102 protein-coding genes, 1 tRNA gene and 1 other RNA gene (1 of these 104 only partly in view) are annotated in these 113,682 nt (G+C 66.6%); 46 read left to right on the top strand and 58 right to left on the bottom strand.

What is annotated here, in order from left to right; all coding sequences use genetic code 11:
• Positions 1-93: RNase P RNA component class A (rnpB, locus tag A9J21_RS23060), an RNA gene on the top strand; it begins 252 nt to the left of the window's first position.
• A gap of 95 nt (positions 94-188) precedes the next feature.
• Here the strand turns inward: rnpB and A9J21_RS23055 are convergent.
• Entirely contained in the window at positions 189-611 is a 423-nt protein-coding gene (locus tag A9J21_RS23055) for an OsmC family protein (RefSeq protein ID WP_066739493.1), read from the bottom strand.
• Between the two features lie 798 nt (positions 612-1,409).
• Here A9J21_RS23055 and rplM point away from each other — a divergent pair.
• The 5 genes from rplM to erpA all read left to right on the top strand — a co-directional run bounded on the left by rplM (position 1,410) and on the right by erpA (position 4,222).
• A complete protein-coding gene (rplM, locus tag A9J21_RS23050) occupies positions 1,410-1,838 on the top strand; it encodes a 50S ribosomal protein L13 (RefSeq protein ID WP_019447062.1) in 429 nt (142 codons plus the stop codon).
• Positions 1,839-1,852: 14 nt separating this feature from the next.
• Positions 1,853-2,245 carry a 30S ribosomal protein S9 gene (gene rpsI, locus A9J21_RS23045; RefSeq protein ID WP_066739492.1) on the top strand — a complete coding sequence of 131 codons (393 nt, stop codon included), beginning with the start codon at positions 1,853-1,855 and terminating at the stop codon, positions 2,243-2,245.
• Positions 2,246-2,473: 228 nt separating this feature from the next.
• Positions 2,474-3,241, top strand: a complete 768-nt coding sequence (locus A9J21_RS23040) for a DUF6776 family protein (protein ID WP_231907013.1) — start codon at positions 2,474-2,476, stop codon at positions 3,239-3,241.
• Positions 3,242-3,265: 24 nt separating this feature from the next.
• Positions 3,266-3,754 (top strand): polymer-forming cytoskeletal protein, encoded by a 489-nt coding sequence (locus A9J21_RS23035; protein ID WP_066739490.1) that lies wholly within the window; start codon positions 3,266-3,268, stop codon positions 3,752-3,754.
• 99 nt (positions 3,755-3,853) lie between these two features.
• Positions 3,854-4,222 carry an iron-sulfur cluster insertion protein ErpA gene (erpA, locus tag A9J21_RS23030; protein ID WP_066739489.1) on the top strand — a complete coding sequence of 123 codons (369 nt, stop codon included), beginning with the start codon at positions 3,854-3,856 and terminating at the stop codon, positions 4,220-4,222.
• Between the two features lie 73 nt (positions 4,223-4,295).
• Here erpA and A9J21_RS23025 read toward each other — a convergent pair whose 3' ends face one another.
• Both A9J21_RS23025 and A9J21_RS23020 read right to left on the bottom strand, forming a co-directional pair.
• Positions 4,296-5,435 (bottom strand): anhydro-N-acetylmuramic acid kinase, encoded by a 1,140-nt coding sequence (locus A9J21_RS23025; RefSeq protein WP_066739488.1) that lies wholly within the window; start codon positions 5,433-5,435, stop codon positions 4,296-4,298.
• Positions 5,436-5,438: 3 nt separating this feature from the next.
• Positions 5,439-6,833, bottom strand: a complete 1,395-nt coding sequence (locus A9J21_RS23020) for a M23 family metallopeptidase (RefSeq protein ID WP_066739487.1) — start codon at positions 6,831-6,833, stop codon at positions 5,439-5,441.
• Between the two features lie 216 nt (positions 6,834-7,049).
• Here A9J21_RS23020 and tyrS point away from each other — a divergent pair, with 216 nt between their 5' ends.
• Genes tyrS through A9J21_RS23000 form a run of 4 tightly spaced genes read left to right on the top strand, consistent with a single transcriptional unit; the run spans position 7,050 to position 10,166 of the window.
• Positions 7,050-8,291 (top strand): tyrosine--tRNA ligase, encoded by a 1,242-nt coding sequence (tyrS, locus tag A9J21_RS23015; RefSeq protein ID WP_066739486.1) that lies wholly within the window; start codon positions 7,050-7,052, stop codon positions 8,289-8,291.
• 7 nt (positions 8,292-8,298) lie between these two features.
• The gene (gene dtd, locus A9J21_RS23010) at positions 8,299-8,769 is read left to right on the top strand and encodes a D-aminoacyl-tRNA deacylase (RefSeq protein ID WP_066739485.1); all 471 of its coding nucleotides are present in this window, start codon (positions 8,299-8,301) and stop codon (positions 8,767-8,769) included.
• Between the two features lie 19 nt (positions 8,770-8,788).
• Positions 8,789-9,436, top strand: coding sequence for a YbhB/YbcL family Raf kinase inhibitor-like protein (locus A9J21_RS23005; protein ID WP_066739484.1), 648 nt, complete (start codon positions 8,789-8,791; stop codon positions 9,434-9,436).
• A gap of 55 nt (positions 9,437-9,491) precedes the next feature.
• Entirely contained in the window at positions 9,492-10,166 is a 675-nt protein-coding gene (locus tag A9J21_RS23000) for a histidine phosphatase family protein (protein WP_066739483.1), read from the top strand.
• Positions 10,167-10,190: 24 nt separating this feature from the next.
• On the opposite strand, the gene A9J21_RS22995 is transcribed toward A9J21_RS23000, so the two are convergent.
• From A9J21_RS22995 to A9J21_RS22915, 17 genes are all read right to left on the bottom strand, one after another.
• Positions 10,191-10,925: a queuosine precursor transporter gene (locus A9J21_RS22995; protein WP_066739482.1), complete on the bottom strand. Its 735-nt coding sequence runs from the start codon at positions 10,923-10,925 to the stop codon at positions 10,191-10,193.
• Positions 10,926-11,083: 158 nt separating this feature from the next.
• The gene (locus A9J21_RS22990; protein WP_066739481.1) at positions 11,084-11,671 is read right to left on the bottom strand and encodes a YSC84-related protein; all 588 of its coding nucleotides are present in this window, start codon (positions 11,669-11,671) and stop codon (positions 11,084-11,086) included.
• A 65-nt stretch (positions 11,672-11,736) separates the two neighbouring features.
• Positions 11,737-12,327 (bottom strand): hypothetical protein, encoded by a 591-nt coding sequence (locus A9J21_RS22985; protein ID WP_066739480.1) that lies wholly within the window; start codon positions 12,325-12,327, stop codon positions 11,737-11,739.
• Positions 12,328-12,553: 226 nt separating this feature from the next.
• Positions 12,554-13,621, bottom strand: a complete 1,068-nt coding sequence (gene ruvB / locus A9J21_RS22980; protein WP_066739479.1) for a Holliday junction branch migration DNA helicase RuvB — start codon at positions 13,619-13,621, stop codon at positions 12,554-12,556.
• Between the two features lie 94 nt (positions 13,622-13,715).
• The gene (gene ruvA / locus A9J21_RS22975) at positions 13,716-14,297 is read right to left on the bottom strand and encodes a Holliday junction branch migration protein RuvA (protein ID WP_066739478.1); all 582 of its coding nucleotides are present in this window, start codon (positions 14,295-14,297) and stop codon (positions 13,716-13,718) included.
• Positions 14,298-14,346: 49 nt separating this feature from the next.
• On the bottom strand, positions 14,347-15,522 hold the full coding sequence (locus A9J21_RS22970) for a glycerophosphodiester phosphodiesterase (RefSeq protein WP_066739477.1): 1,176 nt from the start codon (positions 15,520-15,522) through the stop codon (positions 14,347-14,349).
• A 76-nt stretch (positions 15,523-15,598) separates the two neighbouring features.
• On the bottom strand, positions 15,599-16,144 hold the full coding sequence (gene ruvC / locus A9J21_RS22965; protein WP_066739476.1) for a crossover junction endodeoxyribonuclease RuvC: 546 nt from the start codon (positions 16,142-16,144) through the stop codon (positions 15,599-15,601).
• A 303-nt stretch (positions 16,145-16,447) separates the two neighbouring features.
• Positions 16,448-18,022 carry a bifunctional phosphoribosylaminoimidazolecarboxamide formyltransferase/IMP cyclohydrolase gene (gene purH / locus A9J21_RS22960; protein WP_066739475.1) on the bottom strand — a complete coding sequence of 525 codons (1,575 nt, stop codon included), beginning with the start codon at positions 18,020-18,022 and terminating at the stop codon, positions 16,448-16,450.
• A gap of 16 nt (positions 18,023-18,038) precedes the next feature.
• On the bottom strand, positions 18,039-18,272 hold the full coding sequence (locus A9J21_RS22955) for a Fis family transcriptional regulator (protein WP_066739474.1): 234 nt from the start codon (positions 18,270-18,272) through the stop codon (positions 18,039-18,041).
• Positions 18,269-19,339: a tRNA dihydrouridine synthase DusB gene (dusB, locus tag A9J21_RS22950; protein ID WP_066739473.1), complete on the bottom strand. Its 1,071-nt coding sequence runs from the start codon at positions 19,337-19,339 to the stop codon at positions 18,269-18,271. Before dusB ends, A9J21_RS22955 begins: the two co-directional genes overlap by 4 nt.
• Before the next feature lie 228 nt (positions 19,340-19,567).
• Positions 19,568-20,842 carry a UbiH/UbiF/VisC/COQ6 family ubiquinone biosynthesis hydroxylase gene (locus tag A9J21_RS22945; RefSeq protein WP_066739472.1) on the bottom strand — a complete coding sequence of 425 codons (1,275 nt, stop codon included), beginning with the start codon at positions 20,840-20,842 and terminating at the stop codon, positions 19,568-19,570.
• On the bottom strand, positions 20,820-21,284 hold the full coding sequence (locus tag A9J21_RS22940; protein ID WP_066739471.1) for a hypothetical protein: 465 nt from the start codon (positions 21,282-21,284) through the stop codon (positions 20,820-20,822). Before A9J21_RS22940 ends, A9J21_RS22945 begins: the two co-directional genes overlap by 23 nt.
• Complete coding sequence (locus A9J21_RS22935) at positions 21,281-22,675, bottom strand: aminopeptidase P N-terminal domain-containing protein (protein ID WP_066739470.1); 1,395 nt, start codon at positions 22,673-22,675, stop codon at positions 21,281-21,283. The genes A9J21_RS22940 and A9J21_RS22935 overlap by 4 nt, the downstream gene beginning before the upstream one ends.
• A 126-nt stretch (positions 22,676-22,801) precedes the next feature.
• On the bottom strand, positions 22,802-23,512 hold the full coding sequence (gene murU, locus A9J21_RS22930) for an N-acetylmuramate alpha-1-phosphate uridylyltransferase MurU (protein ID WP_066739469.1): 711 nt from the start codon (positions 23,510-23,512) through the stop codon (positions 22,802-22,804).
• The gene (locus tag A9J21_RS22925) at positions 23,509-23,832 is read right to left on the bottom strand and encodes an AzlD domain-containing protein (protein ID WP_066739468.1); all 324 of its coding nucleotides are present in this window, start codon (positions 23,830-23,832) and stop codon (positions 23,509-23,511) included. Before A9J21_RS22925 ends, murU begins: the two co-directional genes overlap by 4 nt.
• Positions 23,829-24,518, bottom strand: coding sequence for an AzlC family ABC transporter permease (locus tag A9J21_RS22920; RefSeq protein ID WP_082926571.1), 690 nt, complete (start codon positions 24,516-24,518; stop codon positions 23,829-23,831). Before A9J21_RS22920 ends, A9J21_RS22925 begins: the two co-directional genes overlap by 4 nt.
• Before the next feature lie 86 nt (positions 24,519-24,604).
• Positions 24,605-25,663 (bottom strand): aminoglycoside phosphotransferase family protein, encoded by a 1,059-nt coding sequence (locus A9J21_RS22915; protein WP_066739467.1) that lies wholly within the window; start codon positions 25,661-25,663, stop codon positions 24,605-24,607.
• Between the two features lie 180 nt (positions 25,664-25,843).
• Here A9J21_RS22915 and A9J21_RS22910 point away from each other — a divergent pair, with 180 nt between their 5' ends.
• The 5 genes from A9J21_RS22910 to trpS all read left to right on the top strand — a co-directional run bounded on the left by A9J21_RS22910 (position 25,844) and on the right by trpS (position 32,835).
• Entirely contained in the window at positions 25,844-28,318 is a 2,475-nt protein-coding gene (locus A9J21_RS22910) for an LPS-assembly protein LptD (RefSeq protein ID WP_066739466.1), read from the top strand.
• A gap of 9 nt (positions 28,319-28,327) precedes the next feature.
• Positions 28,328-29,800, top strand: coding sequence for a peptidylprolyl isomerase (locus tag A9J21_RS22905; protein ID WP_066739465.1), 1,473 nt, complete (start codon positions 28,328-28,330; stop codon positions 29,798-29,800).
• A gap of 17 nt (positions 29,801-29,817) precedes the next feature.
• Positions 29,818-30,876, top strand: coding sequence for a 4-hydroxythreonine-4-phosphate dehydrogenase PdxA (gene pdxA / locus A9J21_RS22900; protein ID WP_066739464.1), 1,059 nt, complete (start codon positions 29,818-29,820; stop codon positions 30,874-30,876).
• A 3-nt stretch (positions 30,877-30,879) separates the two neighbouring features.
• Entirely contained in the window at positions 30,880-31,722 is an 843-nt protein-coding gene (gene rsmA, locus A9J21_RS22895; protein WP_066739463.1) for a 16S rRNA (adenine(1518)-N(6)/adenine(1519)-N(6))-dimethyltransferase RsmA, read from the top strand.
• Between the two features lie 84 nt (positions 31,723-31,806).
• Positions 31,807-32,835, top strand: a complete 1,029-nt coding sequence (gene trpS / locus A9J21_RS22890) for a tryptophan--tRNA ligase (RefSeq protein WP_066739462.1) — start codon at positions 31,807-31,809, stop codon at positions 32,833-32,835.
• Positions 32,836-32,900: 65 nt separating this feature from the next.
• Here trpS and A9J21_RS22885 read toward each other — a convergent pair whose 3' ends face one another.
• Together A9J21_RS22885 and gloA are read right to left on the bottom strand one after the other, a co-directional pair.
• The gene (locus tag A9J21_RS22885; RefSeq protein WP_066739461.1) at positions 32,901-33,806 is read right to left on the bottom strand and encodes a DMT family transporter; all 906 of its coding nucleotides are present in this window, start codon (positions 33,804-33,806) and stop codon (positions 32,901-32,903) included.
• An 11-nt stretch (positions 33,807-33,817) separates the two neighbouring features.
• On the bottom strand, positions 33,818-34,225 hold the full coding sequence (gloA, locus tag A9J21_RS22880; protein ID WP_066739460.1) for a lactoylglutathione lyase: 408 nt from the start codon (positions 34,223-34,225) through the stop codon (positions 33,818-33,820).
• Between the two features lie 260 nt (positions 34,226-34,485).
• Between gloA and A9J21_RS22875 the strand changes: the two genes are divergently transcribed.
• Positions 34,486-37,239: an autotransporter outer membrane beta-barrel domain-containing protein gene (locus tag A9J21_RS22875; RefSeq protein WP_156546100.1), complete on the top strand. Its 2,754-nt coding sequence runs from the start codon at positions 34,486-34,488 to the stop codon at positions 37,237-37,239.
• A 28-nt stretch (positions 37,240-37,267) separates the two neighbouring features.
• Here A9J21_RS22875 and A9J21_RS22870 read toward each other — a convergent pair whose 3' ends face one another.
• The 13 genes from A9J21_RS22870 to A9J21_RS22810 all read right to left on the bottom strand — a co-directional run bounded on the left by A9J21_RS22870 (position 37,268) and on the right by A9J21_RS22810 (position 51,868).
• Complete coding sequence (locus tag A9J21_RS22870) at positions 37,268-38,164, bottom strand: M48 family metallopeptidase (protein ID WP_066739458.1); 897 nt, start codon at positions 38,162-38,164, stop codon at positions 37,268-37,270.
• A complete protein-coding gene (locus A9J21_RS22865; RefSeq protein WP_066739457.1) occupies positions 38,161-38,922 on the bottom strand; it encodes a 1-acyl-sn-glycerol-3-phosphate acyltransferase in 762 nt (253 codons plus the stop codon). The genes A9J21_RS22870 and A9J21_RS22865 overlap by 4 nt, the downstream gene beginning before the upstream one ends.
• A gap of 34 nt (positions 38,923-38,956) precedes the next feature.
• Positions 38,957-39,559, bottom strand: a complete 603-nt coding sequence (gene gmhB / locus A9J21_RS22860; protein ID WP_066739456.1) for a D-glycero-beta-D-manno-heptose 1,7-bisphosphate 7-phosphatase — start codon at positions 39,557-39,559, stop codon at positions 38,957-38,959.
• A gap of 28 nt (positions 39,560-39,587) precedes the next feature.
• The gene (gene glyS / locus A9J21_RS22855; protein WP_066739455.1) at positions 39,588-41,711 is read right to left on the bottom strand and encodes a glycine--tRNA ligase subunit beta; all 2,124 of its coding nucleotides are present in this window, start codon (positions 41,709-41,711) and stop codon (positions 39,588-39,590) included.
• 30 nt (positions 41,712-41,741) lie between these two features.
• Entirely contained in the window at positions 41,742-42,362 is a 621-nt protein-coding gene (locus A9J21_RS22850; protein ID WP_066739454.1) for a hypothetical protein, read from the bottom strand.
• A complete protein-coding gene (gene glyQ / locus A9J21_RS22845) occupies positions 42,359-43,312 on the bottom strand; it encodes a glycine--tRNA ligase subunit alpha (RefSeq protein ID WP_066739453.1) in 954 nt (317 codons plus the stop codon). Before glyQ ends, A9J21_RS22850 begins: the two co-directional genes overlap by 4 nt.
• Positions 43,313-43,780: 468 nt before the next feature.
• Positions 43,781-45,424 carry an apolipoprotein N-acyltransferase gene (gene lnt, locus A9J21_RS22840; protein ID WP_066739452.1) on the bottom strand — a complete coding sequence of 548 codons (1,644 nt, stop codon included), beginning with the start codon at positions 45,422-45,424 and terminating at the stop codon, positions 43,781-43,783.
• Positions 45,421-46,308, bottom strand: coding sequence for an HlyC/CorC family transporter (locus A9J21_RS22835; protein ID WP_066739451.1), 888 nt, complete (start codon positions 46,306-46,308; stop codon positions 45,421-45,423). The genes lnt and A9J21_RS22835 overlap by 4 nt, the downstream gene beginning before the upstream one ends.
• Before the next feature lie 111 nt (positions 46,309-46,419).
• Positions 46,420-47,175 (bottom strand): rRNA maturation RNase YbeY, encoded by a 756-nt coding sequence (gene ybeY, locus A9J21_RS22830; RefSeq protein WP_404851411.1) that lies wholly within the window; start codon positions 47,173-47,175, stop codon positions 46,420-46,422.
• The gene (locus tag A9J21_RS22825; protein ID WP_066739449.1) at positions 47,175-48,173 is read right to left on the bottom strand and encodes a PhoH family protein; all 999 of its coding nucleotides are present in this window, start codon (positions 48,171-48,173) and stop codon (positions 47,175-47,177) included. The genes ybeY and A9J21_RS22825 overlap by 1 nt, the downstream gene beginning before the upstream one ends.
• 6 nt (positions 48,174-48,179) lie before the next feature.
• The gene (gene miaB / locus A9J21_RS22820) at positions 48,180-49,532 is read right to left on the bottom strand and encodes a tRNA (N6-isopentenyl adenosine(37)-C2)-methylthiotransferase MiaB (RefSeq protein WP_066739448.1); all 1,353 of its coding nucleotides are present in this window, start codon (positions 49,530-49,532) and stop codon (positions 48,180-48,182) included.
• 61 nt (positions 49,533-49,593) lie between these two features.
• The gene (locus A9J21_RS22815) at positions 49,594-50,019 is read right to left on the bottom strand and encodes a hypothetical protein (protein WP_066739447.1); all 426 of its coding nucleotides are present in this window, start codon (positions 50,017-50,019) and stop codon (positions 49,594-49,596) included.
• Between the two features lie 160 nt (positions 50,020-50,179).
• A complete protein-coding gene (locus tag A9J21_RS22810; RefSeq protein WP_066739446.1) occupies positions 50,180-51,868 on the bottom strand; it encodes a ClcB-like voltage-gated chloride channel protein in 1,689 nt (562 codons plus the stop codon).
• Between the two features lie 257 nt (positions 51,869-52,125).
• On the opposite strand from A9J21_RS22810, the gene A9J21_RS22805 reads away from it, so the two are divergent.
• Positions 52,126-53,733, top strand: coding sequence for a DEAD/DEAH box helicase (locus A9J21_RS22805; RefSeq protein WP_066739445.1), 1,608 nt, complete (start codon positions 52,126-52,128; stop codon positions 53,731-53,733).
• Positions 53,734-53,745: 12 nt separating this feature from the next.
• The gene (locus A9J21_RS22800; protein ID WP_066739444.1) at positions 53,746-54,795 is read left to right on the top strand and encodes a serine/threonine protein kinase; all 1,050 of its coding nucleotides are present in this window, start codon (positions 53,746-53,748) and stop codon (positions 54,793-54,795) included.
• Positions 54,796-54,831: 36 nt separating this feature from the next.
• Here A9J21_RS22800 and A9J21_RS22795 read toward each other — a convergent pair whose 3' ends face one another.
• The gene (locus tag A9J21_RS22795; protein WP_066739443.1) at positions 54,832-55,281 is read right to left on the bottom strand and encodes a universal stress protein; all 450 of its coding nucleotides are present in this window, start codon (positions 55,279-55,281) and stop codon (positions 54,832-54,834) included.
• Between the two features lie 331 nt (positions 55,282-55,612).
• Between A9J21_RS22795 and A9J21_RS22790 the strand changes: the two genes are divergently transcribed.
• Together A9J21_RS22790 and panP are read left to right on the top strand one after the other, a co-directional pair.
• The gene (locus A9J21_RS22790) at positions 55,613-56,299 is read left to right on the top strand and encodes a response regulator transcription factor (protein WP_066739442.1); all 687 of its coding nucleotides are present in this window, start codon (positions 55,613-55,615) and stop codon (positions 56,297-56,299) included.
• Positions 56,300-56,509: 210 nt separating this feature from the next.
• Entirely contained in the window at positions 56,510-58,153 is a 1,644-nt protein-coding gene (gene panP / locus A9J21_RS22785) for a pyridoxal-dependent aspartate 1-decarboxylase PanP (protein WP_066739441.1), read from the top strand.
• Between the two features lie 130 nt (positions 58,154-58,283).
• On the opposite strand, the gene A9J21_RS22780 is transcribed toward panP, so the two are convergent.
• The 5 genes from A9J21_RS22780 to A9J21_RS22760 form a co-directional block, all read right to left on the bottom strand.
• Positions 58,284-58,360, bottom strand: a tRNA-Met gene (locus A9J21_RS22780).
• A 211-nt stretch (positions 58,361-58,571) separates the two neighbouring features.
• On the bottom strand, positions 58,572-60,263 hold the full coding sequence (locus A9J21_RS22775) for an MFS transporter (RefSeq protein WP_066739440.1): 1,692 nt from the start codon (positions 60,261-60,263) through the stop codon (positions 58,572-58,574).
• 310 nt (positions 60,264-60,573) lie between these two features.
• Positions 60,574-60,936, bottom strand: a complete 363-nt coding sequence (locus tag A9J21_RS22770) for a DUF4212 domain-containing protein (protein WP_066739439.1) — start codon at positions 60,934-60,936, stop codon at positions 60,574-60,576.
• On the bottom strand, positions 60,933-62,507 hold the full coding sequence (locus A9J21_RS22765; protein WP_066739438.1) for a sensor histidine kinase: 1,575 nt from the start codon (positions 62,505-62,507) through the stop codon (positions 60,933-60,935). The genes A9J21_RS22770 and A9J21_RS22765 overlap by 4 nt, the downstream gene beginning before the upstream one ends.
• A gap of 12 nt (positions 62,508-62,519) precedes the next feature.
• A complete protein-coding gene (locus tag A9J21_RS22760; protein ID WP_066739437.1) occupies positions 62,520-63,209 on the bottom strand; it encodes a response regulator transcription factor in 690 nt (229 codons plus the stop codon).
• 282 nt (positions 63,210-63,491) lie between these two features.
• Here A9J21_RS22760 and recA point away from each other — a divergent pair, with 282 nt between their 5' ends.
• The 10 genes from recA to A9J21_RS22715 all read left to right on the top strand — a co-directional run bounded on the left by recA (position 63,492) and on the right by A9J21_RS22715 (position 72,894).
• Positions 63,492-64,553 carry a recombinase RecA gene (gene recA, locus A9J21_RS22755; RefSeq protein WP_066739436.1) on the top strand — a complete coding sequence of 354 codons (1,062 nt, stop codon included), beginning with the start codon at positions 63,492-63,494 and terminating at the stop codon, positions 64,551-64,553.
• A 102-nt stretch (positions 64,554-64,655) separates the two neighbouring features.
• Positions 64,656-65,123 (top strand): recombination regulator RecX, encoded by a 468-nt coding sequence (gene recX / locus A9J21_RS22750; protein ID WP_066739435.1) that lies wholly within the window; start codon positions 64,656-64,658, stop codon positions 65,121-65,123.
• A gap of 80 nt (positions 65,124-65,203) precedes the next feature.
• On the top strand, positions 65,204-65,341 hold the full coding sequence (locus tag A9J21_RS31710) for a hypothetical protein (protein WP_156546098.1): 138 nt from the start codon (positions 65,204-65,206) through the stop codon (positions 65,339-65,341).
• Between the two features lie 149 nt (positions 65,342-65,490).
• A complete protein-coding gene (locus A9J21_RS22745; protein WP_066739434.1) occupies positions 65,491-66,162 on the top strand; it encodes a DUF2889 domain-containing protein in 672 nt (223 codons plus the stop codon).
• Positions 66,163-66,252: 90 nt separating this feature from the next.
• On the top strand, positions 66,253-67,419 hold the full coding sequence (gene sucC / locus A9J21_RS22740; protein ID WP_066739433.1) for an ADP-forming succinate--CoA ligase subunit beta: 1,167 nt from the start codon (positions 66,253-66,255) through the stop codon (positions 67,417-67,419).
• A gap of 58 nt (positions 67,420-67,477) precedes the next feature.
• On the top strand, positions 67,478-68,359 hold the full coding sequence (gene sucD / locus A9J21_RS22735; protein ID WP_061954871.1) for a succinate--CoA ligase subunit alpha: 882 nt from the start codon (positions 67,478-67,480) through the stop codon (positions 68,357-68,359).
• 323 nt (positions 68,360-68,682) lie between these two features.
• Positions 68,683-69,378: a TerC family protein gene (locus tag A9J21_RS22730; RefSeq protein WP_066739432.1), complete on the top strand. Its 696-nt coding sequence runs from the start codon at positions 68,683-68,685 to the stop codon at positions 69,376-69,378.
• Positions 69,379-69,643: 265 nt separating this feature from the next.
• The gene (locus A9J21_RS22725) at positions 69,644-70,168 is read left to right on the top strand and encodes a pilin (protein WP_066739431.1); all 525 of its coding nucleotides are present in this window, start codon (positions 69,644-69,646) and stop codon (positions 70,166-70,168) included.
• Between the two features lie 269 nt (positions 70,169-70,437).
• Complete coding sequence (locus A9J21_RS22720) at positions 70,438-70,923, top strand: pilin (RefSeq protein WP_066739430.1); 486 nt, start codon at positions 70,438-70,440, stop codon at positions 70,921-70,923.
• A 156-nt stretch (positions 70,924-71,079) separates the two neighbouring features.
• Positions 71,080-72,894 (top strand): PglL family O-oligosaccharyltransferase, encoded by a 1,815-nt coding sequence (locus A9J21_RS22715; protein WP_066739429.1) that lies wholly within the window; start codon positions 71,080-71,082, stop codon positions 72,892-72,894.
• Between the two features lie 7 nt (positions 72,895-72,901).
• On the opposite strand, the gene A9J21_RS22710 is transcribed toward A9J21_RS22715, so the two are convergent.
• From A9J21_RS22710 to moaC, 3 genes are all read right to left on the bottom strand, one after another.
• On the bottom strand, positions 72,902-73,426 hold the full coding sequence (locus A9J21_RS22710; protein WP_066739428.1) for a glycine zipper family protein: 525 nt from the start codon (positions 73,424-73,426) through the stop codon (positions 72,902-72,904).
• Positions 73,423-73,881, bottom strand: coding sequence for a hypothetical protein (locus A9J21_RS31155; protein ID WP_082926570.1), 459 nt, complete (start codon positions 73,879-73,881; stop codon positions 73,423-73,425). The genes A9J21_RS22710 and A9J21_RS31155 overlap by 4 nt, the downstream gene beginning before the upstream one ends.
• A 243-nt stretch (positions 73,882-74,124) precedes the next feature.
• Entirely contained in the window at positions 74,125-74,601 is a 477-nt protein-coding gene (gene moaC / locus A9J21_RS22705) for a cyclic pyranopterin monophosphate synthase MoaC (protein ID WP_066739427.1), read from the bottom strand.
• A 136-nt stretch (positions 74,602-74,737) separates the two neighbouring features.
• On the opposite strand from moaC, the gene A9J21_RS22700 reads away from it, so the two are divergent.
• Complete coding sequence (locus A9J21_RS22700) at positions 74,738-76,597, top strand: M48 family metalloprotease (protein WP_404851408.1); 1,860 nt, start codon at positions 74,738-74,740, stop codon at positions 76,595-76,597.
• 15 nt (positions 76,598-76,612) lie between these two features.
• Here A9J21_RS22700 and A9J21_RS22695 read toward each other — a convergent pair whose 3' ends face one another.
• The 6 genes from A9J21_RS22695 to A9J21_RS32535 form a co-directional block, all read right to left on the bottom strand.
• The gene (locus A9J21_RS22695; protein WP_066739426.1) at positions 76,613-77,182 is read right to left on the bottom strand and encodes a DUF2946 family protein; all 570 of its coding nucleotides are present in this window, start codon (positions 77,180-77,182) and stop codon (positions 76,613-76,615) included.
• A 10-nt stretch (positions 77,183-77,192) separates the two neighbouring features.
• Positions 77,193-78,212, bottom strand: coding sequence for a YheT family hydrolase (locus A9J21_RS22690; RefSeq protein ID WP_066739425.1), 1,020 nt, complete (start codon positions 78,210-78,212; stop codon positions 77,193-77,195).
• Between the two features lie 14 nt (positions 78,213-78,226).
• Positions 78,227-78,667, bottom strand: a complete 441-nt coding sequence (locus A9J21_RS22685; RefSeq protein WP_066739424.1) for a nuclear transport factor 2 family protein — start codon at positions 78,665-78,667, stop codon at positions 78,227-78,229.
• Between the two features lie 10 nt (positions 78,668-78,677).
• Positions 78,678-79,700 (bottom strand): lipopolysaccharide heptosyltransferase II, encoded by a 1,023-nt coding sequence (gene waaF / locus A9J21_RS22680; protein ID WP_066739423.1) that lies wholly within the window; start codon positions 79,698-79,700, stop codon positions 78,678-78,680.
• 130 nt (positions 79,701-79,830) lie between these two features.
• Entirely contained in the window at positions 79,831-80,025 is a 195-nt protein-coding gene (locus A9J21_RS22675; RefSeq protein ID WP_029051276.1) for a zinc-finger domain-containing protein, read from the bottom strand.
• A gap of 53 nt (positions 80,026-80,078) precedes the next feature.
• Positions 80,079-80,210 carry a hypothetical protein gene (locus tag A9J21_RS32535; RefSeq protein ID WP_255366044.1) on the bottom strand — a complete coding sequence of 44 codons (132 nt, stop codon included), beginning with the start codon at positions 80,208-80,210 and terminating at the stop codon, positions 80,079-80,081.
• Between the two features lie 142 nt (positions 80,211-80,352).
• Here A9J21_RS32535 and A9J21_RS22670 point away from each other — a divergent pair, with 142 nt between their 5' ends.
• From A9J21_RS22670 to A9J21_RS22650, 5 genes are all read left to right on the top strand, one after another.
• Positions 80,353-83,283: a DEAD/DEAH box helicase gene (locus tag A9J21_RS22670; RefSeq protein ID WP_066739422.1), complete on the top strand. Its 2,931-nt coding sequence runs from the start codon at positions 80,353-80,355 to the stop codon at positions 83,281-83,283.
• 361 nt (positions 83,284-83,644) lie between these two features.
• Positions 83,645-85,210: an amidase gene (locus A9J21_RS22665; RefSeq protein ID WP_066739421.1), complete on the top strand. Its 1,566-nt coding sequence runs from the start codon at positions 83,645-83,647 to the stop codon at positions 85,208-85,210.
• A gap of 47 nt (positions 85,211-85,257) precedes the next feature.
• A complete protein-coding gene (locus A9J21_RS22660) occupies positions 85,258-86,595 on the top strand; it encodes an MFS transporter (protein ID WP_066739420.1) in 1,338 nt (445 codons plus the stop codon).
• Positions 86,596-86,866: 271 nt separating this feature from the next.
• A complete protein-coding gene (locus tag A9J21_RS22655; protein ID WP_066739419.1) occupies positions 86,867-87,664 on the top strand; it encodes an AzlC family ABC transporter permease in 798 nt (265 codons plus the stop codon).
• A complete protein-coding gene (locus tag A9J21_RS22650; RefSeq protein WP_066739418.1) occupies positions 87,661-87,984 on the top strand; it encodes an AzlD domain-containing protein in 324 nt (107 codons plus the stop codon). Before A9J21_RS22655 ends, A9J21_RS22650 begins: the two co-directional genes overlap by 4 nt.
• On the opposite strand, the gene A9J21_RS22645 is transcribed toward A9J21_RS22650, so the two are convergent.
• Both A9J21_RS22645 and A9J21_RS22640 read right to left on the bottom strand, forming a co-directional pair.
• Positions 87,981-89,120 (bottom strand): helix-turn-helix transcriptional regulator, encoded by a 1,140-nt coding sequence (locus A9J21_RS22645; RefSeq protein WP_066739417.1) that lies wholly within the window; start codon positions 89,118-89,120, stop codon positions 87,981-87,983. The genes A9J21_RS22650 and A9J21_RS22645 overlap by 4 nt on opposite strands.
• Before the next feature lie 144 nt (positions 89,121-89,264).
• On the bottom strand, positions 89,265-90,371 hold the full coding sequence (locus tag A9J21_RS22640) for a helix-turn-helix transcriptional regulator (RefSeq protein WP_066739416.1): 1,107 nt from the start codon (positions 90,369-90,371) through the stop codon (positions 89,265-89,267).
• A 367-nt stretch (positions 90,372-90,738) separates the two neighbouring features.
• Here A9J21_RS22640 and A9J21_RS22635 point away from each other — a divergent pair, with 367 nt between their 5' ends.
• The 7 genes from A9J21_RS22635 (at position 90,739) to A9J21_RS22605 (ending at position 98,460) form a co-directional block, all read left to right on the top strand.
• Positions 90,739-91,935, top strand: coding sequence for a phosphoglycerate kinase (locus tag A9J21_RS22635; protein WP_066739415.1), 1,197 nt, complete (start codon positions 90,739-90,741; stop codon positions 91,933-91,935).
• Positions 91,936-92,032: 97 nt separating this feature from the next.
• Positions 92,033-93,478 carry a pyruvate kinase gene (pyk, locus tag A9J21_RS22630; RefSeq protein WP_066739414.1) on the top strand — a complete coding sequence of 482 codons (1,446 nt, stop codon included), beginning with the start codon at positions 92,033-92,035 and terminating at the stop codon, positions 93,476-93,478.
• A 114-nt stretch (positions 93,479-93,592) separates the two neighbouring features.
• Entirely contained in the window at positions 93,593-94,657 is a 1,065-nt protein-coding gene (fba, locus tag A9J21_RS22625) for a class II fructose-bisphosphate aldolase (RefSeq protein ID WP_066739413.1), read from the top strand.
• 107 nt (positions 94,658-94,764) lie between these two features.
• The gene (locus A9J21_RS22620) at positions 94,765-95,673 is read left to right on the top strand and encodes a phosphoribosylaminoimidazolesuccinocarboxamide synthase (protein WP_066739412.1); all 909 of its coding nucleotides are present in this window, start codon (positions 94,765-94,767) and stop codon (positions 95,671-95,673) included.
• 18 nt (positions 95,674-95,691) lie between these two features.
• Positions 95,692-96,189 carry a 5-(carboxyamino)imidazole ribonucleotide mutase gene (gene purE, locus A9J21_RS22615; protein WP_066739411.1) on the top strand — a complete coding sequence of 166 codons (498 nt, stop codon included), beginning with the start codon at positions 95,692-95,694 and terminating at the stop codon, positions 96,187-96,189.
• Between the two features lie 27 nt (positions 96,190-96,216).
• A complete protein-coding gene (locus tag A9J21_RS22610) occupies positions 96,217-97,461 on the top strand; it encodes a 5-(carboxyamino)imidazole ribonucleotide synthase (protein WP_066739410.1) in 1,245 nt (414 codons plus the stop codon).
• A gap of 6 nt (positions 97,462-97,467) precedes the next feature.
• Positions 97,468-98,460, top strand: a complete 993-nt coding sequence (locus A9J21_RS22605) for an L-threonylcarbamoyladenylate synthase (RefSeq protein ID WP_066739409.1) — start codon at positions 97,468-97,470, stop codon at positions 98,458-98,460.
• Between the two features lie 222 nt (positions 98,461-98,682).
• On the opposite strand, the gene dacB is transcribed toward A9J21_RS22605, so the two are convergent.
• A complete protein-coding gene (dacB, locus tag A9J21_RS22600; RefSeq protein ID WP_066739408.1) occupies positions 98,683-100,272 on the bottom strand; it encodes a D-alanyl-D-alanine carboxypeptidase/D-alanyl-D-alanine-endopeptidase in 1,590 nt (529 codons plus the stop codon).
• A gap of 93 nt (positions 100,273-100,365) precedes the next feature.
• Positions 100,366-100,827 (bottom strand): PACE efflux transporter, encoded by a 462-nt coding sequence (locus A9J21_RS22595; RefSeq protein ID WP_066739407.1) that lies wholly within the window; start codon positions 100,825-100,827, stop codon positions 100,366-100,368.
• Positions 100,828-100,960: 133 nt separating this feature from the next.
• On the opposite strand from A9J21_RS22595, the gene A9J21_RS22590 reads away from it, so the two are divergent.
• Positions 100,961-101,860, top strand: a complete 900-nt coding sequence (locus A9J21_RS22590; protein ID WP_066739406.1) for a LysR family transcriptional regulator — start codon at positions 100,961-100,963, stop codon at positions 101,858-101,860.
• 3 nt (positions 101,861-101,863) lie between these two features.
• Here A9J21_RS22590 and A9J21_RS22585 read toward each other — a convergent pair whose 3' ends face one another.
• From A9J21_RS22585 to A9J21_RS22570, 4 genes are read right to left on the bottom strand one after another with little or no spacing between them, the layout of a single operon-like run.
• Entirely contained in the window at positions 101,864-103,336 is a 1,473-nt protein-coding gene (locus tag A9J21_RS22585) for an efflux transporter outer membrane subunit (protein WP_066739405.1), read from the bottom strand.
• A 14-nt stretch (positions 103,337-103,350) separates the two neighbouring features.
• Positions 103,351-106,647, bottom strand: coding sequence for an efflux RND transporter permease subunit (locus tag A9J21_RS22580; protein WP_066739404.1), 3,297 nt, complete (start codon positions 106,645-106,647; stop codon positions 103,351-103,353).
• Entirely contained in the window at positions 106,647-109,826 is a 3,180-nt protein-coding gene (locus A9J21_RS22575) for an MdtB/MuxB family multidrug efflux RND transporter permease subunit (RefSeq protein WP_066739403.1), read from the bottom strand. Before A9J21_RS22575 ends, A9J21_RS22580 begins: the two co-directional genes overlap by 1 nt.
• Before the next feature lie 21 nt (positions 109,827-109,847).
• Positions 109,848-111,386: an MdtA/MuxA family multidrug efflux RND transporter periplasmic adaptor subunit gene (locus tag A9J21_RS22570; protein WP_066739402.1), complete on the bottom strand. Its 1,539-nt coding sequence runs from the start codon at positions 111,384-111,386 to the stop codon at positions 109,848-109,850.
• 308 nt (positions 111,387-111,694) lie between these two features.
• Here A9J21_RS22570 and A9J21_RS22565 point away from each other — a divergent pair, with 308 nt between their 5' ends.
• Positions 111,695-112,429, top strand: coding sequence for a response regulator (locus A9J21_RS22565; protein WP_066739401.1), 735 nt, complete (start codon positions 111,695-111,697; stop codon positions 112,427-112,429).
• A gap of 9 nt (positions 112,430-112,438) precedes the next feature.
• Positions 112,439-113,682, top strand: a 1,244-nt coding sequence (locus tag A9J21_RS22560) for an ATP-binding protein (RefSeq protein ID WP_066739400.1), incomplete at its 3' end; no start/stop codon positions are given.

Here is a 113,682-nt window from a genome sequence, read left to right as displayed (position 1 = left end):
TAACGGGCGGCCTAGAGGAATGGTTGTCACATGTCGTGCGCCTGCAAAGGCACGCGGCGTGCACAGAATCCGGCTTATCGGCCTGCTTTGCTCTTTCGGATACAAAAACGCCCGGCGCAGGGAATCTGCGCCGGGCGTTTTGCTTGATGAGGAGGCGGGGCCAGCAACTCCGGCCCGGCCACATCCGTTCAGCCTTCGATGATCTCGGTGGTGTGGGTGATCTCGGCCGTCTTCGCCAGCATGATCGACGCCGAGCAATACTTTTCGTGCGATAGCTCGATGGCGCGTTCCACCTTGGCCGGGTCCAGGTTCTTGCCGGTCACCGTGAAGTGGAAATTGATCTTCGTGAAGACCTTCGGGTCGGTGTCGGCGCGTTCGGCCTCCAGCTTGACCGAGCAGCCGCGCACGTCCTGGCGGCCGCGCTTCAGGATCAGCACCACGTCATACGCGGTGCAGCCGCCAGTGCCCAGCAGCACCATTTCCATCGGACGCGGCGCCAGGTTGTTGCCCCCACCGTCCGGCGCGCCGTCCATTGCCACAAGGTGTCCGCTGCCGGTCTGGGCAATAAAGCTCATGCCCTCGGGGCCGGACCATGTCACTTTGCATTCCATTTTTTTCGTTCCTCGTTTCCTGATGGTGTTATTCCGCTCACGCCGGCGCGCGTCGTGCTGCTTGCATTCTGCGAGTATAGGGCAAGCGCCACGTGGGCTCCGGATGCGGGATTACCCCTAATAATCCGAAGGTTTCCTCTAGTGTGGCGTCCATGCACCATGCTTGGTGTCGCCTTAAGTTATTGATTTATATGTGTAATGGTGCTTGTTCGGCGATGCCTGAAGCATTTCGTATTATGGTATTGCTTTTCGTAGTGCAAATTTTCTTGCATCCGAGAGGGGCGTATGTATAATTCAATCCATCGAACGACGGCGCTGATGAGCGCGCCAGAGTGCGAAAGCGAAAGCCGGTAACGTACCCGAATCGCTCTGCGCACCGCCTGCCATGACCGGCTCCGTCGATCGCCCGGTGTCTCCTCCACCCTCCTCCTTTGGTGGATTCAAACCCAAGTCCAATACGACTTGGGTTTTTTTTCGCCGATTGCAAGGGTGGCTGCCAAGGGGGGCTGCCAGGGCAGTTGCAAGGGCGGCTGCAAGGGCGGCCTGATCCCGCACATGCCGCGCGCGGCACTTTCGTGGTCGACATGGGCTCCGGCTTGACGAAAAGCCACATCTTTGCTTGTGCGATGGCGCGAACGCCCAGTATAATCGTCGGCTTTCCGGTCATTGCCCCCGGAAAAAGATTCAGGGAGAGCCTGCAAATACAAGCAGGAAGGCCAGGTCCAAAGGGCCGGCCGCTGACAGGACGCTAAAACGGCGACCGTCACCTCGGGCATTTTTCAAAATCAGGAAAAAATCATGAAGACCTTTTCCGCCAAGCCTGCAGAGGTAAAGCGCGACTGGTACGTGATTGACGCGACGGACAAGGTCCTCGGCCGTGTTGCCAGCGAAGTGGCACGCCGACTGCGCGGCAAGCACAAGCCGGAATTCACTCCTCACGTCGACACCGGTGATTTCATCATCATCGTCAATGCAGCCAAACTGCGCGTGACGGGTACCAAGGAACAGGACAAGAAGTACTACCGTCACTCGGGCTACCCGGGCGGTATCTACGAAACCACGTTCGGCAAGATGCAGCAACGTTTCCCGGGCCGCGCCCTGGAAAAGGCTGTCAAGGGCATGCTGCCGAAGGGTCCGCTGGGCTACGCGATGATCAAGAAGCTGAAGGTTTATGCCGAAGGCGAGCATCCGCATAGCGCACAGCAGCCCAAGGTGCTGGAAATCTAAAGGGGCCAATATCCATGATCGGTAACTGGAATTACGGTACTGGCCGCCGCAAGAGCGCTGTGGCTCGTGTCTTCATCAAGTCGGGCAAGGGCGACATCATCGTCAACGGCAAGCCCATCAAAGAGTATTTCGCTCGCGAAACCTCGCTGATGATCGTGCGCCAGCCGCTGGAACTGACCGCTCACGCCGAAACGTTCGACATCAAGGTCAACGTGACCGGTGGTGGTGAAACCGGCCAGGCCGGTGCTGTTCGCCACGGCATCACCCGCGCCCTGATCGACTACGATGCAACGCTGAAGTCGGCCCTGTCGAAGGCTGGCTACGTTACGCGTGACGCTCGTGAAGTCGAACGTAAGAAGGTCGGTCTGCACAAGGCACGTCGCCGGAAGCAGTTCTCGAAGCGTTAATTCGCCGTTGTCTGGATCTGGCCTCGCCAGGTCTGGCAGCCCAAAAAGCCGCACGATTCGTCGTGCGGTTTTTTTTCGCCTGTCGCCTGCGTAACCCGCGCGCACGACTGTCGCATCCCTGGTGCACGCTTGCCATTTCTTACACTTTTCATTCGCGCAATGTTCACCCGGCGATACAATCACGGGCCTGCGGATTGGGGGATAGACGATGGGTCACAGCATTTCGGGGTGGATGCCGCGATGGGGGTGAAGTACCGGCCGCTGCGTCCGCGCGGCAGGTTGCGTGCGGCGCGGGCCATTGTCCGGACGCACCGCCCCTGGCGGAATTGGCTGTTCGTGGCCGTACTCGTGGCAGTTGCGGGGGCCGTGGCGGGGGTGTCGGCGTACGAGGCCGGGCGCCGCTCCGCGCCGCCACGTGGGATCGACGCCGATCTGGCTTCGGCTCACGACCTGTTGCGCCAGCAGTTTGCCGAAGTGTCCACGGAGCGCGACAGCCTGCGGAGAAGTGCCAACACCGCCGAGGCGCAGTTACAGATGGCCAGCACCGCGCAGCAGCGTATGGCCGAGCAGGTCAAGGCGGCCGAGGCCGAAGTGGCGCAGTTGAAGGAAGATCTGGGATTCTTCGAGTCATTGCTGCCGGCGTCGGGAGATACCTCCGGCATCCATGTGCGCAGCTTTCGTGTGGCACTGGACGAAACCCAGCCCCGCGCCTTGCACTACCGGTTGCTCGTCATGCAGGGCGGGTCGAAGGCGTTTGTCGAGCAGCCCGAATTCAAGGGTGAAGTGCAGTTCACAATTTCGGGGAATCGGCACGGCAAGCCGTTAACCCTGTTGTTGCCGCAGGCGGGCGATGCGCCGCTGCCGGCCATCCGGCTGAAGCATTATCAACGCATCGAAGGCGACCTGGCGATTCCGCAGGACGCCGAAGTCCGCGCCGTATCGGTTCGCATTGTCCAGAACGGCCAGGTCCGGACGATGCAGACCGCGACGCCGTAGTACGCGCAAAAAGGGGAGTACAACATGCTGTTTTCGAAGAAGAAGGGTCTGTCCATCGATACGCTGGTTGGGCAGGATGCCGCCATCGAAGGCGATGTGACCTTTTCCGGGGGCTTGCGTCTGGACGGTCGCGTGCGTGGCAACGTCGTGGCCGCCGAAGGCAAATCGAGCATGCTCGTGATCAGCGAGAAAGGTGTGGTCGAGGGCGAAGTGCGCGTGGATCACCTGATCCTGAATGGCACCGTCACCGGCCCGGTGCATGCGGCCGAGTTGCTCGAACTGCAACCGCACGCGCGCGTCTATGGCGAAGTGCGTTATGCGGCGCTGGAAATGCATCAGGGCGCTATCGTGGAAGGGCGGCTGGTGCCGCTGGTGCAAGCTGAAATCCGCGCCCTGCCGAACCATGTGCCGCCCGCCGAGGTAAAGGAAGAGCAGGCCAAGGACGTGGAAGCGCAGGCGGAAGCCGATATCGTGGATGACAAGGCGCCCGACGGCGCGAGCGTGCCGGCTTGAGGTGACGCACCCGCCCAGAGCCCCTTGAAAACAAAGGGCTTCGGCACGATTTGTGAGTAGCGCTTAGAATACGGGCGTATCTAACCAGGAGAATTCCCCATGAACGCAGTCGCAGAGGCACCTGTTACCGAGGAAATGCCGGCACCGTTCGTCTTTACCGACAGCGCCGCCGACAAGGTCAAGCAGCTGATCGAGGAAGAGGGCAATGCCGAGCTGAAGCTGCGCGTGTTCGTGCAGGGCGGCGGTTGCTCCGGCTTCCAGTACGGCTTCACCTTCGATGAAGACGTCAATGAAGACGACACGACGCTGGTCAAGAACGGCGTCACCCTGTTGATCGACTCGATGAGCTACCAGTACCTGGTGGGCGCCGAGATCGACTACAAGGAAGACATCAACGGCGCACAGTTCGTGATCAAGAACCCGAATGCCTCGACCACCTGCGGTTGCGGCTCGTCGTTCTCGGTCTGAGCGTTCCAGCCTCGCCAACAAAAAAGCGCACTTCGGTGCGCTTTTTTGTTGGCCCAATCGGTAGACCCGGCGGTCAGCGCGGATAGATCGCGCCCAGCACGCGCGGCCCCGCTGCGCCCGTGACCGTCGGCACGTTCCCCGGTGCCCGGCGTACGCACTGTCGCGCCAGCCAGGCAAAGGCGATGGCTTCCACCTGCGATACCGGTACGCCGAAATCCTCGCTGGTCTGCACCGTGATCCCCGGCAGCAACTGGCCCAGCGTCGCCATCAGGTAGTCGTTACGCGCTCCGCCACCGCAGACAATCAGGCGCTGGGCATTACCGGCATGCGTCCGCACGTCCTGGGCGATGGCCGTGGCCGTCAGCGTGGCCAGCGTCGCCTGCACGTCGGCGGCCGCAATCTGCCGGGGCAGGCTGTCCAGCACGGCTTGCAGCCATTCCGGATGGAACAGGTCGCGTCCCGTGCTTTTGGGCGGCAGGGCGCGGAAGTAGGGCTCGGCCAGCAGGCGCGCCAGCAGGTCGGTGTCGATGCTGCCGCTGGCGCCCCAGGCGCCGCGATCGTCGAAAGGCTGGCCGTGATGCTGCTGTACCCAGTGGTCCAGCAGCGCATTGCCGGGGCCGCAGTCGAAACCGGTCACCGGTCGGCCCGAATGGGCGGCCGGCAGGATGCTGATATTGGAAATACCGCCGATATTGCAGACCACGCGCGTTTCGTCGCGTGCGCCAAACAGCGCAGCATGCACGGCCGGCACAAGCGGCGCGCCCTGGCCGCCTGCCGCGATATCACGGCTGCGGAAGTCGGCCACGACGTCGATATCGGTCAGCTCGGCCAGCAGGGCCGGATGCTGGGTCTGGCGCGTATAGCCGGTCCCGTCATACAGCCCGGGACGATGGCGGATGGTCTGCCCGTGCGCGCCGATGGCGGTGACATGCCCCGGCGCGACATCGGCCAGGCGCAGCAGTTCGCCCACGCACGCGGCATAGACGCGCGCCAGCCCGTTGGCGGCCATGGCCTCGCGATGGATCTCGTCTTCACCGGGCTGCTGCAGCGCGCCGAACGCCTCGCGCAATGCCGGCGGGAACGGCGCGTGGGCGGCGGCCAGCACCGCGGGGTGCGCGCCGGAAAAATCCACCAGCACGCCGTCCGCGCCGTCCATGCTGGTGCCCGACATCAGGCCGATATAGCAGTCGCTGGACACCGGAGACATGGACATGGATCAGTTGCTGGCGGTCAGAACGTTGTAGGTGCGCAGCAGGTTGATGCGGCTCAGCATGGCGCTCGTGTAGGTCAGGAATTCTGCGCGCGACTTGCCGGTCAGCGTCGGCGCTTCCATCAGTGTCGTGGTCAGCGGGTTCTGCGGCACGTCGTTATAGCGGAACTCGTAGTGCAGGTGCGGCCCGGTGGCCCAGCCCGTGGAGCCCACGTAGCCGATCACCTGGCCCTGGCTCACGTGCTGCCCCTCGCGGATGCCAGCAAAGCCGGACAGGTGGGCGTAGTACGTCGAATACCCGCCCGCGTGCTGCAGCACGATGATGTTGCCATAGCCGTTCTGCTGGCCGACGAAGTCGACCGTGCCTTCGCCCGACGCCAGCACCTTGGTGCCCTGCGGCGCGGCGAAGTCCACGCCCTTGTGCTGCGCCCACTTGTGGTGCAGCGGATGGTCGCGGCCGCCGAAACCCGACGACACGCGCGAGAATTCCACCGGCGAACGCAGGAACGGGCGCTTCATGCTGCGGCCGTCGAACGTGTAGTAGGCCCCCGGCTCGCCATCGTCCGGCGAATACCACAGCGCCTGGTACAGCGTGTTGCGGTTGATCAGCTCGATCGCCACCACGCGGCCGTTGCGCACGAATGCGCCGTCGCGGAAGCCGGCTTCGTAGACGATACGGAAGCGGTCGCCGCGCGCAATGTCGTGGTGGAAGTCGATTACGCCCGAGAAGATCGAGATCATCTGGCTGACCACTTCGTCGGGCACGTTGGCCGCGTCCATCGACTTGAAGAAGCCATTGGCGTCGATGGCGCCCGACGCCATTTCGTAGTGCAGGTCGTTGTCGACCGTGGCGATGCGGGCCTTGTACGAATAGTCGCCGCCTTCCCTGGCCGGCGCCACGCGCTCGACCACCAGTTCGCGGGACGCAGCGGCGTCGCCGCCCAGGTTGGCCTGCAGCGACACCAGCAGGTTGCTGTCGTCGATCTCGGCCTGCACGGTCTGGCCGGGGTTCAGGCTGAACAGCCCGCGGGCGGTGGGATTCTTGAGGATAAAGGACTGCGCGTCGGGATCTTCCACGCCAAGACGGCGCAGCAGCGTGGCGATGGTGTCGCCGCGCTGCATGCGTTCCTGGCGCACGTAGACGCTGTTGCCGTCGACCTCGGTCAACTGTTCGAGCTGCTTGCGGACGTCGGGCATGCGCAGCGGCTGCAGCACGCGCGGGGCGAGCGGATCATCGTAGGCGTTGCGGGGGGCAACGCCCATCGCAGCCGCCATGCCAAGCGTAAAGACCGTGCCGACGGCAACGGTCAACTGCTTGCGGCGGCGCGTATGCTGGGGATTCGTAGGGTCAACAAGGACCACCAGCTCGCGCGCGAAAACTTCGCGGAGACTAGACCACATCACGTAGAATTCAAGCTTTCGGTATTGCCAAGGCCGTCGCCGCGACGATATCTCTCGTCTGCCTTCCTCCCCCGAGGTGCGGTGCGGGCATTGTCTGATTGCCGCCTGGAGTGGCGGTTTGCCGACGGAAGACCCGTCAGGCACGAAGCGCGGATTATACCAGAACGGCTCTGGTCGTCCGTCGCAGTTTCCTTATAGATTTCAAAGACTTACGTCATGAGTGAAGTGTCCTCGGCCGCTGCGCCCAATTATCCACTTACGCCGTCGGTGATGCGCGCCCTGGAGATCACCAAGCGCGGTTGCGACGAGCTGCTGGTTGAATCCGAGTGGCTCCAGAAGCTCGCGCGCAGCGAAGCGACCGGTGTGCCGTTGCGCATCAAGCTGGGCCTGGATCCCACGGCACCCGACATCCATCTCGGGCACACCGTGGTGCTGAACAAGCTGCGTCAGCTCCAGGACCTGGGCCACCAGGTGATCTTCCTGATCGGCGATTTCACGTCGACGATCGGCGATCCGTCCGGTCGCAATTCGACCCGCCCGCCGCTCACCCGCGAACAGATCGAGGCCAACGCCCAGACCTACTACAAGCAGGCGAGCCTGGTGCTCGATCCGGCGAAGACCGAAATCCGCTACAACAGCGAGTGGTGCGACCCGCTCGGCGCGCGCGGCATGATCCAGCTGGCAGCCAAATATACGGTGGCCCGCATGATGGAGCGCGACGACTTCACCAAACGGTTCCGGTCTGGGATTCCGATTTCGGTCCATGAGTTCCTTTATCCACTCATGCAGGGCTACGATTCGGTGGCGCTGAAGTCCGATCTCGAGCTGGGCGGCACCGACCAGAAGTTCAACCTGCTGGTGGGACGCGAGCTGCAGAAGGAGTACGGCCAGGAGTCGCAGTGCATCCTGACCATGCCGCTGCTGGTGGGACTGGACGGCGTCGAGAAGATGTCGAAGTCCAAGAACAACTACATCGGCGTGACCGAGGCCCCGAACGATATGTTCGGCAAGCTGATGAGCATCTCGGACGACCTGATGTGGCAGTACTTCACGCTGCTGTCGTTCCGCCCGATGAGCGAGATCGATCTGATGAAGGAAGAAATCGCCGCGGGCCGTAACCCGCGCGACTGCAAGGTGTTGCTGGCGCAGGAAATTGTCGCACGCTTCCACAGCCAGGCGGCTGCAGAGGCTGCGCTCGACGCCTTCAACCACCGCGCCAAGGGCGGCATTCCCGACGACATCCCCGCCGTGACGCTGGAAGGCGCGCCGCTGGGCATCGGCCAGCTGCTCAAGCAGGCCAACCTGGTGCCGTCGACGTCGGAGGCCAACCGCAATATCGAGCAGGGCGGCGTGAAGATCGATGGCGAGACCGTCAGCGACAAGGCGGTCAAGGTGGCAGCCGGCACTTACGTCGTGCAGGTGGGCAAGCGCCGCTTTGCGCGCGTGACGCTGGTCTGAAGCGGCGATGATCGCCCTGATCCAGCGTGTATCGCAGGCGCGCGTGACCGTGGACGGCCGCACCACCGGCGAGATCGGGGCCGGCCTGCTGGCACTGGTCTGCGCCGAGCGCGGCGATACCGAGGCACAGGCCGAGCGCTTGCTGGCCAAGCTGCTGTCGTACCGGGTGTTTTCCGATGCCGAGGGCAAGATGAACCTGCCCGTGCAGAACATCGACGGCCAGGGCACGGCGGGCGGCCTGCTGGTGGTGTCCCAGTTCACGCTGGCTGCCGATACCAACAGTGGCACGCGCCCCAGCTTCACCCCGGCGGCGGCACCCGAGGACGGCCGCCGCCTCTATGATCATTTCGTGACCCGCGCGCGCGCCGCGCATCCGTCGGTCCAGACCGGCGAGTTCGGCGCCATGATGCAGGTCAGCCTGACCAACGATGGTCCCGTGACGTTCTGGCTGCGCGTGCCGCCGGCCGGAACAGCCTGACATATCGAAGGAGATCTTCATGAAACTCTGGAGCAAGTCTTTTGCCGACAACGCGCCGATTCCCGGCGAGTTTGCCTTCTGCGTGCCCGATGCGGCCAGCCACGTGGCGCTGTCGTCGAACCGCAACCCTGATCTGCACTGGGAAGACTTCCCGGCCGGCACCCGGTCGTTTGCGCTGATCGTTCATGATCCTGACGTGCCCAGCAAGGGCGACGACGTGAACCAGGAAGGCCGCGAGGTACCGGCGTCGCTGCCGCGCGTGGATTTCTTCCACTGGGTTCTGGTGGATATCCCGCCGGGCCTGAACACGATCTCGGCCGGCACGCATAGCGACGGCGTGATCGCGCGCGGCAAGCCGGGCCCCGAGGCGCTGGTGGGTACCGCCACGGCCGGCGGCCTGCGCCATGGCCTGAACGACTACACGGGCTGGTTTGCCAACGACCCGGACATGAAGGGTGACTACTTCGGCTACGACGGCCCGTGCCCGCCGTGGAACGACGCCATCGTGCACCGCTACGTGTTCACGGTCTACGCGCTCGACATCGACCGCATGCCGGTCGAGGGCAAGTTCACCGGTGCCGATGTGCGCCGGGCGATCGAGGGCCATGTGCTGGCGCAGGCCAGCTACACCGGTACCTATACGCTGAACCCGAAGCTCGTGAAGTAAGCAGGCAAGCGCCGCGCCAGACTCCGCCCAAATCCGTCGCCCCCAAGGAACCGGCATGTTGCAAAGTAACGGCCCGCAGTCGCTGGCCTACACCCACCTGATCGTGATCCGCCATGGCGAGACGGCCTGGAACCGCGAACGGCGGCTCCAGGGCCAGATCGACATTCCGCTCAATGACACGGGCCGGGCCCAGGCGCGCGCGCTGGCCGAGGCCCTGACCGGCGAGCCGATCGATGCGGTGTACACCAGTGACCTGGGACGTGCCTTGGAGACGGCCAAGCCGCTGGCGCAGGCACTGGGTTTGACGGTGCGTGCCGAACCGCGGCTGCGCGAGCGTTGCTATGGCGAGCTGGAAGGCATGACCTATGCGGAAGTGGCGGAAAAGCGGCCCGACGACTTTGCGCGCTGGCAGGCACGCGTGCCCGACTATGCGCCGCCGGAGGGGGAATCGCTGCGCGAATTCCACGAGCGGGCGGTGGAGGTGGCACTGTCGCTGTCGCGCCGTCACCCCGGCGAACGGATCGCACTGGTGGCCCACGGCGGCGTGCTGGACTGCCTCTATCGCGAGGCCACGGGCATGACGCTGGAGGCGCCGCGCTCGCATGAACTGCTCAACGCCAGCGTCAACCGGCTGCGGTGCGACAGCGCCAACCTGACCCTGCTGCAATGGGCCGATGTCAGCCACCTGGAAGCGCTGACACTCGACGAGGTGGACCGCCGCGTACCGTAACGCGGCGCGGCCGGGTCCAGGCGCTTACACGCGCAGCCGGAACGGCGTGAAGTTGGTGTTCCGGTCGTACCAGTCCTCGTTTTCCGCCCGCTTCAGGAATCCCACCACCTTGTAGGTCACGGGAGTCATCACGACCTCCCAGCCGGTCTTGAGGATGTACTGCGCGATGGCCACCTGGATGACTTTTTCCAGCGGCCAGATGCCGTAGAACGCAATCACGTAGAACAGCGATGAATCGACCAGCTCGCCTGCCAGGGTCGAGCCGATCGTACGCGTCCAGAGCCAGCGGCCGCCGGTCCACAGCTTCATCTTGGCAAGGGTGTAGCTATTGGCGAAACTGCCACAGCAGAACGCGATCAGCGACCCCAGCGCAATGCGCCAGGTATTGCCGAACACATCTTCCAGGCTCTTCTGGTAGTCGATCATGAACGGCGCCACGGGCATGCGCAGCACCACGAAGGCCATGAACGTGGCAAACGCCAGGGCGGCAAAGCCGGCCCACACCACGCGGCGGTCGCGGCCATAGCCATAGACCTCGGTGAGCACGTCGCCAAAGATGTACGAAACCGGGAAGAACAGCACGCCCGCGCCGAACGTGACCGGCCCGATGACGGGCAGCGTCATCTGCGCCGCCTTGGCGGCTCCGATCAGGTTCGAGCACAGCAGCACCGTGACAAAGGCCACCATCACGAGGTCGTAATAGCGATAGACGCGTCCGGTGTGGCCGGAGGCGGCGGTGGCGGCAAGCGGTTCGTGCATGGGTGGCATCCGGGGGCGCGGGCGACGGGCGTGATTCGCGCGATTATGCCAGTGGCAGGGCATGCGCGTGGCACGCCCATGAAAAAGCCCGGCCGGAGCCGGGCGTTTCGGTCTTGCTGCGATGCCGCCCCGGCAGGCCGGGCGGCGCCGGTGCAAGGCTAGATATCGAGCTTGCTGATCTTGGCGCCGTTCAGCGACACATCGACCATCAGGCCGGCATTGGTCTGCACGAAGGCAATGACCGGTTGCTGGCCGGTAATGGTGTCGATGGTGCCGTTGGCGCCCACCTTGGCCAGCGCCACGCTGGCATCGGCACCCACCGTCCAGCCCTTCGATTGCACGAACTTGTTGTAGGCCTCGGGCGTCATGAACATGATGATGATCGAGCGCGACTGTCCACCCGCGGTCAGGCCGAAGGTGCCCGCGATGGTGCGGTAGTAGCCCTGCGTGGTGCCCTTGCTGCGCAGCGCACCGTCGCCATACTCGCCGCCCACGACCAGCCCGCCGGCCAGCACGCGCGGGAACACCAGAATGCCCTGCGACCGGTTGGCAAGTTCCTGCGAGCCCTTTACCGACGAAAAGAGCCGGTTGAGCGCGCCATCGGCGCCGGCGTCGATTTCCTGCCGTTTGGCCGCGGCATCGGTGCCCGCGCTGCTGCCCGTCGTCGTGCAACCGGCAGCAAAGGCGGCCGTGGCGACAAGCAGGCCCGACCCGGCAACCCGGGTGACAAACTGACGTCGATCCATTTGTTGTTCTCCTGAAGGGGAAAGGTACTGCGTCAGAGGCGATGCGGCAGGGGTTGCCGAACCGGTCAGCCAGCGGTTGGTGCCTTGACCGTGATCGCCACCACTTCCTTGATCACGAACTTGGCCATCTGGCCCTTCTTGATGTTGGCAAGATCGATATTCGGATCCTGGACCTTCACGGTGCGCAAAGTCTCACGTGGACCCCGGAACGTGACTGTGCGCTTTGCAACATCCACGTTGGTGACCTGTGCGGTAATGGTGGTGGTGATTTCACGCATCACGCCGGGCTTGCCGCCCTCGGGCGCGTGCGAAATGCGCTCGACCTGCTCCATCAGCGCGGTGTCCTTGCTGCCGATCGGCTCCAGCCCGGCCACCACGGCCGCACCGCGCGTCAGTGTGACGATATCGCCCTTTTTGACATTGCCGATGTTCTTGGCTTCGTCGCCCGCGATGATCTCGACCAGATTGCCGCCCGGGCCCTTGACCAGTACGGCTTTCGAATCCGGATCGACATTGACGACCCGGCCGCTGACCACCGCTTCCTCGGCCACGCCGATCGGCGCGGGTGTCGACGGCTTCTGCGCATGGGCAGCACCGGCCCAGGCGAACATCAGGCAGGCGGCAATGGAAAGGGAGTGCTGGGCTCTGATTTTCATGACTGTCCTTGTTGGCGCACGTGCGCATTTTGTAAAAAGGATGCAGCCATTGTGGACAACTGGGCATAGGCCAGCAATCCACTTCGAAAAAATTTGCAGGGGTTGCGAAAACGTTTAATTGACGCCCGGCCACCCTCGCAAAGGCCTGGGCCGGGGTCAGAGGCCGGGCGGATGGCCTGCATGGACGGCCGTTGCACCGCCGGTGCAACCCCGTCTGCGGCGCCCCTCAGGGTGCGTCGAAGCCTTCGCCCCGGCGCTCGCTTTGCGGCGAGGCCAGTCCGAAATGGCGATAGGCGGCGGCGGTGGCCACCCGGCCGCGCGGTGTGCGCTGCAGATAACCCTGCTGGATCATGTAAGGCTCCAGCACGTCCTCGATCGTGTCGCGGGCCTCGCCGATGGCGGCTGCCAGGTTGTCCACGCCCACCGGGCCGCCGTCGAACTTGTGCAGCACGGCCTCCAGCAGCTTGCGGTCCATCAGGTCGAAGCCGACGCTGTCCACGTCGAGCATTGCCAGTGCCGCGTCGGCCAGTTCGCGCGTGATCGTGCCATCGCTCTTGACCTCGGCGAAGTCACGCACACGGCGCAGCAGCCTGTTGGCGATACGGGGCGTGCCGCGCGCGCGGCGTGCAATCTCGAGCGCGCCGGCCGGATCGATTACCGCGTTGAGCAGTTGCGCCGACCGCGTCACGATGCGCGCCAGCTCTTCGGCCGAATAGAACTCCAGCCGCGCCACGATGCCGAAGCGGTCGCGCAGCGGGTTGGTCAGCATGCCGGCGCGCGTGGTGGCGCCCACCAGCGTGAACGGCTGCAGGTCGAGCTTGACCGAGCGCGCGGCCGGACCCTCGCCGATCATGATGTCGATCTGGTAGTCCTCCAGCGCCGGGTACAGGATTTCCTCCACCACGGGCGACAGGCGGTGGATTTCGTCGATGAACAGGACGTCGTGGGCTTCGAGGTTGGTCAGCAGCGCGGCCAGGTCGCCCGGACGCTCCAGCACGGGCCCCGACGTCTGGCGCAGGTTCACGCCCATCTCGCGCGCGATGATGTGTGCCAGCGTGGTCTTGCCCAGTCCCGGCGGGCCGAACAGCAGCACGTGGTCCAGCGCCTCGCGCCGCTTGCGGGCCGCGTGCATGAAGATGTCCAGCTGGCCGCGCACCTTTTCCTGGCCGACGTATTCGTCGAGCAGCTTGGGGCGCAGCGCGCGCTCGAAGGCTTCTTCCTGGGTGGATGCAGGGGTGGCGGAGATCACGCGCTCCGGCGGGCGGTCACCGGTCAGCTTGTCGGTTTCGATCATGGCAATGGAAAGCAGTATGGCGCCATTCTACGCTGCCGGTGCGCGCGGCCCGGCGCAATCGGACGCGGTCCAGCGCAATCCGGCGCAGGCTGCGTTATCCCTTTGACAGCGCCTTGAGCGCGAGCTTGATGCCCTCGGACACGCCTGTTCCGGCCGGCACCTGCTTGATGGCCTGCGCAGCTTCCTTCTCGGAATAGCCCAGCGCCAGCAGCGCGTTGAGCACGTCGACGGCGCTGTCGGGCACCGGTGCGGCGCCGGGCACGTGGCCCAGGTCGGCGCCAAGCTTGCCCTTGAGTTCCAGCAGCAGCCGTTCGGCGGTCTTCTTGCCGATGCCGGGGATCTTGGTCAGCCGGCCGGCTTCCTGCATCGTCACGGCCTGCGCAAGTTCGGGCACGGACAGGCCGGACAGCACGGCCAGCGCCATGCGCGCCCCGATGCCGGTGATCTTGATCAGTTCGCGAAAGGTGTTGCGCTCGGTGGCGGTACCGAAGCCGAACAGCAGGTGCGCGTCCTCGCGGATGATCTGCTGCGTGAGCAGCGTCACGGGCTGGCCCACGGCCGGCAGGTTGTAGAACGTGCTCATCGGCACATCGATCTCGTAGCCGACGCCGTGGCAGTCGACCAGCAGATGCGGGGGATTCTTTTCAAGCAGGGTGCCGGCGATGCGTCCGATCATGGTGAAAGCGTAGGAAGAAGTGGCCGCAAGTGTAGCGCGGCCCGTGGGGTTACTGGCCGGCCGGCGTGGCCACGGCGCGACGGCCCAGTGCCGGATCGTCCGTGAAGAAGCCGTCGATGCCGGCTGCCAGGAAGGCCTGGACTTCGCGCACCATGCCGTCCGGGTTGCGCGTGGCATCGTCGCCGGGTGCGCGCAGCGGCTTCGGCAGGAAGCTGTTCTCGGGGCGGAACGTGTACGGATGCACCACCAGGCCGGCGGCATGCGCGTTGGCCACCAGCGGCGTGGGTGCCGCCAGGCCGCCCTGGGCGTCGCGCGGAATCACCAGGCTTTTCTCGGGGCCGATGCCGTTGGCGTAGGTTGCCACCTCGCGCAGGCCCAGCGGTGTCAGCATCGACGCATAGGTGCGGTTGTCGCCCGCCAGGCGCCAGTCGGCAGGACGCTGCCTGGGGTTGCCGATCAGTTGCACGATCTTCACGTTCGGCATGGCGGTGCCCAGCAACCGCTTCATGGCGCGCAGCGGCCCGACTTCGAACGACTGCACGTACACCGGCGTGGCCCTTGCGAAGTCATTGGCCTGCAGCGCAGCGGCCAGCTTTTCTTCGAGCGGCAGGCCGATGCCACGGAAATAGCTCGGGTGCTTCAGTTCGGGATAGATGCCCACGGGGCTGCCGCGGCGGCTCGACGCTTGCGCCGCCAGCTTCAGGATTTCGTCGAAGGTGGGGATTTCGAACTGGTCATTGAGCTTGGCGTTGTAGGGCCGCAGCTTTGGAATTCGCTCGCGGGCGCGCAGCGTCTTGAGTTCGGCCAGCGTGAAGTCCTCGGTGAACCAGCCGTCGATGCGCTCGCCGTCGATGACCTTGATGCGGCGGCGGCCGGCAAACTCGGGCACTTCGGCCACGTTGGTGGTGCCGGTGATGTCGTTCTCGTGGCGGGCCACCAGCACGCCGTCCCTGGTGGATACCAGGTCTGGCTCGATGATGTCGGCGCCATCGTCGATCGCCTTCTGGTACGAAGCCAGCGTGTGCTCGGGCCGCAGCGCGCTGGCGCCTCGATGGCCGATGACCAGTGCCGGCGGCGCAGGCGCGGGGGCCGGGGCGGCCGGTGCCGGCGCCGGCGCAGCGGGTGGTGCGGTGGAAACCGGTGTGCGCGGCGCCGTGACGCAGCCGGCGACCAGCGTGGCCGTGGCGGCAGCCAATGAAAGACGGAAGGCGAGGGATTGCGGCATCTGGGGCGTTCCTGGACGGACTCTCGAACGCCGATTCTAAGCGACGCAGGCGCAGGGCCTGTCGCCAGGCCGAAGGTTAGCCGATCAGCCGGCCGCGCCGCACACGCAGCCCCTTGCGCGCCAGTTCCGGCGCCATTGTTGCCAGCGTGCCCAGGGTATCGCCACCGTTGGCATGGCAGATTGCCACGCCGAGCGCGTCGGCGGCGTCGCTGCTGGGGCGGCCGGACAGCGCCAGCAGACGCATCACCATCTCCTGCACCTGTTCCTTGTTGGCGCGCCCGTAACCCACCACGGCCACCTTCAGCTGCAGTGCGGTGTATTCGAACACCGGCAGCCCCTGGCCCACCAGACCGCAGATGGCGGCGCCGCGCGCCTGGCCCAGCAGCAGTGTCGATTGCGGATTGACGTTGACGAAGACCTTTTCGATGGCCGCGCAGTCGGGCGCATAGGTGCGCGCGACTTCGGCAATCCCGTCATAGAGTGTCTTCAGGCGCTGCGGCAGGCTTTCGTCGCCGTTGCTGCGGATCGTGCCGGAGGCCACATAGGCGAGCTTGTTGCCGTGCTTTTCAAGCACGCCGAAGCCGGTGGTCCGCAGACCGGGATCGATGCCGAGAATGCGCATGAAGCGGGGGAGGGAAGACAGATGGGCGTAGTGTAGTGGATTAGGCCGATGGAGAGGGGTTTGCTCCCCTCTCCCGCTTGCGGGAGAGGGGCTGGGGGAGAGGGCAGGGGTTTCAGGCGCTGCCGTGCTGGAGGATCACACCGCCAGCTTCGTTCGAAGTGGCTCGTTGCTGTACCACCCCTCTCTCCCGCTCTCTCCCCATGAGGGGAGAGAGAGCCAAGACACTACCTTCGGAAACTGCCTGGGCGTGTTTTGGCGGCGTTGGCCGTCAACCAACCGGCAGCCTTTTCCAGGTCTTTGCCTTTAGTGACGGAAGTGGCGCGTGCCGGTCAGCACCATGGCGATACCGCGCTCGTCGGCGGCGGCGATCACTTCGTCATCGCGCATCGAGCCGCCCGGCTGGATCACGACGGTGGCGCCAGCGTCCACCACCACGTCCAGGCCATCGCGGAACGGGAAGAACGCGTCCGATGCCACGGCCGAACCGGCCAGCGTCAGGCCGGCGTTCTGCGCCTTGATGCTGGCGATGCGGGCCGAGTCCACGCGGCTCATCTGGCCGGCGCCGACACCCAGCGTCATGCCGTTGCCGCAGAACACGATGGCGTTCGACTTCACGAACTTCGCCACGCGCCAGGCGAACATCAGGTCGTCCATTTCCTTCGGGGTCGGATGACGGCGCGTCACCACGCGCAGATCGCTCGGCTGCACGTTGCGGGCGTCCGGACCCTGCACCAGCAGGCCGCCACCCACGCGCTTCAGGTCAAACTGGTTCACGCCCTTGCCCAGCGGGATTTCCAGCAGGCGCACGTTCTGCTTGGCGGCAAACACGTTGCGCGCGGCGGTGCTGAACGACGGGGCGATCAGCACTTCCACGAACTGCTTTGCCACGGCCTGGGCGGCAGCCTCGTCCAGTTCCACGTTGAAGGCGATGATGCCGCCGAAGGCCGAGGTCGAATCGGTCTTGAAGGCCTTGTCGTAGGCTTCCAGCGCGTTGGCGCCAATCGCCACGCCGCACGGGTTGGCGTGCTTGATGATGACGCAGGCGGCGCCGTTGGCGGCGTCGAACGACTTCACGCATTCCCACGCGGCATCGGCATCGGCGATGTTGTTGTACGACAGTTCCTTGCCCTGCAGCTGCACGTAGTTGGCGAGCGCGCCGTCCACGGCCTTCAGGTCGCGGTAGAACGCGGCCGACTGGTGCGGGTTTTCGCCGTAGCGCATTTCCTGCACCTTCTCGAAGGCCAGGTTCAGCGTCTGCGGGTAGCTGCTGCGCGCCTGGTGCGACTTGTCGGCGCCAAGGCTGGTCAGGTAGTTCGTGATCGCGCCGTCGTACTGGGCCGTGTGGGCAAACACCTTGGTTGCCAGGCGGAAGTTGGTGTCGTAGCCCACGCTGTTGGCGTTGGCGCGCATTTCGTCGAGCACCACGGCGTAGTCGGCCGGGTCCACGATCACGGTCACGTCGCGGTGGTTCTTGGCCGCCGAGCGCAGCATGGTCGGGCCGCCGATATCGATATTCTCGATGGCGTCCGGCAGCGTGCAGTCATCCTTGGCAACGGTCTGCTGGAACGGGTACAGGTTCACCACCAGCAGGTCGATCGTCGGGATGTTGTGCTCGGCCAGGGCCGCCATGTGCTCGGGCAGGTCGCGGCGGGCCAGGATGCCGCCATGCACCTTCGGGTGCAGCGTCTTCACGCGGCCGTCGAGCATTTCGGGGAAGCCGGTGTAGTCGGCAACTTCCGTCACGGGCAGGCCGGCATCGGCCAGCAGCCTGGCGGTACCGCCGGTGGACAGCAGCGTGACGCCGAGCGCGTTCAGGTCGCGGGCGAAATCGACGATACCGGTCTTGTCGGAAACAGAGAGAAGGGCTTGCTTGATCATGGCTTGGGGGAACGCTTCAAAGTAATCCGTGTTGCTGCAGCTTCTTGCGAAGGGTATTGCGGTTGATGCCGAGATACGCGGCCGCCAGTGACTGGTTGCGCTCCGCGCGCAACATCACGGCTTCCAGCAGCGGCCGTTCCACGGCCTCCAGCACCATGTTGTACATATTGGACGGCTCTTCGCCATCCAGGTCACGAAAATAGGTATCCAGGCTGTCCCGGATACATTGGTCGATAGCGTTGCGGCTCATGCGGCAAGCAGTTCCCGTTTCTTTTTGTTGTGGATGTTTTCTTCTTCGTCCGTGGCGGCGGCGGTGTCGTCGACATAGACCAGGCGATCCGAAATGGCTGCCTGCTCGTCGAAGAACGCGTTGACCGCTTCCAGCTGCGCGCCCGTGGTTTCCAGCGTGTTCATGCGATGGCGGAACAGGTTCGCGCCCTTCAGCCCGCGCGTGTACCAGGCAATATGCTTGCGCGCGGTGCGCACGCCGGTGAACTCGCCGTAGAACGCGTAGTGATCCGCCAGGTGATGGTTCATGATCGCGCGGATTTCGGCCACTTCAGGTGCCGGCAGCAGTTCGCCAGTTTTCAGGAAGTGTTCGATCTCGCGGAACAGCCACGGACGCCCCTGGGCGGCACGGCCGATCATGATGGCGTCGGCGCCGGTCGCTTCCAGCACCAGCCTGGCCTTCTGCGGCGACGTGATATCGCCATTCGCCACCACCGGAATACGCAGCGCTGCCTTGACCGCGGCGATGGTCTCGTACTCCGCCTCGCCGTGGTACAGGTCGGCGCGGGTGCGGCCATGGATCGTCAGCATGCTGATGCCGGCGTCTTCGGCCATGCGCGCCACGCGCAGTGCATTCTTGTGTTCGCGGTCCCAGCCCGTGCGGATCTTCAGCGTGACCGGCACGCGGTCGCCCACGGCGCCCACCACGGCCTCGACGATGCGCACCACCAGCGGTTCGTTCTGCAGCAGCGCCGATCCGGCGGCCACATTGCAGACCTTCTTGGCCGGGCAGCCCATGTTGATGTCGATGATCTGTGCGCCACGGTCGACGTTGTAGCGGGCCGCCTCGGCCATCATCGACGGTTCCGCGCCGGCAATCTGCACCGAGATCGGCTCGACTTCGCCCGCGTGATTGGCGCGGCGCATGGTCTTCTCGCTCTTCCACAGTTGCGCGTTCGACGCCACCATCTCGGACACCGCGTAACCGGCGCCCAGCTGCTTGCACAGCTGCCGGAACGGCCGGTCCGTCACCCCGGCCATCGGGGCGACAAAGAGGTTGCTGCGGAGTTGGTGGGGACCGATCTGCACGGTGGGGACGCTGGAATCTGGCTGGAACTGGCAAAAACATGCCCCTGCCGGAACAGCTGTCGGCGTGGTCGGGGTCATGGGCGAGGCCGGGATTTTACCGCCAAACCGGTGCGGTTGCCCAATAAATGAGCAAATATCATGCGGAGGGAGGGTGTCGCGCCCCTGCCAGTGGCGTGACAGGCGCGACCGGCGGCGGGGCGTGGGGCGGTCTGGCCGCCCCACTCGGCGTTACCGACGTGCGCCGAACATCATCTGCCGGGCCAGTGCGTGCCTGAGCGGTGCCACGCACGCCAGAGCGGCCAGCGATGCGCCGCGCGCATGAGCCGCCAGCGGGCCGCCGATGCCAAACACGCGCGGCAGCAGATCGGTGATGCCGATCGTCATGGCGCGGTCCAGGCGGTGGCGGCTGGCAAATGTCTGCAATGCCTCTGGCGTGCAGCCAGCCCGCAGCGAATCGGCCAGCGCAAAGGCATCGCGCAGGCCCAGGTTCAGACCCTGGCCCGCCACGGGATGCAGCGTTTGCGCCGCATTGCCCACGGCCGCCACGCGGCCGCTGACGGTCACCGGCGCGGCGTTCAGGCCCAGCGGAAATGCGTGACGCTTGCCTACCAGCGTGAAGCGACCCAGGCGCGTACCAAATGCCCGGCCCAGTTCGTCGGCGAACTCGGCATCGGACAAGGCCAGCCGCCGCTGCGCCTGTTCCGGCGCGCAGCACCAGACCAGCGCGTAGCCGGCCACGCCGTGGTCCTCGTGCGGCAGCAGCGCCAGCGGTCCTTCGTCGGTAAAGCGTTCCCAGGCCCAGCCGGGCTGCGGCTGCGAGCAGGTGACATGGCCGATGATGGCCGTCTGGCCGTAGTCGCGCCGTCGTGTGACTTCAGTGCCGCGTGACAGGCGTTGCACCTGCTGGTGGAACAATCCGCCCTCCGCCTGCACTGCAAGACGTGACGCATACGCCACTGGAAGGCCATCGTGATCGACGTGGGTGGTGCCGGTCAGCCGCACCATGGCGGTGTCGGGCCGGTCGCCACGGTCGGCGTCCTGCTCGATATTGTCGATGCGCGTCTCGAACACGCGTTCAAGGCGGCCCGGCGCCGCATCGGCGGCCCGGGCAAGTGCGCGTTCCAGCGTCTGGCACAGGTCGCCATACTTGACCACGTGGCCCAGTGCGGGCACACCGTAGTCGTCGTGATGCAGCTTCACATGGCCGAAGCGGCCACGCTGCGATACGTGAATGTGCTCGATCGGTTGCGCCGGCACCGGCCAGGCGCCGATCTGCTCCAGCAACTGGCGGCTGCCGTGCGACAGGGCGATGGCGCGCGGGTCGCGCGCAGCGCGGGTTGGCGTGGCCGCGTCGATCAGCGTCATGCGCCAGCGCGTGGTGCGCAGCAGCTGGCACGCCAGCGCCAGGCCCACCGGGCCGCCGCCGACGATGGCGATATCGCGCGGCTCGGCGTCCGTCACGGATGCCACACCGGCAGTGTCAGGGCTGCCCGCTTGCTTCATGGCTGGCTTCCTCCTGGACGGGCGTTGCCTCGGCCGCGCCGCGCTTCCACAGGTTCGCATCGGTGCGCGCCTTGCCGGCAGCCGCGTCGCGCATCGCATTATCCAGCTTCTGCTGGCTGAAGCCGGGCAGTTGCTGCAGGCGCTCGACCAGCGAATCGTGGTTGGCAGCGGTCATCGGCACCACGCAGCCCTGCTGGCTGCTGGCGTCGCCGGCCAGGATCAGCCATGGCGTGCCACCCCAGGGCTCGCGATCCGAAACACGTACCACCACGCGCTCCAGCGCGTCCCACGCCAGCTCTTCGCGCTGGCCGTCGGGGCGATGCACGACCAGGCGGTCGTCATACAGGTTCACCACGAATGGCTGGTTCGGGTCCACCGGGTGGACGGTGCTCCGGTGCTTGGGTACGCCCACGCCAAACAGTTTGCTCAACAACGCCTTCATCGCGACGATCCTCCGTTGCCGCGCATAAGTGCCTCGATCTCGTCGGCCTTTACAGGCACGCCGCGCGTGATCAGTTCACATTCACCCGAGGTCACCACGGCGTCATCCTCGATGCGGATGCCGATATGCCAGTAGCGTTCGGGCACGTCTTCGGCCGGGCGCACATAGATGCCCGGCTCGATGGTCAGCACCATGCCCGGTTCCAGCGGGCGCCATGGGCGCTCGCCTTCCTGGCCGGCCGGCAGCGGACCGGGCACGCGATACTCGCCCACGTCGTGCACGTCCATGCCGAGCCAGTGGCCCGTGCGGTGCATGTAGAAGCGGCGATAGCTGCCGCTGGCCAGCACGTCATCGAGCGTGCCTTCCTTGTTGCGATCGAGCAGGCCCGTGTCGAGCATGCCCTGCGCCAGCACCTTCACGGCCGCGTCGTGCGGCACGTTGTAGGGCACCCCGGCGCGCGTTTCGGCGATGGCGGCTTCCTGCGCGGCCAGCACCAGGTCATACAGCTCGCGCTGGGCCGGCGTGAAGCGGCCCGAGACCGGGAAGGTTCGCGTGATGTCGGATGCATAGCCATCCAGTTCGCAGCCCGCGTCGATCAGGCACAGGTCGCCGTCGCGCAGCTCCGCCGGGCCGGCGCGGTAATGCAGCACGCAAGCGTTGGGGCCGGCAGCCACGATCGAGTTGTAGGCCACGCTTTGCGCGCCATGCCGGCGGAATTCATAGAGCAGCTCGGCTTCGAGGTGGAATTCGCGCAGCCCGGCGCGCGATGTGCGCATGGCCCGTACGTGGGCCTGGGCGGAAATCTCGGCCGCGCGGCGCATCGTCGACAGTTCGCCGGCATCCTTGAACAGGCGCATTTCGTCGAGCAGCGTACGCACGTCCACGGCCACCGACGGCGACGATACGCCGGCGCGGCCCTGCATGCGCACGGCGTCGAGCCAGCGGCGCACGTTCACGTCGATGTCGGTGGTGGCGGCCAGCGGATAGGCCAGCTGGGCGCGGTTGGCCAGCAGCGGCGGCAGCAGCTTGTCGATGTCCTCGACCGAATGGGCCTCGTCGAAGCCGAACGTCGCGCGGGCGCCTTCGGGGCCGAAGCGGAAGCCGTCCCAGATCTCGCGCTCTTCGTGCTTGGGGCGGCAGAACAGGATGCTCCTGTCGCCTTCGCCGGCCGCGCCAGCCACGAGCACAAGCACCGCCTCGGGTTCGGTGAAGCCGGTCAGGTAATAGAAATAGCTGTCGTGCCGGTACGGATAGTCGCTGTCGCGGTTGCGCATGGCCTCCGGCGCGGTCGGCACGATGGCCACGCCGCCGCCCTGGGCGCGCAGGTGTTGCAGCACACGGGCGCGGCGGTCGCGGCACGCGCCAAGGAGAGCGGATTCGGGTGCGGACATGGAGGGAAGCCGGTGAGGGGAATGTGCCGATTCTAAACCCGCCGGCGCGCAATGCGGGCGTGACATGCGCCCCGAAAGGCGCTTGAAAGGCCGCGCGAGGGCCGCGCGCCGTGCGGATCCGGACGTTCAGCCGTGCAGCGCGCGGTCCAGGGCGGCCAGTTGCGCCGGGGTGCCGACGTTTTCCCAGCGGCCGTCGAAGCGCTCGCCGGTTGCCGTGCCCTGGCGGATCGCTTCGCGGTAGTACGGCGACATCGGCACCTTTTGCCCCGGCGCGATATCGCGGAACAGGCGCGTGTCATAGAGCCCGATATTGCCGAAGGTCAGCGCGTGGCCGGCGGCGCCGTCGGCGGGCATGCGCAGGTGGCCGTCATCGCCCAGCACGAAATCGCCATGCGGATGGAAGGGCGGGTTCGGCACCATCACCAGATGCATCTGGGGGCGCGCGGCGGCGGCCATGGCACGGGTGCGCGGCAGCAACTGCCGGTAGTCGAAATCGCAGAAGATGTCGCCCGACACGGCCAGGAAGACCCCGTCGCCGCCATCGGCGGTCAGCAACGGCAGCGCATGGGCGATGCCGCCCGCTGTTTCCAGCGCGCTGCCTTCCGCCGACCAGTGGATGCGTACGCCGAACTGTCGGCCGTCGCCAAGCGCCGCCTCGAGCCTGTCACCCAGCCACGCATGGTTGATGACGATGTCACTGAAACCGGCGCGGGCCAGCGCCTCGATCTGCCAGACGATCAGCGGCTTGCCGCCCACGGCCAGCAGGGGCTTGGGCGTGGTGTCGGTCAGCGGGCGCATGCGGTCGCCGCGCCCGGCGGCGAAGATCATCGCTTTCAAAACAGGGTCTCCAGGCCGATCAGGGTGGCCATGCCGCTGGCAATGGTCCAGCCCACACTGCGCGTGCGGGCCGCGACGACGATGGCCACCAGGCCAGCCACCAGGCGCGTGTTGTAGGGGCTGAGGTACACCGCGCCGTCGTGCATCAGCAGGTCTGGCGCGATCAGCGCGGACAGCATGGCGGCGGGCACGAACTGCAGGGCGGTGCGGAACCATGGCGGCAGGCGCACCCGGCCTTCCACGGCGATAAACGAAAGGCGGATCAGGTATGTGGCAAGGCCCGCGCCCAGGAACACCCACAGCAGGGTCAGCGAGCTCATGCCACGTGCTCCCTGCTGTCGGACGCGCCGGCGGCAGGCTGCCCGCCGCGCCGATTGCGTTCCAGCAGCAGCATTCCCGCGGCAATGCCGCCCAGCGCGGCCACCATGATGCCGAGCTTGTGCGGCATCGCGTAGCAGGCCACGGCCAGCGCGGTGGCGACCAGCGCCGCCGCCACCTGGGCGCGGTGCTTGAGATTCGGCACGATGATCGCGATAAAGGTCAGCGGCAGGAAGAAATCGAGCGGCCAGTCGCGCGGCACCTGGGCGCCCACCAGCACGCCGGCCAGCGTCGACACTTGCCAGCTCGACCACAGCGCGATGCCCGCGCCGAAATAGAACCAGTGGCGGTAGCGGGCCCGGGGGCCGGTATCGCCCAGACGGCGCGTCATGGCGGCAAATGCCTCGTCGGTCAGCAGGTAGGCCACCAGCGCCTTCCAGCGGCGCGGCAGGGGCGCGAGCGACGGCGCGACGGTGGCGGAATACAGCGCGTGGCGCAGGTTGACCATGGCGACCGTAAAGGCGATGACCAGCGCCGGCGTGCCGGCGGACCAGAGCTGGGTCAGGATCATCTGCGATGCACCGCCGAAGACGATCGCGCTCATCGCGCAGGCCAGCCAGGCCGGCATGCCGGCATTGACGGCCAGCACGCCGTAGATCAGCCCGAACGGCACCACGCCGAGCAGCATCGGTGCCAGGGCGCATACCCCGGCCCACCACTCGCCACGGCGCGTGATGGTGGGGTCTGCAGGCGTTTCAAGGGGGGCGGCCACGGTCAGAACGTCAGGCCGGTGGGGCGTTCGGTGCCCTCCAGGGCGTCCAGCAGCCGCACCAGCTTGCGCATTTCCGAGTAGCGGCCTGCCACGTTGCGCGTGTACTTGAGCACCAGCGGCATGTCGGCCAGATAGCCGTCCTTGCCGTCGCGATGGTACAGGCGCGCGAAGATGCCGAGCACCTTCAGGTGACGCTGCAGCCCCATCCATTCGAAATCGCGGTAGAAATCGCCAAAATCGGCTGCCACCGGCAGGCCCGCCTTGCGCGCCTGTTCCCAGTAGCGGATCAGCCAGTCGAGCTGCTGCTCCTCTTCCCATTCGACATAGGCGTCGCGCCACAGCGACACGGCGTCGTAGGTGATCGGGCCGATCACGGCGTCCTGGAAGTCCAGGATGCCCGGATTGGCGCCCACCGTGGCGCCTTCGGGCAGCACCATCAGGTTGCGCGAGTGGTAGTCGCGGTGGACGTAGACCTGCGGCTGGGCCAGGTTGTTGGCCAGGATCGTGTCGAACACCTCGCGCAGGTCGGCCTGCTGGCGGTCGTCGAGCGTGACCCCGAGATGCTTGGCGACATACCACTGCGGGAACAGGTCCAGCTCGCGCTGCAGCAGCGGGCGGTCGTAGGCCGGCAGTTCGCCCGGGCGGGTAGCCAGCTGGATCTGCACCAGCGCGGTGGCGGCGTCGCCATACAGTGGGCGGGCCGAGGCGGCGTCCAGGCGCGACAGGTAGGTCTGGCTGCCCAGGTCGGCCAGCAGCAGGAAACCCTGCGCCAGGTCCTGTTCCAGCACGGTGGGCACCGTCACGCCGGCATCGCCGAACAGCTTCGCCACGTGGATGAAAGGCCGGCAGTCCTCATGGGACGGCGGGGCATCCATCACGATGGCGGTCGGGTGGCGCGGGTGGCCGGTCCGCACGCGGAAGTAGCGGCGGAAGCTCGCGTCGGCCGATGCCGGGGCACACGAAGCCGGGTCGATCGACCAGGTTGTGCCGAGTCCGGCAACCCACGATTTCAGTTGTTCGATACGCGGGTCGTGGCCCGGGTCGTCAATAAGTGCTGCCATGCCGGAAAGGGAGAATACGATGCCCCGTATAATACCCGACCAGACCCGGGCGCCGGGTGGCCCTCGGGAGGGGCCTTTGTCGCCCCGCAGCCCGCTCCGGCATTGGGCTGGGGGGCGCGGGAAGCCGCATTGCGAGCCCCCGCGCAGCGCCCGCCGCCGAGCCGACCGATAACCGTTTGCATGACCGAACAACGACAACCGCATCATCCGGCCACCCGACCGCCTGCGCTCCAGGGCAAGCCCCGGCGCGCCCGCGTGCCTGCCAGCGCCCTGCGACCGCTCGTGCTGGCCATGGCCGGCCTTTCGGTCAACGCCCATGCACAGTACGGCGCCGCCTCTACCATTCCCAATATCGATATGGTGGAGCCGGCTGTCACGCAGGCCGCCGAGCCGGAACCGCCGCCGCCCGAGGCAGGCGAACTGGTGCCGCGCCTGACCGAGCCGCCGCGCAAGCCCGCCAATGCGGGCAGCAGCACATTGGGGGCGGCCCCCGCGTCGACCCCGTCGAATCCGAATGCGCCAGCCTACGCATCGGGCGACCGCATGACCGGATACAACGAGAAGGGTGTCGAGCTTGAAGGCAACGCCGAGCTGCGCCGCGACGGCGGCGTGGTCAAGGGCGACAAGCTGACCTACGACCAGGACACCGACGAAGCCCATGCGACGGGCAACGTGCGCCTGTCGAAGAACGGCACGCTGGCCGTGGGTCCCGAGGCGAAGCTGCGCGTTCAGGCCAACGAAGGCTACATGCTGTCGCCGGACTACTATTTCGACCAGACCGGCGGATCGGGCAGCGCCGAGCGGATCGATTTTCTCGACCCGGACCGCAGTACGCTCAAGAAGGCCACCTACACGACCTGTTCGCCCGACAACGCCGACTGGTATTTCAGCGCGCGCAAGCTGGACCTGGATAGCGACCGCGAAGTGGGCGTGGCATACGGCGGCGTGCTGAATTTCTTCGGTGTGCCCGTGGCGGCTGCTCCGGCGTTCTCGTTTCCGTTGAACAGCGACCGCCGCAGCGGTGTGCTGCCGCCGCTGTTCGGCTACAGCTCGAAGTCGGGGGCGGACCTGACCGTCCCGTATTACTTCAACCTGGCACCGAACCGCGACCTGACCGTGTATCCGCGGATCCTGTCGGAGCGCGGGGTGCAACTGGGTGGTGACTTCCGCTACCTGGGCGACGGCTACAGCGGCCGTATCCGCGCCGAGTTCCTGCCGGACGACAAGAAGGCCGGCCGGGATCGCTGGGCTTACTCGGTCCAGCACTACCAGACGATCATCCCGGGCATGACGGCGTACGCGAACGTCAGCAAGGTCTCGGATGACCAGTATCCGGACGACCTGACCCGTAGCGTCTCGCAATCTACCCTGCGGCAATACACGCAGGAGGGCGGCGTAATCTACAACTGGCAGAACTGGACGTTCATGGCCCGCGTGCAGAAGTTCCAGACGCTGCTTCCCAGCGAGCCGTCGTACGAACGTGAGCCGCAGATCAACGCCAAGTACACGCGCTACGATCTGGGCGGTTTCGATATTGCGATCGACACCGACTACACGCGCTTCAAGATTCCGCTGACGTCGACAGGGTTCCAGCAGCCCGAAGGCAGCCGCGCCTACTTCAATCCGTCGATCAGCTATCCGATCATCCGGCCAGGCTGGTATGTAACACCGAAGGTGATCTTCAATGCGGCGCAGTACAACATGGACGCCGGCACGAACACGACCGGGGCATCCAACACGCTGAGCCGCTCGATCCCGACGGTCAGTGTCGATTCGGGCATGACGTTCGAGCGCGATGCGCCGGGCCTCAGCCGGCTGTTTGGCGTGAACTACATGCAGACGCTGGAACCGCGCCTGTTCTATGTCTACACGCCATTCCGCGACCAGAGCCAGTTCCCGCTGTTCGACACGGTGCAGTCCGATTTTGGCTATGGCCAGATCTTTACCGAGAATCCGTTCAGCGGTAACGACCGGATTGCCGACAACAACAAGCTGACCGCGGGCCTGACCACCCGTTTGATCGAGTCGGATACCGGGGTAGAGCGGTTCCGTGGCACGATCGCGCAACGGATCGACTTCACCGGTCAGCGCGTGCAGATTGGCGGCACGCTGACGGACACCAAGCCGACATACTCGGACCTGCTGGCGGCGACGACGATCCAGCTGTTCCGCGGCTACTATCTTGACGCGGGCATCCAGTGGAACCCGGATGAAAACCGCGTCAACTACTCGAACGTGGCATTCCAGTGGCGCCCGGAGTCGCGCAAGCTGCTCAACGTGGGCTACCGCTATCGCCGGCCGACGTCGGTGACCGACAATACCGCGATCGACCAGTTCGAGGTGTCGGGCCAGTGGCCGGTCACGCAGCGCGTCTACGGCATTGGCCGCGTGGCGTATGACCAGTCGGCCAACCAGCTGGTGGATGCGCTGGCGGGCTTCGAATACACGGCCGACTGCTGGGTTGGCCGTTTCGTGTACCAGCGTTTCCGCAACACCACGAATGGATACACAGGCCGGGTCTTCCTGCAGGTGGAATTCCGCGGATTGTCGAAAGTCGGCTCCAATCCGCTGGACATGCTGCGCCTGAACGTGCCGGGCTACGAGCCCGTGACCGCGCGACCGGTGCCCACGTCCCCGTACGATCACTATGAATGACGGACCAAGATGAAACGTCAAGCCTTTTCGGTTATGTCCCGCCTGAATCCCTGGCAGCAGCTGCTGCTCTCCGCGGTGCTCGTCACGCTGGCTGCGCCAGCCGCCGCGCAACTGCGCGCGCCGGGAGCGCGAACCCAGGGCATCTTCGTGCCGCAGCAGGGCGGCAGCCAGACGAGCACGGTGGCGCCAAGCCAGCCGCAGATGGGCATTCCGCAGCCGGCGCAAAAGCGCTCGCAACTGGTGGACGAAGTCGTTGCCATCGTCAACAACAGCGTGATCACGCGCCGCGAGCTGCTTGACCGGGCCGACGAGATCGAGAACCAGCTGCGCGCCGCCAATCGCCCGATTCCCGAACGCCCCGACCTGCTGGGCGAGGTGCTGGAACGGCTGGTGATGGAACGCGTGCAGACGCAGGCCGCCCAGGACGCTGGCATCAAGGTGACCGACCAGGAAGTGGACCGTGCGATCGAATCGGTCGCGCAGCAGAACAAGATGTCGGCGGCGGATCTGCGCACGCGCGTGGAAGCCAGCGGCATGACCTGGACCAAGTACCGCGACGAACTGCGCAAGCAGGTGCAGGTGATTCGCCTGCGCGAACGCGAAGTGGACTCGAAGGTGCAGGTCTACGACGGCGAGATCGACAACTTCCTGGCGGCGCGCAGCGGACAGCCCGCCGCCGTGGGCCCGGCCGAATACAACGTGCAGCAGATCCTGGTGCGCGTGCCGGATGACGCATCCGAAGCCCAGAAGGCGCAGCTCAAGGCCAAGGCCGAAGGCCTGCTCAAGCAGGCCCAGGGCGGGGCTGACTTTGCCGAACTGGCCAAGGCCAATTCGGAGGCGCCCGAGGCGTCGCAGGGCGGCGCGCTTGGCTTCCGCGAAATCGGTCGCCTGCCGGCGCTGTTCGCCAATGCCGTGGTTGACCTGCAGCCTGGCAAGGTGGTGCCGGAAGTGGTGGAATCCGCCAACGGCTTCCATGTGCTCAAGCTGGCTGCCAAGCGTACGGCCGCACCGGCGCAGCAGGCTGCAGCCGATCACATCACGCAGACCCAGGTGCGCCACATCCTGATCCGTACCGGCCCGAACATGCCTGAGGCCGAGGCGAAGCGCCAGATGTCGACCCTGCGCGACCGCCTGACGCACGGTGCCGATTTTGCCGATGCGGCGCGCCGTTATTCGCAGGATGGGTCTGCCCAGCAGGGCGGCGAACTGGGCTGGGTGTCGCCGGGCGAACTGGTGCCCGAGTTCGAGCAGGCCATGAACCGCCTGCGTCCGGGTGAAATCTCGGAGCCCGTGGTCACGCAGTTCGGGGTTCACCTGATCCAGGTGGAAAACCGCCGCGAGACCGAGGTGTCGGCCGAGAAGCAGCGGGACTTCGCCCGTCAGGAAGTGCGGGAACAGAAGCTGCGCGCCGCCTATGATGACTGGGTGCGCCAGCTCCGCAGCGCGGCGTACGTCGAATACCGGATCAACCGGCAGCGCTGACGCGCGCCGCTCCTGCCATGCCCGACCCTGCACCCGCGCCACTGGCGCTTGCCATCACCACCGGAGAGCCCGCCGGCATCGGTCCCGACATCACGATCGGCGCCCTGCTGCAGCTTGGCGGCGCGGCCAATGGCATGGGCCATGGCGCGTACCGGTTCCATGTGATCGGCGACGCGCGCCTGCTGGCGCAGCGCGCCGAGTCGCTGGGCGTGGCGCATGCGTGGCAGCGGCGGCTGGCAGATGGCGATGTGGTGGTCGAGGATGTCGCGCTTGGCGTGGCCTGCGAGCCCGGCCAGCTCGATGCCCGCAACGGCCGCTACGTGCTGGAGTTGCTCGATACCGCCATCGACGGGCTGCAGGACGGACGTTTTGCGGCCATGATCACCGCGCCGGTGCAGAAAAGCACGATCAACGACGCGGGCGTGCCGTTCACGGGGCATACCGAATACCTGGCCGAACGCGCCGCCGTGCCGCGCGTGGTGATGATGCTGGCTGGCCCGCAGCCCGCGCATGACAATGCCATGCTGCGCGTGGCGCTGGCCACCACGCACCTGCCGCTGCGGGCCGTGCCCGATGCGCTGACGATCCCCATGCTGCAGGAGACGCTGAAGATCGTCGACCACGATCTGCGGCGCCACTTCGGCATTGCCCGCCCCCGTATCCTGGTGACCGGGCTCAACCCGCACGCCGGGGAATCGGGGCACATGGGCCGCGAGGAGATCGACGTCATCGGGCCGGCGCTGGCGCTGGCCTGCGATGCCGATATCGACGCGCGCGGGCCCTATCCTGCCGACACGCTGTTCCAGCCGCGCCATCTGCGCGGTGCCGACTGCGTGCTGGCGATGTACCATGACCAGGGCCTGGCGCCGCTCAAGTACGGCACCTTCGGTCACGGCGTCAATATCACGCTGGGCCTGCCCTTTATCCGCACATCGGTGGATCATGGCACCGCGCTCGACCTGGCCGGCACCGGCCGGGCCGAGCACGGCAGCATGATCGAAGCCATCCGGTGTGCCATTACCATGGCCGGCCATGCCAGCGGGCGCCACGGCGCGTCCGCCAACGGCCGGCACTGACTTATGCGTCCAAACGTGCATCAGGGCCATGTGGCCCGCAAACGATTCGGCCAGAACTTTCTGGTCGACGACGGCATCATCTACGGCATCGTCAATGCCATCGACCCGCAACCGGACGACGTCATCGTCGAAATCGGGCCGGGCCTGGGCGCGCTGACGAACCCGCTGCTCGAACGCCTGCCCAGCATGCAGGTGGTGGAACTCGACCGCGATCTCGTGGAGCGCCTGCGCAACCGCTACAACGACCGCCTGACCGTGCATGCCGGCGACGCCCTGGCGTTCGACTTCGGCAAGCTCGAGGAGCCGGGCCGCGCGCTGCGTATCGTGGGCAACCTGCCGTACAACATTTCGAGCCCGCTGCTGTTCCATCTGATGGATTTCGCCGATCACGTGCGCGACCAGCATTTCATGCTGCAGAAGGAAGTGGTCGAGCGCATGGTGGCCGAGCCCGGCAGCAAGGCGTTTGGCCGGCTGTCGATCATGCTGCAGGTGCGCTATCACATGGAACACGTGCTCGACGTGCCGCCCGCCTCGTTCAACCCGCCGCCCAAGGTCGACTCGGCCGTGGTGCGCATGATTCCCTGGCCGCGTGCCGAAGACGGTACGCTGCGTTCGCCGTATCCCGCGTGCGACCCCAACGTGCTTGGCGATGTGGTGACCGCCGCGTTCTCGCAGCGCCGCAAGGTGCTGCGCAACACGCTGTCGTTCCTGCGTGACCAGGTGGACTTCGATGCGCTTGGCTTCGACCTGGGCCGCCGTGCCGAGGAAGTGCCGGTGGCCGAGTATGTCGAACTGGCCCGCATCGTCGGCAACAGCGCCGTGCCGCCGGCGCGCGGTGCGGCCTGACGCCGCAGCGCCGGCATCGCCGCCGATACCGATCTCGAATTTCCCGCTGAACTACCCGAACATCCTGAAGCCATCGCGCCGCTCATGACCGAACAGACCAAGACCGATCCGCGTCCCGTCATCCTGACTGGCGACCGTCCCACCGGCCCGCTGCACCTGGGCCACTATGTTGGCTCGCTGAAGAGCCGCGTGGCCCTGCAGGAAACGCACAAGCAGTACGTGTTGCTGGCCGATACGCAGGCGATGACCGACAACGCGCACGACCCGGACAAGGTCCGCCGCAACGTGCTGGAAGTGGCGCTGGACTACCTGGCCGTGGGCATCGACCCCGCCAAGACCACGATCACGGTGCAATCGCACCTGCCCGCGCTGGCCGAACTGACGCTGATGTATCTGAACTTCGTCACGGTGTCGCGCCTGGAGCGCAACCCGACGATCAAGGAAGAGATCCAGGCGCGTGGCTTTGGCCGCGATATCCCGGCCGGCTTCCTGTGCTACCCGGCGTCGCAGGCCGCCGACATCACCGGCTTCAAGGCCGTGCTGGTGCCGGTGGGCGAGGACCAGGCGCCGCTGATCGAGCAGACCAACGAGATCGTGCGCCGTATCAACCATCAGGTGGGCCGCGATATCCTGCCCGAAGCCGCCGCGCTGATTCCGAAGCATGGCCGGCTGCCGGGCGTCGATGGCAAGGCCAAGATGAGCAAGTCGCAGGGCAACGCGATTCCGCTCGGCGCATCGCCGGAGCAGATCCGCGAGGCCGTGCACAAGATGTACACCGATCCGAACCACCTCAAGGTGTCGGACCCGGGCCAGGTGGAGGGCAACGTCGTGTTCACGTACCTGGATGCGTTCGATCCGAACGTGGAGGAAGTGCAGGCGCTGAAGGACCACTACCAGCGCGGCGGCCTGGGCGACATGGTACTCAAGCGCCGTGTGGAAGGCATCCTGCAGGAAATGCTGCGCCCGATCCGCGAGCGCCGCGAGCAACTGGCCCAAGATCCGGGCTACGTGTTCGACATCCTGAAGAAGGGCACCGAAACCGCCCGCGAACTGACCCAGCAGACGCTGGACGAAGTGCGCAGCGCCGTGGGCATGTTCTCGTTCCCGAAGTAATCAGGCCCGTTTCACGCGCCACGCGTCCCTCCCGCCAGCCGGGAGGGACGAACACCGAAGGCCGCTCAGGCCTTCCGGTTCACCAGCACGATCCCCCCCAGCACCATCACCGCCGCCAGCGCGAATCGCATGCCGACGTGGTCGTGCATCAGCAGCACGCCGAAGGCCACCCCGAACAGCGGGGTCAGGAACGAGAACACCGACAGGCGCGATGCCAGGTACTGGCGCAGCAGCCAGAACCAGATCAGGTAGCTGGCAAAGGCGATCAGCACCGACTGGTAGAACAGGCTGGCAACCACGAACCCGGTGACTTCCACGCGATGGACCTGTCCGGCGGCCACTGCCATCACCAGCAGCAGCACTGCGGACACCGTCAATTGATACAGGAGCGTCTTGCTGGCGGGGGCGTGCGACAGCTTGCTGCCGCGTACCACGATGGTGGTTGCGGCCCATAGGGCGCCGGCCAGTACGCCCAGGGCGTCGCCCAGCAGCGTGCTCGACTGCGTGGACGCTGCGACGATGCCGTCCGCGAAAGCCAGCACCATGCCCAGGAACGCCAGCCCCACGCCGGCCCACTGGCCGCGCTGCAGGTGTTCGCCCGGCACGAACAGGTGCAGGCCCAGCGCGGTAAAGATTGGCGCCGTGTAGAGGAACACCGCCATGCGCGATGCCGTGGTGTGGCCCAGCCCGACGAAGATGCAGAAGAACTCGGCGCCGAACAGCAGCCCGGCGACAAGTCCGGCGCGCAGCGTGCCGTCGCGTTCCCAGAGCGGCGTACCACGCCACGCGGCAAACGCGAACACCAGCAGCGCGGCGATGGCGGAGCGGACGCCGGCCTGCAGCACGGCGCCCATCAACGGAGCGGTGACCTTGATGATCACCTGCTGGAGTCCCCATGCGGCGCACAGCAATACCATCAGTCCGATGGCCGTGCTGTCCAGCGGGCGCCTTGTTATAAGTTGTGTGGACATCGCCGCGTCGCTTACGGACGGGCGGCGTCGCGGGTGGAGTTGCGCTCGATCAGTTCGATCTTGTAGCCGTCCGGGTCTTCCACGAAAGCGATCACCGTGGTGCCGCCCTTGACCGGACCCGCCTCGCGTGTGACCTTGCCGCCGGCGGCGCGGATGCGGTCGCAGGCTTCGGCGGCATTCGGGGTTTCCAGGGCGATATGGCCGTAGGCGGTACCCAGGTCATATTGGTCCACGCCGTAGTTGTAGGTCAGTTCCAGCACAGCCGTTTCGCTTTCCGGGCCGTAGCCGACAAAGGCCAGGCGGTACTTGTACTCGGGGTTGTCGCTCTCGCGCAACAGTTGCATGCCCAGTACGCGCGTGTAGAAGTCGATCGAACGCTGGTAGTCGCCAACGCGCAGCATGGTGTGGAGGAGTCGCATAGGGGGACCTTCTTGGGGTTGTTGAGACAACAGGGTCCGCCATTTTAGTCCTGCCCGCGCCATCGTGCCTGATCGCCCCGCCGGGGCGGCGCTAAACTCGCGGTTCGGAAAATTTCACATCGGTGGCGCTCGCGCGGACGCAGCGCTGTTGCTACATTCCCGATTGCTTCGACAGCTGCACGAATGCCTACGCCGGTCCACTACGGCGCGGCAGCGCCGAAGGTCGCGCGACAGGCTTTCTCTGACAGAAGGGAAACTGTATGACGCGATGCTTCCGGGGCAGTACCTGCGGCACAGTGGTATGCGTGTGGGCCATGGCGCTCGGTGCGTCCGCGGGCCACGCCGCAGACTGTGCGCCACCATCTCCTGCCGCTACGTCCTACACGGCAGATAATTGCCGCGGCACCGTTGCTGGCGGCACCTTTGACACCGGCGCTGCCGGATATGCTTCGGTCCTTCATGCCGCCAACGGCGGATCGATCACCGTCACCGGGCCGGTATCGCTACATTCCGAGGGTGACAATTCGACCGGCGCGTACGCGGAATCCAGTGGCGCCATCCGTTTCGAAGCGCCCGGCAGCACGCTGACGATGCTCGGCGCGCACTCGAACGGCGTACATGCCTTCGGACAGGCCAGCATCTCGGGGCAGGTCAACATCGTGACGTCCGGCGAGCGTGCCCATGCCGTATTCGCCGACTATGGCGGTGTGGTGCTGTTGCACGATACGTCCATCGTCACGCACGGGGCGGAGGCGGCCGGGCTGGGCCTGGCGGCTGGCGCGATTACGCTGCTGGGCCGCAGCGCCATTCTCACCACCGGGGACGTGGCGCCGGGCGTGGCGCTCACTGCGGGCGTGTCGAATGTCGTCGTGGATGGGCAGGGCAGCCGGATCTCCATTCGTACCACCGGCCAGGCGTCGTTCGGCTCCGGGTCGGCAGAGGGCCAGGGCACGATTGTGCTGCGCAACGTCGATATCGTCACCAAGGGCGCGGCGTCGTACGGGATCTTCGCGCAGGGCACGACGGGCGTAGAGGCCGACAATACCACCATCGAAACAGCCGGGCCCGCGGCCATCGGTGTCCGCGCGCTCGACGGCGGCACCATTGCGCTGCGCGGCGGCAGCGTAACGACGATGCAAGCCCGATCCGTTGGGCTGTCGGTGCAGGGTCCGGGCAGCACGATCACGGCGGACGGGACGGCGGTGGTGGCCGCTGGCGAGCGTACGTCCGCGTTGCAGGTCGAGCAGGGCGGACACCTTGCCTTTGTCAACGGCAGCGCAACCGGCACGGGCGTCGATGGCAGTGTGCTCGCCTTGTCCGACGCGGGAACGGGCACACTGCAAACCGCCACCGTGGCGGCGAGCACGCTCTCCGCGCCTCAAGGGGCCGCTATCCGGGTTGCCAGCGGCCCCGCCAGCATTGTGCTTTCCGGCAGCAGCGTCACCGGGCCATTGTTGCTGGCAATCGACAGCGGCCCCACGGTCTTCCGCGTGGATGTCGATGCAAGTGCCACATACCTGCGGGGTGCGGTGCGTGCGGCACCGGCCGCCGACGGCAGCGCAGCCGCAGCAACGCTGACGCTGCGCGACGGATCGACATGGTGGATCACCGGTAACTCGAACCTGCTGCGGCTCGACAACCTGGGCAGCACGCTTGCGTTCGTCGCACCCACCGACGCGGTTTTTCATACGCTGACCCTGCAGCGCTACCACAGCGAGGGCGGAACACTGGCAATGACCGCGGCATTGGGCGGTGACGGCTCGCCGTCGGATCGGCTCGTGATCGATACCGGCCGCGTGACCGGCACCACCGCACTGCGCATCGTCAATGCGGGCGGGAAGGGCGCCCTGACGGACCAGGGCATCCCGGTTATCGTGACGGCCAACGGCGGCGCCGCCCCGGACGGCACCTTCACGCTGGCGGGGCGCGCCGTGGCCGGGCCGTACGAGTACCAGCTCTATCGCGGGGGGCTGCGTGACCCTGCCGACGGCAACTGGTATCTGAGATCGCAGCAACTGCCGATGCCGCCCGATCCCCCTGTACCCCCGCCAGCGCCACCGACCCCACCAACGCCGTCCCGGCCGATGTACCGGCCCGAAGTGCCGGCCTACATCGCCAACCAGTACGCTGCGGCCAGCCTGTTCCTGCACAGCCTGCACGACCGGATGGGCGAGTTGCCGTTTTCGTCGGCGCCCGCCGGCTGGCTGCGGCTGGCAGGCAAGACCGCCGAAAGCGGCAGCCCTGGCAACGACTACAGCGCCCGTGCCGATACGGTGATCCTGCACGGCGGTGGCGACTTCGCGCGTGGATCGCTGTTCGGTGCCGCCGACCGGCTGCACGTGGGCGCGATGCTGGGCTACGGCAATGTGCGGACCGACGGCCTGGCCGCGGGCAATGCCGCCCGGGCGCACGGCGAGGTGAACGGCTACGGCGCCGGCGTGTATGCCACCTGGTTCGGCCAGGCAGCCGCCGATCGGGGGCCCTATGTCGACACGTGGTTCCAGTACGCATGGTTCGACAGCAGCGTGCGTGGCGACCAGTTGCCCAAGGTGGGCTATCGGAGCCAGGCGTGGAACGTATCGATCGAAGGCGGGTGGGCGCTGCCGCTGGCAGGGTCATCATGGCTTGCCGAACCCCAGGCGCAGGTGGCATGGCTGCGCCATCGCGGCGTCAGCGTGACCGAACCGGGCGGCACGCAGGTCAACGGCGGCGACACCAGCGGCGTGATGACCCGGCTCGGCGTCAGGCTGTTCCGCACGCTGGATCGTGGCGATGGCGGGCGGTTGCAGCCGTACGCCACCGTGAACTGGTGGCACGATCAGGCCAGTGCTTCGGTGGGGTTCAACGATACCGTGCTGGGGCAGTTGTTCCCGCGCGACCGCTACGAACTCAAGCTGGGGCTGGATGCCAGGCTGGCACGCGGCTGGAGCAGCTGGGGGAATATCGGCGGACAGTGGGGCAGCCAGGGGTACCGGCAATACGCGCTGCGGCTGGGCGCGCGCTATGCATGGTGAGCCAGGGCCAGGGTGGCTGGCCCGCGCGTCAGAACGTCGGCAGCAGTTCGGGCGGATGCGCGCGCAACCGCGCGCGTGCGTCGCGGAACTCGGGGAAGATCGATTCCACGGTTTCCCAGAAGCGCGGGCTGTGATTCATTTCCTTCAGGTGCGCAAGCTCGTGCGCGGCCACGTAGTCGATCATTGACAGTGGGAAGTGCATCAGGCGCCAGTTGAGCCGGATCTTGCCGTCGGCGGTGCAGCTGCCCCAGCGCGTCGAGGCCGAGGTCAGTGCAAAGCCGGTATGGCGCACGCCGAGCTTGGACGCGTAGACATCGAGCCGATCGGACAGCAACCGGCGGGCCTGGTTCTGCAGCCAGCCCTGCACGCGGTCCTTGATCTGCTGCTCTTCGGCGTGGCCCGGCAGCGCCAGGTGCAGCACGCGCGTATCGGCATCGAAACACAGCACGCCGGCCGGGGATTCCAGACGCAGCGTGATCGGCTGGCCCAGGAACGGCAGTTCGGCACCGTCACGCCACTGCACCGTAGGCAGCACGCGGCGCGACTCGCGGTGGCGCCATTCACCAAGCTTGGTGAAGATCCAGCGCTGTTTTTCCAGGATGGCCGATTCGATATCGAGCAGCGTCACCCAGCGCGGCGCCGTGATCGACAGCCCGCGATCATCCACCGTGAAGCCGATGGTCCGGCGCGACGAGCGCTTGAGCGAATAGTGCAGCGTCCGTTCGCCCACCTGCAGCACGCGGCCGTTCGGCAGCACCGGCGGCCAGACGTCACCGGTTCGGTCCCCGGCCCGCTCGGTCCCTGGCAGCGCGTCGGGCGCCGGCGCAAGCAGGTTCTGCTGCGCGGGCTGGACGGGCGGCGTGGCGTCGGCCAGCGGCAGCTCCAGCTGCGCGTTGGGGTCGGCGGTGGGACGCAGCAGCTTCATGCGGTGGCCTGGCTCCCCGCACGGCGATAGCTTTCCGGATCGATCCTGCGCATCTCCGCCTCGATCCAGACTTCCACTTCCTGGTTCAGCACGTCGGCGGTCTTGTTGGCCGACGGAATCGCGTCGCCAATCGAGATCGTGATCATGCCCGGATACTTCATGAACGAATTGCGCGGCCAGACGCGGCCCGAGTTGACCGCCATCGGAAAGACCCAGGCACCGGTCTCCACGGCCAGGCGGGCGCCCCCGCTCTTGTAGCGCGGGTTTTCCTTGCCGGCCGGGGTGCGCGTACCTTCGGGGAACATGATGATCCAGGCGCCCTCGTTGAGCCGCTCGCGGCCCTGCCTCGCGGCCGAGGCAAACGCCCGGGTGCCGTCCTTGCGGTTGATGTGGACCATCTTGAGCATGCCCAGCGCCCAGCCGAAGAACGGCACGAACAGCAGTTCACGCTTGAAGACAAAGCACAGCGGCTTGGGCATCAGCGCCACATAGGCCACGGTCTCCCAGGCCGACTGGTGCTTGGACAGCAGCACCACGGGCTTGTCCAGCATCGCCAGCATCTTCTCCATGCCTTCGATGCGGTACTGGATGCCGCAGATCAGGCGCGCGGCCCAGATCACCAGGAGCGGCCAGCCGCGTACGAAGCGGAAGCGGTTTTCCGCGTTCATGAACGGGAAGACGATGAAACACATGCACGCGTAGGGCGGGGTCAGCACCACCAGGTACAGCGCGAACAGCAGGGAGCGGATAAAGGTCATCGATGGGGGCGAGAATCAGGGGGCGGACGGTGCCTCAGGGGGCGTGCTGCGCCGCGTGGGCCGTCGGGGCAGGGGTCTTGTGCGCCCCTTCGGCTACCTGCCAGCGCGCGAACGCGGCCAGGTCGTCATGGACACGCGTGCCGGCGGGCAGGCCGCCCTTGTCCAGCGTGCGCAGGCCCTTGCCGGTGCGTACCAGGTGCGGCACGCAGCCCACGGCCACGCCGGCTTCAAGATCGCGCAGCGAATCGCCCACGGTGGGCACGTTGCGCAGTTCCACGCCAAAGCGCTCGCCGATCTGCTCGTACAGGCCCGACTTCGGCTTGCGGCAGTCGCAGTTGTCGGCGGCGGTATGCGGACAGAAGAACACGGCCTCCACGCGGCCGCCCAGCGCAGCCAGCGCCTTGTACATCTTCTCGTGCATCGCGTTGAGCGCGCTCATCTCGAACAGCCCCCGGCCGATGCCCGACTGGTTGCTGGCAATGACGACGCGATAGCCGGCCTGGTTCAGCATGGCGATGGCTTCGAGGCTGCCGGCGATCGGCACCCACTCGTCGGGGGTCTTGATGAAGTGGTCGCTGTCCAGGTTGACCACGCCATCGCGGTCGAGGATGACGAACTTCGGCAGGGACTGTGGCATGGCGGCTCCGGGGCGGCTTGTAGACAGCTTAGGCGGCCAGCTTCGAAATGTCTGCCACGCGATTGGCCAGGCCGTGCAGCGTGGACAGCAGCGCCAGACGGTTGGCGCGCAGCTTCGCGTCGTCGGCCATCACCATCACGTCGTTGAAGAAACGGTCGACGGCGTCGCGCAGCTGGGCCAGGTCGCGCAGCGCGGCGGTGAAATCGCCACCCGCGAAGGCGGCTTCCACGCCCGGGCGTACGCGTTCGATGGCTTCGAACAGCGCGCCTTCGGCTGCTTCCTGGAACAGTGCCGTGTCGACGGAGCCGATGGCCTCGTCGGTCTTCTTCAGGATGTTCGTGATGCGCTTGTTCGCGGCGGCCAGCGCCTCGGCCTCGGGCAGCGCGGCAAACGTGCGCACGGCTTCCATGCGGGCCAGGATGTCGTGCAGGCTTTGCGGGCGCAGGCTCACCACGGCTTCCACCTCGTTCGTGGTGTAGCCCTTGTCCTTCAGGTAGCCGCGCACGCGGTCGTACAGGAAGTCGGAGATCGCCTCGCGGGCCGGCTTCACGGTGGCAATGCCCGCGAACGCCTGTTCGGTCAGCCCCAGCAGCGTGTCGATCGACACCGCCAGCGGCTTTTCAATCAGCATGCGCAGGATGCCCAGCGCGTGGCGGCGCAGCGCAAACGGGTCCTTCTCGCCCGTGGGCTGCAGGCCGATGCCCCAGATGCCGACCAGCGTTTCGAGCTTGTCGGCCAGCGCCACGGCGGTGCTGACATTGCCCTCGGGCAGCGCGTCGCCGGCAAAGCGCGGGCGGTAGTGCTCGGAGCAGGCCAGCGCCACGTCCTCGGCCTCGTCGTCATGGCGCGCGTAGTACGTGCCCATGGTGCCCTGCAGCTCGGGGAACTCGCCCACCATGTCGGTCAGCAGGTCGGCCTTTGCCAGCTCGGCACCGCGCATCGCGGCAGCCTTGTCGACGGGGGCGCCGGTGGCATTCATCGCGTCGGCAATATGGCCGGCAATCTGCTGCAGGCGCTGCACGCGGTCCAGCTGGCTTCCGATCTTGTTGTGATAGACCACGTTGGCAAGCTGCGGCACGCGCGATGCCAGCGTCTTCTTGCGGTCCTGGTCGAAGAAGAACTTGGCATCGGCCAGGCGCGGGCGCACGACGCGCTCGTTGCCCGAGATGATCGACTGCGGCGTGTCGGTGGCCAGGTTCGAGACGATCAGGAAGCGGTTGCGCAGGTGGCCGGCGGCGTCGGTCAGCGCAAAGTACTTCTGGTTGGTCTGCATCGTCAGGATCAGGCATTCCTGCGGCACGGCGAGGAAGGCTTCCTCGAAATGGCACGGATAGACCACGGGCCATTCGACCAGCGAATTCACTTCGTCCAGCAGCGACTCGGGCATGATCACCTGGTCGGCGCCGGCTTCCTTGAGCAGGGTGGTGCGGATGCGCTCGCGGCGGTCGGCATAGCTGGCGATCACGCGGCCGCGCGATTCCAGCAGGCCCGCGTATTCGCCGGCGTGGGGAATCTCGATGATGCCCTGCGACAGGAAGCGGTGGCCCTGCGTGATGTTGCTGGCCGGCAGGCCGAGCACGGACACCGGCACGATTTCCGCGCCGTAAAGGGCGATCAGGCTGTGCGCCGGGCGCACGAAATGCACCGTGGTGCCGTCCGGGCGCTGGTAGCTCATCAGCTTCGGAATCGGCAGCTTGCCCAGGGTGTCGTCCAGCGCGGCCTGCAGGCCGTCGGCCAGCGCGGCGCCCTTGGCGGTGTAGCGGTAGAAGAACGCATCGGCCTTGCCATCCGAGGCGCGCTCCAGCGTCTGCCAGTCGATCTCGGCCACGCCCACCGACTTTGCCAGGGCGGCCAGCTTCTTGGACAGCGGGGCGGTCGGGGCGCCGTTGGCGTCAAGCGCCACGGTCAGCGGCAGCACCTTTTCGCGCTGTTCGCGATCCGGCGCGGTGCGGCGCACGCCGGTTACCAGGGCGGCCAGGCGGCGCGGCGTGGCAAAGGGCGTCACGGCGGCGCCGGCTTCGAGCAGGTCGCGTGCGCCAAGGCCATCGAACAGCCCCTGTGCGAAGGCTTCGCCCAGGCGGGCCAGCGCCTTCGGCGGCAGTTCTTCGGTGAACAGCTCGATCAGCAGCGAATCGGTCATGGGTTGCGACATGAATCTATCCAACAGGTATGGGCGCGCGCATCAGCAGCGCAGCGCGAGATTGGGTTCCACGCCAGACAGCAGCCACAGGCCGTTCTGCTGGCGGAATTGCAGCGTGGTGTAGGCGCATTGCACGGCCACGCCGGAAGCGCCGCGGGTGCCTGCGGCCGGAAAACGCGCGTCGATGCGATGGGCCCGGCGGTCGTAGCGGATCTCGTCGATGCGCCCGCCCACCCAGAAATCGATCTTCGCGGGCAGCTGCGCGGCGGAATAGTAGGTCCGCACCGTGCGGCGCGAGCGCCCGCCGTTTTCTTCCCATTCGACCCACTGCAGCGGGTAGCGGATGGCGCTCTCGTAGGCGCGCAGCGGCACGCGGTGCCAGCCGAGGTCGCGCGACCCGGACAGGTCGCACGAGAACGAACGCACCAGCTGCGTCCACTGGTCGATCGACGACAGCGACGGGCGCCAGTGCCGCGTGATGGCCTGCTGCAGCGCCTGGGTATCCGCCTCGCAGATATTGGTCAGGTCGGACGGCAGGTACAGCGCCTGGGGCGATGGCGCGGGCGACGTCCGCGCGGCGGCAAACGCGCTGCCGGCAGGCGACAGCGCAACCGGCACGGCAAACGCCATCAGTGCCAGCGCGCCGCGCACGCGGGCCGTCATGCGCGGGCCCCGTTGTTGCACATCGGGAAGCCCAGCGCCTCGCGCGAATCGTAGTAGGCCTGCGCGACCATGCGCGACAGGTTGCGGATCCGGCCGATATAGGCGGCGCGCTCGGTCACCGAAATGGCACCGCGCGCATCCAGCAGGTTGAACGTATGTGCCGCCTTCAGCACCTGCTCGTAGGCCGGCAGCGCCAGGCGGGTGTCGGTCAGCTTCGGCGTGCCGTCTTCGTTCTTCTCGCCGGCATCGCCCATCAGGCGGCGGGCCTCGCCCTCGTGCTCGGCAAAGTGGCGGAACAGGATGTCGGTGTTGCTGTGCTCGAAGTTGTAGGTGGACTGCTCCACCTCGTTCTGGTGGTAGACGTCACCGTAGGTCAGGCGTCGCGTCTCGCCGTTCTCTTCCCACTCGGTCCAGACCAGGTCGTAGACGTTTTCCACCTTCTGCAGGTACATCGCCAGGCGTTCGATGCCGTAGGTGATTTCGCCGGTAATCGGCTTGCAGTCGATGCCGCCCACCTGCTGGAAGTACGTGAACTGCGTGACTTCCATGCCGTTGAGCCAGACTTCCCAGCCCAGGCCCCAGGCGCCGAGCGTCGGATTTTCCCAGTCGTCCTCGACGAAGCGGATGTCGTTCTGCTTCAGGTCCAGGCCCAGCGCTTCCAGCGAGCCCAGGTACAGCTCCAGGATGTTCTCGGGCGCCGGCTTCAGTACCACCTGGTACTGGTAGTAGTGCTGCAGGCGGTTCGGGTTCTCGCCGTAACGGCCGTCCTTGGGCCGGCGCGACGGCTGCACGTAGGCGGCGCGCCACGGCTCGGGGCCGATCGCGCGCAGGAACGTGTGCACGTGGGACGTACCGGCGCCGACCTCCAGATCGATCGGTTGCAGCAATGCGCAACCCTGCCGGTCCCAGTAGGCCTGCAGGGTCAGAATCATTTGTTGGAAGGTCAGCATAGGAAGACGAAATGGAAAGCTGGCGGGCAAGTGCGCGAACCGTCTCGCGCCGGGTTTGCCAAACCTTGGATTCTATCGGGTTTTTGGCCTCTCTCAGCCGGGAACAGGCATGAAAACGGTATCGCAGGGCACGAATCGTGCATGCAGCGGGTGTCGGGCCGGCGCAACGGGTCGGGTAAATCCTGACACGGGTTTCAGAACTGTCCGATAGGTGCCGATACCGTTTTTGTATACAGTAAAAGCACGCGGTCACCGAATCACAAACCAGATGGCCGCCAGGCCGGATTGCGGGCCTGCCGGGGCAGGAAGCGTCAGCTTTCAGCGTGGCGGGCCGTTAACGCGATGCGGGCTCGAAATAACAACTTCAAGGGGATTGGTCATGTCGCTGCTGTCTCGCAAGCCTTATATCGTCGCCATCGCCGTGATGGTGGCCGCCGCCGCCGTCTCGATGGCGACCTCGCTGGTCGGTTAATCCAGCAACCGGCGCCGCCCCCGCAGCGCCAGCAACAACACGAGCACGCTGCCGGCCAGTGCCGGCACGTTGCCCCAGCGGATATAGGGCGTCAGCCCCTGCATGCCCTGCACATCCGCCGTCAGCGTACCCACCTCGAACGTCGGCAGCTTCGCCTGCACCGTGCCGTCTGGCCGGACCACGGCCGTCATGCCGGTATTGGTCGCGCGCAGCATCGGCCGGCGCATTTCCAGCGCCCGCATGCGCGAGATCTGCAGGTGCTGGTCCAGCGCGATGGTGTCTCCGAACCAGGCCAGGTTGGTGACGTTCGCCAGCAGATTGGCGGGCGTGGCCTGCTGCCGCAGCGTGGCGGCGATTTCCTCGCCGAACAGATCCTCGTAGCAGATATTGGGTGCCACATGGATGCCCCGCACCGGCACGGCCGGCTGGTCCAGCGTGCCGCGCCGGAAGTCGCCCAGCGGCATCTTCATCATGTTGACGAACCAGTGGAAGCCGAACGGGATGAATTCGCCGAACGGCACCAGATGGTGTTTGTTGTAGCGGTAGAGCGCCTCCATCTCGGGCCCGATCGCAAACACGCTGTTGGTGAAGTCCACCGGCGAATCGGCGCCCGCCGCACCAAAGACGACCGTCGTGCCGGTCTTCTCCATATAGGTGCGCACATCCCTGGCGATATCCAGCGGCAGGTCCTGCAGAATCACCGGGAACGCGGTTTCTGGCGTGACGACAAGGTCAGCCGGCGCTGCTGTGATCATGTCGCGGTACAGTTCCAGCGAGCGCTGGATGCCTACCGGCTCGAACTTGATGTCCTGCGCCACGTTGCCCTGCAGCAGCCGCACGCTGACGGGCTTGCCGATCGGGGTGGTGTACGCAACTGGCGCCAGCGCCATCCCGCCGCCTAGCGTGACGGCCACCAGCCCGGCCGACCAGGCGGCGACACGTGCAGCGCCCGGCTCGGCGCGGCGCAGCGCAGCGCGCACGGCGACGACCAGCAACGCCGCCGACGCCGCCGCCAGGAACGTGATGCCATAAACACCGATGAGCGGCGCGAAGCCCGAAAGCGGGCCATCGGTATGGGGATAGCCGCTGCCCAGCCACGGGAAACCGGTGAACACCACGCCGCGCAGCCATTCCGACAGGGCCCACGCGGCAGCGAACGCCAGCGCGGCCAGAATGCCGCCACGGCCGCGACGGGTCAGCCAGTGCCAGACGCCGGCGGCCAGCGCCGGCCATAGCGACAGGTACGCCCCGAACAGCACCACGGCCAGTGCGGCCATCCACGCCGGCATCTCGCCATAGACGTGCATGCTGATATACAGCCACCAGATGCCGGACAGGAACCAGCCCATGCCGAAGGCGTAGGCCGTGGCGGCCGCCGCACGCGGGCGCGCGGTATCGGCGACCAGCGCCACCAGCCCGGCCAGCGACAGGATCTGCAGCCACCACCAGTCATGCGGCGCAAACGCCTGCGTGTGGGCCACGCCCAGTGCTGCGGCGATCAGCAGCCGGAACAGCACACCCTGGAGCGATGCGCGCTGGGCAGCGCCAGCTGGTGCGGAAGAGGGGGAGGCTGGACCGGCGCCGATCAGCGGATCGGCGCGGCGGGTACCCACGGCGTCGGGCGTGCCGGCGCGCTTCATGCGTCGGCCACGCCGTTCGTGTCGGCCGGAGCCTCGCGGTGTACCTGCAGCAGATGCACCTGGCGCGCGTCGGCGCGCAGCACTTCGAAACGGATTGGCGGCAAGGTGATGATCTCGCCGCGATGCGGGACATGGCCCACGTGGTTGGTCAGCAGGCCGCCCACCGTATCGACGTCATCGTTCGGGAATGCCGTGCCGAACGCCTCGTTGAACTGTTCGATCTCGGTCAGCCCGCGCACGCGCCAGGCCCCGTCCGTGGTGGGCAGGATCATGTCCTGGTCTTCGTCCAGGTCGAATTCGTCCTCGATGTCGCCAACGATCTGTTCGAGCACGTCCTCGATCGTGACCAGCCCGGCCACGCCGCCATACTCGTCGACAACGATCGCAATATGGTTGCGATTGATACGGAATTCGCGCAGCAGGATGTTCAGCCGCTTCGACTCCGGAATGAACACGGCCGGGCGCAGTGTCTCGCGCAGGTCGAAGTTCTCGTCGGTGTAGTAGCGCAGCAGGTCCTTGGCCAGCAGGATGCCGATGATGTTGTCGCGATTGCCCTCATACACCGGAAAGCGCGAGTGCGCGGTCTGCTGCATGTAGGGGATGAACGCTTCTGGCGTATCCGCGATGTTGACCGCATCCATCTGGGCGCGGGGCACCATGATGTCGCGCGCCGTCAGTTCCGACACCTGGAACACACCCTCGATCATCGAGAGCGAATCGGCGTCGATCAGGTTGCGCTCATGCGCGTCCTGCAGCACTTCCAGCAGTTCGGCGCGGGTGTCCGGCTCGGGGGAAATGAAATCCGAAAGACGTTCGAGAAGGGATCGGGGCCGATCCTGCTGCCTGAAGCTGGCAGGCTTCGAACTGGGATAGGGGTCGTTCATGTCGCGGCTAGCGCGTGGTGGAGATCGTCTGAAGCATACACTAAAAGGCTTGCAGCCCCGTGACGCCAGCATTGCAATGGCGCCGGCATCACGGGCGTCAGCCTTTTGTGCTTATTCGCGCACAGGCTGGTACGGGTCGCTGAAGCCCAGCGCCTGCAGCGTTTCGGTCTCGATGGCCTCCATTTCCTCGGCCTCGGCGTCGTCCTCGTGTTCGTAGCCTTGCGCGTGCAGCACGCCATGGACGATCAGGTGCGCATAGTGCGCCTCCAGCGGCTTCTTCTGCTGCTTTGCCTCGGCTTCCACCACCGGGCAGCACAGCACGATGTCGCCGCTGACCGGGTCGTCGGCCGTCTCGGCGTAGGCAAATGTCAGGACATTGGTCGCGTAGTCCTTGCCGCGATAGGTGCGGTTCAGCGCGCGGCCTTCTTCCTCGTCGACAAAACGGATGGTCAGCGCGGCATCGTCATACAGGGCCGACTTCACGCATTTTTCGATCTGCTTGCGCGTCGGCACGCCCGGGCGCCTGCGGATGCCATCGCCGAACTGGATGTCGAGATCCACCTCGGCCGGCGTGGCCGGCGTGCCCGTGGTGGTCACGATCGGCGTGGCGGTCACGGCCACCGACAGCGCATCGCCGTTGTCGGGGCGCATCAGCAGGCCGGCCTGCTGGCGCGGGTCGGTGTGTTCGGCCAGCAGCGCCACCACGCCGTCGGTGGCCTGGGACAGGTCCAGCGTCAGGCTGCGGCCGTCGGCCAGCTGGATGCGCAGCGCGTGGGCCGACGCCTTGCGGGCGCGGCCGTCGGCATCGAACAGGACAACGCGCGTGGCGTCGGGCGTCTTTGTTGCGGGAGACTTCTTGGTCAAGATCAGGCGTCCTTGTGCTGGGCGTGATATTCGTCGTAGGCATCGACGATGCGTGCCACCAGCGGATGGCGCACCACGTCGATGCTGGAAAAGCGTGTGAAAGCGACGCCGCGCACCTCGCGCAGCACGTGCTGCGCCTCCACCAGGCCGCTCTTCTGGCCGCGCGGCAGGTCGATCTGCGTGGTGTCGCCGGTGATCACGGCCTTCGAGCCGAAGCCGATCCGCGTCAGGAACATCTTCATCTGTTCCGGCGTGGTGTTCTGGGCTTCGTCCAGGATGATGAAGGCGTGGTTCAGCGTGCGGCCGCGCATGTAGGCCAGCGGCGCGATCTCGATCATCTGGCGCTCGAACATCTTCTGCGTGCGATCGAAGCCCAGCAGGTCGTACAGCGCGTCGTACAACGGACGCAGGTACGGGTCCACCTTCTGGGCCAGGTCGCCCGGCAGGAAGCCGAGCCGCTCGCCGGCTTCCACGGCCGGGCGCGTCAGCACGATGCGCTTGACCGCATCGCGCTCCAGCGCGTCCACGGCGCAGGCCACGGCCAGATAGGTCTTGCCGGTGCCGGCTGGCCCGACACCAAGCGTCAGGTCGTGCGACAGGATGTGCCGCAGGTACTCGCGCTGCGTGGCCGTACGGCCCTGCAGCCCGGCACGGCGCGTGTGCAGTACCGGCGAATCGTCGTCAGGATCCGTCGCGCCACCGTTTTCCTCGTTGCCGGGCAGGTAGGCCCCGTGCGCGGCGATCTGGCGCGATTCCACCAGCCCAAGCTGCACGTCGTCGATCGACAGCGTGACCCTGGCGTTGTTGTAGAAGCGCTCCAGCGCCAGCGCTGCGTCCTGCGCGCGCTCGCCACGCACCGTCATGCGATGGCCGCGGCGCTGGATCGTCACGTCCAGCGCCTGTTCGATCTGGCGCAGGTTTTCATCCAGCGGCCCGCACAGGTTCTGCAGGCGCGTGTTGTCGTCCTTGGGGGCGACAAATTCTGCTGTCGGAATCTTCATAAAGGCTTATTGACGCACGACGATTTCACCGCGCAGCGAGTGCGGGAACGCCTGCGTGATGTTCACGTCGACCATCTGGCCGACCATGCGGTCGCGCTGGGCCTGGGGGATGCCCGGCAGCGCGAAGTTGACCACCCGGTTGTTCTCGGTGCGGCCGTGCAGTTCGGTCGGGTCCTTGCGGGCCGGGCCTTCCACCAGGATGCGCTGCACCGTGCCAACCATGCCCTGGCTGATCCGCACCACATTTTCTTCAATTGCGGCCTGCAGGATCTGCAGGCGGCGCAGCTTCACGTCATGTGGCGTGTCGTCGTGCAGGTTCGCGGCCGGCGTGCCGGGGCGCGGGCTGAAGATGAACGAGAACGACGTGTCATAGCCGATCTCGTGGACCATCGCCATCAGCTTGTCGAAGTCGGCATCGGTCTCGCCAGGGAAGCCGATGATGAAGTCCGACGACATCGACATGTCCGGGCGGATGGTGCGCAGGCGGCGGATGATGCTCTTGTACTCCAGCACGCTGTAGCCGCGCTTCATCGCCATCAACACGCGATCCGACGCATGCTGCACGGGCAGGTGCAGGTGGTTCACAAGCTTGTCGCAGCGTTCGTACAGTTCCACCAGGCGCGAGGTGAATTCCTTCGGATGGCTGGTGGTGTAGCGGATGCGCTCGATGCCGGGAATCTCGGCCACGTATTCGATCAGCAGCGCGAAGTCGGCGATTTCGCTGGTGCCGCCCATCGTGCCGCGGTAGGCGTTCACGTTCTGGCCCAGCAGCGTCACCTCGCGCACGCCCTGGTCGGCCAGTCCGGCCACTTCGGCCAGCACGTCCTCGAACGGACGCGACACTTCCTCGCCGCGCGTGTAGGGCACCACGCAGTAGCTGCAGTACTTGGAGCAGCCTTCCATGATCGACACGAAGGCGCTCGGGCCATCCACGCGCGCCGGCGGCAGGTGGTCGAACTTTTCGATTTCCGGGAACGAGATGTCGACCTGCGACAGTCCGGTGGACTGGCGGCGGTTGATCAGGTCGGGCAGGCGGTGCAGCGTCTGCGGGCCGAACACGACGTCGACGTACGGGGCGCGCGACACGATCGCCGCGCCTTCCTGGCTGGCCACGCAACCGCCCACGCCGATCACCAGGTCGGGCTTGGCGGCCTTGAGCGCCTTCATGCGGCCCAGTTCGGAGAACACCTTCTCCTGGGCCTTCTCGCGGATCGAACAGGTGTTGAACAGGATCACGTCGGCGTCTTCGACGTTGTCCGTGGGCTCCATGCCCTGCGTGGCGTTCAGCACGTCCACCATCTTGTCCGAGTCGTACTCGTTCATCTGGCAGCCGTACGTTTTGACAAATACCTTCTTCATGGTGCCGGTCTCAGTGGTTTACCTGGGGGCATCAGGGCACAACAGGTTGATTCGGAAAGGGTCAGTGCGCGGCCTTCCATGCCTTCACTTCCGCGTCGGTCAGTACCCACGCGGTCAGCAACTGCCCATAGAGGTCGAGCTTGTATCGCACGTTGAGCTTCTTGCCGGCCACCGCGTTCGGGTTCATCAGCACGGTGTCGGTGCTGAAGAGCCGCAGTCCGGGGGCCAAGCCGTGAGTCTTGCCGTCGAGCTTTGCCTGCAGCGGATCGGTGGCCGTCGGACGCGCCAGTTCCAGGCGTGCCATCTGGGCATCGTCCGGAATCACGCGTACCGGGGTGCCGGCCATCGCCAGGTTTGCCACCTGGGTCGTGACCTGCCCGGTGGTCTGGGTCGTGGTCTGGACGGTCTGCGCCATGGCAGGGGCGGCGGACAACAGCAACACTGCGGCGCACGCGATGTGCGACGAACGCGACAACAGCTTCAGCATGAAGGCTCCCGACAAGAAATACAGCGATCGTTCTTGGAATACCGCCGGCGCCGGACGCCATCACGCTTGCAGCCATCGCGCAGGCAGGGTAACCCGCGATTTTACCCGTTTGCGCCCTGGGCGGGGGAAGCGCGCGCCGGGCATTTGTGGCGTAGCCGCCTCAGAACAGGCAGGATGCCTCTTGCAGCACGCGCTGCTTGGAGACGGTGCCCATCAGTTCGCGGCTGGTGGCGTCGCGCACCAGGGGGATGCGGTTGATGCCGTGCTCGGAGAAGATCGCCAGGGCGTCGCGCAAGCGCGAGTCGGGTGTCAGGGAGGGGAACGCCAGGTCGCCCAGGCTCGGCAGTGTGGCGTCAGGCGCCTCGCGCTGCGCGCGCTGGACCGCATGGATCGAGATCGCGCCCAGCAGCGTGCCGGCCGCATCCACCAGGTACAGGTAGCGCGTGCCGGTTTCGGCAAACTTGTCGGCCGCCTGCGCCACCGTGGCAGCGGGGTCGATCACCGTACTGGTCGGATCGCACAGCCCGGCCAGGCGCAGGCCGCGGGCCCGCTCCACGGCCGCCGACGCCTGCGCGCGCTCGACCACCACGCTGTAGAGCGACAAGGTCTGACAGCGCGACGCCGTGTAGTACGCCGCCACCGCGCCGATCATCAGCGGCAGCAGCAGCGTGGGCGCCAGCGTCATTTCGAAGACCATCAGGATCGACATCAGCGGCGCCTGGCTGGTGGCCGCCAGGAAGGCCGTCATGCCCACCAGCGGCAGCACGGGCGTGGCGGTTCCGCCCGGAATGCCCAGCGCCACCAGCTGGCCCAGTGCCGCGCCCACGAACATCGATGGCGTGAACACGCCGCCCACGGCCCCCGAGCCCATGCTGACCACGGTAGCCACCAGCTTGGCAAGCAGCACGCCCCAGACCGCAACCGAAAGCGGTTCGTTGCGCAGGATCGTCTGGATGGTGTAGTAGCCGTTGCCCACCACTTCCGGCACCACGATGGCCAGCAGTCCCACCAGCAGGCCGCCCAGCGCCAGGCGCGCCACGGGGCCGCCGGGCACGTGCCGGAATCCGGCGCGGGCCAGCGTATTGGCGCGCATGAACACCGCCCCCGACACCCCGGCAATCAGGCCGATGCCGGCGGCGGCCAGCAGCAGGTGCGGCTGCTGGAGCAGGTCGGGGCCGATATGCAGGCCCGAGTAGAGCGGTTCCAGCCCGCCGTGCCACTGGCTGACCATGGTGCCGGCCACCGAAGCCAGCAACAGCGGCATCAGGCGCTGCACGGCCAGTGCGCCAAACACGACTTCGGCCACGAACACCGCAGCCGACAAGGGGGTGTGGTAGGCAGTAGCCAGGCCGGCCGCAGCGCCGCAGGCCGTCAGCATGCGTCGCATGTTGCTGTCGCCGGCGGCCTGGTCGGCGCGCCCGGACGGGAAAATGGACCCGGTCAGCGCGGCCAGCTGGATCATCGCGCCCTCCTTGCCGACCGAGCTGCCCGAGACGATCGAGCAGAACGACGACAGCGCACGCAGCAGCGTGATGCGCACCGGCAGGCGGCCCGTGCCGCGCGCCACGGCTTCCATGTATTCGCTGGGCAGGGTTTCGGTGCGCGCATAACGCTGGGCCGCCACCAGCAGCGCACCGGCCAGGGCGCCGCCCACCATCGGGATCACGACCCGCCAGGCCAGCGCCAGGCCCGCGAAGATCATCACGATATCGGCGTCCTTGCCGAACATGACCAGGCCGCTGGCTTCCAGTGCTTCCTTGAACAGCGTGGTCACGATGCCGGCCAGCAGACCCACGGGGATGGCCGCAAAGAGCGTGACTTCCTGGTCTTCGACGAAACGGAACCGCATGGCGATTGGGGGAAGAGCGATGGGAGGGGGCTGGCGCGCTCCGGCGCCGGGTGGCCGTCATGATAGCGCAGCGCCACCTGGGGTCGACAAGCGGCGCGCCGGTTTCCACAGACTGGTACACTACGGGCCTTTCCAGCCCGGGAACGGGGGCAATCGACCCATCCCGCCGGCCCTGACCCTCAGGTACGGTTATCTACCCGAGCTGTCCCACGATTGGCGCACATCTGCTGCGTAACGGGCAGCCGAAGCGTCAATTCATGTCTTTTTCCGAACTCGGCTTGTCCGACAAGCTGGTGCGTGCCGTGGCCGAACAGGGCTACACCACGCCGACCCCGATTCAGGCGCAAGCCATTCCCGCAATTCTGAAAGGTGGCGATCTCCTCGCCGGTGCCCAGACCGGCACTGGCAAGACCGCTGGCTTCACCCTGCCGATGCTGCAGTTGCTGGGCGATGCCGCGGCACGCAACCCGGCGCCGCGCGGCACCCGTCCGCAGGTACGCGCCCTGGTGCTGACCCCCACGCGCGAACTCGCCGCACAGGTCGAGGAAAGCGTGCGCAACTACGGCAAGTACCTGAAGCTGCGCTCGATGGTGATGTTCGGCGGCGTCGGCATCAATCCGCAGATCGACGCGCTCAAGCGTGGCGTGGACATCGTGGTAGCCACCCCCGGACGCCTGCTCGATCACGTGTCCCAGCGCACCATCGACCTGTCCCACGTGGAACTGCTGGTGCTCGATGAAGCCGACCGCATGCTCGACATGGGCTTCATCCACGACATCCGCAAGATCCTGAACGTGCTGCCGGCCAAGCGGCAGAACCTGCTGTTCTCGGCCACGTTCTCGGACGATATCCGCGCGCTGGCCGACCGCCTGCTGAACAACCCGGCCTCGATCGAGGTGGCCCGCCGCAACACCACGGCCGAAACCGTGGCGCAGCGCGTGTTCCCCGTGGACCGCGAGCGCAAGCGCGAACTGCTGGCCCACCTGGTGCGCCAGCACGACTGGCACCAGGTGCTGGTGTTCACGCGTACCAAGCACGGGGCCAACCGCCTGGCGGAACAGCTGACCAAGGATGGCCTGTCCGCGCTGGCGATCCACGGCAACAAGAGCCAGTCGGCCCGCACCCGCGCGCTGACCGAGTTCAAGGCCGGCACGCTGCGCCTGCTGGTGGCGACCGATATTGCCGCACGCGGCATCGACATCGACCAGCTGCCGCACGTGGTGAACTTCGACCTGCCCAACGTGCCCGAGGACTACGTCCACCGTATCGGCCGCACGGGCCGCGCGGGCGCCGAAGGCGAGGCGATCTCGCTGGTCTGCGTCGATGAACACGGCCTGCTGCGCGATATCGAGCGCCTGATCAAGCGCCAGATCGAACAGGTGGCGCTGCCCGGGTTTGAAGTGGACCCGAGCATTGCGGCCGAGCCGATCCAGAAGGGCCGCCAGCAACGCGGCGGCCCGCAGCAGGGCCGTGGCGGCCAGCCGCGTGGCAACGGCGGTGGCAATGCCAATGGCGGCGAGCGCCGTGCGCCGCGTGCTCCGCAAGGGCAGCGCCAGGAATCGGGCGGTCAGTCGGCCGGTCAGCCGGGCCAGTCGCGCCAGCCGCGTCCCGCGCAGGGCGCGCAGCCGGCTCGCGGCGACGGCCGCACCGGCAATGGCAATGGCAACGGTTCGGGCAATGGCGCCGCCAAGCCGGCGGGCCAGCGTCCGCAGCAGGCCCGTTCGCAGCAGCCGCCGCGCCCGCAGCAGGCCCGTCCCCAGCAGCCGCGTCCGGCACAGGATGCAGCGGCTTCGGCACCGGCCCGCAATCGCCGTCCGGCGCCGCAAGCCGCGCTGCTCGGCGGCAGCCGCAAGCCGGCACCCTGACCGGACCTGCCCATGACCAACCCGGATAGCCCACAGTCAGACGCCGATGTCCCCTATGCGGGACTGACGCCCGAGTGCATCCTCGATGCGCTGGAGGCAGCGGGCTTCTATCCGGACGGCCGTCTGCTGGCCCTGAACAGCTACGAGAATCGTGTCTGGCAGGCTGGCATCGAGGACGCCACGCCCGTGGTGGTCAAGTTCTACCGGCCAGGCCGGTGGAGCGACGCGGCCATCCTCGAGGAACATGCGTTCGTGCAGCAACTGGCCGATGCGGAGATTCCCGCCGTGCCGGCGCTGCCGCGGCGCATGGGTGAAGCGCCGGCCAGTACGCTGCTCGCGCACGCGGGCTTCCGCTTCGCCGTGTTTCCGCGCTGCGGCGGCCGCGAGCCGGCACTGGACCAGGCCGCCACGCGCACGTGGCTGGGGCGCTTTATCGGCCGCATTCACGCCTGTGGCGCGGCCACGGCTTACCAGGCACGGCCGGCGCTCGATATCGAGACATTCGGCGTGGCCCCGCGCGACTACCTGCTCGGCCACGACTGCATTCCGGCCGATCTGCTGGCCCCCTGGCGCGCGGCCGTGGACCTGGCGCTCGATGCCGTGCGCCGCTGCTACGAGCGGGCCGGCGACGTGCGCCTGCTGCGCCTGCATGGCGATTGCCATCGCGGCAATGTGCTGTGGATCGATGAAGATGATGCGCGCGGCCGGGGCACGCCAGGCCCGCACTTCGTCGACTTCGACGACAGCCGCATGGGCCCGGCGGTGCAGGACATCTGGATGCTGCTGGAAGGCGATCGTGCGGCAATGCAGGACCAGCTGGCCGACATCGTGGCCGGCTACGAGGACTTTGCCGATTTCGATACGCGCGAGCTGTGGCTGGTAGAGGCGCTGCGCACGCTACGGCTGCTGCACTACAGCGCCTGGCTGGCAAGCCGCTGGCGCGATCCCGCGTTCCCGGCCGCGTTCCCGTGGTTCGGTACCGCGCGCTACTGGCAGGATCGCATCCTGGAACTGCGCGAACAGATCGCGCTGATGGACGAGCCGCCGCTCTGGGCGGCTTGATCCATTCGCTTTCGCCGGGCCGCGCCGGCAGATGCGTCAAGCCTGCGGCTTGACCTTTCCTTCCGCCTTCACCATGACCACCGGGCAATCGGCCTGCGCCAGAACGCGGCCGGCCACCGACCCGAGCACGGCGTCGAAGAACGACCCGCGTCCGTGCGTGCCCATGACGATGGCGCTGGCATTCACCGACTTCGCGTGACCCAGGATCTTCTCGGGCGGATAGCCATGCAACGCGTGGCGTTCGAACGGAATCTTCGCGGCTTCAAGGATGGCGCAGACCGATGTCATGGCCTTTTCGCTGGCCTCGTTGTGCCAGGCGTCGATGGTTTCCTTGCTGACGAAGGCGCGCACCTGGCCCGTGACGTCGGGCGACACGTGTATCACATGCACGGTGAAGCCGCTCTGCAGCAACTTGCCATCGGCCAGGAAGCGTGCGGCGGCGTCGCTGAAAGCAGAACCGTCGGTGGCGAGCACGATATTGGACATCGGGGGCATGGCGCTATCTCCTTGGTTGAAAAGCTACAACGCGCGACTGGCGCGACGTGATCATCATGGCACGCAGAGGGTGATCACACCGTAACGTAGATCAAATCGGCGCGCAATTTTTAAGGATTTCACGATTGTCATCTGAGCGGCGATATGGTTGATCGGCGCGCCGAAACGCGTGCTTCCGCGAACTGGCGGACGCAACGGCTCAACGCCTGAAATTTCCGTAAGAAAGCCCGGAAGTTTCGACACGCATTTTCAGCCCGTTCTGCCGCTGGCAAGCCGCTGGACAGCCTAAGCTGCCCGCTGTTCTTGTTCACGGAGACCTGGCATGCCCAACGCAATCGTTATCGATCCGCATATCGCTGTTCGCAAGACCGTCTGCAAGATCCTGGAGACCGCCTCCGGCTTTGACGAAGTCCGTGTTGCCACCGGTGGCGCGGCCGGCCTGCTGGCACTGCGAGACCGCCCGGCCGACCTGGTGGTGATGGATCTGCAACTCGACGACCTGCCCGGCGATGCCGTGCTGGAGGAGGTGGTGTCGACCTGGCCGCTCACGTGCGTGCTGGTGCTGTCGGCGCAGCGGCGCGCGGCGGAGCGTGCGTTGCTGGGCGGCGCCCACGGCTATATCGACAAGGCCGCCGGGCTGGACGCACTGGCCGATGCCGTGCGGGCGCTGATGAGCGGCTATGCGGCGTTCCCGCTGAGGTCGTTGCCTACCTTCCGCCGCGCCGCCGCCAATCCGGCTGACCCCAAGGCCCTGCTGAGCCGCCGGGAACTGACCGTGCTGCGGCTGCTGGCGGTTGGTCATTCCAACAAGGCGATCTCGGATGTGCTGGAGATCAGCAACAAGACCGTCAGTTCGCACAAGGCCAGCATCATGGACAAGCTGGGGCTGGGTTCGCTGATCGATCTTGCGGAGTTTGCGCGTGTGCATCGGCTGCTGCCAATGGAAGGCGAGCCGGTTCCGCGGGTGATGAAGCCGCGCGCCAGGCGGAGCGATGCTGCCGCGTTCTAGGCGTCGCCGGCGTGCGCTGGTCCGCCTTCCCGGCGGCAGCCGCGCGAGACGCTGACACACATCGGCGAACTGGGCCGCACGCTGGCCGCAACGGCGTCCGGCCCCGTCCGTCGCTATCCGTCATTGTGCGTCCGCATGCGTCCTTATCCGGCATAATCCCAGCCAAACAGCGCCGCATCCGGCGCAGGACGGTATTGACTGGGCATGCAAATGAACGCGCCGAAGACGGAGACGTCAGACAACTCGCACGACCACCAACTGGACGACGACTGTCCGCTGCACTGGTTCGACGCGGACCGGGGCGCGTTCGAAGATCTTGAGCGGCGCATTGCCGAGCATCCCGCCGATTTCTTCGCCGGCACCGATTTCGATCCGGTGGGCGCCTGCGCCACGCGCGAGGCGCAGTTCACCTCGGTGGACCTGCCCGAAGATCCGACCGCGCCGCAGGCGCATGCCGATCATCTGCTGCACGATGTATTCCGCCACGTGATGCCCGTGGCCTCGCCGGCCTTCGTCGGCCATATGACGTCGTCGCTGCCGTCGTTCATGCCGTCGCTTGCCAAGATCGTGGCGGCGCTGAACCAGAACGTGGTCAAGCTGGAAACCTCGGGCGCGCTGACAGGCCTGGAGCGCCAGGTCATCGGCATGCTGCACAAGCTGGTCTTTTCGCGCGACGGTGGCTTCTATGCGCAGTGGCTGCACAATCCCGAACATTCCCTTGGCGCGTTCTGCGCGGGCGGCACCACGGCCAACCTGGCGGCGCTCTGGGCCAGCCGCAACAACGTGCTGCGTGCACGCGACGGCTTCCCCGGCCTCCACAATGCCGGCCTGATGGCGGCGTTGCGTCACTACGGCTACGACGGCCTGGCAATCGTGGTGTCGGAACGCGGCCATTATTCGCTGCGCAAGGCCGCCGACGTGTTGGGCATTGGCCGCGACAACCTCGTGCCGGTAGCGGTCGACGGCGACGGCCGCATACGGATCGACAAGCTCCGCGAAACGCTCGCGGACCTGAAGGTGCGCAATATCCGGCCGATGGCCATCGTCGGCATCGCCGGGTCCACCGAGACCGGCGCAGTCGACCCACTGGACGCGATGGCCGATGTGGCGCAGGAAGCCGGGTGCCATTTCCATGTCGATGCGGCCTGGGGCGGCGCGACATTGCTGTCCGAACGCGAACGCTGGCGCTTCGCTGGCATCGAGCGCGCCGACTCCGTGGTGATCGATGCCCACAAGCAGTTCTATGTGCCGATGGGCGCCGGCATGGTGCTGTTCCGCGATCCGGCCTGGACGCAGGAGATCATCCAGCACGCCAACTACATCGTGCGCAAGGGCTCGGTCGATCTGGGCCGCCACACGCTCGAAGGCTCGCGCGGCGCGGCGGCCGTGATGCTCTATGCCAACCTGCACCTGCTGGGACGCAAGGGCCTGGCACGATTGATCGACACCGGCATCGACAACGCGAAGTACTTTGCCTCGCTGATCGAGCAGCAGCCCGACTTTGAGCTCGATAGCCGGCCGCAGCTTTGCATCCTGACTTACCGCCACGTGCCCGAGGCGGTGCGCGCGGCGCTGTTGTCGGCGTCGACCCCGGCGGAGAGGCGCGAGCAGATCCAGCAGGCGCTGGACGCGCTGACGATCAGCATCCAGGAGATGCAGCGCGACGCCGGGCGGTCGTTCGTGTCGCGCACGCAGCTGACGTCGTCGCAGTGGGGCGGCCGGGCCATCGCGGTGTTCCGCGTGGTGCTGGCGAACCCTGACACGACGCATGACATCCTGCAGGGCGTGCTGGCCGAACAGCGCGCACTGGCCGCGCAGAGCCCGATGCTGGCGCCGTTGATGGCGCTGCTCTGACGCTTCCGGCGGCCTGCGTCCGCTACGGCTGGCGCGGGCTGGTGCATCCAGCCTCGGTGCCCATGGCCGTCCGCTGTGGACCAAGGCAAAAAGCCGCAATCCCGTGAAGGATTGCGGCTTTTCAAATAGATGGTGGCGAATCAGGGATTCGAACCCCGGACCTGCGGATTATGATTCCGTCGCTCTAACCGACTGAGCTAATTCGCCAACGAAGATCGAAATTATACCTTCGGTTTTCGGCCTGTCAACACCTTCGTGACAATTTTCTGCAAGCTTCGGCAGTTGCCTAAAAAAATGGCAGACCCGAGGGTCTGCCTGGAAGGAGCGGCTGGCCCGTAGGCCAGCCATCCTGAGCGAGGGTTACCGGTTGTATCCCTCCGGCGAATGCCTGAATGGCCTGTTGTCTGTGTGTGGCCGCTTAGTCGTTGGCGTAGATGTCCACGTCCTTGGTCTCGCGGACGAACAGCGCGCCCAGCACGAAGGTCATGGCAGCGATGATGATCGGGTACCAGAGGCCGTAGTAGATGTTGCCGTTCTGGGCCACCAGCGCGAACGAGATGGTCGGAAGCAGGCCACCGAACCAGCCGTTGCCGATGTGATACGGCAGCGACATCGACGAGTAGCGGATGCGGGTCGGGAACATTTCGACCAGCATGGCCGCGATCGGGCCGTACACCATCGTCACGTAGATCACCAGGATGACCAGGACCACCAGCACCATGATCGTGTTCATCTGGGCCGGGTCTGCCTTGGTCGGGTAGCCGTGCGCCGTCATCTCGCCGCTGACTGCCTTCTTGAAGTCGGCGATCTGCTTCTTGCTGGCGTCGTCGAACACACCGTTGCCCACCGTGGCGTCGAAGGCCTTGATCTCCTTGTCGCCGATCTTCACCGAAGCCACGGTGCCGGCCGGAGCGGCCACCACGTCATAGCTGGCCGATGCCTGGGCCAGCGTACGCTTGACGATGTCGCACGAGCTGCGGAAGTCGATCTCGCGGGCGATCGGGCTGCCCTGGAACGAGCATGTGGCCGGATCGGCCGTCACCACGATCTGGGCCGACTGCTGGGCACGCTCCAGCGCCGGGTTGGCGTAGTGGGTCATTGCCTTGAACAGCGGGAAGTAGGTCAGCACGGCCAGGGCGCAGCCCAGCATGATGATCCACTTGCGGCCGATCTTGTCCGACAGCGAGCCGAAGAAGATGAAGAACGGCGTGCCGATCACCAGTGCGCCGGCGATCAGCAGGTTGGCCGTCTTGGCGTCGACCTTCAGCACCTGGGTCAGGAAGAACAGCGAGTAGAACTGGCCCGTGTACCAGACCACGGCCTGGCCGGCGGTCAGGCCCACCAGCGCCAGGATCACGATCTTCAGGTTGCGCCACTGGCCGAAGGCCTCGGTCAGCGGTGCCTTCGACGTCTTGCCTTCGGCCTTCATCTTCTGGAAGGCCGGCGACTCGCTCATCGACAGGCGGATGTACACCGACATGGCCAGCAGCAGGATCGAGACCAGGAACGGGATACGCCAGCCCCATACTTCGAAGTTCGCGCCGGTGGCTTCGCGGACCAGCAGGATCACGATCAGCGACAGGAACAGGCCCAGCGTGGCCGTGGTCTGGATCCATGCCGTGTAGGCGCCGCGCTTGCCGTGCGGTGCGTGCTCGGCCACGTAGGTGGCCGCGCCACCGTACTCGCCGCCCAGTGCCAGGCCCTGCAGCATGCGCAGCAGGATCAGGATGATCGGCGCCGCCCAGCCGATGGTGGCGTAGCTGGGCAACAGGCCGACGATAAACGTCGACAGGCCCATGATCAGGATGGTTACCAGGAAGGTGTACTTGCGGCCGATCATGTCGCCGAGGCGGCCGAACACCAGTGCGCCGAACGGCCGCACGATGAAGCCCGCGGCAAAGGCCAGCAGCGCGAAGATGAATGCCGAGGTCGGGTCAAGGCCGGCGAAGAACTGCTTGGCGATGACCGCCGCCAGCGAACCGTACAGGTAAAAGTCGTACCACTCGAACACCGTGCCGAGGGAAGAGGCCAGAATGACCTTTTTCTCTTCCTTCGTCATCGGCGCATTGTGGGCCGCAGGTACGGCCCCCACGTTTTGCGCGTTTGCCATTTGTTGTCTCCTCCGTTTCCGTTCTTCCGTCGAAAATCTTCAAGGGGTCCTCGTCGTCGGGGGCGTGCACGTGTGCGCGTGCCGGCCCATTGCGGCAAGGTTGCAACGATTGTGGGAGGCGAAACTTACTGAGTTCTGACAGATTCAGGACGAAGGGGGCTGAATCCGTCGGGGTATACGCTAGGAAAATCGGGCCGATGCCGGGGTCTGGGCGTGCTGCATTGCGAGGCATCCGGGCCAGGGGCCGCCTGCTGCCGCGCCGGGCGCCGTTCTTGCGCCGCAGCAATGGGCGCGGCCCCAGAGGAAACCCTTAGACCGTGTCGTGGCGGGGTGCGCCGCTGCCGCTGTCAGGTTGAGCGGGTGGCGCCGGGTGGGCTTCGATGCCGGTGCCGGCCAGCTCGTTTTCGCGCGCGTGCATGTCGTCATCGGCGCGGTTCATGCGCCAGGCGTACAGCGCGGCCATCAGTACGTAAAGAATCAGCGATCCCTGGGCGGCCATCCAGAACGAAAAGGGCCAGCCCAGGAAGTCGAAGCGCAATTCGCGTGCAAACCAGCTCACGCCGAACGTGATCACGAACCACGCGGCCAGCAGTGCCAGGATCCAACGCACGTTGTGATGCCAGGCGCGCCGTTCCAGCGGCGTCATGCGGTCGCGGGGCTTTTTCCGGGTCATGCCGGGCTCTCTTCCGGTGCGGTACGGCGCAGGGTAATGCGCAGGCGCGCGCCGGCCAGCCGTGGCGACGTCTGGTACACGTTGTCGTCGATGGCCACCTCGCCGCCATGCTGCTGCACGATCTCGCGCACGATGGCCAGCCCCAGGCCACTGCCTTCGGTGTTGGTGCCCAGCACACGGTAGAAGCGCTCCATCACCCGTTCGCGCTCGGTGGGCGCGATGCCGGGCCCGGTGTCTTCCACGTCCAGGTAGGCAAACGGCTCGAAGGCGTCGCTGGTCACGCGCACCGTGGCATGGCCGCCGGCTGGTGTGTAGCGGATGGCGTTGTCCACCAGGTTGTTGAGCATTTCGGTCAGCATCAGCCGGTTGCCGGTGATCATCACGGGATGGTCGTCGGCTTCCAGCCCCAGGTCGATGTTGCGCGCCCATGCCTGCGGCAGCCAGTCCTTGACCACATCGCGCGCCAGTGCGGCAAGATCCAGCGGCGCCATGCCGCCGGCGCCGGCCAGGTTCTCCATGCGTGCCAGCGACAGCAGCTGCGTTACCAGGTGCGCGGTGCGCTCGGAGCTGCCGGCAATCTGCGCCAGCGACCGGCGCAGTTCCTCGGGTGACTGCTCGCGCTGCGCCAGTTCGGCCTGCATGCGCAGCCCGGCCAGCGGGGTCTTCATCTGGTGCGCCGCATCGGCGATAAAACGCTTCTGTGTCTGCACGGACTGGTCAAGCTGGGCCAGCAGGTCGTTGAACGACGCCACCAGCGGCGTGATTTCCTGCGGCGCGGCGCGCTCGTCGATGGGGCTGGTATCGCCGGGATTGCGCGAGCGGATGCGCTGCTGGATGGCCGTCAGCGGCGCCAGCCCGCGCGTGAGCCCGAACCACACAAGCACCACGGCCAGCGGCAGGATCACGAACTGCGGCAGGATCACGCCCTTGATGATCTCGTTGGCCAGCCGGGCGCGCTTGTCCAGCGTCTCGGCCACCTGCACCAGCACCGGCTGGTTGCCGCCGATATTTTTCAGATCGACATAGGTATAAGCCACGCGCACATCGTTACCGGCCACGCGATCGTCACGCATCGACACCAGGCCGGCATGGCCCTGTTCCTCTTCAGGCGGCAGCGGCAGGTCGTGGTCGCCGGCCACGTACTCGCCGCGCTTGCCCACCACCTGGTAATAGATGTTGTCGGTCTCGTCGGCGCGCAGGATCTCGCGGGCCGACAGCGGCAACTGCAGCGTCACGCGCCCGTTCACTTCGCGCACCTGCTGCGACAGCACGATGGCGCTGGCTTCCAGCGCACGATCGAACGGCCCGTTGGCAATCGACTTTGCGACCAGATAGGTGACCGCGATGCTCATCGGCCAGAGCAGCAGCAGCGGCGCCAGCATCCAGTCCAGGATTTCGCCGAACAGCGAGCGCGGCGCGGGATGGGCCGACGATTCTTCCAGGTGAGGCAGGGCGTCGGCCAGCGCCGAATCCTCGGCGGCGGCATCGGCCAGCGTGGGGCGCGCGGGTTCAGGCAGGGGGGCGGTGCCTGCGGCGGGATGGCGTCGCCAGGGCAGGCGCAGCAGGCTCATGGGCGGTTTGCGTCAGCCGTGGGTGGCCATGGCCGGCTGGAATTTCTCCAGGCAGTAGCCCAGGCCGCGCACGGTGGCAATTCGGATGCCACCCACCTCGATCTTCTTGCGCAGGCGATGCACGTAGACTTCGATGGCGTTGTTGCTGACTTCCTCGCCCCATTCGCACAGGTGGTCGACGAGTTGTTCCTTCGACACCAGCCGGCCGCTGCGCGTGAGCAGGATTTCCAGCAGGCCGATCTCGCGCGCTGACAGGTCCAGCATCTGGTCGTTGAGGAAGGCGATGCGGCCAACCTGGTCGAAGGCCAGCGGGCCGTGGCGCATCAGCGTGGCGCCGCCGCCAGCGCCGCGCCGCACCAGCGCGCGAACGCGCGCCTCCAGTTCGGACAGCGCGAACGGCTTTGCCATGTAGTCGTCGGCGCCCAGGTCGAGCCCCTTGACGCGTTCGTCCACACCGTCGGCCGCGGTCAGGATCATCACCGGCAGCATCGCGCCGCGCGCGCGCAGCCGCTTGAGCACCTCCAGGCCGGGCATGCGCGGCAGGCCCAGGTCCAGGATCAGCAGGTCGAAATTCTGCGTGGAAAGGGCCGAGTCGGCTTCCACGCCATTGGCGACGTGGTCGACGGCATAGCCGGATTGGCGCAATGACCGTGTCAGGCCGTCTGCCAGCACGTCGTCATCTTCGGCGATCAGAATCCGCATGGTTTGTCTCCACCCTTGTCACCTTTTTCGGGCCGGCATCGCCGGCCTCCGGTTTGCGGTGCCGGTGGGGCTTGCCAAGCATACTGTTTTTTTATACAGTACCCGACATTCCGCGCGAGTGGTCCCGGAAGGGACCGGCGCAGGGCCGGGACTGGCGAGTCAAGGCGCCGAAATGCCTTCGAAAGCCTCCGATATTGATCGGAAAAGGCTTGAAAAGCAGGCGCCACGCCGCATGCGGCCTATTTATACACCAATTGACCACCCATTGACTGAAGGACGACCATGGACGACAAGAAGGCCGGCGCCGGCGTAAGCGCTGAGAAGCAGAAGGCGCTTGCCGCCGCGCTCTCCCAGATCGAGAAGCAGTTCGGCAAGGGCTCGATCATGCGCCTGGGCGATGGCGACGTCGAACAGGATATCCAGGTGGTGTCCACCGGATCGCTGGGTCTGGACATCGCGCTGGGCGTCGGCGGCCTGCCGCGCGGCCGCGTGGTCGAGATCTACGGCCCGGAATCGTCGGGCAAGACCACGCTGACGCTGCAGGTTGTTGCCGAAATGCAGAAGCTGGGCGGCACCTGCGCGTTCATCGACGCGGAACACGCGCTGGACGTGCAGTACGCCGGCAAGCTGGGCGTGGATGTGGGCAACCTGCTGATCTCCCAGCCGGACACCGGCGAGCAGGCACTGGAAATCACCGACGCGCTGGTGCGCTCGGGCTCGATCGACCTGATCGTGATCGACTCGGTGGCAGCGCTGGTGCCGAAGGCCGAAATCGAAGGCGAGATGGGTGATTCGCTGCCGGGTCTGCAGGCCCGCCTGATGAGCCAGGCGCTGCGCAAGCTGACCGGCACCATCAAGCGCACCAACTGCCTGGTTATCTTCATCAACCAGATCCGCATGAAGATTGGTGTGATGTTTGGTTCGCCTGAAACCACGACCGGCGGTAATGCGCTGAAGTTCTACGCCTCGGTACGCCTGGACATCCGCCGTATCGGCTCGATCAAGAAGGGCGACGAAGTGGTGGGCAACGAGACCAAGGTCAAGGTGGTCAAGAACAAGGTCTCGCCGCCGTTCCGCGAGGCGTTCTTCGACATCCTCTACGGCCAGGGTATTTCGCGTCAGGGCGAGATCATCGACCTGGGCGTGGATGCCAAGATCGTCGAGAAGTCGGGCGCGTGGTACAGCTACAACGGCGACAAGATCGGCCAGGGCAAGGACAACGCGCGTGAATACCTGCGCGAGAATCCGGACATCGCCGCCGAGATCGAAAACAAGGTGCGCGCGGCGCTGGGTGTGGCCCCGACGAACACCACGCTGGGCGCGCCGGCCGAGATCGAAGGCTGAGGTTGACGCCTGCCGGCAACGAAGGCCGTCGCATGACAGTGCGGCGGCTTTTTTGTTTTCTGCCCCCGCGCCCTGTCCCCCGAAACGCTTCCCTGATTCCTGATGGCCGGAACCCGTCCTCCGCTTTCCCTCAAGGCCCGCGCCGTTGGCTATCTGTCGCGCCGCGAGCACAGCCGTGCCGAACTGGCGCGCAAGCTGGCGCCCCATGCCGAATCGGCGGAGGAAGTGGAAGCCTTGCTTGACGCGCTGGAGCGTGAAAACTGGCTGTCGAATGATCGCTTCGTCGACAGCCTGGTCAACCGGCGCGCCAGCCGGTACGGCGCGGCGCGGGTGATGCAGGAGGCCAAGACGCACCAGCTGGGCAACGATCAACTGCGCGAACTGCAGGACCGGCTGCGCGATACCGAACTGGAGCGGGCCGCCGAAGTCTGGCGCAAGCGCTTTGGTGTACCGCCCGATTCACCCGAGGCGAAGGCCAAGCAGATCCGGTTCATGATGGCGCGGGGCTTTTCGCGGGGAGTAATCGGCAAGATCATCCGGGGCGCCGAAGACGCCTACGACGGCGAGTAGCAACACCGGGTGGCCATCTGCATACCTGCGTACGCATAAGGGGTATTCGTGCGGACGTCAAGCCAGTTGTCGTACCACTGATGCAACGCAACGCCGATCCGCGCCGCAAGCCGGAAACCCTGATGTGGAGCGGGTTTGACGTCTTTGTCATTGCAACAATCCGGGCCGGACAGACTGTCGCGCAGGATGTTCCCGGTCAAAGCAGCGCGGCATGTTAAACTCCACGAGTTCTCCGGCCCAGGCGGCCGTCCGGCATGCGCCGGGCTGTCCGGACGGAAGCAAGCCGCGAAGTTCGCCGTAGCGAACCCCGCGTAAGTACCGCCCCCGAATTCCGCCACGTTCAGCCTGCCGCTTCAGCCCCGCTGTCATGCCGCTTTCCCCACCCGTCAACCGTGCCTTGCGACATCGCCGTGCCATCACGGCCGAAGCGTATTTGCGGGACGACGGCCTGTGGGACATCGAGGCCCGGCTGACCGATACGAAGCCGCGCGATATCGAATTGGCCGGCAACCGCATCCGTCCCGAAGGCCAGCCGCTGCACGATCTGTGGCTGCGCGTGACGATCGATCTGCGCCTGAATATCGTGGACGCCGAGGCATGTTCCGACTGGGTGCCTTATCCGACGCATTGCGACACGATCGGCCCGGCTTACCGCAAGCTGATCGGCCTGAACCTGATGAAGGGGTTCCGCAAGGCCGTGCGCGACCGGCTGGGCCATGTGGCGGGCTGCACCCATCTCACCGAACTGGCCGGCGTGCTGCCGACCGCAGCCATCCAGGCGTTTGCGGGCGACGTGTTCAAGATTCGCGACGGCGCCGACGACCCCAATCCCGAACCGCCGATGCAGCTCCATGGATGCCACGCGCTCCATTTCGAGGGCGAGGTGGTTCGCCAGTTTTACCCGCGCTGGTATGGTCACCAGCCGAAACCGAAAGCCGGCGCTGCGGCGTCGTCCCCCCAGACCGCGTCACGCGCCGATGCCCCCGCATCAGGTGGCGAAGACACCCTGGCCCACCGGCCCAACGGTACGTCGGGCTGACCGTCACGGTCGGCTCTAGGAAACAGGCGCAAGCCCTTCGTCTCCAACTATTTTTCCAATCCCTTTACGCCTACCCGAAAGGAAACACGCATGAATATCCATGAGTATCAAGGCAAGGAAATCCTGCGCAAATACAATGTGCCGGTTCCGCGCGGCATCCCGGCTTTCTCGGTCGAAGAGGCCCTGAAGGCGGCTGAACAGCTCGGCGGCCCGGTGTGGGTTGTCAAGGCACAGATCCACGCAGGCGGCCGCGGCAAGGGCGGCGGCGTGAAGGTGGCCAAGAGCATCGACGAGGTGAAGACCTACGCCAGCAACATTCTCGGCATGACGCTGGTGACGCACCAGACCGGCCCGGAAGGCAAGAAGGTCAACCGCCTGCTGATCGAAGAAGGCGCCGACATCAAGAAGGAACTGTACGTTTCGCTGGTGGTGGACCGCGTGTCGCAGAAGGTGGCCCTGATGGCATCGAGCGAAGGCGGCATGGACATCGAGGAAGTCGCTGCCCACACCCCGGAAAAGATCCACACGCTGATCGTTGATCCGGCCGAAGGCCTGAAGGACGCTGACGCCGACGACATCGCCCGCAAGATCGGCGTGCCCGACGCCAGCATCGCCCAGGCTCGCCAGGCACTGCAAGGCCTGTACAAGGCGTTCTGGGAAACCGACGCTTCGCTGGCCGAAATCAACCCGCTGATCCTGACCGGCGACGGCAAGGTCATCGCCCTGGACGCCAAGTTCAACTTCGACTCGAACGCACTGTTCCGTCACCCGGAAATCGTTGCGTACCGTGACCTGGACGAAGAAGACGCCAACGAAATCGAAGCATCGAAGTTCGACCTGGCGTACATCTCGCTGGATGGCAACATCGGCTGCCTGGTGAACGGCGCCGGCCTGGCCATGGCCACCATGGACACCATCAAGCTGTTCGGCGGCGAGCCGGCCAACTTCCTGGACGTTGGCGGCGGCGCCACGACCGAGAAGGTGACCGAAGCCTTCAAGCTGATGCTGAAGAACCCGAACGTGCAGGCCATCCTGGTCAACATCTTCGGCGGCATCATGCGCTGCGACGTGATCGCCGAAGGCGTGATCACCGCGTCGAAGGCCGTGCAGCTGGGCGTGCCGCTGGTGGTCCGCATGAAGGGCACCAACGAAGAACTGGGTCGCAAGATGCTGGCCGATTCCGGTCTGCCGATCATCTCGGCCGACACGATGGAAGAAGCCGCCCAGAAGGTCGTGGCTGCTGTCGCTGGCAAGTAAGGACAACTTTCGTTGCCGTCCGGCCGCAGCCGGGCGGGGCGACTAAAAGGACTAGCAAATGAGCATTCTGATCAACAAGGACACGAAGGTCATCACCCAGGGCATCACCGGCAAGACCGGCCAGTTCCACACCCGTGGCTGCCGTGACTATGCCAACGGCAAGAACGCGTTCGTTGCCGGCGTGAACCCGAAGAAGGCCGGCGAAGACTTCGAAGGCATTCCTATCTACGCCAGCGTGAAGGACGCCAAGGAACAGACCGGCGCCACCGTGTCGGTGATCTATGTGCCGCCCGCCGGCGCTGCTGCCGCCATCTGGGAAGCCGTCGACGCCGACCTGGACCTGGTGGTCTGCATTACCGAAGGCATTCCCGTCCGTGACATGATGGAAGTCAAGGACAAGATGCGTAAGCAGAACAAGAAGACCCTGCTGCTGGGACCGAACTGCCCGGGCCTGATCACGCCGGACGAAATCAAGATCGGCATCATGCCGGGTCACATCCACCGCAAGGGCCGCATCGGCGTGGTGTCGCGCTCGGGCACGCTGACGTACGAAGCCGTCGGCCAGCTGACCGCGCTGGGCCTGGGCCAGTCGTCGGCTGTCGGCATCGGTGGCGACCCCATCAACGGCCTGAAGCACATCGACGTGATGAAGATGTTCAACGACGATCCGGATACGGACGCCGTGGTCATGATCGGTGAGATCGGTGGTCCGGACGAAGCCAACGCGGCTTACTGGATCAAGGAAAACATGAAGAAGCCGGTGGTTGGCTTCATCGCTGGCGTGACCGCGCCTCCGGGCAAGCGCATGGGCCACGCCGGCGCGCTGATCTCGGGTGGTGCCGACACCGCCCAGGCCAAGCTGGAAATCATGGAAGCCTGCGGTATCAAGGTCACCAAGAACCCGTCGGAAATGGGCCGTCTGCTGAAGGCAATGCTGTAAGCAGCCAGGTCGACGCCGTGCCATGTGGCCTGTCTGGCACATCGCGCGGCGTGCCGTACCTGCGGGACTCGGGGTCGACCTGACGCCGCAAGCACCGCAAAACATTGCCCCCGTCCTTGTGGCGGGGGCAATGTCGTTCTGGCCTGGCAGATGTCCTAGGGTATATCCCGAGACATGAACCACGCCCGTTGAAACCGAATCGAAAGGTTCGTACGATAAATCTTCATGTCTGGTAGTTCAGACATCCGAAAGTCCGCAGTTGGCCGAATCCGGCAGCTTCCGCGGGCACGGAACATAACTTTGGAATTTCGAGGAGTCTAGCCGTGGAATTGTTGTCCAGCAGCACGTTCTGGATTGCGCTGGGGTCGATCATCCTGACCAATATCGTCCTGTCGGGCGATAACGCAGTGGTGATTGCGCTCGCATCGCGCAACCTGCCCCCCGCCCAGCAGAAGAAGGCCATTTTCTGGGGTAGCGCCGCCGCCATCATCATGCGGGTGGTGCTGACTGTGGCAGCCGTCAAGCTGCTGAGCCTGCCGTACCTGAAGATCGTGGGCGCCGTCCTGCTGGTCTACATCGGCGTGCAACTGCTGACCGGCGATGACGACGAAGATGGTCATGACGCCAAGGACAACATCTGGGCCGCGATCCGCACGATCCTGATCGCCGACCTGGTCATGTCGCTGGACAACGTGGTGGCCGTGGCCGCCGCCGCGCAGAAGGGCCCCGAGGGTAGCCAGCTGATGCTGCTGATCATCGGCCTGGGCCTGTCGATTCCGCTGATCGTCTTCGGCAGCACGCTGCTGCTCAAGGTGATGGAGCGCTTCCCGATCATCATCGTGCTGGGCGCCGCGCTGCTGGGCTACCTGGCTGGCGAAATGCTGGTCAGCGATCCGGTGGATGCCGAGTGGTTCCAGATTCACGTGCCGCACGCACACCTGGTGTTCGGCGTGATTGGCGCCGTGCTGGTCGTGCTGATCGGCAAGCTGATGCGCCGCCGTAGCGCACAGACCGCCTGACGACAGTATCGGGCAATACAGAAGTAGCATCGCGAGCCTGAAACGGGCGACCCACCACGGGTCGCCCGTTTTGTTTTTACAACACCGGAACTGCAGCGTCCGCGCCACGGACTCCTGCGGATTTCCAAACAATTCCCACATTTCTGTGGGAATTGTCCGAGGTCATTGGCGCCTCGCCAGTGTTCTCCCGATCATGACCCCAGCCACGCGCGGCTGAACTTCCAATTCAACACGTCGATTTCACGACGACAACGAAAGGGTCAATATGCAACGCAATCCGAACGCCATCCATCGCGGTGCCCACCGCGCCGCCGGCCGTGCGCAACACGGCTTCACGCTGATCGAACTGATGATCGTGGTGGCCATCATCGGCATCCTGGCGGGCATCGCCGTTCCGCAGTACCAGGACTATGTGGCGCGCTCGCAGTTCTCTGAAGGGGTCAACCTGGCGTCGGGGCAGAAGGCACCGGTGACGGAGGCTTTCTCCAACTCGGGCAGCTGTCCCAGCAACGCCAGTGGGGGAGCCGGCGGCATCCCGGCTTCGACCGACATATCCGGCAGCTACATCAGCAGCGTGCAGGTCGGGGGCACCGCCACCGACGCTGGCGGCTGCACGATCACCGCGAACTTCAAGGATAGTGGTATCGCCAAGGGCCTGACCGGCAAATCCGTGACGCTGACCATGGGCAACGCGGACAAGGGCTCGGTGACGTGGAAGTGCGAATCGTCGGCCGACAAGAAGTACTTGCCGCAGGCCTGCACCCAACTGACGAAGGCCGCGGCGGAATGAGCGCCAGGCCAGGCAGGTGAGGACGTGCCTGGCGGTGGCTAGCTGTGCCAACCCCGGGCGCGGTTCGGCGTGTTCCGAGCCGCGTCCGGGAAACCACTGAGCGCGGCAATTCGTATCGAATCGACTGCATCTGCCTGCGATTGCAACGATGTTTGCCGCCTTGTCCTGAATCAATCCGGAGGCGACGCGACTCCCCCGAAGATGGCCGTGCCGATGGCCCTGGCGGCTGCCGGCGCAATGCCATTCCAACAACTTCAGAAGGGGTCAACATGCATTACCAAAAGGGTCGCCACGCCGGCTTCACGCTGATCGAGCTGATGATCGTCGTCGCGATCATCGGCATCCTGGCGGCGATTGCCATTCCGCAGTACCAGGACTACATCGCACGGGCGCAGATATCCGAGGGGCTGACACTGGCGTCGGGGCAGAAGGTATCGGTAACGGAAACGTTCTCGCAATCCGGCAATTGCCCGAACAACGCCAACGAAATGGCAGATGGCATACCGGCTGCGGCCGATATCAACGGCAAGTACGTGGAGCGCGTGAACGTTGGCGGCACGGCCAATGACAAGGGCAACTGCACGATCATCGCGACATTCAGGCAGTCTGGCGTGTCCAAGGAGCTGAAAGGCAAGACCATGACGCTGACGATGGACAACGCGGACAAGGGCTCAATCAAGTGGAAGTGCGATTCAGACAAGATTGCGCAGCGTTTCCTGCCGCAGGCATGCAAGGGAGCAGCCAAGAAGGCTTGATGCAGGACATAGTCGCCCAGCATCGCGGGCCGGTCGATCCGGGCCGGTCCGTGCGTCCCAGATGGGGTGACCGAGGTGTGCGGGAGCGGTTCTGCCCCATCGGCGCAGGCCGCCACGCTATCATGGCGCCTTTGTCTCCTTGAGCCCCCTGCGCGCATGCCGCTGCACCGAGCCACGCTTCCCGCGACGGCAATTGTCGTTGCCTTCACCCTCCCGTTTCTGGTCTCGCGGCATACGCTGCCGCTGGCGACGTTCTTTGGCGAATGGACGGCGGCGCTGCTTGGCGTGGCGCTGGTGGCCGTGCTGGCGCTGGTGCGCGTCGATGTGTCGGGCTCGCGGCCACGCAAGGCGTTTCCGTGGGTGGTGGCCTTTCCGCTCTGGCTGATTGCGACCACGCTGCTGCAGGCGGCATCGGGCATGGCCGATGTCTCCGGCAGCCGCCTGACCACGCAAATGGTGCTGGCGCTGGGCGCGGCCGTGATGCTGGGCGCCTGGCGCATGGGCCAGGCATCGTCGGTGGATCGTCGGGCCAGCATCGTCGATGCGCTGGCCATCGCCTTTCTGGTGGCGGGGCTGCTGGGTACCCTGGCGCAGTGGGTGCAGGTCTTTCACATGGAAGACCAGGTATTCGGGCTGGTGTCGGAGTATTTCTACGACACCAACCGCCGGCTCTGGGGGAATCTGAATCAGCCTAACCATCAGGCGACACTCAATGGCCTGGCGCTGGCGGCTGCCATCTGGCTGGCAACGCGCAGCTGGCTGCAGTTTCCGTCCTGGCTGGTGGCAACGGCGTTGCTGGAAAGCGGCATCGTGCTGTCCGGGTCGCGAACCGGCCTGGTGCATGTCGGGCTGACGGCCGTCTACGCGCTGCTGGCGGCCGCCATGGCACGCGGCACGCCGCGCGGCGCCAGCCCGATGCATCGGGCCCCTGGCCTGGTCGCCGCTGCCGTGCTGCTGGTCGTGGGCATCGTGGTGCTGCAGCCGGCCATCAAGATGGCGGGGCAGGCGTTCGACTGGCGGTTGTTCGACACCGTGTCACAGTTGCAGTCGGGCAACCAGATTTCCTATCGCGGTGCACTGTGGTCACAGGCGCTGGCAATGTTCCATGCGCATCCGTGGCTGGGCGTTGGCTACGGCGAGTTTGGATGGGCGCAGTTCCAGGTGGCGTCGCAAGTGCAGGTGGTGGCGGAAATGTCGCTGCATGCGCATAACGCGATGCTTGATCTTCTGGCGAAGACGGGCGCGGTTGGCACCGTTGGTGTCGTGCTTGTGCTGGCGGCATGGTTCTGGCGTGTGATCCGTGACCGCATCTGGCGTGGCAACGCGGCCGAGCGAAGCATGGCGGTGCCGGTGCTGATCTGGCTTGCCATGCTCGTGGCGCACTCGATGCTGGAGTACCCGCTGCACTATGTGTATTTCTTTCTGCCGTTCTGCTTCCTGCTGGCCTGGGCGGAGCCGTCGGGCTTCGGCCGGCCGCTGCCACGTGGCGGCGCGATGGTGGCGAGTCTGGCGTTCGTGGCGGTGGCGGCGGTGGCGCTCGTCACACTGTGGCAGGACTACAAGCGCGTGGAGGCGCGGGAATATGCGAGCGACGCGCATCGCGATGCCTTGCCGATGCCCCGTTACTGGTTCCGCCAGCATGCTGCATCGGACGTCGCCGAGCATATGACCATCACCCCTGATAGCGCAGCCGGTCTGCTGCCGGGTCATGTCGACGCGTTGCACCTGCTGCCCACGCCCAACCTGATCCGCCGCAGCGCATGGCTGCTTGCACTGACTGGCGAGCAGGCGCGCGCCCGGCTCTGGATGGAACGTCTGCGCTATTACTACCAGGGGGATGAGGCGGCGCAGTTCGCCGCGCTATCGCGCGATTGCGATGCGCTGGGCGCCGATCGCCGCCCGCGCGAGTTCTGCGCGTGGGTGCACCTGCGCGTCCAGCGCGGTCAGCACCGCACGTCGCAGGTCAACTAGGACTGGATCAGCGTACGTAGCCCGGCGGAGGCGGGGGCGGATAGTACGGCTGGTAGTTGGGTGGTGGCATCGCTGCACGTGCGGGCGGTTGCGCTGTCACCATCTGCCCATAGACGGGCACGCGGTTGCCGCTGGCGTACATGCACTGGACATAGGCGGCGTCATACGCACGCTGCGAGCCGTAGCCAGCGTTGTACGAATTGCCGGCCCCGACCGCCGACCCCGTCAGCAGGCCGACGCCGGCGCCCACGGCGGCACCCTGGCCGCCACCGAACGCGGCGCCTGCCGCCGCGCCCAGCGCGGTGCCGACCACGGCGCTGCCCACGGCCGCCGCGTTGGCGTTCTGCTGCGGCGTGGTGCCGCCGACCTGCCCGAAGGCGAACTGCCGGCAGTTGTAGTCGTCACCGCGGAACTGGTCGAACGTCTTGGTGGTGCCCGGAAGCGCCATCACGCTCGGGCCCGAAGGCATCACCGCGCAGGCACCCAGGCCCAGCGATGCCGCGATCAGCAGACTCAACGAACGCAATCTCATGACGTAACTCCAGGTGCAGCAGGAACGGGCGCGGACGAAGAGGGTGCATGGGGCTGCTCGCGCTGCCAGCCGCCAGGGCATTCCTTCACATAAGGAAAATAGCCGTCGGGCCGGGCGCAGTGGTACCACCAGGCGTTAGGCGACGACCCATCGGTCACGGCCGGATTGCCGTCGCTGCCCTGTTCGATGTATTGCGGCGGTTCCGCCGGCGGCGCTGCCACGGCGGGTGATGGATAGTAGCCCGGATAGTAGCCGGGAGCGTAGTACGGGCCATATGGGTACCAGCCAGGGCCCCATCCCGGACCCCAACCCCAGCCGGGTCCCACATAGACACCGACACCCACGCGGGCATGCCCGCCGTGGTAATACCCATGGGCCAGCGTTGTCGTGCTGTACCCCGCCGCGCCCATCGCGGCCATTGCCAGAACAATCTGGCAGAGCTTGCGCCCGTTCATGATGTGTACCTCGAGTTCCTGCCAATGCTTAACGTCCGAACCTTGCAGTCGGACGACTGACGGCAACCGTCATGTCTTGCATTGAATATCAATTTGCCGCTGGCAGGGGCATTTCGGGACATCCGGAAATGTGACGTTACCTTTATTACGGGCGGGACGAACAAGGCCCAAGTGCCGGCACGGACGCGTGACGGGAGCGCGACACGGAGCTTCTGAATCGGAACATGCTGTTTCGGGACTGGCTTACGCCGCCACCCAATCCCCCGACTTCCCGCCATGCTTTTCCAGCAGCTTCACGTTGCCCATCACCATGCCCCGGTCCACGGCCTTGCACATGTCGTAGATCGTCAGCAGGGCCACCTGTACGCCGGTCAGGGCTTCCATCTCCACGCCGGTCTGGCCGTGGGTTTCGGTGCGCACCACGCAGGCGATGGTCGAGCTGGGTTCGTCGAGCGCGAAGTCCACTGCCACGCGGGTCAGGCCGATGGGGTGGCATAGCGGAATCAGGTCGGCTGTGCGCTTGGTCGCCATGATGGCTGCCACGCGGGCAATGCCGAGCACGTCGCCCTTCCTGGCGGTGCCGTCACGGACCAGCGCGAAGGTTTCGGGCAGCATCGTGATCGTGCCGGTGGCTACGGCTACGCGATGGGTGCTGGTCTTGTTGCCGACGTCGACCATGTGGGCCTGGCCGGCGGTGTCGAAGTGGGTGAGCTGACTCATGGCGGCAAAGGAAGGCTGGGGGAAAGGGGTGAACGGGGCGGTCGCAACGGGGCAGGGAACGTGGCCCAAAACAACGGTGGCCGGCGCTGGGGCTTGCCCGATGGGAACGGCATCCAGAGGCCGCTATCATAGCAACATGCCCAAGACATCCTGGCCTCGCCGCCTGCCCGTCCGGTCGAGTGCCCGCGCCCAGAAGCCCGCCGTGCCTGCCGTCCGTGCGTCACATCTGACGCGCGCAGTCGCGGCTGTGCTCGTGCTGACCATGGCGGCGCCCGCATGGCCGCAGGGGGCGTCCACCACGACCCCTGGCACAACGACAGCGCAGCCGGGCCGGACCAGTGCCGCTGCGGCTGCCAATGCGAAGCTGGCCACGGCCACATCGGGGGGATCGGCATCGCAAACCTCGCCGGTTTCGGCCCCCGTGCCCACCCTGAACAGCGCGGTCAGTGACCAGGTCTACGACAACCTCAACCGTAGCGTCCGCGCGGGCCAGAAATCGGAATTCGGCCTGCGTAGCGGCAATACGGTGGTGGAAAGCGCCGGCATCCAGTTGCCCGATCTGGGCGATCCGTCCACGGCGTCGTTGTCGCCGGATATGGAAAAGCGGCTCGGCGACCGCATCATGCGCAGCATCCGGCGCGATCCGGACTACGTGTCGGACGCCTTGCTGAACGACTACCTGAACGCGCTCGGCTACCGTCTGGTGCAGGCGGCCCGGCGCATGAACATTGCAGGCTCCAACGGGGCGGGTACGTTCGCCACCGGATTCGAGCTGTTCGGCGTGCGCGACCGTTCGATCAACGCATTTGCGATGCCGGGCGGCTATATCGGCGTGCATACGGGCCTGCTGGTCCAGTCCGATACGGAATCCGAACTGGCGTCGGTGCTGGGCCACGAAATCGGCCACGTCATGCAGCGGCACATCGCGCGCGGCATCACCAGCCAGGACCAGTCGATGTGGATTGCGCTGGCGTCGATGGTGCTGGCCGGCCTGGCTGCCACCAAGAGCGGCGATGCGGCGGCGGCCCTGGCGATGGGCGGGCAGGGCGCGGCCATTGCCAACCAGTTGTCGTTCTCGCGCGGCGCCGAACGCGAGGCGGATCGCGTGGGCTTCCAGATCATGACCGCCGCGGGCTTCGATCCGCAGGGCATGCCCGATTTCTTCCAGCGGCTGCAACGGGTGATGGGTATCTCGGACAATTCCGTGCCCGCCTACGTGCGCACCCACCCGTTGACGTCCGAACGTATCGCCGACATGCAGGATCGCGTGCGCCACGTGGTCGCGCACAAGGTTGGCAATACGCCCGACTATGAATTCGCCCGTGTGCGCGCTGCGGTGCTGCAGTCGCCCACGCCGAACGACCTGCGCAACCTGCTGGCCTCGTTCCAGGCGCAGTTGTCCAAGGCCCCGCCCATACGGCTGCCGGCGGTGTATTACGGCATTGCATTCGCCAGCCAGCAGCTGGGCCGGTTTGTCGATGCCGACAAGGCCCTGGCCGAGGCGCGGCGTCTGTACGGCACGATCCCGGGCGCCACGTCGGGTACGCCGATGCTGGATGTGATGGCCGTGGAACTGGCCCGCAGCGAGGGCCGCTCGCAGGATGCGCTCACGCAGGCGGCCGCCACGCTGAAGGCCTTCCCGCTATCGCACGCGGCCGCGCTGACCTATGCCGATACGCTGCTCGCCGCCAACAGGCTGGACGATGCAGTGACCTTCCTGCGCTCGCGCACGCGTGAGGAGACGGGCCGGTCGGAGTGGTGGGAATTGCTGGCGCGTGCCTATGCCGCGCAGGGCAAGCGGCTGCAGCAGCATCAGGCGCTGGCCGAGAAGTATGCGATGGACGGCTCGTACCAGGCGGCCATCGAACAGCTCCAGATCGCGCGCAAGGCCGGCGATGGCGATTTCTATACGCTGTCGGAAGTCGACGCGCGCCTGCACCAGTTGCAGCTTCAGTTCAAGGAAGACCGGCAGGACAACAAGGGCATGCCGAACTAGCGGCCGGGGGCGGCGTTACGCCGCCACTGGCGCCCGCACGAAGCCGAACCGCTTCGGCACTTCCGCCTCCACGATGGGCTCGATGTCGAGACCGCGCCCGGCATGGCGAAAGACGCCCAGCACCGCGCCGCATGCCTCGCCGTGCCAGTCGCTGGCCGTGCTGAAGGCGTCGAGATCGTGATCATGCAGCAGCGCCGCCTGCTCGCCTTCCACGCCATCCACAGTGCCGGACAGCAAGACGTTGCCGTGTTCGTCGGCAAAGCACGCCGCCGGCGTGAAGGCGCGGCCGGTGGACGTGGTCAGCGCACCGTTGTGCAGGCGCGCAATCCAGGGCGCGTACGCCAGCGATACGAACACACGTTGGGGGCCGTTCTGGAAATACCAGGCGCCGTGCCCATCGTGCGTGTAGTTGCGCTCGATAAAGCCGATCAGCGCCTCGTGGCGGATCGGGTCGCCAGACAGGCCGTGCTGCTGCGCGAACTCGTTGCGCATGCGCCATTGGCCGCGACGGTCGAGCGCCAGCCAGCCGAAGCAGTTGGGCACGTTCGGCCATCTCGCCATGGCTTGCTTGACCACTTCATCCATGGTGTCTCCTTTATTTGCCGATGCTGTCGAAGAAGCCCAGGATCCGCGTGGGCAGCCATTCGATATGCCCGGCCAGCGGCAGCAGCGGCAGCTGTCCCAGCAGGCCGCCACGCGGCGTCATGAAGCCGACGTGGCCGCCGTAAGCGGGCTGTTCCAGCTGTACGTCCGCGCTGACGTCGGCGGGGCCGGGCAGATGCGGGGCGGGCAGGAACGGGTCGTTGCGGGCATTGAGCACCAGCGTCGGAATGCGAATCTCGCCCAGGATGGGTTTGCTGGAGGCGCGCGCCCAGTAGTCATCGGTATCGCGAAAGCCGTGCAGCGGCGCCGTCACCACGTTGTCGAACGCGTACAGGTCGCGGCTGCGCAGCATGACCTCGCGGTCGAACAGGCCCGGAAACTGGTCGAGCTTGGCCAGCGACTTGCGCTTGAGCGTCTGCAGGAACATGCGCGTGTAGAGCATGTTGAAGCCGCTCGACAGCGCTGCGCCGCCGGCCGCCAGATCGAGGGGTGCCGAGATGGCTGCCGCGCCGCCCAGGAAGCTGGCGTCCCGGCCGTCCTCGCCCAGGAAACGCAGCAGCGCATTGCCGCCCAGCGAGATGCCCACGGCCAGCATCGGCCGGCCGGGCCCGGTGGCATGCAACGGGTCGCGCAGCCGGTGCAGTACCCAGCGGATCTCCGTGGAATCGCCCGAGTGGTAGAAGCGCGGCGCCTGGTTCAGTTCGCCCGAGCAGCCGCGAAAATGCGGGATGACCCCCGCCCAGCCGCGGTCGCGCAGCGCTGCCATCAGCGCCTGTGCGTAGTGGCTGCTGGAATCGCCCTCCAGGCCGTGGAACATCACCACCAGCGGCGAACCGGGCGTGGTCGGGTGCGTGGTCCAGTCGAGGTCGATGAAGTCGCCGTCCGGCGTGGTCCAGCGTTCGCGGCGGAACGCGATGCGTCGATGCCGCGTAAAGCGGGCCGGCAGGATGGTCTGGGCATGGCCGCCGCGCAGCCACCACGGCGTCTGGAACGCGTCGCCGAACAACGGCATGGCCGGCACGGCCGTCAATGCAGGGCCTGCCCCGGTGCGGCGGCCACGGCGGCCACCTGCACCGCGTTGGCCGGGCTGCAGTGGATATGGGCCAGGCGCCAGCCCTCGTGGTTCTGCATCAGCACGTAGGTGGTGTGCACGAACAGGTCGGCTTCCACACGGCCTTCGCCAAAGCGCAGCGCTTCGGTGACGTCGAAGATCGACACGCCCAGCGATGCATGGCTGCTGGTCTCGATGGCGTCGATCAGCACCGGCTGCTCTTCCAGCAGCTGCGCAAAGGCCTGGCGCAGGTTCTCATGGCCGATCAGACGCTGGCCGTCGGGCATCACGCAGGTGACCGAGTCCTCGTCCAGCCAGAGGCGCAGCGCGCCATCGGCATCGCGCAACTTCATGGCTTCACGGAAGGCCTCGACGATGTCTTCGGCGGAATCGAACAGGCGGGCGAAACGGGGCATGTTGGTTGGGTCAGGGACGGTGCAGGAGCTTGCGCAACTCGACGAACACCATTTCGGGTTCGATCTCCTTCAGGCAGCGCAGGTGGCCCAGCGGGCACTCGCGCTTGAAGCAGGGGCTGCACTCGAGTTGAAGCCACATGATACTCGCTGCCTGTGACAGCGGGGGCGTGTGGCGCGGGTCGCTGGAACCATAGACGGCCACCTGGGGCCGGTTCAGCGCGGCGGTCACGTGCATCAGGCCGGAATCGTTGCAGACCGCGGCTTCGGACAGCGCCAGCAGGTCCACGGCATCGTCCAGCGATGTCTGACCGCACAGGTTCCGCACGAACGGCGCGCCCTGCACGATCTCCCCAGCGATCTCGGCGTCCTTGCCCGACCCCAGCGTGACAATCTGCGCGTACGGATACGACCGGCGCAGCATCTGCGCCAGCGCGGCAAAGTGCGCGGCGGGCCAGCGCTTGGCCGGGCCGTATTCGGCACCCGGGCAGAACGCGATCACGCGCGTGCCGGGGGCGATGCCGAAGCGCTCGGCCGTGGCGGCCATGCGCGCCGGGTCCACCTTGAGACGCGGGTCGGGAATCGATTCGGGCAGCCGCGCGCCGGGCTTGAGCGCCAGGCGGGCGTAGTGTTCCACCATCGGCGGACGCTTGTCGCGCGGCGGATTGGCGTGGCGCACGTTCAGCATGCCGAAGCGCGCTTCGCCACGATAGCCGATGCGCAGCGGAATGCCGGCCAGGAACGGGATCAGCGACGATTTCAGCGAATTCGGCAGCACATAGGCCACGTCGTAGCCTTCGTGCTTGAGCTGCTGCGCGAACATCAGCCGCGCGCTGAGCTGCAGCTTGCCGTGTGCCAGGTCGCTCGGGAACACCTTGCTGATCTCGGGCATGCGCGCCAGAACCGGGGCCACCCATTTGGGCGCCAGGGCGTCGATGACCAAGCGCGGATGGCGAGCCTTGAGCAGCGCGAACAGCGGCTGCGCCATCAGCGCGTCGCCAATCCAGTTTGGGGCGATAACGAGGGCTTTTCTCATGTAAGTGGGTATTGCTTGGCCCTTTGTTGCGTGGCCCTGTTTTGCTTGCCCGGGCATGTCAACGCCCCGGGGCGCTGGGCGGCCCGGGGCGTCAGGTCGAAACGGCAGGAAGATGCGTGGGCCGCGCGGGTCAGTGGTGACCCTTCAGCACGGTGCCCGGCTTGAGCTTGTACACGGTGCCGCAGTACGGGCACTTCACTTCGCCCGTGTCCACCACGTCCAGGAAGACGCGGGGGTGGTAGTTCCAGGCCGGCGTGTTGCCGGTGGGGCAATGCAGCGGAATGTCTTCTGCGCCGATTTCGACGACGGTTGCGGTTTGCGTCATGGTCTTGCGGTTGTCTTGCAGGGATGGATTGGTGTTCTGCGGATGGCGCCGGATCAGACCGGCGTCAGCCGCTTCCTGTACGTCTCGTCGGTGCCGCCCACGGCCGCGAAGAACGCTTTGTGCGCGCAGTACCTCTGGCCGCGCCCGATGCGCTTCCCGCGTATCTTGCCGTCGCGATCTGCCATCGACATGGCCTGTCCCGACGCACCAACAAAAGTCGTAAAGGCGCCATTGTAAGCCGGGGGGCCTTGCGTGCCAACGCGGCGCGGCACACACACCGTTCTACAATCGCACCTTCTTTCCCGACCTGCGCGCCCTTCGTTCCCAGTGTCCCAGTCCGCTCCCACCCCTCTCGACCCTGACGAACCCGCCGGCGGCGACCGCTGGCAGGACGCGCTGGGGGCGCTCGAGGCACTGGCCGGCGGCGAGCCGGCCCCGGGCGCCACTGGCGCTGGCCGCCGCCTGCTGTGGGCGCTGACGCTCGATGCCGACGGCGAGATCGGCACCATCGAGCCGATGGAGCAAAGCTGGGGCGCGCGTGGCTGGACGCGCCCGCGCCCCGTGACGCTGGCCCGCGTGGCTGACGACGATTCCCTCCCCCCGTGGGATGCCCGCGTGGCGCGCACGATCCGGCGCGACAGCTCGCGCAACCGGCGCCTGGTGCTGGACCGCGCCGCCGCCATCATGGCGCTGGTCGGACACCCGGCCGTGGTGCTGGCCCACGCGCCTACCGTACCGATGGAGGTGCTTGAGGCTGCACCTGCGCTGGAGGCTGTGCGCGAAGGCGACCGGTTTCAGCTGCGCATCGTGCCGCCGATGCGGGCGCCGAAATCGATGGAGGACTTCCTGCCGGCCGCCGCGAAGCAGGAAGCCGAAGCCTTGCGCCAGGTCACGGTACTGCAGGACGGCGCGCGCCGCCTGCGCGTGATCCGCTTCACACCCGCCCAGCAAGAAGCCGCCAAGCTGATTGCCGGCGGCCTGACCGTTCCGGCCACGGCGCAGGCGCGCCTGGACAGCACGCTGCGGGTGCTGGCGGGCCAGTTCCAGATCCACGCCGACAGTTCGGGCGAAGCGCGCGAGCGCGACCCCGAATCGCGGCTGCGGGCCGAAGTGGCGCCCGTGGGACGCGGCATCAGCCTGCGCCTGGTGGTGACGCCGCTGGGGCCGACTGGCCCCCGGCTGGCCCCGGCGCATGGCCGCGCCCAGCTGATGGCGACGATCGGGGGCGACACGCTGGTCACGTATCGCGATCTCGCTGCCGAGCAGGCCCACGTGGCCGAGGTGTTCGATGCGCTGCCGTTCCTGGTCCAGCAGGCGCCAGCCAGCGGCGAGCACAGCTGGACGCTGGACGATCCCGAAGACGCGCTGACCGTGATCGAGACCTTGCCGGGGCTGGCAGGCGTGATCGACCTCGAATGGCCGCGCGGCCGGGAATTGCGCGTGCTGTCGGCCGATCTGCCGCAACTGGCGGTCAGCGTCGAAACCGGCAGCGAGTGGTTCAAGCTGGTGGGCGAATTGCACGTGGCGGAAGGCCTGGTGCTGTCGCTGGAAAAGCTGGTGGCCTGGGCGCACGGGCACGCGGGCCGCTTTATCGCGATGGAGCATGGCGTGTACGTGGCCCTGACGCGCCAGCTGCGCGAGCGCCTGCGCGACCTGGCGGCCGTCGGCGACGGCGTGCGCGATGGCATCCGCGTGCCGCTGGTGGCCACGCCCTGGCTCGACGACGTACTGGCCGGCGTGGGCATCGATCCAGACGCGCATTTCCGGACACGCGTAAAGCGGCTGCGCAGCGCGCGCGAGTCCGATGCCCCGGTGCCGGCCACGCTGGCCGCCGATTTGCGCGCATATCAGGTGGAGGGATATCGCTGGATGATGTCGCTGGCCGAGGCGGGTTTCGGCGGCTGCCTGGCCGACGACATGGGCCTGGGCAAGACGCTGCAATCGCTGGCCGTGCTGCTGGCGCGCGCGGCCGGCGGCCCGGCGCTGGTGGTGGCGCCCACGTCGGTATGCGGCAACTGGGCGGCAGAGGCGCGACGCTTCGCGCCCGCGCTGCAGGTGCATGTGTACGCCGAAGGCGACCGCACGGCCATCGTCGGGCAGGCCGGCGCGCACGATCTGGTGATCGTCTCGTACAACCTGCTGCAACAGGCGCGCCGCGCGTTCTGCGAGCGGTCCTGGCATACGGTGGTGGCGGACGAGGCGCAGTCGTTCAAGAACCCGTCGTCGCGGCGCGCGCAGGCCATGTTTGCGCTGCAGTCCGACTGCCGTATCGCGCTGTCCGGCACACCAGTGGAAAACCGCCTGGCGGAACTGTGGGCCGTGATGCGTTTCTGCAATCCGGGCTTGCTGGGGTCGCTGGCGCGCTTCAACGAACATTTTGCGAATCCGATCGAACGCAACGGAGCACGTGACCCGCGCGCCCGCTTGCGCCGCATGATCGCGCCATTCGTGCTGCGCCGGACCAAGGCGCAAGTTCTGGACGAATTGCCATCCCGCACGGAACTGGTGATCCGCGTGGCCCCCGAGCCGGCCGAGGCCGCGCACTACGAGGCGCTGCGCCGCCAGGCGCTGTCCGAGGCCGAACGCGCGTTGTTGCGGCCGCAGAAGGACCGCAGGGCACGCGCCACGCTGCCCGAGCCGCAGGCGCGCATCCACGTGCTGGCGCAACTGATGCGCATGCGCCGCGCGGCCTGCGATCCGAGGCTGGTGACGCCCGAGACCGGCCATCCCGGTGCCAAGGTGCGTGCCTTTGCCGAACTGGCAGCCACGCTGGCGGCCAACGGCCACAAGACGCTGGTGTTCAGCCAGTTCGTCGATTTCCTGCAGTTGCTGCGCCAGCCGCTGGACGAGGCGGGGCTGGCGTGCCAGTACCTGGACGGCGCCACGCCCGCCGCCGAACGCACCAAACGCGTGGCGGCCTTCCAGGCCGGCGAGGGCGATGTGTTCCTGATCAGCCTGAAGGCCGGTGGCTTCGGCCTGAACCTGACCGCGGCCGATTACGTCGTGATCGCGGACCCGTGGTGGAACCCGGCCGCCGAAGACCAGGCGATGGGCCGCGCGCACCGCATCGGCCAGCAGCGGCCGGTGACGGTCTACCGGCTGATCACGGCCGGCACGATCGAGGAGCGCATCGTCGATCTGCACCAGGGCAAGCGGGCGTTGGCCGAAGGGGTGCTCGACGCGTCTGCCGACGAGGCCACGGGCCGCGACGTGCCGCTGCCCGATATCGACGAACTGGTGGGGCTGCTGCGGCGCTGAGCGTCGACTTCGCCGGATGTTGTCTGCTCTCTACCGCATCGCGGGAGAGGAGGCGGGGGAGAGGGCAGGCCGGGCCAAATCTGACGTGTCTGCACCAAACGGTATACAAATTGCTCCCGAATTTGGTGCGGATGCACATTCGCAGGTCGTTCTCGCAAGGTGGGTTTTTGCGGCGCAGCAGGGGTGAGATGCACCTGGCCCCTCCCCCAATCCATATCCAGCAGGCGGAGGATGGGAATCAGCCGCATGTCTGCGCCTGCTGTTGCGGTGCATCCAGCCTTGGCACAAATACTGCCTTGAGATTCTGTGGATTCGGAATATAGTATACCGAGTCGTTTGATCCCGACGCGTTGCTTCCAACATGCCCCCACAGGTTCGGCCAGATGTCGTGCGCCGCGCCCATGACAACAACGGAGCCACTGTGACCCTGCCTGACCCCGTGCCGGCCGATCCGTCCCGGCCAGATGTCCGCTGGATGCCTGCCCACATTGCCGCCGCGCAACTGGCGCGTGGAGAAACCACGGCGCTGGCACTGGTCGAATCGTGCCAGGCGGCCTGGGATGCCCATCATGGTCAGGTCAATGCGATCGTGCTGGCCGACTTCGAGGCGGCCCGCGAGGCGGCCTTGCAGAGCGATGCACGCCGTCAGGCCGGGCGCTCGCGCGGGCCGCTCGATGGCGTGCCGTTCTCGATCAAGGAATCGTTCGACGTGGCCGGCTGGCCCACCACGTGTGGCGTGCCGGGGCGTGCCGATCATCGCGCCGGGGCCGATGCGGTGGTGGTGGAGCGCCTGCGGGCGCATGGCGCCGTGCTGCTGGGCAAGACCAACGTGCCGCTGGGCCTGCGCGACTGGCAAAGCTACAACGCGGTCTACGGCACCACGCGCAATCCGCACGATCTGTCGCGCACGCCGGGCGGGTCGTCCGGCGGCAGCGCGGCGGCCGTCTGTGCCGGCATGAGCTATTTCGATATCGGCTCGGATATCGGCTCGTCGCTACGCAACCCGGCGCATTACTGCGGCGTGTTCTCGCACAAGAGCAGCCACGGCATTGTGCCGCTGCGCGGCCATGGCAACGCGCGGGCCGGGTTTGCCGAACAGGACATCAACGTGGCCGGCCCCGTGGCCCGCAGCGCGCGCGACCTGGAGCTGGTGCTGCGCGCCATCGTGGGACCCGATGCCGCCGACGCGCCCGCGTGGCAGCTTGACCTGCCGCCGTGCGACCACACGCGCCTGGCCGATTTCCGCGTGGCCGTGCTGCCCAGCCATCCGCTGGCCGAAGTCGACGCCGCGGTCAGTGGCGCCATCGAGCAGCTCGGGCACCAGCTGGAGGCGGCTGGGGCGCAGGTTGCCTGGAACGTCCGGCCCGACTTCGACGCCGCGCAGTTGTGGCGCATCTACGTGCTGCTGTTGCGGGCGACGACGTCGTTCCATATGGATGACGCCGCATTTGCCGACGCGCTGGCGCGTGCCGGCGACCCCCACGGCGACGACGCCGACTACGCCTCGCTGCAGTTCACCGGGGCCGCGTTGAGCCACCGGCACTGGCTGCTGATGCAGCAGGCCCGCGAAGCCTTCGCGCGCGCCTGGAACCGGTTCTTTGGCGACTTCGACGTGTTGCTGTGCCCGGCGGCATCCACCACGGCCTTTGCGCTCGACGAACAGGGCGAGCCGTGGCAACGCACGATCCAGGTCAACGGCCAGCCGTGGCCGCTGACGTCGCAACTGTTCTGGGCCGGCCATTCTGGGCTGTGCGGCCTGCCATCGACGGTGGCGCCGATCGGCCCCGCGCGCGATGGCCTGCCGGTGGGCGTGCAGATCGTGGCCCGCCGCTACGGCGACCTCACGTCGCTGCGTTTTGCCCAGTTGCTGGAAGACGCTGGCCACGGATTCCGGCCACCGCGCATCGCTTCATCGCCGAATCGTTAATTCACGACATCGCTGCATCGCAAAATCGCTAAAAGGGGAGGGCGATCATGCTGGACTGGTTCAAGGAGTTGTCGCGCGCCGAGCGCAAGGGGTTCTACGGGGCGTTCCTGGGGCATGCGGTCGACGTGTTCGACTTCATGATCTATTCGTTTTTGATTTCGACGCTGCTGGCGCAGTGGGGCATGAGCAAGTCGATGGCGGGCGCCATCGTCACGTGGACGCTGGTGTCGTCGCTGGTCGGCGCCGTTGGCGCGGGCCTGCTGGCCGACCGCTTTGGCCGCGTGCGCGTGCTGCGCTGGACCATCCTGGTATTCGCGGTGTCCTGCTTCCTGTGCGGCATCGCCAATTCGCCAGAACAGCTGATGGTATTCCGCATGCTGCAGGGCCTGGGCTTCGGCGGGGAATCGTCGCTGTGCATGGTGCTGGTGACCGAGCTGATCCGCAATCCGGCGCATCGCGGCAAGTACTCGGGTTTTACGGCCAGCAGCTATTCGTTTGGCTGGGGCGGCGCAGCCATCGCCTATGCCATCACGTTCAACCTGTTCGAGCCCGAAGTGGCGTGGCGCGTCTGCTTCTTCCTGGGCATCCTGCCGGCGCTGGTGGTGGTCTACCTGCGCCGCAACCTGGAGGAGCCCGAAGTCTTCCTGAAAAGCCGCGCCGAACGCGGCAAGGTCTCGGCCTCTGCCGACCTGGCGCGCGTGTTCCGCAAGCCGCTGCTGAAGAAGACACTGCTGTGCAGCCTGCTGTCGGGCGGCATGCTGGGCGCCTACTACGCCATTGCCACCTGGCTGCCGACGTTCCTGAAGACCGAGCGCGGACTGTCCGTATTCGGCACCAGTTCGTACCTGGCCGTGACGATCCTGGGTTCGCTGGTCGGCTACGTGGCCGGCGCCTATGCCACCGACCGCTGGGGCCGGCGCCTGACCTATATCGCGTTTGCCGCCGGCGCTTTCGTGATGGCGATGATCTACATGGTGATTCCGGTCTCGAACACGTCGATGCTGTTCCTGGGCTTTCCGCTCGGGGTGCTGATGCAGGGCGTGTTCTCGGGTATCGGCGCCACCATTTCCGAGTCGTACCCGAGCGGCGTGCGGGCCACCGGCTACGGTGTGGCGTACAACCTGGGCCGTGTGATCGGCTCGTTTTTCCCGCTGGCCGTGGGGTGGCTCAACAGCGGACGCACGTCGCTGGCGCTTGCCATCGCCATGGTGGCCGGGGTCGGCTACGCGCTGGTGATGGTGTCCGCGGCGTTGCTGCCCGAGACCTCGGGCATCGACCTTGGCCAGGCCGGTGGCGGCGACGACCATGACGACGCCACCGAGCCGGCAGGCGCCACGGCCGCAACGGCGCTGGCGCCGGTTGCGCCGGCCGGCAAGCCCGCATGACTTGATCCGGGCGGGTCTGGGCCAACCCGCATCTGCCTGGATCTGCCTGGACCTGCGTGGCCGGATGCTGGCCGGATTGCCATGTGACGGCGGCGCTTTGACCTCGAAACAACAGTCGCGCCGCCCGCAATTAAGCCGCTGCTTACCAGCGGCACTGGCGGCCCTATAATGGCTGCTCCGCCATCGGCCACGCGTCCCGCGTGGCCGATGGTCCTTCCTGACGGCAATGCCGCACAAGACGGCCTGCCGTACCGTCTCTTCTCATCTCGCCATGACACCCCGACAGTCGTCCCCGGTGTGGTTGCGCCTCTGGCATCGCTTTGCCGAGGTGGAGCGCAACGCCTTTCTCGACGGCGCGCGATTTTTCGCGCCCTCGCTGCCCGCGGTATTTTCCTGGGGCCTGGTCACCGGGGTGGCAATGAGCAAGTCGGCGCTGACCGTGCCGGAGGCCATCGGCATGTCGCTGCTGGTCTACGCGGGGTCTGCCCAGCTTGCCGTGCTGCCGCTGTTCGCGGCGGGCATGCCGATCTGGACGGTCTGGCTCACGGCGGCAGTGGTCAACCTGCGCTTCGTGATCTTCAGCGCCGCGCTGCAGCCGCACTTCAACTACCTGCCGGGCTGGCGCCGCACGCTGCTGGGCTTCTTCAATGGCGACCTGCACTTCGTCTATTTCATGCAGCGCTATGCCGAGCCGGGCTACGCGCCGGGCAAGGAAGGGTACTTCTGGGGCATGGCGCTGATCAACGGCGCCACGTGGCAGGTGTCGTCGATCATCGGCATCCTGCTGGCAAGCCTGTTCCCGGACAGCTGGGGCCTGGCGCTGGCGGGCACGCTGGCGCTGATCCCGGTGATGATCGCGACAATCAATTCGCGCTCGACGCTGATGGCCGTGGTGGTGTCGGCGGTGGTGGCGCTGCTGTGCTTCGACCTGCCATACCGTCTGGCGCTGGTGATTGCCGTGGTGGCCGCGATTGCCGCCGGCATGGCCAGCGACGAGATGGCAGCGCGCGCCACGCTGAAGGGTATCCGCGCCCGCAAGGGCCGCCAGCCAACCGGAGACCAGGCATGAGCCATCTCGATACCTGGATCGCCATCCTCGGCATGACCGTGGTGACCGTGTTCTCGCGTGCGCTGTTCCTGATGGCGGGCGAGCGCGTGACGGTGCCCGACCGCATCCAGCGCGCGCTGCGCTATGCGCCGGCCGCCGCGCTGGCGGCCATCATCCTGCCCGACCTGCTGACCTTCGAAGGGCACTTCACGATCGCGCCGGGCAACGACAAGCTCATGGCGGGCATTGCCGCCACGGTCTGCTATGTGCTGACCAGACGCATGGTCGGGATGATCGTGGTGGGCATGGCGGTGTACACCGCGCTGCGGCTGCTGGGCTAAACGGCCTGCGCCTCGTGCCCGGCGGGCTCGGCCAGGATGCCGCCCAGGCGCGTCAGCAGGTGGGCGAGCTGGGCCTGGGTGCTGGTGCCGGTCTTGGTGAATATCGCCTTCAGTTGCGAACGGGCGGTCTCGCGCTTGATCCCCAGTTGCATGCAGGCATCCGGCAGGCCGATGCCGGTGTTCAGCAGCATCGCAAGCCGGTTTTCGGCGGGCGTCAGTCCGTACAGATCGCGCAGCACGGCCGGCACCGCGCGCGGCGGGCCCTGGTTCTCGTGGATGGAAACCAGTACCGGCTGCCCTTCCCATTCCGAAGACAGGTAGAGCGCAGGGGTCAGGGCTACGGCCACGATCTGCGCCGCGCGGCCATCGGCGCCAATGGCCTGGATGGCCTGGGCTGGCTGCAGCGAGTTGGGGTCGCACAGCGATCGCACGACATCTTCGAAGGGGCGCGACAGGCGCCACCCGCTGCCCTTGCCGTCGGCGGCGTCGCCGGGCAGCAGCCGGCGCGGCCACGGTTCGCCGGCCGCGTTGGACAGCAGGACCTTGCCCGATTCCGCGAACACCACCACGCCGAACGGCAGGCGATTCAGCAGGTCTGCCGAGACATGGCCCTGCGCCGCCACCGCGTGCGTGCGGTCGCGCAGGATCATGGCCTCGCGCAGATGCGGAATGGCCCAGTCCAGCGCGCGGGCGTCGGCCTCCGAATAGCCGTCCTCGCTGGCCGGGCGCTGGAGCGCCAGATAGATCTCGTGCGTGGGACGGCGGTCCACCAGGCAGGCCATGACCGATCTCAGGCCAACGTCGTCGAGCGCCTGCCCGCGAAATGCCTGGTCGGGCGCGGTGGCGCGGGTGGTGTCGCGCCGGTCGATATGCCAGCCGCCAACCGGCATCGACCCGGATACCGGCATGCCGCTGTGCAGCCGGTAGGGCGGTGGCAGGATGGCGAGGTTGTCAGGGGCACGGTTGACCATATGGCGTACCTGCACGGTCTGCTGGCTGGTATCCAGAACCAGCAACGACGCCTGGATGCTGCCGCTTTGTTCGCACAGCGCGTGGAGACTGCGTTGCCACGCAAGGGGGTCGAACACGCCCAGATAGAGGCCACGAATGGTCTCATGCATGTCAGATGCGTTCATTACGTTACTTCCTCTGTCCTTCTTGACGGCGGGCACGCGAACGAGGGGTGCCGCCATGCATCGCGACCTGCGGTGGGGTCGACGTGGTTGCCGCGTGCCAGGGGCTGCTGCGCGGATTCGCGAGCAGGGGACGGTGGGGCGGGTTCAGCCTCCGTCCAGCGTGGCCGCGAGCTTCGTCAGCAGGTGGGTGAATTGCGCCTGGCTCGTGCAGCCGGTCTTCAGGAAGACGGCCTTGAGCTGGGTGCGCGCGGTCTCGTGGCGAATGCGCATGTGACGGGCCGCCTCGGGCAAGCCTTCGCCCGTTGCCAGGCGCGCCGCGAGACGCGTTTCGGCCGGCGTCAGCCCGTAGAGATTGCGCAGCACGGTGTCCAGCAGTACCGACGGCGCACCGGCCTCGTGCACCACCACCAGTGCCGCCGGCTGCTGCCACTGCGAGGCAAACGCATGCGTGGGCGGCAGCGGCAGGACCAGGACTTCGGCATGGTTGCCGTGATCGTCGCTGGCGCGCGCCGCTTGCGCGCCAAGTGGATTGCCGGGATCGCAGGCTGCCTGCACCATGTCGGCAAAGGGCCGCGACAGATGCCATGCCGTGGTCTTGCCCGATGGTTCCAGGCGGCGTGCCCAGCGTTCGCCGGCCATGTTCGCCAGCAGAAGGTGCCGGTCGGGCGCGTAGACGCCCACGGCGAAGGCCAGCCGTTCCAGCAGGCGGGCAGAGATCGAGGCCATGGTCGACAGCGCCAGCGTGCGGTCGCGCATGGCAATGGCGCTGCGCATGTGCGGGACGACCCAGTCGAGGCGGCGCGTGTCCTCGCCCGAGAAGGCGTCCTGGGACAGCGCGCGCTGCATCGAGAAATACACCTCGTAGTGCGGCTGGCGTTCCACCAGGCAGGCCACGTACGAGCGCAGGTCGAACCGATTGAAGAAATCGCGATAGAACGGATGTCGCGCCATGGCCTGGGGACCCAGGTCGCGCGCGTCGATGTACCAGGCGCCCGGCACCAGCCGGGGCGCGAAGGCCTTGGCCGGGTCGATGGCCTGGAAATCGCTTTCATAGGCGGTGAACAACTCCGCCACGGGATTGACTACTTCGTTGACCGTTACCTGGTCGCGCACCGTGTCCCAAACCATCATCGATGCATGCGCCGTGTCGGCGATCTCGGTCAGCGTGCGCAGGCTCTGCTGCCATGCGGCGGGATCGAGAATGCCTTCATACAAGCCACGGATAGCGCCGTGGATGGCGGCTTGTTCCATCTGACTACCCCCTTGCATTCACCACGTCTGTTCCTTCCCGCGTGTCCGTCGCGCACGTCCGCGGAAATGGTGGCACCAGTCTGAGCCGGCTGTTGTCTCGCGTCATGATGTACTAAAACTATCAAAAGTAGTTCGAGTGTCTGACTGAGCGTACGTTTAGTACATTAAGGCGTACATTACCGCATGCTGCCGCGATGTTGTTAAGACAATGACCCCTCCTAAAGTAGGGGTATGACGGGCGGCCGTGTGACGCACGGAGAGTCCGGGCGGCGGAAGGCGCAAATCCGTAACGACGATCAGGTAAAATGGCGGTTTTCCCGACTTCTGTGGACGGCTGTATGCCGTCCCCGTCCCCGCTCTTATCGCCATGACCTCTGTCCTGCGTCTTACCGATCTCATTTCCCAAGGCAAACTCTCCGGCAAGCGTGTGTTTATCCGCGCCGACCTGAACGTGCCGCAAGACGACGCAGGCAACATCACCGAGGACACGCGTATCCGCGCGTCGGTGCCTGCCATCCAGGCCTGCCTGGAAGCTGGTGCGGCCGTGATGGTGACATCACATCTGGGCCGCCCGACCGAGGGCGAGTTCAAGCCCGAAGATTCGCTGGCCCCGATCGCCACGCGCCTGTCGGAACTGCTCGGCAAGCCGGTAAAGCTGGTGCAGAACTGGGTCGACGGCGTGGAAGTGGCGCCCGGCCAGGTGGTGCTGCTGGAAAACTGCCGCGTCAACAAGGGCGAGAAGAAGAACAGCGACGAGCTGGCCCAGAAGATGGCCAGGCTCTGCGACGTCTACGTCAATGACGCCTTCGGCACCGCGCACCGCGCCGAAGCCACCACCCACGGTATCGCCAGGTTCGCGCCGATCGCCTGCGCCGGCCCGCTGCTGGCCGCCGAGATCGACGCGCTGGGCCGCGCGCTGGGCCAGCCGGCGCGTCCGCTGGTAGCCATCGTGGCCGGCTCGAAGGTATCGACCAAGCTGACCATCCTGAAGGCGCTGGCCGACAAGGTCGACGGTCTCGTGGTCGGTGGCGGCATCGCCAACACGTTCATGCTGGCCGCCGGCCTGAAGATCGGCAAGTCGCTGGCCGAGGCCGACCTGGTGGGCGACGCCCGTGCCATCATCGACATCATGGCCGCCCGCGGCGCATCGGTGCCGATTCCGGTGGACGTGGTCTGCGCCAAGGAATTCAGCGCAACGGCTGCCGCCACGGTCAAGGACGTCAAGGACGTGGCCGACGACGACATGATCCTGGATATCGGCCCGAAGACCGCCGCCATGCTGGCCGACCAGCTCCAGGCCGCCGGCACCATCGTCTGGAACGGCCCGGTGGGCGTGTTCGAATTCGACCAGTTCGGCAACGGCACCAAGGTGCTGGCCGAAGCCATCGCCACGTCGAAGGCGTTCTCGATCGCCGGTGGCGGCGACACGCTGGCCGCCATCGCCAAGTACGGCATTGCCGACCGGATCGGCTATATCTCCACCGGCGGCGGCGCCTTCCTGGAGTTCCTGGAAGGCAAGAAGCTGCCGGCGTTCGAAGTGCTGGAACAACGCGCTGCAGGCTGAAGCCCGCACGGGCTGGCGGCGCGAGCCGGCCGGCCCGGCGCCAGTTGCCCCTGAAGCCCGCAAGCCCATAAGCAGCCAACCCCAGGAAACCGCCCGCATGACCCGTTCCACCAAGATCGTTGCCACGATTGGCCCCGCATCCAGCTCGCTGGAAGTGCTGACCCGCATGATCGGGGCCGGTGTCGACGTGGTGCGCCTGAATTTCTCGCACGGCACCGCGCAGGACCATATCGACCGCGCCGCGCTGGTACGCGAGGCCGCCACGGCCTGCGGCCGCGAGGTGGCAATCATGGCCGACCTGCAGGGGCCCAAGATCCGCGTGGGCAAGTTCGAGAACGGCAAGGTCACGCTGAAGGCCGGCGATGCGTTCGTGCTGGACTCCACCTGCGAGACCGGCACCCAGGAGCGCGTGGGGCTGGACTACAAGGACCTGCCGCGCGACGTGGGCCCGGGCGATGTGCTGCTGCTCAATGACGGCCTGATCGTGCTGGTGGTGGACCGCGTGATCGGCAGCGAGATCTTCACCACGGTGCGCGTGGGCGGCGACCTGTCGAACAACAAGGGCATCAACCGCCAGGGTGGCGGCCTGTCGGCGCCGGCGCTGACCGCCAAGGACATGGAGGACATCAAGACCGCCATGGCCCTGCACGCCGACTACGTGGCCGTCAGCTTCCCGAAGAACGCCACCGACATGGAAATGGCGCGCCAGCTGGCCAACGTGGCCGGCCAGCCGCACAACCACAAGGCGCGCATGATCGCCAAGATCGAACGCGCCGAGGCCATCCGCCCCGGTGTGCTCGAGGAAATCCTGAACGCATCGGACGGCATCATGGTGGCCCGCGGCGACCTGGCCGTGGAAGTGGGCAACGCGGCCGTGCCGGCGCTGCAGAAGCGCATGATCCGCCTGGCCCGCGAGGCCAACAAGCTGACGATCACGGCCACCCAGATGATGGAAAGCATGATCGTCAACCCGGTGCCGACGCGCGCCGAGGTGTCGGACGTGGCAAACGCCGTGCTGGATGGCACCGACGCCGTGATGACGTCGGCCGAGACCGCCGCCGGCCGCTATCCGGTGGAAACGGTCGAAGCCATGGCCGCGATCTGCCTGGAAGCCGAGAAGTCCGAGGTGGTGCAGCTCGACACCGATTTCCTGAACCAGACGTTCTCGCGCATCGATCAGTCGATTGCCATGGGTGCGCTGTTCACGGCCTATCATCTAGGCGTGAAGGCAATTGCCGCGCTGACCGATTCGGGCGCCACTGCTTTGTGGATGAGCCGTCACCGCATCCATGTGCCGATCTATGCCATGACGCCGAACCTGGCGTCGCAGCGCAAGATGCAGCTCTACCGCAATGTGGTGCCGCTGCCGCTGCAGTCGAGCACCGACCGGGACGAGGCGCTGGAACAGGCCGAGGAACTGCTGCTGGCACAGGGTGCCGTGCAGCATGGCGATTTCATTGTGCTGACGATTGGCGAGCCGATGGGCCAGGCCGGCGGCACGAACACGCTGAAGATCGTGAGGGTCGGCAGCAAGTTCAAGTAAAGAGATGACGTCCGATGTGGTGCGCTGCACGGACGGCGCACCGCGGATGCGCGAACCTGCCCGGCGCAGCATCGAAAAAATACTAGATACCGTTTTTTTATTCAGGAGTTAGACATGCCACTCGTATCCATGCGCCAGCTGCTGGACCATGCCGCCGAGAACAACTATGGTCTGCCGGCCTTCAACGTGAACAACCTCGAACAGGTCCAGGCCATCATGCAGGCCGCCGACGAGGTCAACGCCCCGGTGATCATGCAAGCCTCGGCAGGTGCGCGCAAATACGCTGGCGAGCACTTCCTGCGTCACCTGATCGAAGCCGCCGTGGAAGCCTACCCGCACATCCCCGTGGTGATGCACCAGGATCACGGCCAGTCGCCGGCGATCTGCCAGGCCGCCATCGACCTGAACTTCTCGTCGGTGATGATGGACGGTTCGCTCAAGGAAGACGGCAAGACCCCGTCGGACTACGAATACAACGTCGACGTGACCCGCAAGGTCGTGCAGATGGCCCACGCGCTGGGCGTGACCGTGGAAGGCGAACTGGGCTGCCTGGGCTCGCTGGAAACCGGTGAGGCCGGCGAGGAAGACGGCATCGGCGCCGAAGGCAAGCTCGACCACTCGATGCTGCTGACCGATCCGGAGCAGGCTGCCGACTTCGTCAAGGCCACGCAGCTGGACGCACTGGCCATCGCCATCGGCACGTCGCACGGCGCGTACAAGTTCACGCGCAAGCCCACGGGCGACATCCTGGCCATCGGCCGTATCAAGGAAATCCACGCCCGCATCCCGAACACGCACCTGGTGATGCACGGTTCGTCGTCGGTGCCGCAGGAACTGCTGGCCGAGATCCGCCAGTTCGGTGGCGACATGAAGGAAACGTACGGCGTGCCGGTGGAAGAAATCCAGGAAGCCATCAAGTACGGCGTGCGCAAGATCAACATCGACACCGACATCCGCCTGGCGATGACCGGCGCGATCCGCCGCTTCTTCGTGGAAAACCCGAGCAAGTTCGACCCCCGCGAATACCTGAAGCCGGCCCGCGAAGCCGCCAAGCAGGTTTGCAAGGCCCGCTACATCGCCTTCGGTTGCGAAGGTCAGGCCAGCAAGATCAAGGCCGTGTCGCTGGTCGACATCGCCGGCCAGTACAAGTCGGGCAAGCTCGCCCAGGTCGTGCAGTAAATCGTTTCGCCGCCCCGCCCGCCCAGCGCGCGGGGCGTTCGTACTTCATGGGGCTTCGCCAACCGCACGAAGCCCCGCTTGTTTTCAGCCGCAGCCGCTTTCACACCATGTCTGACGCCCTCTACGAATCTTCCATCCAGTCCCTGCCGCTGCTCGGCAAGGGCAAGGTCCGCGACAACTACGCCGTCGGCGACGACAAGCTGCTGATCGTGACCACCGATCGCCTGTCGGCCTTCGACGTGATCATGGGCGAGCCGATTCCGGCCAAGGGCCGCGTGCTGAACCAGATGGCCAACTTCTGGTTCCGCAAGCTCGCGCACATCGTGCCGAACCACGAGACGGACGTGACGGCGGAAAGCGTGGTGGCCGCTGACGAAGTGGCGCAGGTCAAGGGCCGCGCCGTGGTGGTCAAGCGCCTGAAGCCGATCCTGGTGGAAGCGGTGGTGCGCGGCTACCTGGCCGGCAGTGGCTGGAAGGACTACCAGGCCACGGGCAAGGTCTGCGGCATCGAACTGCCGGCCGGCCTGCAGAACGCGCAGAAGCTGCCCGAGCCGATCTTCACGCCGGCGGCCAAGGCCGAGATGGGCGAGCACGACGAGAACATCTCGTTCGACGAGGTGGTGCAGCGCATCGGCCGCGAGCTGGCCGAAAAGATGCGTGACATCTCGATCCGCCTGTACAAGGAAGCGTCCGAGTACGCAGCCACGCGCGGCATCATCATCGCCGACACCAAGTTCGAATTCGGCCTGGACGAAGACGGCACGCTGACCCTGATGGACGAGGTGCTGACCGCCGATTCGTCGCGCTTCTGGCCGGCCGACTCGTACCAGGTGGGCACCAACCCGCCGTCGTTCGACAAGCAGTTCGTGCGCGACTGGCTCGAGGCCGTGCGCATCGACGGCAAGCCGTGGCCGAAGACCGCGCCGGCGCCGAAGCTGCCCGAAGACGTGGTGCAGAAGACCGCCGACAAGTACAAGGAAGCGCTGACCCGCCTGACCGGCGAGCAGCTGCAATAAGGCGGAAGGAACCAGAACATGAGCAACGCAGCAAAGCCGGTGGTGGGCGTGGTGATGGGCAGCAGTTCCGACTGGGACGTGATGCAGCACGCCGTGGCCATGCTCAAGGATTTCAACGTGGCGTTCGAGGCGCAGGTGGTATCGGCGCACCGCATGGCCGACGACATGTTCCGCTATGCCGAGTCGGCCCGCAGCCGCGGCATCCGCGCGATCATCGCCGGTGCCGGCGGCGCTGCGCACCTGCCGGGCATGATCGCCGCCAAGACGATCGTGCCGGTGTTCGGCGTGCCCGTGCCGTCGAAGTACCTGCGCGGCGAGGATTCGCTGTTGTCGATCGTGCAGATGCCCAAGGGCGTGCCCGTGGCGACGTTCGCCATCGGTGAAGCCGGTGCCGCCAACGCGGCGCTGCACGCCATCGCCACGCTGGCCACCACCGACGACGCGCTGGCCAGCGCGCTGGAAGCGTTCCGCGCGAAGCAGACCGAAGCTGCCCGCGCGATGACCCTGCCCGTTTAAGACCTTGTAGTGACCGAAGCCTGAGCCATGCCGACCGATATCCATCCCTTCCTGTCCGAAGCCCATACGCCGGAGTCGCGCGCCGAGTTTGGCGTCGATGCCCCCGGCGCGCCGATCCTGCCCGGTGCCTGGCTTGGCATGCTCGGCGGCGGCCAGCTGGGCCGCATGTTCACGCATGCGGCGCAGTCGATGGGCTATCGCGTCTGCGTGCTCGATCCGGACCAGGACAGCCCTGCCGGCAACGTGGCCGATCGCCATATCTGCGCCACCTATACCGATGAGGCCGCGCTGGCCGAAGTGGCGCGGCTGTGCGAGGCCGTGAGCACCGAATTCGAAAACGTGCCGTCGATCTCGCTGGACCGCCTGGAGCAGGCCGGCGTGTTCGTGGCGCCGCGCGGCTACTGCGTGTCGATTGCGCAGAACCGTATCGGCGAGAAGAAGTTCTTCGCCTCGTGCGCCGAGCGCACCGGCGTGCCGCCGGCCCCGCACTGGGTGATCCAGCATGATGCCGACGTGGACAACGTGCCCGACAGCGTGCTGCCCGGCATCCTGAAGACCGCGCGCATGGGCTACGACGGCAAGGGCCAGGCCCGCGTGAAGACGCGCGAGGACGTGCGCGCCGCATGGAAGGCCATGCAGCACGTGCCGTGCGTGCTGGAGCAGATGCTGCCGCTGGCCTACGAGGTGTCGGTGCTGGCCGCGCGCGCCGCCGACGGCAGCACGGCCACCTGGCCGCTGGCCGAGAACGTGCATCGCGACGGCATCCTGTTTTCCACCACGATGCCGTCGACGAGTGTGTCCGACGACATCGCCACGCGGGCCCGTGCCGCCGCCGCCACGATCACCTCGGAAATGGGTTACGTCGGCGTGCTGTGCATCGAGTTCTTCGTGCTGACCGACGGCACGCTGGTGGCCAACGAAATGGCCCCGCGCCCGCACAATTCCGGCCATATCACGATGGATGCCTGCGAGACGAGCCAGTTCGAGCAGCAGGTGCGCGCAATGGCCCGCCTGCCGCTGGGCAGCACGCGCCAGCATTCGGCCGGCAAGATGCTGAACCTGCTGGGCGACTGCTGGTTCGAGTTCGGACTGGAGCGCACGCCCGCCTGGGACGAAGTGCTGGGCCAGCCCGGCGCCAAGCTGCATCTCTATGGCAAGAACGACGCGCGCCCGTCGCGCAAGATGGGCCACGTGAACTGCGTGGGCGAGCATGAGGACGCTGCTGCCGCCGCGTTCGACGCTGCCGCCACGGCCCTGCATATCCCGCTCTGAGATTCGATGTCTTCACGCATGCCAACGGCCGCCGAGCTTGACGAGGCGGTTCGTCTGCTCGAAGCCGGCCAGCTCGTGGCCTTTCCGACCGAGACCGTCTACGGACTGGGCGCCGATGCCGAGAATCCCGAGGCCGTCGCGCGCATCTTTGCCGCCAAGGGGCGCCCGTCCAATCATCCGGTGATCGTGCATGTGGTGGACGGCGGCGATGTCAGCTACTGGACCGATGACGTCCCGGACGCCGCGCAGAAGCTGATCGACGCCTTCTGGCCCGGCCCGCTGACGATCATCCTGAAGCGTGCCGCCCATATTCCGGCGGCCGTGGCGGGCGGGCAGGACAGCATCGGCCTGCGCTGCCCGTCGCACCCCGTGGCCCAGGCGCTGCTGTCGCGTTTCAGGCGCGGCCGGGGCGGCATTGCCGCGCCGTCGGCCAACAAGTTCGGCCAGGTCAGCCCGACCACGGCCGAACACGTGCGCGACGAGTTCGGCGGCACCGTCTATGTGCTGGAAGGCGATGGCGTGGATGTCGGCATCGAATCGTCGATCGTTGACCTGTCACGCCTCGATACGCTTGGCCCGGTATTGCTGCGCCCCGGCGCGATTACCGCGGCCATGATGGCTGACGTGCTGGGCACGCTGCCGCTGCCGCCCGATGCTGCCGCGCCCCGTGCGTCGGGCACGCTCAAGGCCCACTATGCGCCGCGCACCACGCTGACGCTGGCGCAGGCCGAAGCATTGCCGCAGCTGCTGCATGGCTTGTCCGAAGGTGGACGGCTGGTGTTTGTCGGCAAGGCAGCGGCCAGCACGGACCCGCGCTGCGTGTTCGTGGAAGCGCCGGCCACGCCAGACGCCTTTGCCCAGGCGCTGTACGGGCTGCTGCGCAAGCTCGACAAGGAAGGCTACCAGCGGCTGGTGTTCGAGCCGGTGCCCGACTCGCACGAGTGGGACGGCGTGCGCGACCGGCTGGGCCGCGCGGCGGCTGCGTTCGAGAACAGCTGAAGCGCAAGCGCCTGCCCTCTCCCCCAGCCCCTCTCCCGCCATGCGGGAGAGGGGAGCACCCAGAGCGCTTTGGACATGCCCCGGTTTTCTCCCCTCTCCCGGGAGCAGGGCGCGCCCCGGGCGCTTCGGACACGCCCCCGGTTTTCTCCCCTCTCCCGCTTGCGGGAGAGGGGCGGGGGAGAGGGCAAGCGCATCAAATCCCCACCACGCCCCTGTCCACCCTCAAGGCGCGCCCTTGTAGACCCACTGCATCAACGCATCGTGCGCTTCCTGGGCACCCGAAGCATTGGGGTGGTTGATATAGGCCACCACCACATAGCGTTCGCCGTTGAGCGCGTCGACATAGCCGGCCAGCGCTCGCACATCGGCCAGCGTACCGGTCTTCAGGTAGGCATTGCCGGCGGCATTGGCGCGCGACAGGCGGTTGCGCAGCGTGCCGTCGACGCCGAGGATCGGCAGGGAGTCGAGCAGCACCGGTCCCACGTTGCTGGCGAGTGCCTGTTGCAGCAGGCGGGCCATGTCGTAGGCGCTGATGCGCTCGTCGCGCGACAGCCCGGAGCCGTTCTCCAGCACCAGGTTCGGCATGTCCAGCCCCTGTTTGGTCAGCCACTGATGGATCACGCGCGACGACTTGTCGGTGCTGGCTGGTCCCTTGCGATCCATCTCCGCCCCGATCGTCAGGAACAGTTGGCGGGCCATCACGTTGTTCGAGAACTTGTTGATGTCGCGCACGATGTCGCCCAGCGGCTGACCATAGTGCCGCGCCAGCAGGAAGGCGTTGCGCGGCACCGCGCCGCTGCGCAGGCCGGGCGGGCGTGCAAAGCGGCCGCCGGCGTTCTGCCATTCGGCAACGAAGCCGCCCCAGATGAAATCGCTATGGCTCAGCGTGGCAAGGTTGACGATGTGCTCGCCGCAGTCGGCCGAATAGCTGCCGTCGAACGATGCCACGACGGTGCCGTCCGGCTGCGGCATGATGCTGGGCGTGGCGCGCGACTTCCAGTCGCCGCATCGGCCATTGGCCAGCGTCATCCGGTTGTCCACGCGCAGTTGCGCCAGCGCGGGCGTGACGGCCACGTCCACGGTGCGGTTGGTGGCGTCAGGGGTGATCGTGAACGACAGCGTCTTGAACGCGTAGAGCAATGCGTCCGGGTTCACGTTGTAGGCGCGCTGGGTCTCGCCATCGATCGTGTAGCTGCCGTCCATGCCGTCGGCAAAGAAGCTGCGGTCCAGCACCACGTCGCCGTTGATGGTGGTGGCGCCGGCGGATCGGGCCGTGGCGACCAGCTTTGCCATTTCCTCGGGCACGAGCTTGGGGTCGCCCCGGCCGCGCAGATAGACGTTGCCGTTGATCGTGCCATCGGGGCCGGGCTGGTTGTCGGCATAGAGCGATGTCAGCCAGCGGAAATCGGGCCCCAGCAACTGCAGGCCGGCAAAGGTGGTGACCACCTTCATCGTCGACGCCGGATTCATCGGCGTTTCGGCGTTCCAGCTGACGCGTGCCTGCGGGGCGCCAACCTTGACCACGTAGAAGCTTGCGGCGGACAGCGGCACATGGGCGCGGCGCAGCGCTGCGGTCACGCTGGCGGGCAGGCCGCTACGCGCGGCGGCGGGATCGGCGGGTTCGGCCTTGGCGCGGGCGGCGCCGGCCGTTGCGGCGGCCGCAGTGGCAGCCGTGGCGGCGCGGGTGGCCTTGGTGTTCTTGACGGATTTGGCCTGGGCTCCGGACAGACCGAGGGCCAGCAGCGTGGCCGCGACGATGGCGGGCGACAGGCTGCGGCGGAGCAGGGGCGGGCAGATGGGCATGGCGAGCATGTTAACGCATGGTCCATGCACGCCGGATGACGTCATGCGGCCGTTTCAGGCCGCATTTCATGATCGAGGTCGACTACGCGGCGCTCGGTTCGCTTAGTTGGCCGACTGGCAATCCGTTGCCGGCGGGGGCGCCGATGGTGTGGCGTTCGGAATCGGGAAGATGACGTCGTAGGCCCAGTTGTAGAAGAACGCGTAGACCATGTAGTAGCCAGCCACGGCAATGTCCATGATGAATGCCTCGACCAGGCCGATCTTCAGGTACCAGGCCACCGACGGCAGGAACACGATCAACAGGCCGCCCTCGAACAGGATGGCGTGCAGCACGCGGATCGCCGTCGACTTCCTGAGCTGGCCAGTGAAGCGCAGCATCGCGCGGTCGAACAGGATGTTGTAGATGTAGTTCCACGTGGCGGCGATCAGGGCCGCCACGGCGCCCACGATGCCCATCTGGTGCAACTCGTAGCCGAACACCCAGCTCGCCAGCGGCGCGAACGCGATCAGACCGATCACCTCGAAGCCGACGGTGTGACGAATACGGTCTGCAGTGGTGCGCATGAGACTCTCCAATTCAGCAAATTTCAGCGATGGGAGGCATTCTATCGGCGCGACAGCTGATCGCAAGTTGGATACCATCTAAAAATCCGATAGATCGTGCTGCAGAGCGCGCCCCGCATACCCATCGCACACCATGTCTCTTTCCCTTGACCAGCTCCAGGCGTTTGCGGCCGCCGCCGAGACCGGTTCGTTCTCGGCCGCCGCCCGCCAGCTTGGCAAGGCGCAGTCGGTCATCAGCGCCGCCGTGGCAAATCTGGAAGTCGACCTGGACACCACGTTGTTCGATCGCAGCGCCCGCTACCCGGTACTGACGCCCGCCGGGGAAAGGCTGCTGCTGGAAGCACGCGTGATCCTTGAGCGCTGCGAGCATTTCCGGGGCGTGGCGAAAAGCCTGGGCGAAGGGGTGGAGTCGCGCCTGACGCTGGCCGTCGACGAGTTGTATCCCGAGGAAACGCTGGGCGAACTGCTGACCGAGTTCTCCGAGCGATTTCCGTCAGTGGAGCTGGAAATCCTGTTTCCGCTGATGGAGGACGTCAGCCGCCTGGTGCTGAGCCAGTGCGCGGACCTGGGCATCATGTGGCGCCAGGAGATCCTGCCGCCGGAACTGGGATTCCACGCGCTGGGCTGGGTGCCCATGCCGATCATCTGCGCGCCCGACCACCCGCTGGCCGCGCAACCGCGCGTGGACTTCGAGGAACTGAAACGCTACCGCCAGCTGATGGTGGCCACGCGAAGCGACAGCGAGGAAAAGAAGCGCCTGCGCGTGGCCGCCGAAGTCTGGTGGGTGGAAAGCCAGTGGGTCATCGTCGAACTGGTCAAGCGCCGCCTGGGCTGGGCCTTTGTCCCCTGGCACGTCGCCGCCAACTCGCCGGCCGCAGCCGGGCTGGTATCGCCGCAACTGACCTTCCAGGACCAGGACTGGCCCGTGGCGATGGAAATCGTCTGGCACAAGCAGCGTCCGCTGGGCAAGGCCGCCACATGGCTGAAGGAACGCGTCAGCCAGCAACCGCTGCCGGTGCCGGAGGGGCGGTAGGCGTTACTGCGGCGAAGTTACCGTACTCCCTGTACTCCCCTCCGCCTTCCCCACCTCCACGTCATACCCATGCCACCCGCCGCCCAGCGCCTTGATCAGCGTGATGGCCGCCGTGTACTGGCGATCCATGATGCGCAGCGTGGTGGTCTCGGCGGTATAGGCCGCGGTCTGGGCGGTCAGTACGTCGAGCAGGCCCGCGGTGCCGGCCTTGTAGCGGTTGTTGACCAGCGATAGCGCCTCGCGGGCGGAGCGCAGGGCGTCGCCCTGGACCACGGCTTCCTGTTCCAGCACGCGTGCCGATGCGAGGTTGTCCTCGACTTCCTGGAAGGCCGCCAGCACGGTCTGGCGATAGTTGGCGACGTTCTGGTCGTAGGCGGCCACGGCCTGGGCCTTGGCGGCGCTGCGCAGGCCGCCGTCGAACACCGTGCCGGCCAGGCCGGCGCCAACCGACCACACGCGGTCGGGCAGCGACAGCCAGTGCGCCAGCGTGCTGGCCGTGAGGCCGCCCGTGGCCGACAGCGACAGCGTCGGGTAGTAGGCGGCCTGGGCCACGCCGATGTCGGCATTGGCCGATGCCATGCGCCGTTCGGCGGCGGAGATGTCGGGCCGGCGTTCCAGCATTTGCGAGGGCACGGCCACCGGCACCACGGGCACCTGAGTCCGTATATCGGCCGGTGCGATGTTCAGCTCCGACGGCGGCCTGCCGACCAGGATGGCGATGGCGTGCTCCAGTTGTGCGCGGCTGATCTGGATATCAAGCTGTTGCGCCTGGGCCGACTTGAGCTGCGTTTCCGATTGCAGCACATCCGAGCGCTGCGCGGTGCCGGCCTTGTACTGGTTCTGCACGAGTTGCAGCGACTTGGCATAGTCGGCCACGGTGCGGTCGAGCAGCGCGCGCTGGGCATCGGCCACGCGCAGCGAGAAGTAGCTCTGCGCCAGCGTGGCCTGGGTGGACAGCAGCGTCGATGCCAGGTCGGCCTGGCTGGCCTGTGCGCCGGCCTCGGCGCTTTCCACCTGGCGGCGGATGCGGCCCCAGATGTCGATTTCCCAGCTGGCCGACAGCGTGGCGTTCTGGCCGTCGATCACCCGGCCGCCGGAACTCGACTTGCCGCGCGACACGCCCACATTGGCGCCGACGGTCGGGAAGTAGCCGGCGCGCGCCGCCGCCAGCGACGCGGTGGCCTGGCGATAGATTGCCTCGGCGGCCTTGATGTTCTGGTTCGACACCTGCACCTGGGATATCAGGTCGTCCAGCGTGGGATCGTTGAACACGCGCCACCAGTCCGGGCGGCCCGCGGCATCCTGCGGTTCGGCGGTCTTCCAGTCGCCGGTCCATGCGGGCATGGCCTCGCTGGCTTCCTTGAAGGCCTTCGGCACGGGCGCGTCGGGGCGCTTGTAGTCGGGGCCGACCGCGCAGCCGGCCAGCAGGGCACAGGCCAGGGCCACCACCGAAAGAGAATTGGAGTGTCGGAACATGGCAGATGCCTTCTTCAGTGTTCGAGTTGCGGCGCGGCGCCGCGTTGCTGCCGGCGCGCGCGCCATGCATTGACCTTCAGGCGCCAGCGGTCGAGCGTCAGGTAGACCACGGGCGTCGTGTACAGCGTCAGCAGCTGGCTGACCACCAGGCCGCCGACGATCGAGATACCCAGCGGCGCGCGCAGCTCGGCGCCATCGCCGCGGCCCAGCGCCAGCGGCACCGCGCCCAGCAGCGCGGCGGCCGTGGTCATCATGATCGGCCGGAAGCGCAGCAGGCAGGCGCGGTAGATGGCGTCGCGCGGGCTCAGGCCGTCGCGCCGCTCGGCGTCGATGGCAAAGTCGATCATCATGATCGCGTTCTTCTTGACGATGCCGATCAGCAGGATCACGCCGATCAGCGCGATGATGCTGAACTCGGTCTTGAACAGCAGCAGGGCCAGCAACGCGCCCACGCCCGCCGACGGCAGCGTCGACAGGATCGTCAGCGGGTGGACGTAGCTCTCGTAGAGAATGCCCAGCACGATATAGATCGTGATGATGGCGGCCAGGATCAGCAGCGGCTGGCTTTTGAGCGAATCCTGGAACGCCTTGGCGCCCCCCGCAAAGTTGGCCTGCAGCGTCTCCGGCGCGCCGATCTGCGCCATTGCCAGCTTGATGGCGTCGGTGGCCTGCGACAGCGAGTAGCCCTCGGCCAGGTTGAACGAGATGGTCGACGCGGCAAACTGGCCCTGGTGGTTCACGCCCAGCGGTGTGCTGGTGGGCGTCACGCGCGCAAAGGCCGACAGCGGCACGCGCTTGCCGCCGCCCGTGACCACGTAGATGTCGTCCAGCGCGTGGGGACCCTGCAGGTACTCCTGGCTCAGCTCCATCACCACGCGGTACTGGTTCAGCGGGTGATAGATCGTGGACACCAGCCGCTGGCCGAACGCGTCGTTCAGGATCGCATCGATCTGCTGCGCGGTGACGCCGAGCTTCGACGCCGTGTCGCGGTCGATGATCACCGACGTCTGCAAGCCCTTGTCGTTGGTATCGGTATCCACGTCCTCCAGGCCCTTGATATTCGAGATCGCCGCGCGCACCTTGGGCTCCCACGCGCGGAGCACGTCGAGATCGTCGGACTGCAGGGTGAACTGGTAGGCCGAACTGCTCTGGCGTCCGCCGATGCGGATATCCTGCACGGGCGTCAGGAACAGGCTTGCCCCGGGCTCCTTCGCCAGCTTGCCGCGCAGCCGCGCCACGATCTGGTCGGCCGTTTCCTTGCGTTCGGACAGCGGCTTGAGCGTGACGAACATCTGCCCGGTATTGCGCTGCGAGCCGCCCGTGAAGCCCGTCACGTTGACCACGGCCGGGTCGGACTGCACGATCTTGATGAAGTTGTCGAGCTTGGTGCGCATCAGCTGGAACGACGTGGCCTGGTCGGCGCGGATAAAGCCGATCAGCCGCCCGGTGTCCTGCTGCGGGAAGAAGCCCTTGGGCACGATCACGTACAGGTAGACGTTCAGCGCGATGGTCAGCAGCAGCACGATCCAGATCACCGGGCCATGGCGCAGTGCCACGCCCAGCGTGCGCCCATAGCCGTTCTGCAGGCGCACGAACAGGTGCTCGGTGGCCCGGTGGAAGCGGCCCTGCTTTTCTTCATGCACGGGACGCAGCAGCCGCGCGCACATCATCGGCGTGGTGGTCAGCGAGACCACCAGCGACACCAGGATGGCTACCGACAGCGTGATAGCGAATTCCTGGAACAGCCGGCCCACGATGCCGCCCATCAGCAGCAGCGGGATGAACACCGCGATCAGCGACAGGCTCATCGACAGCACCGTGAACCCCACCTCGCGCGCACCACGCAGGGCGGCGGCCATCGGCTTCATGCCTTCCTCGATGTGGCGCGAGATGTTCTCCAGGACCACGATGGCGTCGTCGACCACAAAGCCCGTGGCGATGGTCAGCGCCATCAGCGACAGGTTATTCAGCGAGAACCCGGCCAGGTACATGATCGTGAACGTGCCCACCAGCGACACCGGCACGGCCACGCTGGGGATCAGCGTGGCGCGCACGTTGCGCAGGAACACGAACACCACCATGATCACCAGCGCCACCGAGATCATCAGCGTGTGCTCCACCTCGCGCAGCGACGCGCGGATGGTGGGCGTGCGGTCCATCATCACGTCCAGCGAGATCGTGGCCGGGATCATCTTGCGCAACTGCGGCAGCATGTCGTTGACGCGGTCGACGGTCTCGATGATGTTGGCGCCCGGCGACCGGTTCAGCACCAGCAGCACTGACGGCTTGCCGTTTGCCGAGCCCGCATTGCGGATGTCCTGCACCGAATCCACCACATTGGCAACGTCCTGCAGCCGCACCGGCACCGCAAACGAGTTCGGGCCGCCGCTGTTGACATTGCCGCCCGTGGCCCCGGTGCTGATGGTGGTGGTGCCGCTGCTGGTGGTGATCGTGGTGGTGGTGACGCCGTTGACGGTCTTGGTGCTGACATTGCCGCCCGCTGCCGCGTTGGCCGTGCTGGCGATCAGCGCGCCAGCCGATGTGGAAGAGTAGGTGCCCGGCGTGGCGTACCGGATGATCAGCGGCATGTAGTCCCTGGCCGCCATCGCCTGGTCATTGGCATAGACCTGCCACGCCGTGTTGGGATTGTCCAGGATGCCGAGCGGCCGGTTCGCGTTGGTGGCGCTGATGGTGTTGCGCACATCCTCCAGCGAAATGCCGTAGTGGTTCAGTGCGGTCGGATTCAGCTCCACCCGCACGGCCGGCAGCGACGACCCGCCGATGGTGACCTGGCCCACGCCTTCCACCTGCGACAGCTTCTGGGCCAGGATCGTCGACGCCGCGTCGTAGAGCTGGCCGCGCGTCATCGTCGGCGACGTCAGCGCGATGATCATGATCGGCGCGTCGGCCGGGTTCACCTTGCGGTAGGTGGGGTTGTTCGGCAGGCTGGTGGGCAGCGTGGCGCGCGACGCATTGATGGCCGCCTGCACGTCGCGGGCAGCGCCGTCGATATCGCGTGACAGGTCGAACTGCAGCGTCACGCGCGTGGAACCCAGCGAACTGCTCGACGTGATCTCGGTCACGCCCGCGATGGCACCCAGCGCGCGTTCCAGCGGCGTTGCCACGGTGGCCGCCATGGTCTCGGGGCTGGCGCCGGGCAGCGACGCCGAGACCGAGATCGTCGGGAAGTCCACCTGCGGCAGCGGCGACACCGGCAGCAGCCGGAATGCGGCAATGCCCGCCAGCAGGATGCCGATGGTCAGCAGCGCGGTGGCTACCGGGCGATGGATGAAGGTGGCCGAGAGGTTCATCAGGCGTTTGGCTCCTGCGGACGCGGCGCCACGCGGTGGCCGCCATGGCCGCCATCGTCTCCGCCGTTGCCGTCGTCACCGCCCTCGTCGGGGCTGCCGAACCTGCGGGTGCGCCAGTCCCTCAGGCGGTACGCCACGCGGTCGAACGCCAGGTAGATCACCGGCGTGGTGAACAGCGTCAGCACCTGGCTGACCAGCAGGCCGCCAACCATCGTGATACCCAGCGGGCGGCGCAGTTCCGAGCCGATGCCCGAGCCCAGCATCATCGGCAGCGCGGCCAGCAGTGCGGCCATGGTGGTCATCAGGATGGGCCGGAAGCGCAGCAGGCAGGCCTGGAAGATGGCGTCGTACGGCTTCATGCCGTGCTCGCGTTCGGCTTCGAGCGCGAAGTCGATCATCATGATCGCGTTCTTCTTGACGATGCCGATCAGCAGGATGATGCCGATGATCGCGATGATGCCCAGGTCCTGCTGGAAGACCAGCAGCGCCAGCAGCGCGCCCACGCCCGCCGACGGCAGCGTGGAGAGGATGGTCACGGGGTGGATGGTGCTCTCGTACAGCACGCCCAGCACGATATACATCGTCACCACGGCGGCCAGGATCAGCCAGAGCGTGTTCGACAGCGACGCCCGAAAGGCCAGCGCCGCCCCCTGGAACTCGGTGGCCATCGAGATCGGCAGCCCGATTTCCTGCTCCACCTTGGTGATCTTGTCGACGGCGGCGCCCAGCGATTCGCCCGGCGCCAGGTTGAACGAGATCGTGGCCGCCGGGAACTGCCCCTGGTGATTGATCACGAGCGGGCCGGTGCGCTCGGAGATCCGGGCGATGGAGCCCAGCGGCACCTGGCCGCCCGACGACGACGGCAGCCGCAGTTCAGCCAGCGATGCCGGGCTGGTACGGAATTCGGGCATCGTCTCCAGCACCACGCGGTACTGGCTGGCCTGGGTGAAGATGGTCGAGATCAGGCGCTGGCCGAACGCGCTGTAAAGCGCGCTGTCGATCACGGCCGTGGTGATGCCGAAGCGCGCGGCGGCGTCGCGGTCGATCTCCACGAAGGCGCGCAGGCCATTGTTCTGCTGGTCGCTGGCAATGTCGCGCAGCTCGGGTTCCTGTTGCAACCGTTCGACGAGCTTTGGCACCCATTCGGCCAGCACGGCCGGGTCGGGATCTTCCACCGTGAACTGGTACTGGGTACGTGCCACGCGGTCTTCGATGGTCAGGTCCTGCACGGGCTGCATGTAGAGCGACACGCCGCCCAGCTTGTGCACCGCTTCCTGCAGGCGGTCGGTTACCACGGCCATCGAGTCGCGGTCGCCCTTGGGCTTCAGGTTGATCAGCATGCGCCCGGCGTTGATGGTCTGGTTGGTGCCATCCACGCCGATGAACGACGACACGCTGGCGACCGCCGGATCTTGCAGGATCACCTTCTGCACGGCTTCCTGCTTGCGGCCCATCGACTGGAACGAGCTGGTTTGCGCGGCCTCGGTGATGGCCTGGATCACGCCGGTGTCCTGCACCGGGAAGAAGCCCTTGGGCACCAGCAGGTAGAGCAGGCCGGTCAGCACCAGCGTGCCGACGGCCACGATCAGCGTGGCGGTCTGGCGTGCCAGCACCCATTCCAGCGCCCGGCCGTACCTTTCGATCACGTTGTCGAAGAAGCGGCCCGTGGCGAGGTGGAAGCGCGACTGTTCGCTTTCCGGCACATGGCGCAGCAGGCGCGCGCACATCATCGGCGTCAGGGTCAGCGACACCACGGCCGAGATCAGGATCGACACCGCCAGCGTGATCGCGAATTCACGGAACAGCCGTCCGACCACATCGCCCATGAACAGCAGCGGAATCAGCACGGCCACCAGCGAGAACGTCAGCGAGATGATGGTGAAGCCGATCTGCTTCGAGCCCTTCAGCGCGGCCTCCATCGGGGAATCGCCTTCCTCGATGTAGCGCATGATGTTCTCGATCATCACGATGGCGTCGTCCACCACGAAGCCCGTGGCGATGGTCAGCGCCATCAGCGTAAGGTTGTTGATCGAGAAGCCGGCCAGGTACATCACCCCGAACGTGCCCACCAGCGACAGCGGCACGGCCACGCCGGGGATGATCGTGGCCGAGAGGTTGCGCAGGAAGATGAAGATCACCATCACCACCAGCGCGATGGCCAGCAGCAGTTCGAACTCCACGTCCTTGACCGAGGCCCGGATCGTGGTGGTGCGGTCGGTCAGCAGCTGCACGTGCACCGATGCCGGCAGCGCCGACTGCAACTGCGGCAGCAGCGTCTTTATGCGGTCCACCACCTCGATCACGTTGGCGCCCGGCTGGCGCTGGATATTGACCACGATGGCCGGCCTGGCGTTGGCCCACGCGGCCAGGCGGCTGTTCTCGGGGCCGTCGACGATCTCCGCCACGTCGGTAATGCGGATCGGCGCGCCGTTCTGGTAGCCGATGATGATCTGCTTGTACTCGTCGGCAGACTTGAGCTGGTCGTTGGCGTCGATGGTCGAGGCGCGCGACGGGCCGTCGAAGCTGCCCTTGGCGCCGTTGACGTTGGCGCTGCCGACGGCGGTGCGCAGGTCGTCGATCGACATGCCCAGGTTTGCCAGTGCGGTCGGGTTGGCCTGGATGCGCACGGCCGGCCGCTGGCCGCCGCTGATCGTGACCAGGCCCACGCCCTGGATCTGGGAGATCTTGGCTGCCACGCGCGTGTCGACCATGTCCTGCAGCTTGGGCAGCGGCAGGGTGTCGGACGTCATCGCCAGCGTCATGATCGGCGCGTCGGCAGGGTTGACCTTGCTGTAGACCGGCGGCATCGGCAGGTCGGCCGGCAGCAGGTTGCCGCCTGCGTTGATGGCGGCCTGGACTTCCTGCTCGGCCACGTCCAGCGACAGCGTCAGTTCGAACTGCAGCGTGATGACCGACGCACCGCCCGATGACGACGACGACATCTGCTTGAGGCCCGGCATCTGGCCGAACTGGCGCTCCAGCGGCGCCGTGACCGACGAGGTCATCACGTCGGGGCTGGCGCCGGGGTACAGCGTGGTGACCTGGATGGTCGGGTAGTCGACCTCGGGCAGGGCGGAGAGCGGCAGCAGCTTGAATGCGACCAGCCCCGACAGCAGGATGGCGATCATCAGCAGGGCCGTGGCAACCGGCCGCTCGATAAAGATGCGTGAAGGATTCATGCCGCTTCCCTATCCTCTTCCTTACTGCTGCGGCCGCTGGCCCACGCTGGCGCCCGGATTGGCAGGCGTGTTGGTGGCCGGGTTCGGGCTGGTGTCGGCATCGCGCATGCGGCGGCGCTCGCCCGGCGCGCCCGCCGCTGCCGACGTCCCCGTGCCGTCGCTGGCAGCGCCCGGCGCCCCTGATGCTCCATGTGCGCCGCTGGCACCACCATGCGCGCCGCTGGCGCCGCCCCAGTTGCCACGGCGGCCACGCGCACGCGGCGCGCTCGACGGCTGCAGCTGCGCGGCGCGTGCGGCCGGGTCCACCGCCTCCACGACCATGCCTTCCTTGAGCCGGTCGGCGCCGTCCACCACCACGCGCTGGCCGGGCTCCACCCCCTTGAGCACGGCGGTGCGGGCACCATCGCTCGGGCCCAGCGTCACCACCTGAACCTTCACCGTATTGTCGTCGCCCACCACGTAGACAAAGGTGCCTTGCTGGCCACGCTGGATGGCGGCCACCGGAATCACCGTGGCGTCTTCCATGGTATCCACCCGCGTGCGCACATTCACGAACTGGTTCGGGAACAGCATCCCGTCGGTGTTCTGGAAGATGGCCTTGAGCTTGACCGTGCCCGTGGTGGTGTCGATCTGGTTGTCAGTGGTCAGCAGCGAGCCCTCGGCCAGCTGGTTGCGCATCTGGCGGTCCCACGCCTGCACCTGGAGCTTTTCGCCGGCGTTGAGCTTCTTGAGCACGGCGGGCAGGTTGTCCTCGGGGATCGTGTACAGCACGGTGATCGGCTGGATCTGCGTGATCAGGGCGATGCCGTTCGTGTCGCCGGTGCTGACGATGTTGCCCGGGTCCACCTGGCGCAGGCCGATCCGGCCAGAAGTTGGCGCCACGATCCGGGTGTAGCCCAGGTTCAGCCGCGCGTTGTCGACATTGCCCTGGTCGGTCTTGACCACGCCTTCGTACTGGCGCACCAGCGCGTCCTGCGTGTCCACCTGCTGCTTCGAGATCGAATCCTGCGACAGCAGCGTCTTGTAGCGCTGCTGGTCCAGCCGGGCGTTCTGCAGCAACGCCTGGTCACGGGCCAGCTGGCCCACGGCCTGGTCCAGCGCGGCCTGGAACGGGCGCGGGTCGATCTCCGCCAGCACGTCGCCGGCCTTGATCATCTGGCCTTCCTTGAACAGCACCTTCAGCAGCGGGCCCGAAACCTGCGCGCGCACGGTGACATTCGCCACCGGCGTCACGTTGCCCAGGCCATTGAGCACCACGTCCATGCTGCGCTTGCTGACTGTATTGACCACCACCGGCGAGCGCGGCATGGCGTTCGGGCCCCCCGGACCCCCGGTCCCACCGGGCCCGCGCCGGCCGGCGCCCATGCCCGCCGCGCCGCTGGCGGCCCCCGGCGCGCCGGCACCGGCTTCCTGGGCCGCCTTGCGGTGGCTGTGCCAGTACCAGCCGGCGCCTGCCAGCAGCACAATGACGGCGACGGCAATCCAGGTGCGGCGGCGCGAACGGCCCGCACCGCGCGGCGGAGTGGGAGGAATAGGTTGACCTTGTTCTGGGTGGGACATGAACGGAATCCTGGGAACCGGCACGACAAAAAAGGGGCGCGTGCCAAACGGTATTCGCACCGCGACTGTGACGGCGGAGTGGCAGCAGTATGCCGCATCGCGAGGGCAGGGCGACCCGCCGTCAGGTGGGATGGCGCCCGGCAGGGCGCGTCATGGATGGAAGCATAATGTGCAGTCATGATCCCACGTATTTCGCGGTCTCCCGCTTTTATTACAGCGGGTTACGGGCGGCGTGGGTGTAACCTCCAGAAACAAAACCGTCCCGGGCATTTGCAAAGTTGGATGCCCGTCCTGACTATCATGTGCCTATGCGTACAAACCAGCCCACACAGATTCTCGTTGTCGACGACGATCCCGAATTGCGCGACCTGCTGCGCGAATACCTGACATCGCAGGGCTTTGCGGTGTCGGTGCTGCACGACGGTGATGGCCTGCAGGCCAGACTGGAGCGCGAGCGCCCGGCGCTGATCGTGCTCGACCTGATGATGCCCAAGGTCGACGGCCTGACCGCCCTGCGCAACCTGCGTGCCAAGAACGACGATATCCCGGTGATCCTGCTGACCGCGCGCAGCGACGAGATCGACCGCATCGTCGGACTGGAAATCGGCGCCGACGACTATTTGGGCAAGCCTTTTTCGCCGCGCGAGCTGCTGGCGCGCATCAACGCCGTGCTGCGCCGCAAGCTGGCGCGCCCGGCTGCCGCCCCCGAAGACCGTGAATCGATCGCCTTTGGCCCGTTCCGCGTGAACTTCCGCCAGCGGTCGCTGGAACGCAGCGGCCAGGCGGTGTCGATCAGCGATACCGAATTCGCGCTGCTGAAGCTGCTGCTGATGCATCCGCTGGAAGTGCTGTCGCGCGAGCGCATCGTCGAACTGATGTATGGCACCGCCAACGGCATCAGCGACCGTGGCATCGACGTGCAGATCTGGCGCCTGCGCCGGCTGCTGGACGAAGACGCGCAGCGCCCGCGCTATATCCAGACCGTACGTGGCCGGGGCTACACCTTCGTGCCCGACGAAGCCGAGGACAGCGTTCCGCAATAAAGCTCCCGCATGAAGCTAAGAATCGATACCCTGTTCGGCCGCATGGCGCTGCTGATCGCCGCCGTGCTGGTGATCAGCCATTTCTCGTGGCTTGCCATCCTGCGCATGGACCGGCGCCAGCAGCAGATCGACTATTCGGTCGAGCAGATGCTGTTCCAGCTGGACAGCATCCAGCGCGCGCTGGATGCCCGGCCGCCCGTGCCTTTGCCGAGCCTGGTGGACGTGGCCGATACGGCAGTGGCCGACGAACATGCGAAGCCGCCCCAGGGAGGCCGCCCGCGCCGCCTGGTGGAGCAGTTCACGCGCCGCCTGCCGCCCGGCTCGGAGGTGCGGCTGGAGGACGAACTGTCCACGCCGCGGCTCTGGATCAAGCTGCCCAACCGCAATCGATGGATCGCCATGCCGATCCTGTTTGTCCACAACCCGCCCCCGGACAACCGCCTGATTCCGGGGGTGGTGCTGGTGGTGGGCGTGGCGATCGTGTTCGCGCTGTTCGTGGCGTGGCAGATCCAGCGCCCGGTGCGTGACATGGCGGAGGCGGCCGAAAAGCTGTCGCGCCAGCAGGCCGTGCCGCCGCTGCGCGAGCGCGGGCCGCACGAGCTGCGCCAGCTGATCGTGCGTTTCAATCGCATGGTGGCCGACCTGTTCCGCATCGACCAGGAACGCAACACGATGCTGGCCGGCATTGCGCATGACCTGAAGACGCCGCTGGCGCGCCTGCGCCTGCGGGCCGAGATGCTGTCCGACCCCAAGGCGGCCGCAGGGGTGACGCGCGACGTGGACTCGATGTCGGCCATCGTCGAGCAGTTCCTGACCTTTGCGCAGAGCAGCGAGCCCACGGCGCGGCCGGTGCCGGTGGACAAGCGCATCGGGGAACTGGCGGCGTCGCTGCACGAGCAGGACAGGCTGGTGGTGCTGGAACTGACCGCCGGCGATGGTTTCCGGATGATCGCCACGCAGCTGGATCGCATCATCGGCAACCTGGTGGACAACGCATATGCGTACGGGGCGCCGCCGGTCTATGTGGCGACGGCGCGCACCAGCGAGGGCTGGCGCCTGACCGTGGAAGACCAGGGCCCGGGTATCCCGGCCGATGCCATCGAGCGCGTGACCATGCCCTTCGTGCGGCTGGATCCCGCACGCGGCGGCAATGCACATTCGGGGCTGGGCCTTGCCATTGTCGACCGTCTGGTCAGGCAGGGCGGCGGCAGGCTTGCGATCAGCAACCGCGATGAAGGCGGCCTGCGCGTGGA

Origin of the sequence: Cupriavidus sp. D384 (genome assembly GCF_001652915.1) — a bacterium.
Lineage (GTDB): Bacteria > Pseudomonadota > Gammaproteobacteria > Burkholderiales > Burkholderiaceae > Cupriavidus.
The sequence above is the reverse complement of the archived record's forward strand: the minus strand, read 5'-3'. Positions and strand labels throughout refer to the sequence as shown.

Excerpts from the sequence above, each read along its gene's own strand:
- A9J21_RS23055 (WP_066739493.1), bottom strand. The coding sequence starts at position 611 with ATGGAATGCAAAGTGACATGGTCCGGCCCCGAGGGCATGAGCTTTATT.
- rplM (WP_019447062.1), top strand. The coding sequence starts at position 1,410 with ATGAAGACCTTTTCCGCCAAGCCTGCAGAGGTAAAGCGCGACTGGTAC.
- rpsI (WP_066739492.1), top strand. The coding sequence starts at position 1,853 with ATGATCGGTAACTGGAATTACGGTACTGGCCGCCGCAAGAGCGCTGTG.
- A9J21_RS23035 (WP_066739490.1), top strand. The coding sequence starts at position 3,266 with ATGCTGTTTTCGAAGAAGAAGGGTCTGTCCATCGATACGCTGGTTGGG.
- erpA (WP_066739489.1), top strand. The coding sequence starts at position 3,854 with ATGAACGCAGTCGCAGAGGCACCTGTTACCGAGGAAATGCCGGCACCG.
- A9J21_RS23025 (WP_066739488.1), bottom strand. The coding sequence starts at position 5,435 with ATGTCCATGTCTCCGGTGTCCAGCGACTGCTATATCGGCCTGATGTCG.
- A9J21_RS23020 (WP_066739487.1), bottom strand. The coding sequence starts at position 6,833 with ATGTGGTCTAGTCTCCGCGAAGTTTTCGCGCGCGAGCTGGTGGTCCTT.
- tyrS (WP_066739486.1), top strand. The coding sequence starts at position 7,050 with ATGAGTGAAGTGTCCTCGGCCGCTGCGCCCAATTATCCACTTACGCCG.
- dtd (WP_066739485.1), top strand. The coding sequence starts at position 8,299 with ATGATCGCCCTGATCCAGCGTGTATCGCAGGCGCGCGTGACCGTGGAC.
- A9J21_RS23005 (WP_066739484.1), top strand. The coding sequence starts at position 8,789 with ATGAAACTCTGGAGCAAGTCTTTTGCCGACAACGCGCCGATTCCCGGC.
- A9J21_RS23000 (WP_066739483.1), top strand. The coding sequence starts at position 9,492 with ATGTTGCAAAGTAACGGCCCGCAGTCGCTGGCCTACACCCACCTGATC.
- A9J21_RS22995 (WP_066739482.1), bottom strand. The coding sequence starts at position 10,925 with ATGCACGAACCGCTTGCCGCCACCGCCGCCTCCGGCCACACCGGACGC.
- A9J21_RS22990 (WP_066739481.1), bottom strand. The coding sequence starts at position 11,671 with ATGGATCGACGTCAGTTTGTCACCCGGGTTGCCGGGTCGGGCCTGCTT.
- A9J21_RS22985 (WP_066739480.1), bottom strand. The coding sequence starts at position 12,327 with ATGAAAATCAGAGCCCAGCACTCCCTTTCCATTGCCGCCTGCCTGATG.
- ruvB (WP_066739479.1), bottom strand. The coding sequence starts at position 13,621 with ATGATCGAAACCGACAAGCTGACCGGTGACCGCCCGCCGGAGCGCGTG.
- ruvA (WP_066739478.1), bottom strand. The coding sequence starts at position 14,297 with ATGATCGGACGCATCGCCGGCACCCTGCTTGAAAAGAATCCCCCGCAT.
- A9J21_RS22970 (WP_066739477.1), bottom strand. The coding sequence starts at position 15,522 with ATGCCGCAATCCCTCGCCTTCCGTCTTTCATTGGCTGCCGCCACGGCC.
- ruvC (WP_066739476.1), bottom strand. The coding sequence starts at position 16,144 with ATGCGCATTCTCGGCATCGATCCCGGTCTGCGGACCACCGGCTTCGGC.
- purH (WP_066739475.1), bottom strand. The coding sequence starts at position 18,022 with ATGATCAAGCAAGCCCTTCTCTCTGTTTCCGACAAGACCGGTATCGTC.
- A9J21_RS22955 (WP_066739474.1), bottom strand. The coding sequence starts at position 18,272 with ATGAGCCGCAACGCTATCGACCAATGTATCCGGGACAGCCTGGATACC.
- A9J21_RS22945 (WP_066739472.1), bottom strand. The coding sequence starts at position 20,842 with ATGAAGCAAGCGGGCAGCCCTGACACTGCCGGTGTGGCATCCGTGACG.
- A9J21_RS22940 (WP_066739471.1), bottom strand. The coding sequence starts at position 21,284 with ATGAAGGCGTTGTTGAGCAAACTGTTTGGCGTGGGCGTACCCAAGCAC.
- A9J21_RS22935 (WP_066739470.1), bottom strand. The coding sequence starts at position 22,675 with ATGTCCGCACCCGAATCCGCTCTCCTTGGCGCGTGCCGCGACCGCCGC.
- A9J21_RS22925 (WP_066739468.1), bottom strand. The coding sequence starts at position 23,832 with ATGAGCTCGCTGACCCTGCTGTGGGTGTTCCTGGGCGCGGGCCTTGCC.
- A9J21_RS22920 (WP_082926571.1), bottom strand. The coding sequence starts at position 24,518 with ATGCTGCTCGGCGTGGTGCCGTTCGGGCTGATCTACGGCGTGCTGGCC.
- A9J21_RS22915 (WP_066739467.1), bottom strand. The coding sequence starts at position 25,663 with ATGGCAGCACTTATTGACGACCCGGGCCACGACCCGCGTATCGAACAA.
- A9J21_RS22910 (WP_066739466.1), top strand. The coding sequence starts at position 25,844 with ATGACCGAACAACGACAACCGCATCATCCGGCCACCCGACCGCCTGCG.
- A9J21_RS22905 (WP_066739465.1), top strand. The coding sequence starts at position 28,328 with ATGAAACGTCAAGCCTTTTCGGTTATGTCCCGCCTGAATCCCTGGCAG.
- pdxA (WP_066739464.1), top strand. The coding sequence starts at position 29,818 with ATGCCCGACCCTGCACCCGCGCCACTGGCGCTTGCCATCACCACCGGA.
- rsmA (WP_066739463.1), top strand. The coding sequence starts at position 30,880 with ATGCGTCCAAACGTGCATCAGGGCCATGTGGCCCGCAAACGATTCGGC.
- trpS (WP_066739462.1), top strand. The coding sequence starts at position 31,807 with ATGACCGAACAGACCAAGACCGATCCGCGTCCCGTCATCCTGACTGGC.
- A9J21_RS22885 (WP_066739461.1), bottom strand. The coding sequence starts at position 33,806 with ATGTCCACACAACTTATAACAAGGCGCCCGCTGGACAGCACGGCCATC.
- gloA (WP_066739460.1), bottom strand. The coding sequence starts at position 34,225 with ATGCGACTCCTCCACACCATGCTGCGCGTTGGCGACTACCAGCGTTCG.
- A9J21_RS22875 (WP_156546100.1), top strand. The coding sequence starts at position 34,486 with ATGACGCGATGCTTCCGGGGCAGTACCTGCGGCACAGTGGTATGCGTG.
- A9J21_RS22870 (WP_066739458.1), bottom strand. The coding sequence starts at position 38,164 with ATGAAGCTGCTGCGTCCCACCGCCGACCCCAACGCGCAGCTGGAGCTG.
- A9J21_RS22865 (WP_066739457.1), bottom strand. The coding sequence starts at position 38,922 with ATGACCTTTATCCGCTCCCTGCTGTTCGCGCTGTACCTGGTGGTGCTG.
- gmhB (WP_066739456.1), bottom strand. The coding sequence starts at position 39,559 with ATGCCACAGTCCCTGCCGAAGTTCGTCATCCTCGACCGCGATGGCGTG.
- glyS (WP_066739455.1), bottom strand. The coding sequence starts at position 41,711 with ATGTCGCAACCCATGACCGATTCGCTGCTGATCGAGCTGTTCACCGAA.
- A9J21_RS22850 (WP_066739454.1), bottom strand. The coding sequence starts at position 42,362 with ATGACGGCCCGCGTGCGCGGCGCGCTGGCACTGATGGCGTTTGCCGTG.
- glyQ (WP_066739453.1), bottom strand. The coding sequence starts at position 43,312 with ATGCTGACCTTCCAACAAATGATTCTGACCCTGCAGGCCTACTGGGAC.
- lnt (WP_066739452.1), bottom strand. The coding sequence starts at position 45,424 with ATGAAGCGCGCCGGCACGCCCGACGCCGTGGGTACCCGCCGCGCCGAT.
- A9J21_RS22835 (WP_066739451.1), bottom strand. The coding sequence starts at position 46,308 with ATGAACGACCCCTATCCCAGTTCGAAGCCTGCCAGCTTCAGGCAGCAG.
- A9J21_RS22825 (WP_066739449.1), bottom strand. The coding sequence starts at position 48,173 with ATGAAGATTCCGACAGCAGAATTTGTCGCCCCCAAGGACGACAACACG.
- miaB (WP_066739448.1), bottom strand. The coding sequence starts at position 49,532 with ATGAAGAAGGTATTTGTCAAAACGTACGGCTGCCAGATGAACGAGTAC.
- A9J21_RS22815 (WP_066739447.1), bottom strand. The coding sequence starts at position 50,019 with ATGCTGAAGCTGTTGTCGCGTTCGTCGCACATCGCGTGCGCCGCAGTG.
- A9J21_RS22810 (WP_066739446.1), bottom strand. The coding sequence starts at position 51,868 with ATGCGGTTCCGTTTCGTCGAAGACCAGGAAGTCACGCTCTTTGCGGCC.
- A9J21_RS22805 (WP_066739445.1), top strand. The coding sequence starts at position 52,126 with ATGTCTTTTTCCGAACTCGGCTTGTCCGACAAGCTGGTGCGTGCCGTG.
- A9J21_RS22800 (WP_066739444.1), top strand. The coding sequence starts at position 53,746 with ATGACCAACCCGGATAGCCCACAGTCAGACGCCGATGTCCCCTATGCG.
- A9J21_RS22795 (WP_066739443.1), bottom strand. The coding sequence starts at position 55,281 with ATGTCCAATATCGTGCTCGCCACCGACGGTTCTGCTTTCAGCGACGCC.
- A9J21_RS22790 (WP_066739442.1), top strand. The coding sequence starts at position 55,613 with ATGCCCAACGCAATCGTTATCGATCCGCATATCGCTGTTCGCAAGACC.
- panP (WP_066739441.1), top strand. The coding sequence starts at position 56,510 with ATGAACGCGCCGAAGACGGAGACGTCAGACAACTCGCACGACCACCAA.
- A9J21_RS22775 (WP_066739440.1), bottom strand. The coding sequence starts at position 60,263 with ATGGCAAACGCGCAAAACGTGGGGGCCGTACCTGCGGCCCACAATGCG.
- A9J21_RS22770 (WP_066739439.1), bottom strand. The coding sequence starts at position 60,936 with ATGACCCGGAAAAAGCCCCGCGACCGCATGACGCCGCTGGAACGGCGC.
- A9J21_RS22765 (WP_066739438.1), bottom strand. The coding sequence starts at position 62,507 with ATGAGCCTGCTGCGCCTGCCCTGGCGACGCCATCCCGCCGCAGGCACC.
- A9J21_RS22760 (WP_066739437.1), bottom strand. The coding sequence starts at position 63,209 with ATGCGGATTCTGATCGCCGAAGATGACGACGTGCTGGCAGACGGCCTG.
- recA (WP_066739436.1), top strand. The coding sequence starts at position 63,492 with ATGGACGACAAGAAGGCCGGCGCCGGCGTAAGCGCTGAGAAGCAGAAG.
- recX (WP_066739435.1), top strand. The coding sequence starts at position 64,656 with ATGGCCGGAACCCGTCCTCCGCTTTCCCTCAAGGCCCGCGCCGTTGGC.
- A9J21_RS31710 (WP_156546098.1), top strand. The coding sequence starts at position 65,204 with ATGCAACGCAACGCCGATCCGCGCCGCAAGCCGGAAACCCTGATGTGG.
- A9J21_RS22745 (WP_066739434.1), top strand. The coding sequence starts at position 65,491 with ATGCCGCTTTCCCCACCCGTCAACCGTGCCTTGCGACATCGCCGTGCC.
- sucC (WP_066739433.1), top strand. The coding sequence starts at position 66,253 with ATGAATATCCATGAGTATCAAGGCAAGGAAATCCTGCGCAAATACAAT.
- sucD (WP_061954871.1), top strand. The coding sequence starts at position 67,478 with ATGAGCATTCTGATCAACAAGGACACGAAGGTCATCACCCAGGGCATC.
- A9J21_RS22725 (WP_066739431.1), top strand. The coding sequence starts at position 69,644 with ATGCAACGCAATCCGAACGCCATCCATCGCGGTGCCCACCGCGCCGCC.
- A9J21_RS22720 (WP_066739430.1), top strand. The coding sequence starts at position 70,438 with ATGCATTACCAAAAGGGTCGCCACGCCGGCTTCACGCTGATCGAGCTG.
- A9J21_RS22715 (WP_066739429.1), top strand. The coding sequence starts at position 71,080 with ATGCCGCTGCACCGAGCCACGCTTCCCGCGACGGCAATTGTCGTTGCC.
- A9J21_RS22710 (WP_066739428.1), bottom strand. The coding sequence starts at position 73,426 with ATGAGATTGCGTTCGTTGAGTCTGCTGATCGCGGCATCGCTGGGCCTG.
- A9J21_RS31155 (WP_082926570.1), bottom strand. The coding sequence starts at position 73,881 with ATGAACGGGCGCAAGCTCTGCCAGATTGTTCTGGCAATGGCCGCGATG.
- moaC (WP_066739427.1), bottom strand. The coding sequence starts at position 74,601 with ATGAGTCAGCTCACCCACTTCGACACCGCCGGCCAGGCCCACATGGTC.
- A9J21_RS22700 (WP_404851408.1), top strand. The coding sequence starts at position 74,738 with ATGCCCAAGACATCCTGGCCTCGCCGCCTGCCCGTCCGGTCGAGTGCC.
- A9J21_RS22695 (WP_066739426.1), bottom strand. The coding sequence starts at position 77,182 with ATGGATGAAGTGGTCAAGCAAGCCATGGCGAGATGGCCGAACGTGCCC.
- A9J21_RS22690 (WP_066739425.1), bottom strand. The coding sequence starts at position 78,212 with ATGCCGTTGTTCGGCGACGCGTTCCAGACGCCGTGGTGGCTGCGCGGC.
- A9J21_RS22685 (WP_066739424.1), bottom strand. The coding sequence starts at position 78,667 with ATGCCCCGTTTCGCCCGCCTGTTCGATTCCGCCGAAGACATCGTCGAG.
- waaF (WP_066739423.1), bottom strand. The coding sequence starts at position 79,700 with ATGAGAAAAGCCCTCGTTATCGCCCCAAACTGGATTGGCGACGCGCTG.
- A9J21_RS22675 (WP_029051276.1), bottom strand. The coding sequence starts at position 80,025 with ATGACGCAAACCGCAACCGTCGTCGAAATCGGCGCAGAAGACATTCCG.
- A9J21_RS32535 (WP_255366044.1), bottom strand. The coding sequence starts at position 80,210 with ATGGCAGATCGCGACGGCAAGATACGCGGGAAGCGCATCGGGCGCGGC.
- A9J21_RS22665 (WP_066739421.1), top strand. The coding sequence starts at position 83,645 with ATGCCCCCACAGGTTCGGCCAGATGTCGTGCGCCGCGCCCATGACAAC.
- A9J21_RS22660 (WP_066739420.1), top strand. The coding sequence starts at position 85,258 with ATGCTGGACTGGTTCAAGGAGTTGTCGCGCGCCGAGCGCAAGGGGTTC.
- A9J21_RS22655 (WP_066739419.1), top strand. The coding sequence starts at position 86,867 with ATGACACCCCGACAGTCGTCCCCGGTGTGGTTGCGCCTCTGGCATCGC.
- A9J21_RS22650 (WP_066739418.1), top strand. The coding sequence starts at position 87,661 with ATGAGCCATCTCGATACCTGGATCGCCATCCTCGGCATGACCGTGGTG.
- A9J21_RS22645 (WP_066739417.1), bottom strand. The coding sequence starts at position 89,120 with ATGAACGCATCTGACATGCATGAGACCATTCGTGGCCTCTATCTGGGC.
- A9J21_RS22640 (WP_066739416.1), bottom strand. The coding sequence starts at position 90,371 with ATGGAACAAGCCGCCATCCACGGCGCTATCCGTGGCTTGTATGAAGGC.
- A9J21_RS22635 (WP_066739415.1), top strand. The coding sequence starts at position 90,739 with ATGACCTCTGTCCTGCGTCTTACCGATCTCATTTCCCAAGGCAAACTC.
- pyk (WP_066739414.1), top strand. The coding sequence starts at position 92,033 with ATGACCCGTTCCACCAAGATCGTTGCCACGATTGGCCCCGCATCCAGC.
- fba (WP_066739413.1), top strand. The coding sequence starts at position 93,593 with ATGCCACTCGTATCCATGCGCCAGCTGCTGGACCATGCCGCCGAGAAC.
- A9J21_RS22620 (WP_066739412.1), top strand. The coding sequence starts at position 94,765 with ATGTCTGACGCCCTCTACGAATCTTCCATCCAGTCCCTGCCGCTGCTC.
- purE (WP_066739411.1), top strand. The coding sequence starts at position 95,692 with ATGAGCAACGCAGCAAAGCCGGTGGTGGGCGTGGTGATGGGCAGCAGT.
- A9J21_RS22610 (WP_066739410.1), top strand. The coding sequence starts at position 96,217 with ATGCCGACCGATATCCATCCCTTCCTGTCCGAAGCCCATACGCCGGAG.
- A9J21_RS22605 (WP_066739409.1), top strand. The coding sequence starts at position 97,468 with ATGTCTTCACGCATGCCAACGGCCGCCGAGCTTGACGAGGCGGTTCGT.
- dacB (WP_066739408.1), bottom strand. The coding sequence starts at position 100,272 with ATGCTCGCCATGCCCATCTGCCCGCCCCTGCTCCGCCGCAGCCTGTCG.
- A9J21_RS22595 (WP_066739407.1), bottom strand. The coding sequence starts at position 100,827 with ATGCGCACCACTGCAGACCGTATTCGTCACACCGTCGGCTTCGAGGTG.
- A9J21_RS22590 (WP_066739406.1), top strand. The coding sequence starts at position 100,961 with ATGTCTCTTTCCCTTGACCAGCTCCAGGCGTTTGCGGCCGCCGCCGAG.
- A9J21_RS22585 (WP_066739405.1), bottom strand. The coding sequence starts at position 103,336 with ATGTTCCGACACTCCAATTCTCTTTCGGTGGTGGCCCTGGCCTGTGCC.
- A9J21_RS22580 (WP_066739404.1), bottom strand. The coding sequence starts at position 106,647 with ATGAACCTCTCGGCCACCTTCATCCATCGCCCGGTAGCCACCGCGCTG.
- A9J21_RS22575 (WP_066739403.1), bottom strand. The coding sequence starts at position 109,826 with ATGAATCCTTCACGCATCTTTATCGAGCGGCCGGTTGCCACGGCCCTG.
- A9J21_RS22570 (WP_066739402.1), bottom strand. The coding sequence starts at position 111,386 with ATGTCCCACCCAGAACAAGGTCAACCTATTCCTCCCACTCCGCCGCGC.
- A9J21_RS22565 (WP_066739401.1), top strand. The coding sequence starts at position 111,695 with ATGCGTACAAACCAGCCCACACAGATTCTCGTTGTCGACGACGATCCC.